The 113332-nt window shown below is 71.0% G+C and carries 106 protein-coding genes and 6 pseudogenes (2 of these 112 only partly in view); 60 read left to right on the top strand and 52 right to left on the bottom strand.

Annotation, left to right across the window (positions count from 1 at the left end; all coding sequences use genetic code 11):
- Positions 1-263, bottom strand: the start of a protein-coding gene (locus E5083_RS07880; RefSeq protein WP_135784867.1) for an MMPL family transporter. 1789 nt of this gene lie to the left of the window's left edge; 263 of the gene's 2052 nt are visible here — the first part of the coding sequence; its start codon is at positions 261-263; its stop codon lies off the left edge, out of view.
- 208 nt (positions 264-471) lie between these two features.
- Here E5083_RS07880 and E5083_RS07875 point away from each other — a divergent pair, with 208 nt between their 5' ends.
- From E5083_RS07875 to E5083_RS07865, 3 genes are all read left to right on the top strand, one after another.
- Positions 472-1047 (top strand): cysteine hydrolase family protein, encoded by a 576-nt coding sequence (locus tag E5083_RS07875; protein ID WP_135784866.1) that lies wholly within the window; start codon positions 472-474, stop codon positions 1045-1047.
- A gap of 57 nt (positions 1048-1104) precedes the next feature.
- Complete coding sequence (locus E5083_RS07870) at positions 1105-1908, top strand: maleylpyruvate isomerase family mycothiol-dependent enzyme (RefSeq protein WP_208753997.1); 804 nt, start codon at positions 1105-1107, stop codon at positions 1906-1908.
- A gap of 67 nt (positions 1909-1975) precedes the next feature.
- On the top strand, positions 1976-2191 hold the full coding sequence (locus tag E5083_RS07865; RefSeq protein ID WP_135784864.1) for an antitoxin: 216 nt from the start codon (positions 1976-1978) through the stop codon (positions 2189-2191).
- 86 nt (positions 2192-2277) lie between these two features.
- Here the strand turns inward: E5083_RS07865 and E5083_RS07860 are convergent, their stop codons facing one another.
- Complete coding sequence (locus E5083_RS07860; RefSeq protein ID WP_135784863.1) at positions 2278-3606, bottom strand: hypothetical protein; 1329 nt, start codon at positions 3604-3606, stop codon at positions 2278-2280.
- A gap of 162 nt (positions 3607-3768) precedes the next feature.
- Between E5083_RS07860 and E5083_RS07855 the strand changes: the two genes are divergently transcribed.
- A complete protein-coding gene (locus tag E5083_RS07855; protein ID WP_135784862.1) occupies positions 3769-4083 on the top strand; it encodes a hypothetical protein in 315 nt (104 codons plus the stop codon).
- On the opposite strand, the gene E5083_RS07850 is transcribed toward E5083_RS07855, so the two are convergent.
- Entirely contained in the window at positions 4071-4496 is a 426-nt protein-coding gene (locus tag E5083_RS07850; RefSeq protein WP_135784861.1) for a nuclear transport factor 2 family protein, read from the bottom strand. The two genes, E5083_RS07855 and E5083_RS07850, sit on opposite strands and share 13 nt — an antisense overlap.
- A 135-nt stretch (positions 4497-4631) precedes the next feature.
- Between E5083_RS07850 and E5083_RS31980 the strand changes: the two genes are divergently transcribed.
- The 5 genes from E5083_RS31980 to E5083_RS07830 all read left to right on the top strand — a co-directional run bounded on the left by E5083_RS31980 (position 4632) and on the right by E5083_RS07830 (position 9791).
- The gene (locus E5083_RS31980; RefSeq protein ID WP_279632445.1) at positions 4632-5438 is read left to right on the top strand and encodes a sulfatase-like hydrolase/transferase; all 807 of its coding nucleotides are present in this window, start codon (positions 4632-4634) and stop codon (positions 5436-5438) included.
- The gene (locus tag E5083_RS31975) at positions 5411-6022 is read left to right on the top strand and encodes a sulfatase-like hydrolase/transferase (RefSeq protein WP_279632452.1); all 612 of its coding nucleotides are present in this window, start codon (positions 5411-5413) and stop codon (positions 6020-6022) included. Before E5083_RS31980 ends, E5083_RS31975 begins: the two co-directional genes overlap by 28 nt.
- Before the next feature lie 78 nt (positions 6023-6100).
- Positions 6101-6277 carry a hypothetical protein gene (locus tag E5083_RS07840; protein ID WP_086691612.1) on the top strand — a complete coding sequence of 59 codons (177 nt, stop codon included), beginning with the start codon at positions 6101-6103 and terminating at the stop codon, positions 6275-6277.
- A gap of 112 nt (positions 6278-6389) precedes the next feature.
- Positions 6390-7976, top strand: a complete 1587-nt coding sequence (locus E5083_RS07835; protein WP_135784860.1) for an FMN-binding glutamate synthase family protein — start codon at positions 6390-6392, stop codon at positions 7974-7976.
- Between the two features lie 87 nt (positions 7977-8063).
- Positions 8064-9791 (top strand): thiamine pyrophosphate-dependent enzyme, encoded by a 1728-nt coding sequence (locus tag E5083_RS07830; protein ID WP_135784859.1) that lies wholly within the window; start codon positions 8064-8066, stop codon positions 9789-9791.
- Positions 9792-9839: 48 nt separating this feature from the next.
- On the opposite strand, the gene E5083_RS07825 is transcribed toward E5083_RS07830, so the two are convergent.
- The 4 genes from E5083_RS07825 to E5083_RS07810 form a co-directional block, all read right to left on the bottom strand.
- Complete coding sequence (locus E5083_RS07825; RefSeq protein ID WP_135784858.1) at positions 9840-10595, bottom strand: dienelactone hydrolase family protein; 756 nt, start codon at positions 10593-10595, stop codon at positions 9840-9842.
- A gap of 234 nt (positions 10596-10829) precedes the next feature.
- On the bottom strand, positions 10830-11282 hold the full coding sequence (locus E5083_RS07820; protein ID WP_030805407.1) for an SRPBCC family protein: 453 nt from the start codon (positions 11280-11282) through the stop codon (positions 10830-10832).
- A gap of 64 nt (positions 11283-11346) precedes the next feature.
- Positions 11347-11583: a hypothetical protein gene (locus tag E5083_RS07815; protein WP_135784857.1), complete on the bottom strand. Its 237-nt coding sequence runs from the start codon at positions 11581-11583 to the stop codon at positions 11347-11349.
- Positions 11584-11878: 295 nt separating this feature from the next.
- Entirely contained in the window at positions 11879-12049 is a 171-nt protein-coding gene (locus E5083_RS07810) for a hypothetical protein (RefSeq protein ID WP_030805403.1), read from the bottom strand.
- Positions 12050-12193: 144 nt separating this feature from the next.
- Here E5083_RS07810 and E5083_RS07805 point away from each other — a divergent pair, with 144 nt between their 5' ends.
- The 3 genes from E5083_RS07805 to E5083_RS07795 all read left to right on the top strand — a co-directional run bounded on the left by E5083_RS07805 (position 12194) and on the right by E5083_RS07795 (position 14878).
- Complete coding sequence (locus tag E5083_RS07805) at positions 12194-12367, top strand: CsbD family protein (RefSeq protein WP_135784856.1); 174 nt, start codon at positions 12194-12196, stop codon at positions 12365-12367.
- 265 nt (positions 12368-12632) lie between these two features.
- Entirely contained in the window at positions 12633-14417 is a 1785-nt protein-coding gene (locus E5083_RS07800) for a PP2C family protein-serine/threonine phosphatase (RefSeq protein WP_244317420.1), read from the top strand.
- Positions 14414-14878: a response regulator gene (locus E5083_RS07795; protein ID WP_135784854.1), complete on the top strand. Its 465-nt coding sequence runs from the start codon at positions 14414-14416 to the stop codon at positions 14876-14878. Before E5083_RS07800 ends, E5083_RS07795 begins: the two co-directional genes overlap by 4 nt.
- Here the strand turns inward: E5083_RS07795 and E5083_RS07790 are convergent.
- Positions 14842-17154, bottom strand: a complete 2313-nt coding sequence (locus E5083_RS07790; RefSeq protein WP_135784853.1) for an ATP-binding protein — start codon at positions 17152-17154, stop codon at positions 14842-14844. The two genes, E5083_RS07795 and E5083_RS07790, sit on opposite strands and share 37 nt — an antisense overlap.
- Positions 17155-17355: 201 nt before the next feature.
- Between E5083_RS07790 and E5083_RS07785 the strand changes: the two genes are divergently transcribed.
- On the top strand, positions 17356-20334 hold the full coding sequence (locus E5083_RS07785; RefSeq protein WP_135784852.1) for a type 1 periplasmic-binding domain-containing protein: 2979 nt from the start codon (positions 17356-17358) through the stop codon (positions 20332-20334).
- On the opposite strand, the gene E5083_RS07780 is transcribed toward E5083_RS07785, so the two are convergent.
- Both E5083_RS07780 and E5083_RS07775 read right to left on the bottom strand, forming a co-directional pair.
- Positions 20331-20711 carry a hypothetical protein gene (locus tag E5083_RS07780; RefSeq protein WP_135784851.1) on the bottom strand — a complete coding sequence of 127 codons (381 nt, stop codon included), beginning with the start codon at positions 20709-20711 and terminating at the stop codon, positions 20331-20333. The two genes, E5083_RS07785 and E5083_RS07780, sit on opposite strands and share 4 nt — an antisense overlap.
- Positions 20708-21655, bottom strand: a complete 948-nt coding sequence (locus tag E5083_RS07775) for a MerR family transcriptional regulator (RefSeq protein ID WP_135784850.1) — start codon at positions 21653-21655, stop codon at positions 20708-20710. The genes E5083_RS07780 and E5083_RS07775 overlap by 4 nt, the downstream gene beginning before the upstream one ends.
- Before the next feature lie 87 nt (positions 21656-21742).
- Here E5083_RS07775 and E5083_RS07770 point away from each other — a divergent pair, with 87 nt between their 5' ends.
- From E5083_RS07770 to E5083_RS07755, 5 genes and pseudogenes are all read left to right on the top strand, one after another.
- A complete protein-coding gene (locus E5083_RS07770; protein ID WP_135784849.1) occupies positions 21743-23230 on the top strand; it encodes an alpha/beta hydrolase family protein in 1488 nt (495 codons plus the stop codon).
- A 247-nt stretch (positions 23231-23477) separates the two neighbouring features.
- A pseudogene (locus tag E5083_RS07765) lies at positions 23478-25811 on the top strand (AbfB domain-containing protein); the annotation flags it as partial.
- Positions 25800-26306: an AbfB domain-containing protein gene (locus E5083_RS32235; protein ID WP_425276710.1), complete on the top strand. Its 507-nt coding sequence runs from the start codon at positions 25800-25802 to the stop codon at positions 26304-26306. The pseudogene E5083_RS07765 and the gene E5083_RS32235, both read left to right, overlap by 12 nt.
- A gap of 249 nt (positions 26307-26555) precedes the next feature.
- Positions 26556-28679: a glycoside hydrolase family 6 protein gene (locus E5083_RS07760; protein ID WP_135784847.1), complete on the top strand. Its 2124-nt coding sequence runs from the start codon at positions 26556-26558 to the stop codon at positions 28677-28679.
- A 32-nt stretch (positions 28680-28711) separates the two neighbouring features.
- A pseudogene (locus E5083_RS07755) lies at positions 28712-29476 on the top strand (GH12 family glycosyl hydrolase domain-containing protein); the annotation flags it as partial.
- Positions 29477-29522: 46 nt separating this feature from the next.
- Here E5083_RS07755 and E5083_RS07750 read toward each other — a convergent pair.
- Genes E5083_RS07750 through E5083_RS07740 form a run of 3 tightly spaced genes read right to left on the bottom strand, consistent with a single transcriptional unit; the run spans position 29523 to position 32825 of the window.
- The gene (locus tag E5083_RS07750; protein ID WP_135784846.1) at positions 29523-31028 is read right to left on the bottom strand and encodes a CoA transferase; all 1506 of its coding nucleotides are present in this window, start codon (positions 31026-31028) and stop codon (positions 29523-29525) included.
- Between the two features lie 33 nt (positions 31029-31061).
- On the bottom strand, positions 31062-32039 hold the full coding sequence (locus E5083_RS07745; protein WP_135784845.1) for a 3-hydroxyacyl-CoA dehydrogenase family protein: 978 nt from the start codon (positions 32037-32039) through the stop codon (positions 31062-31064).
- Positions 32040-32087: 48 nt separating this feature from the next.
- Positions 32088-32825, bottom strand: a complete 738-nt coding sequence (locus tag E5083_RS07740; protein WP_135784844.1) for an acetoacetate decarboxylase — start codon at positions 32823-32825, stop codon at positions 32088-32090.
- Positions 32826-32940: 115 nt separating this feature from the next.
- On the opposite strand from E5083_RS07740, the gene E5083_RS07735 reads away from it, so the two are divergent.
- Positions 32941-33858 (top strand): LysR family transcriptional regulator, encoded by a 918-nt coding sequence (locus E5083_RS07735; RefSeq protein WP_244317418.1) that lies wholly within the window; start codon positions 32941-32943, stop codon positions 33856-33858.
- A gap of 13 nt (positions 33859-33871) precedes the next feature.
- On the opposite strand, the gene E5083_RS07730 is transcribed toward E5083_RS07735, so the two are convergent.
- Positions 33872-34291: a hypothetical protein gene (locus E5083_RS07730; protein ID WP_135784843.1), complete on the bottom strand. Its 420-nt coding sequence runs from the start codon at positions 34289-34291 to the stop codon at positions 33872-33874.
- Positions 34292-34520: 229 nt separating this feature from the next.
- Here E5083_RS07730 and E5083_RS07725 point away from each other — a divergent pair, with 229 nt between their 5' ends.
- Entirely contained in the window at positions 34521-36872 is a 2352-nt protein-coding gene (locus E5083_RS07725; protein ID WP_135784842.1) for a discoidin domain-containing protein, read from the top strand.
- Between the two features lie 94 nt (positions 36873-36966).
- Entirely contained in the window at positions 36967-37758 is a 792-nt protein-coding gene (locus tag E5083_RS07720; RefSeq protein ID WP_244317461.1) for an ATP-grasp domain-containing protein, read from the top strand.
- Here the strand turns inward: E5083_RS07720 and E5083_RS07715 are convergent.
- The 4 genes and pseudogenes from E5083_RS07715 to aceA all read right to left on the bottom strand — a co-directional run bounded on the left by E5083_RS07715 (position 37743) and on the right by aceA (position 41857).
- Positions 37743-38153: a hypothetical protein gene (locus E5083_RS07715; protein ID WP_244317467.1), complete on the bottom strand. Its 411-nt coding sequence runs from the start codon at positions 38151-38153 to the stop codon at positions 37743-37745. The two genes, E5083_RS07720 and E5083_RS07715, sit on opposite strands and share 16 nt — an antisense overlap.
- Before the next feature lie 5 nt (positions 38154-38158).
- Positions 38159-38901, bottom strand: a pseudogene (locus E5083_RS07710) (3-hydroxyacyl-CoA dehydrogenase NAD-binding domain-containing protein); the annotation flags it as partial.
- On the bottom strand, positions 38898-40490 hold the full coding sequence (gene aceB, locus E5083_RS07705; protein ID WP_135784840.1) for a malate synthase A: 1593 nt from the start codon (positions 40488-40490) through the stop codon (positions 38898-38900). The pseudogene E5083_RS07710 and the gene aceB, both read right to left, overlap by 4 nt.
- Before the next feature lie 80 nt (positions 40491-40570).
- Positions 40571-41857: an isocitrate lyase gene (aceA, locus tag E5083_RS07700; RefSeq protein ID WP_135784839.1), complete on the bottom strand. Its 1287-nt coding sequence runs from the start codon at positions 41855-41857 to the stop codon at positions 40571-40573.
- Positions 41858-42233: 376 nt separating this feature from the next.
- Here aceA and E5083_RS07695 point away from each other — a divergent pair, with 376 nt between their 5' ends.
- Positions 42234-43646 (top strand): short-chain fatty acyl-CoA regulator family protein, encoded by a 1413-nt coding sequence (locus E5083_RS07695; RefSeq protein WP_135784838.1) that lies wholly within the window; start codon positions 42234-42236, stop codon positions 43644-43646.
- Between the two features lie 68 nt (positions 43647-43714).
- Positions 43715-44203: a hypothetical protein gene (locus E5083_RS07690; protein WP_135784837.1), complete on the top strand. Its 489-nt coding sequence runs from the start codon at positions 43715-43717 to the stop codon at positions 44201-44203.
- Between the two features lie 51 nt (positions 44204-44254).
- Here the strand turns inward: E5083_RS07690 and E5083_RS07685 are convergent, their stop codons facing one another.
- Together E5083_RS07685 and E5083_RS07680 are read right to left on the bottom strand one after the other, a co-directional pair.
- The gene (locus tag E5083_RS07685; protein ID WP_135784836.1) at positions 44255-44719 is read right to left on the bottom strand and encodes a VOC family protein; all 465 of its coding nucleotides are present in this window, start codon (positions 44717-44719) and stop codon (positions 44255-44257) included.
- Between the two features lie 153 nt (positions 44720-44872).
- The gene (locus tag E5083_RS07680) at positions 44873-47422 is read right to left on the bottom strand and encodes a YncE family protein (RefSeq protein WP_135784835.1); all 2550 of its coding nucleotides are present in this window, start codon (positions 47420-47422) and stop codon (positions 44873-44875) included.
- Positions 47423-47544: 122 nt separating this feature from the next.
- Here E5083_RS07680 and E5083_RS31135 point away from each other — a divergent pair, with 122 nt between their 5' ends.
- Positions 47545-47685 carry a hypothetical protein gene (locus E5083_RS31135; protein ID WP_167513488.1) on the top strand — a complete coding sequence of 47 codons (141 nt, stop codon included), beginning with the start codon at positions 47545-47547 and terminating at the stop codon, positions 47683-47685.
- A 19-nt stretch (positions 47686-47704) separates the two neighbouring features.
- Here E5083_RS31135 and E5083_RS07675 read toward each other — a convergent pair whose 3' ends face one another.
- Positions 47705-48937 (bottom strand): acyl-CoA dehydrogenase family protein, encoded by a 1233-nt coding sequence (locus E5083_RS07675; protein ID WP_135784834.1) that lies wholly within the window; start codon positions 48935-48937, stop codon positions 47705-47707.
- Between the two features lie 258 nt (positions 48938-49195).
- Between E5083_RS07675 and E5083_RS07670 the strand changes: the two genes are divergently transcribed.
- The gene (locus E5083_RS07670) at positions 49196-50422 is read left to right on the top strand and encodes a serine/threonine-protein kinase (protein ID WP_244317417.1); all 1227 of its coding nucleotides are present in this window, start codon (positions 49196-49198) and stop codon (positions 50420-50422) included.
- A 9-nt stretch (positions 50423-50431) separates the two neighbouring features.
- Here the strand turns inward: E5083_RS07670 and E5083_RS07665 are convergent, their stop codons facing one another.
- The gene (locus E5083_RS07665; RefSeq protein WP_135784832.1) at positions 50432-51619 is read right to left on the bottom strand and encodes an FUSC family protein; all 1188 of its coding nucleotides are present in this window, start codon (positions 51617-51619) and stop codon (positions 50432-50434) included.
- A gap of 83 nt (positions 51620-51702) precedes the next feature.
- On the opposite strand from E5083_RS07665, the gene E5083_RS07660 reads away from it, so the two are divergent.
- Positions 51703-52068 (top strand): hypothetical protein, encoded by a 366-nt coding sequence (locus tag E5083_RS07660; protein WP_135784831.1) that lies wholly within the window; start codon positions 51703-51705, stop codon positions 52066-52068.
- 6 nt (positions 52069-52074) lie between these two features.
- Here E5083_RS07660 and E5083_RS07655 read toward each other — a convergent pair whose 3' ends face one another.
- A complete protein-coding gene (locus E5083_RS07655) occupies positions 52075-52764 on the bottom strand; it encodes an HAD family hydrolase (protein WP_135784830.1) in 690 nt (229 codons plus the stop codon).
- Positions 52765-52967: 203 nt separating this feature from the next.
- On the opposite strand from E5083_RS07655, the gene E5083_RS07650 reads away from it, so the two are divergent.
- A complete protein-coding gene (locus E5083_RS07650) occupies positions 52968-53624 on the top strand; it encodes a class I SAM-dependent methyltransferase (protein WP_135784829.1) in 657 nt (218 codons plus the stop codon).
- A gap of 35 nt (positions 53625-53659) precedes the next feature.
- Here E5083_RS07650 and E5083_RS07645 read toward each other — a convergent pair whose 3' ends face one another.
- Both E5083_RS07645 and E5083_RS07640 read right to left on the bottom strand, forming a co-directional pair.
- Positions 53660-54865, bottom strand: a complete 1206-nt coding sequence (locus E5083_RS07645) for a cysteine desulfurase-like protein (RefSeq protein ID WP_135784828.1) — start codon at positions 54863-54865, stop codon at positions 53660-53662.
- A 263-nt stretch (positions 54866-55128) separates the two neighbouring features.
- Positions 55129-55989, bottom strand: coding sequence for an alpha/beta fold hydrolase (locus E5083_RS07640; RefSeq protein ID WP_135784827.1), 861 nt, complete (start codon positions 55987-55989; stop codon positions 55129-55131).
- A gap of 85 nt (positions 55990-56074) precedes the next feature.
- Here E5083_RS07640 and E5083_RS07635 point away from each other — a divergent pair, with 85 nt between their 5' ends.
- On the top strand, positions 56075-56506 hold the full coding sequence (locus E5083_RS07635) for a MarR family winged helix-turn-helix transcriptional regulator (protein WP_135785263.1): 432 nt from the start codon (positions 56075-56077) through the stop codon (positions 56504-56506).
- A gap of 71 nt (positions 56507-56577) precedes the next feature.
- On the opposite strand, the gene E5083_RS07630 is transcribed toward E5083_RS07635, so the two are convergent.
- Entirely contained in the window at positions 56578-57132 is a 555-nt protein-coding gene (locus E5083_RS07630) for a DUF4126 family protein (protein WP_135784826.1), read from the bottom strand.
- A gap of 145 nt (positions 57133-57277) precedes the next feature.
- On the opposite strand from E5083_RS07630, the gene E5083_RS07625 reads away from it, so the two are divergent.
- The gene (locus tag E5083_RS07625; protein ID WP_135784825.1) at positions 57278-57625 is read left to right on the top strand and encodes a DUF3140 domain-containing protein; all 348 of its coding nucleotides are present in this window, start codon (positions 57278-57280) and stop codon (positions 57623-57625) included.
- 24 nt (positions 57626-57649) lie between these two features.
- Here E5083_RS07625 and E5083_RS07620 read toward each other — a convergent pair whose 3' ends face one another.
- Together E5083_RS07620 and E5083_RS31130 are read right to left on the bottom strand one after the other, a co-directional pair.
- The gene (locus tag E5083_RS07620; RefSeq protein ID WP_135784824.1) at positions 57650-58306 is read right to left on the bottom strand and encodes a class I SAM-dependent methyltransferase; all 657 of its coding nucleotides are present in this window, start codon (positions 58304-58306) and stop codon (positions 57650-57652) included.
- 142 nt (positions 58307-58448) lie between these two features.
- Positions 58449-58607, bottom strand: coding sequence for a hypothetical protein (locus E5083_RS31130; RefSeq protein ID WP_167513487.1), 159 nt, complete (start codon positions 58605-58607; stop codon positions 58449-58451).
- A gap of 13 nt (positions 58608-58620) precedes the next feature.
- On the opposite strand from E5083_RS31130, the gene E5083_RS07615 reads away from it, so the two are divergent.
- Entirely contained in the window at positions 58621-58854 is a 234-nt protein-coding gene (locus E5083_RS07615) for a hypothetical protein (RefSeq protein WP_135784823.1), read from the top strand.
- An 81-nt stretch (positions 58855-58935) separates the two neighbouring features.
- Here the strand turns inward: E5083_RS07615 and E5083_RS07610 are convergent, their stop codons facing one another.
- On the bottom strand, positions 58936-59709 hold the full coding sequence (locus E5083_RS07610) for a histidine phosphatase family protein (protein WP_135784822.1): 774 nt from the start codon (positions 59707-59709) through the stop codon (positions 58936-58938).
- Between the two features lie 170 nt (positions 59710-59879).
- Between E5083_RS07610 and E5083_RS07605 the strand changes: the two genes are divergently transcribed.
- The 6 genes from E5083_RS07605 (at position 59880) to E5083_RS07580 (ending at position 64694) form a co-directional block, all read left to right on the top strand.
- The gene (locus E5083_RS07605) at positions 59880-60332 is read left to right on the top strand and encodes an SRPBCC family protein (protein WP_135784821.1); all 453 of its coding nucleotides are present in this window, start codon (positions 59880-59882) and stop codon (positions 60330-60332) included.
- Positions 60333-60397: 65 nt separating this feature from the next.
- Positions 60398-61390: an acyl-CoA dehydrogenase family protein gene (locus E5083_RS07600; RefSeq protein ID WP_244317416.1), complete on the top strand. Its 993-nt coding sequence runs from the start codon at positions 60398-60400 to the stop codon at positions 61388-61390.
- A complete protein-coding gene (locus E5083_RS07595; protein ID WP_135784820.1) occupies positions 61387-62148 on the top strand; it encodes a PIG-L deacetylase family protein in 762 nt (253 codons plus the stop codon). Before E5083_RS07600 ends, E5083_RS07595 begins: the two co-directional genes overlap by 4 nt.
- Entirely contained in the window at positions 62145-62771 is a 627-nt protein-coding gene (locus E5083_RS07590; RefSeq protein WP_135784819.1) for a class I SAM-dependent methyltransferase, read from the top strand. Before E5083_RS07595 ends, E5083_RS07590 begins: the two co-directional genes overlap by 4 nt.
- The gene (locus E5083_RS07585; protein WP_135784818.1) at positions 62768-63475 is read left to right on the top strand and encodes a glycosyltransferase family 2 protein; all 708 of its coding nucleotides are present in this window, start codon (positions 62768-62770) and stop codon (positions 63473-63475) included. Before E5083_RS07590 ends, E5083_RS07585 begins: the two co-directional genes overlap by 4 nt.
- A 376-nt stretch (positions 63476-63851) precedes the next feature.
- Complete coding sequence (locus E5083_RS07580) at positions 63852-64694, top strand: hypothetical protein (protein ID WP_135784817.1); 843 nt, start codon at positions 63852-63854, stop codon at positions 64692-64694.
- 60 nt (positions 64695-64754) lie between these two features.
- Here E5083_RS07580 and E5083_RS07575 read toward each other — a convergent pair whose 3' ends face one another.
- Complete coding sequence (locus E5083_RS07575) at positions 64755-65234, bottom strand: HIT family protein (RefSeq protein WP_135784816.1); 480 nt, start codon at positions 65232-65234, stop codon at positions 64755-64757.
- A 19-nt stretch (positions 65235-65253) separates the two neighbouring features.
- Here E5083_RS07575 and E5083_RS07570 point away from each other — a divergent pair, with 19 nt between their 5' ends.
- Positions 65254-65733 carry a methyltransferase domain-containing protein gene (locus E5083_RS07570; RefSeq protein ID WP_135784815.1) on the top strand — a complete coding sequence of 160 codons (480 nt, stop codon included), beginning with the start codon at positions 65254-65256 and terminating at the stop codon, positions 65731-65733.
- A gap of 86 nt (positions 65734-65819) precedes the next feature.
- Here the strand turns inward: E5083_RS07570 and E5083_RS07565 are convergent, their stop codons facing one another.
- Positions 65820-66407: a TetR/AcrR family transcriptional regulator gene (locus tag E5083_RS07565; protein WP_135784814.1), complete on the bottom strand. Its 588-nt coding sequence runs from the start codon at positions 66405-66407 to the stop codon at positions 65820-65822.
- Positions 66408-66477: 70 nt separating this feature from the next.
- Here E5083_RS07565 and E5083_RS07560 point away from each other — a divergent pair, with 70 nt between their 5' ends.
- On the top strand, positions 66478-67371 hold the full coding sequence (locus E5083_RS07560; RefSeq protein ID WP_135784813.1) for an NADP-dependent oxidoreductase: 894 nt from the start codon (positions 66478-66480) through the stop codon (positions 67369-67371).
- Positions 67372-67459: 88 nt separating this feature from the next.
- On the opposite strand, the gene E5083_RS07555 is transcribed toward E5083_RS07560, so the two are convergent.
- Positions 67460-67933: a hypothetical protein gene (locus E5083_RS07555; RefSeq protein ID WP_135784812.1), complete on the bottom strand. Its 474-nt coding sequence runs from the start codon at positions 67931-67933 to the stop codon at positions 67460-67462.
- Positions 67934-68522: 589 nt separating this feature from the next.
- On the opposite strand from E5083_RS07555, the gene E5083_RS07550 reads away from it, so the two are divergent.
- From E5083_RS07550 to E5083_RS31480, 3 genes are all read left to right on the top strand, one after another.
- A complete protein-coding gene (locus E5083_RS07550; protein ID WP_135784811.1) occupies positions 68523-69107 on the top strand; it encodes a DUF6313 family protein in 585 nt (194 codons plus the stop codon).
- Between the two features lie 23 nt (positions 69108-69130).
- On the top strand, positions 69131-69424 hold the full coding sequence (locus E5083_RS31125) for a hypothetical protein (RefSeq protein WP_167513486.1): 294 nt from the start codon (positions 69131-69133) through the stop codon (positions 69422-69424).
- Positions 69425-69761: 337 nt separating this feature from the next.
- Entirely contained in the window at positions 69762-70364 is a 603-nt protein-coding gene (locus E5083_RS31480; RefSeq protein WP_208753995.1) for an amidohydrolase family protein, read from the top strand.
- A gap of 6 nt (positions 70365-70370) precedes the next feature.
- Here the strand turns inward: E5083_RS31480 and E5083_RS07540 are convergent, their stop codons facing one another.
- Both E5083_RS07540 and E5083_RS07535 read right to left on the bottom strand, forming a co-directional pair.
- Positions 70371-71390 (bottom strand): class I mannose-6-phosphate isomerase, encoded by a 1020-nt coding sequence (locus tag E5083_RS07540; RefSeq protein WP_135784810.1) that lies wholly within the window; start codon positions 71388-71390, stop codon positions 70371-70373.
- Entirely contained in the window at positions 71387-72229 is an 843-nt protein-coding gene (locus E5083_RS07535; RefSeq protein WP_135784809.1) for an SDR family oxidoreductase, read from the bottom strand. The genes E5083_RS07540 and E5083_RS07535 overlap by 4 nt, the downstream gene beginning before the upstream one ends.
- Before the next feature lie 325 nt (positions 72230-72554).
- On the opposite strand from E5083_RS07535, the gene E5083_RS07530 reads away from it, so the two are divergent.
- Positions 72555-72860 (top strand): STAS domain-containing protein, encoded by a 306-nt coding sequence (locus E5083_RS07530; RefSeq protein WP_135784808.1) that lies wholly within the window; start codon positions 72555-72557, stop codon positions 72858-72860.
- Positions 72861-72957: 97 nt separating this feature from the next.
- On the opposite strand, the gene E5083_RS07525 is transcribed toward E5083_RS07530, so the two are convergent.
- From E5083_RS07525 to E5083_RS07510, 4 genes are all read right to left on the bottom strand, one after another.
- Positions 72958-73470: an Ig-like domain-containing protein gene (locus E5083_RS07525; RefSeq protein WP_244317415.1), complete on the bottom strand. Its 513-nt coding sequence runs from the start codon at positions 73468-73470 to the stop codon at positions 72958-72960.
- A 162-nt stretch (positions 73471-73632) separates the two neighbouring features.
- Positions 73633-74649, bottom strand: coding sequence for an IPT/TIG domain-containing protein (locus E5083_RS07520; protein ID WP_135784806.1), 1017 nt, complete (start codon positions 74647-74649; stop codon positions 73633-73635).
- Between the two features lie 84 nt (positions 74650-74733).
- Positions 74734-75480: an IPT/TIG domain-containing protein gene (locus tag E5083_RS07515; protein WP_135784805.1), complete on the bottom strand. Its 747-nt coding sequence runs from the start codon at positions 75478-75480 to the stop codon at positions 74734-74736.
- A gap of 335 nt (positions 75481-75815) precedes the next feature.
- A complete protein-coding gene (locus tag E5083_RS07510) occupies positions 75816-76310 on the bottom strand; it encodes an ATP-binding protein (protein ID WP_135784804.1) in 495 nt (164 codons plus the stop codon).
- Positions 76311-77196: 886 nt separating this feature from the next.
- Here E5083_RS07510 and E5083_RS07505 point away from each other — a divergent pair.
- From E5083_RS07505 to E5083_RS07485, 5 genes are all read left to right on the top strand, one after another.
- Positions 77197-77595 (top strand): hypothetical protein, encoded by a 399-nt coding sequence (locus E5083_RS07505; protein ID WP_135784803.1) that lies wholly within the window; start codon positions 77197-77199, stop codon positions 77593-77595.
- Between the two features lie 196 nt (positions 77596-77791).
- Complete coding sequence (locus tag E5083_RS31970) at positions 77792-78112, top strand: DUF5988 family protein (protein WP_279632443.1); 321 nt, start codon at positions 77792-77794, stop codon at positions 78110-78112.
- A gap of 59 nt (positions 78113-78171) precedes the next feature.
- Positions 78172-79488: a beta-ketoacyl synthase N-terminal-like domain-containing protein gene (locus tag E5083_RS07495; protein WP_208753994.1), complete on the top strand. Its 1317-nt coding sequence runs from the start codon at positions 78172-78174 to the stop codon at positions 79486-79488.
- A gap of 123 nt (positions 79489-79611) precedes the next feature.
- Entirely contained in the window at positions 79612-85947 is a 6336-nt protein-coding gene (locus E5083_RS07490; RefSeq protein WP_279632442.1) for an SDR family NAD(P)-dependent oxidoreductase, read from the top strand.
- 253 nt (positions 85948-86200) lie between these two features.
- Positions 86201-86404, top strand: a complete 204-nt coding sequence (locus E5083_RS07485; protein WP_031179266.1) for a cold-shock protein — start codon at positions 86201-86203, stop codon at positions 86402-86404.
- Between the two features lie 68 nt (positions 86405-86472).
- Here E5083_RS07485 and E5083_RS07480 read toward each other — a convergent pair whose 3' ends face one another.
- The 5 genes and pseudogenes from E5083_RS07480 to E5083_RS32230 all read right to left on the bottom strand — a co-directional run.
- Positions 86473-87081, bottom strand: coding sequence for a hypothetical protein (locus tag E5083_RS07480; RefSeq protein WP_135784801.1), 609 nt, complete (start codon positions 87079-87081; stop codon positions 86473-86475).
- A 125-nt stretch (positions 87082-87206) separates the two neighbouring features.
- Positions 87207-89393 (bottom strand): RICIN domain-containing protein, encoded by a 2187-nt coding sequence (locus E5083_RS07475; protein ID WP_425276701.1) that lies wholly within the window; start codon positions 89391-89393, stop codon positions 87207-87209.
- Between the two features lie 25 nt (positions 89394-89418).
- Positions 89419-90786 (bottom strand): chitinase, encoded by a 1368-nt coding sequence (locus E5083_RS07470; RefSeq protein ID WP_135784800.1) that lies wholly within the window; start codon positions 90784-90786, stop codon positions 89419-89421.
- 552 nt (positions 90787-91338) lie between these two features.
- On the bottom strand, positions 91339-92199 hold the full coding sequence (locus tag E5083_RS07460; protein WP_135784799.1) for an alpha/beta fold hydrolase: 861 nt from the start codon (positions 92197-92199) through the stop codon (positions 91339-91341).
- A gap of 86 nt (positions 92200-92285) precedes the next feature.
- Positions 92286-92468: pseudogene (locus E5083_RS32230) on the bottom strand (hypothetical protein); the annotation flags it as partial.
- A 24-nt stretch (positions 92469-92492) separates the two neighbouring features.
- Between E5083_RS32230 and E5083_RS31120 the strand changes: the two are divergent.
- Positions 92493-92660 carry a hypothetical protein gene (locus E5083_RS31120; protein ID WP_167513470.1) on the top strand — a complete coding sequence of 56 codons (168 nt, stop codon included), beginning with the start codon at positions 92493-92495 and terminating at the stop codon, positions 92658-92660.
- A gap of 37 nt (positions 92661-92697) precedes the next feature.
- On the top strand, positions 92698-92859 hold the full coding sequence (locus E5083_RS31115) for a hypothetical protein (protein ID WP_167513485.1): 162 nt from the start codon (positions 92698-92700) through the stop codon (positions 92857-92859).
- Positions 92860-92894: 35 nt separating this feature from the next.
- On the opposite strand, the gene E5083_RS07450 is transcribed toward E5083_RS31115, so the two are convergent.
- Positions 92895-93395, bottom strand: coding sequence for a MarR family winged helix-turn-helix transcriptional regulator (locus tag E5083_RS07450; protein WP_135784797.1), 501 nt, complete (start codon positions 93393-93395; stop codon positions 92895-92897).
- A gap of 61 nt (positions 93396-93456) precedes the next feature.
- Here E5083_RS07450 and E5083_RS07445 point away from each other — a divergent pair, with 61 nt between their 5' ends.
- Positions 93457-94413: an amidohydrolase family protein gene (locus tag E5083_RS07445; protein WP_135784796.1), complete on the top strand. Its 957-nt coding sequence runs from the start codon at positions 93457-93459 to the stop codon at positions 94411-94413.
- Positions 94414-94518: 105 nt separating this feature from the next.
- Here E5083_RS07445 and E5083_RS07440 read toward each other — a convergent pair whose 3' ends face one another.
- Positions 94519-95196, bottom strand: coding sequence for a GntR family transcriptional regulator (locus E5083_RS07440; protein WP_135784795.1), 678 nt, complete (start codon positions 95194-95196; stop codon positions 94519-94521).
- Positions 95197-95349: 153 nt separating this feature from the next.
- Between E5083_RS07440 and E5083_RS07435 the strand changes: the two genes are divergently transcribed.
- From E5083_RS07435 to E5083_RS07420, 4 genes are read left to right on the top strand one after another with little or no spacing between them, the layout of a single operon-like run.
- Positions 95350-97131 (top strand): FAD-dependent monooxygenase, encoded by a 1782-nt coding sequence (locus E5083_RS07435; protein ID WP_135784794.1) that lies wholly within the window; start codon positions 95350-95352, stop codon positions 97129-97131.
- 28 nt (positions 97132-97159) lie between these two features.
- Positions 97160-98020, top strand: a complete 861-nt coding sequence (locus E5083_RS07430; RefSeq protein ID WP_135784793.1) for a fumarylacetoacetate hydrolase family protein — start codon at positions 97160-97162, stop codon at positions 98018-98020.
- Positions 98021-98047: 27 nt separating this feature from the next.
- Entirely contained in the window at positions 98048-98971 is a 924-nt protein-coding gene (locus E5083_RS07425) for a VOC family protein (RefSeq protein WP_135784792.1), read from the top strand.
- Positions 98961-100940, top strand: a complete 1980-nt coding sequence (locus E5083_RS07420; protein ID WP_244317413.1) for an acetoacetate--CoA ligase — start codon at positions 98961-98963, stop codon at positions 100938-100940. The genes E5083_RS07425 and E5083_RS07420 overlap by 11 nt, the downstream gene beginning before the upstream one ends.
- Positions 100941-100945: 5 nt before the next feature.
- Here the strand turns inward: E5083_RS07420 and E5083_RS07415 are convergent, their stop codons facing one another.
- Positions 100946-101251: a helix-turn-helix domain-containing protein gene (locus E5083_RS07415; RefSeq protein ID WP_135784791.1), complete on the bottom strand. Its 306-nt coding sequence runs from the start codon at positions 101249-101251 to the stop codon at positions 100946-100948.
- A gap of 169 nt (positions 101252-101420) precedes the next feature.
- Between E5083_RS07415 and E5083_RS32225 the strand changes: the two are divergent.
- The 5 genes and pseudogenes from E5083_RS32225 to E5083_RS07390 form a co-directional block, all read left to right on the top strand.
- Positions 101421-102038 (top strand): annotated as a pseudogene (locus E5083_RS32225) (ABC transporter); the annotation flags it as partial.
- Between the two features lie 246 nt (positions 102039-102284).
- Complete coding sequence (locus E5083_RS07405; RefSeq protein ID WP_135784790.1) at positions 102285-102476, top strand: hypothetical protein; 192 nt, start codon at positions 102285-102287, stop codon at positions 102474-102476.
- A gap of 32 nt (positions 102477-102508) precedes the next feature.
- On the top strand, positions 102509-103804 hold the full coding sequence (locus tag E5083_RS07400) for a flavin monoamine oxidase family protein (RefSeq protein ID WP_135784789.1): 1296 nt from the start codon (positions 102509-102511) through the stop codon (positions 103802-103804).
- A gap of 200 nt (positions 103805-104004) precedes the next feature.
- Positions 104005-104637 (top strand): TetR/AcrR family transcriptional regulator, encoded by a 633-nt coding sequence (locus E5083_RS07395; protein WP_135784788.1) that lies wholly within the window; start codon positions 104005-104007, stop codon positions 104635-104637.
- Between the two features lie 91 nt (positions 104638-104728).
- On the top strand, positions 104729-105292 hold the full coding sequence (locus tag E5083_RS07390) for a TetR/AcrR family transcriptional regulator (protein WP_167513484.1): 564 nt from the start codon (positions 104729-104731) through the stop codon (positions 105290-105292).
- Between the two features lie 87 nt (positions 105293-105379).
- On the opposite strand, the gene E5083_RS07385 is transcribed toward E5083_RS07390, so the two are convergent.
- The 6 genes and pseudogenes from E5083_RS07385 to E5083_RS07360 form a co-directional block, all read right to left on the bottom strand.
- A complete protein-coding gene (locus E5083_RS07385) occupies positions 105380-107086 on the bottom strand; it encodes an aldehyde dehydrogenase family protein (protein WP_135784786.1) in 1707 nt (568 codons plus the stop codon).
- A gap of 8 nt (positions 107087-107094) precedes the next feature.
- The gene (locus E5083_RS07380; protein WP_135784785.1) at positions 107095-108447 is read right to left on the bottom strand and encodes a flavin monoamine oxidase family protein; all 1353 of its coding nucleotides are present in this window, start codon (positions 108445-108447) and stop codon (positions 107095-107097) included.
- A gap of 392 nt (positions 108448-108839) precedes the next feature.
- Positions 108840-109760, bottom strand: coding sequence for an NADP-dependent oxidoreductase (locus E5083_RS07375; protein ID WP_135784784.1), 921 nt, complete (start codon positions 109758-109760; stop codon positions 108840-108842).
- A 70-nt stretch (positions 109761-109830) separates the two neighbouring features.
- On the bottom strand, positions 109831-110991 hold the full coding sequence (locus E5083_RS07370) for an NAD-dependent formate dehydrogenase (RefSeq protein ID WP_135784783.1): 1161 nt from the start codon (positions 110989-110991) through the stop codon (positions 109831-109833).
- A gap of 54 nt (positions 110992-111045) precedes the next feature.
- Positions 111046-112026, bottom strand: a complete 981-nt coding sequence (locus tag E5083_RS07365) for an NAD(P)H-quinone oxidoreductase (RefSeq protein WP_135784782.1) — start codon at positions 112024-112026, stop codon at positions 111046-111048.
- A gap of 685 nt (positions 112027-112711) precedes the next feature.
- Positions 112712-112876, bottom strand: a pseudogene (locus E5083_RS07360) (pirin family protein); the annotation flags it as partial.
- A 220-nt stretch (positions 112877-113096) separates the two neighbouring features.
- Here E5083_RS07360 and E5083_RS07355 point away from each other — a divergent pair.
- A protein-coding gene (locus tag E5083_RS07355; RefSeq protein ID WP_341869864.1) for a tyrosine-type recombinase/integrase crosses the window boundary here: on the top strand, positions 113097-113332 show its 5' end (the start). It continues 670 nt past the right edge of the window; 236 of the gene's 906 nt are visible here — the first part of the coding sequence; its start codon is at positions 113097-113099; the stop codon falls past the right edge of the window.

Genomic DNA, 113332 nt, shown 5'->3' with positions numbered 1-113332 from the left:
CCCTGTGCCGCACCCGCCTTCAGCCGCTTGGCCGAGGTGGCTTCCCACACGATCACGACCGGCGGCCCCCCGGCCGGCCCTCCCACCTCCTCCGCCACCCGGCTCGACTCCGCCGACGCGGGCAGCGTCGTCGCCGGCCGCTGTGCCGCCTCCGACGCCAGCCGGCCGGGGAAGGCGGCCGTGCACACCGCCACGACCAGCCACGCGGCCACGACGAACACCGGAAACCGGGCCACCACGAACTGCCGGCGGAACAAACGCACTACCTCACCTCACGCGTGGGGACGGTTCCGACGCCCGCGCTCCGACACGGCACCGTCCGAATCCATGGATGCTCGACTCCTTCGCGGGTGATCCGGTGCCGCCACCCCGTGGGGATCGGTGAAAGGGCCCCGATTACCTCCGTTGGCGGAGTGCGGGCGCGGTGCGACGATGAGCGCTCTTGGCTCCTGACGGTGGAGGACGGCGGGCATGACGAGCAGTGCGCTCCTGGTGATGGACGTCCAGCGGGACGTGGTGGACCTCGCCGACGACGGCTCCGGCTATCTGCCACGCCTGCGCGGGGCGATCGACGGCGCGCGGGCCGCCGGCATCCCGGTGATCTACGTGAGGATGGGGCTGCGGCCCGGCGATCCCGAGGTCAGCACGCGCAGCAAGGTGATGGCGAACGTCCTGCGTGCCGGGCTGTTCACCGAGGGCGCTCCGGGCTCCGAGATCCATCCCGGCATCGCGCCCTGGCCGGGGGATGTCGTGGTCACCAAGCGGCGGGGGAGCGCGTTCTCGGGCAGCGACCTAGATCTCGTACTCCGGGCTCGGGGCATCGACAGCCTCGTGCTCACCGGCATCGCCACCAGTGCCGTGGTGCTGTCCACCCTGTGGCACGCGGTCGACCTGGACCTCGGCGTGACCGTCCTGGCGGACGGCTGTCTCGACACCGACCCCGAGGTGCACCGGATGCTCGTCGAGCGGCTGTTCCCGCAGTGGGCGGACGTCTTCACCATCGCGGACTGGCTCGGCGCGATCGGAGCGCCGCGGCCCTTGTCCTGAACAGGTGGGTCTGGTTTCGTACCGCATGATCATCCAGACCTGAGGAGAGCGGGCGGCGTGGAGACGAGCAGCGGGGACGCCCTGCCGGAGGGACTCGGCCGGGCGATACGGGAGACGGCCCGGTCCATCGCCGCGCTGCTGGACGGTGCGACGGACCCGGCCGCGCCCGTACCGGGGCTTGAGTGGACCGTCGGGGAGACCGCCGCCCATCTGGCCCTGGCCAACGGCCTGATGGCCGACCTCGCCGCCGGTCAGGACCGCCCCTACGGCGACGGCACACCGCAGAGCCTCGCGGCGGCCAACGCGCGCGGTCTCACCGAGTTCCCGGAGCGCGGGGCGGAACCGCTGGCCGCGATGATCGTGGAGCAGGCGGAGGCGTTCCTGGCGGCGGTGGCGGAAGCCGACCCGGCCCGGACCCTCGTCACCCCCCTGGGCCCCATGACCAAGGACGTGCTCGCCTCGTACCTCCTGACCCACATGCTGGGCCACGGCTGGGACCTCGCGCGGGGGGTGGGCCGGCCGCACATGATCGACCGGACGCGGGTGGGGCTGTGCCTGCCGTTCCTGAAGACGGCGATGCCGCGGGTGGCGGCCGCTCCGGCCGGGCTGACGGCCCGTTACACCCTGCGGGTCCGGGGCGGCGAGACGTTCGGGGTCACCTTCACCGAGGGGGCCGTCGAGGTCCTCCCCGGCCCGCCGGAGCGCTCCGAGTGCACGATCCTCACCGCGCCGGTCACCTTCCTGCTCATCGCACTGGGCCGCGTAGGCCCCTGGCAGGCCATGGCGCGCGCCGGCGTACTCGCGTGGGGCCGCAAGCCCTGGCTCGCGCCGCGCTTCCCCACCCTCTTCAAAGCGCCCTGATTCAGGGGGTAATCGACGGGTAGGCGTAGCCGGGAACGACGTACGCACCAACCGCAGGAGGCTTCCCATGAGCAAGTTCGGGGATCTGGCGAACAAGGCCAAGGACCTGGCCAAGGGCCACCCTGACCAGGCCGACAAGGGCGTCGAAAGTGCCGAACGGCTGATCGACGAGCGTACGGGCAACAAGTACGACACCCAGACCGACAAGGCCGCCGACGCGGTCCGCCGCTCGTACGGCGGTAACGAGACCCCGACGAACCCGGAAACCACCCCGGAACGCTGACGGCCCTGCGGGTCGGCACGGGAACACAGAGGGCGGGAGATGCTGAACGCGTCCCCGCCCTTTCCCTGTCGGCGTGTACGGCTTCGTCAACCCCTGTCCATGAGCCATGCCCACGCCTGCGGGTCCCGCTCGAGCCAGGAACAGAGCACGTCCAGGGTTTCGTACAGCGGGAACGAGACGCGAGCGGCGTTGTCCTGGACATAGCCGCGGATCGTGGCGACGAAGTGCCGAGCCCCGCCGTCCGGGTCGAACTCGATGGTGAAGTGGTCTCGGTGATACCGGTGCTCTATGCCTCTGACTTGCTCTCGTACGTCACCGAGCCGGGCCACACCGCAGAACTGGGGCTTGCCTCCCCAATTGGTGACGCGGGCGTACCGTAGTACGCGGACATCGCTCGAGCTGACCTGTTCGCTGCGACGCAGTCCGAGTTCCTCCGACATCTCACGCAGCATGGCGCTCTTGACCAGTCCGAGCAGGTCCGGGGCGGCCTGCAGATCGGCCCAGTCCATGGAGCCGCTGCCTGAAGGCGCGAGCATCCCCTGGTTAGTCGTGTTCTTCTCCCCCTGAAGGGTCAGTACGACCCTGCCGCTGGAGGACACGGCCACTACGTCGACCCCGAGATGGTTGGAGCACCTGCTGTAACGCAGCCGGGGGATCTGCCCGTTCCGCAGAAGTACGGCATCACCGTGCACCAGCTCGCGTTGACGCTGCCGCTCACGCAGCACCTTCTCCCCGAGGAGGTTCGTGACCGTGTGAGCGGAGTACCGCGTCCTCTGGACTCGCACCACATCAGCTTCGGCGACGAGATCGTCGTGGAGGCGGATCTTGGGCTCGTCGAAGTCGAGCCGAACTCGGACAAGTTGGCGTGCTTCCTCGTACTCGGCAGGGACGTTCCACAGGCCTGGTTCGATCTCCAGGGGGATGACGGGGTCGTTGCGCAGACGGGCGTCCAGTTCCTCGCTGTGTACGGAGGAGTGACCATTGAAGTGAACGCGGCTCCAGCCGTCATAGGGCGCGGAGTACGAGGCGTCGAAAGGCTTCGCCCGGGCGTCGAAGTAGATCCGTGACACCCGGACCCAGTCCTCGATGACCTGCGCGACTATGCCGATGACAGACAGCAGGATGCCGACCAGCCCCAGCGTGAGGGCGAGCATCGAGCCGACATCGAGGCCGACCAGGCTGATGACGAGCCCTACGACACCCAGGAGGAGCAAGGTTCCGTGCAGTGCCGACAGTCGGCCGAGTCGCCCCATGACGATACGGAGCGCGTACGGCGTGTGTGCCCGCACGGCGCGCCGGTCGGGGAGCAACATCACTTCGACCTCTTCCTCGGAGCAGACCGCAGGCGAATCCTTCACTGCCCGGAGGAACTTTATGCCGCCTACCTCGAGTTGGCGGGGCGATCTCGAACCCATCGTTCAGAGGCGGCGGCAGGGCCGCTGCGGACTTCGTCGGAGTCAGCCGGCACCCGAGCCGCAACGCGGCACTGATCAGCAGGGCGGCGACCAGGGCCTTCCACACGGCCCAAGGAAGTTTCGCGCTCGCCCCCGCCTCGCCGGCCCGCGACAATCAGCGGCATGGCCGCCAAACCCCCGCCTGAGAAGACGCCCGACGGGCATTTCGTCGTCATCAACGGCCGGCGCTGGCGGGCGACGGACCCGGATGTGCCCGAGGAGGCCGCCGCCCGGTTGCGGCGGCATCTCATGGCCGGGCGGCGCGGGGTGCGGGACGCCGAGGACGCCGAGGCGGAGCGGGTGGCGCGGGGGCGGGTGCAGGGGGCCAAGGTGGCGTTGGGGGAGCGGGGGAGGCCGTGGTGGGAGGAGTCGGGGGAGGAGAGACGGCGGCGGTGGGAGGAGGGGCTGGCCCGGCTTGACGCGGATCATCCGGAGTGATGGGTCTCCGCGTGGACGAAGAACTCCGCCACGCCCTCCGGGTTCTTCGTGTAGACATCGATCTCCTGTACCAGGCCGTTCTCGACCCGGTGGATCTCGACTAGGGTCAGCGGGTACTCCTCGCCGGACGAGCGGGCCTTCAGGGTGCCGGTGAGACGGCCGACGATCCCGGCCGGGCCCTCGAAGACGTCCGTGCCGGTGATGGTGAAGTCCGCGTGCGCCGTGATCCCGCCCAGGACCGCCTCCGCGAACGCCTCGCGGCCCCGGTGCACACCGCCGTAGGGGAGCCGGTTCGGTTCGTCGATGGTGACGTCGGGGGCCAGCCGGGCGAGGACGCCCTTGATGTCACCCTCGCCGAGCGCGGCGTACAGCGCCCGTACGACGTCCGCGGGGCTCTCGTTCTGGTCGCTCATCTCGTCACACCCTCCACTCGGGAACACGTACCTCGACTCCTGCCCGCAGGGCCGGGGACTGCCACAGAGTTTCGACAAGGTTGGTTCCTACGGTGCAGCCGACCTGATCCGCTCCGGCCCTGAGGACCCTCCACGATGAAGCGACATCGGCTGCTCGGCGTAGGAGCCGCAGCCCTTCTGCTCGCCGCCTGCAGCGCACCGGCGAACACCGAGGCGCACGGCGAGACGGCCACCGAGGCGAAGAAGCCCAACATCGTCTTCGTACTCACCGACGACCTCGCGACCAACCTCGTCCAGTACATGCCGCACGTGCAGGAGTTACAGCGCGACGGCACCTCGTTCAGCAACTACTTCGTCACCGACTCCCTCTGCTGCCCGTCCCGTTCCTCGATCCTGACCGGCAAGTTCCCCCACAACACCGGGGTGTTCACCAACAACGGCGACGACGGCGGCTACGGCGCGTACAACCGCAACGGCAACGAGCGGGACTGCTACGGCCCGGCCCTGCAGAAGGCCGGCTACCGCACCGGCTTCATGGGCAAGTACCTCAACGGCTACCTCCCCGCCGACCAGCACGGCACCGACAAGCCGTACGTCCCGCCGGGCTGGGACGAGTGGGACGTGGCCGGCAACGGCTACCCCGAGTTCAATTACGACCTGAACGAGAACGGCAAGGTCGTGAGGTACGGCCACGACCCCGAGGACTACCTCACCGACGTGGTCTCGAAGAAGGCGACCTCCTTCATCGACTCCTCGGCGGCGGCCAAGAAGCCCTTCGTGCTCGAACTGGCAACCTTCGCCCCGCACCGACACCCAAGTGGCAGAGCGGCCTCAAGCCCCTCTCCGCCGACGAACAGCGGTCGATCGACGGCAAGTTCGCCAAGCGGGCCCGCTCGGTGCAAGCCGTGGACGACATGGTCGGGCGCGTCCGCGACGAGCTGAAGGCGAATGGGCTGGCCGACAACACGTACATCGTGTTCAGCTCCGACAACGGCTTTCACATGGGCGAGCACCGGCTGCGCCCCGGCAAGCAGACCGCCTACGACACCGACATCCGGGTGCCGCTCGTGGTGGCCGGGCCAGGCGTGGCCGCCGGCAAGAAGATCACCCAGCCGGCCGCGAACGTCGACCTCAGCCCCACCTTCCAGGACCTCGCCGGGGTGAAGCCGAGCGCCACGGCCGACGGCAGCAGCCTCGTCCCGCTGCTGCACGGCGAGCAGGTGACCGACTGGCGCCAGGCGGTGCTGATCGAACACCACCACCCCGCCTCCAAGAAGGACGACCCCGACGCGGCGCCCGACAGCAGCGGCAACCCGCCCTCCTACGAGGCCATCCGCACCCCGGACGCGCTGTGGGTCGAGTACGCGGACGGCGAGCGCGAGTACTACGACACCAAGAACGACCCGGACGAGCTGCACAACCGGGCGTCCTCCCTGTCGAAGGGCCAACAAGCCGCGCTGCACAAGACATTGACGGATCTTCAGCAATGCGAGGGCAGTGAGGCGTGCGCGAAGGCCGGGCGGTGAAAGGGTGACTGGCGCCCCCCTTCACGGGCATCCGGTCTGTGTTCCGGAAGACCTCACTCATCCGAAGGGGAGCACATCGTGCTGGCCATCATCTCGGCGGTCCTGTTCTTCATCGCCTTTCTGATCAACGCGGCGGACATCTCCACCAACGACACCTTCAGCTCGACCAACGTCATGCTGATCGGCCTCGCCCTGCTGGCCCTGCATGTCGCGGGCATCGGTGCCGGCTGGAGCACGCGCGGCCGCAGACGCTGAAGCCCTGCGCGTCGGGCAGTCGAGAGGCTGCTCGGCGCGGCCGGGCCGAACTCATGTGCGTTCCTTACCCGGCCCCTGCATGAGAGCCCCGGCAGCGGTTATCGGGGAGTGCATGGTGCGTTTCGGAGCCGTGGGTCTCCTTCTGATCGGTGCGGCGGCCGCGGTGTCCGCCGCCGTCCTCGTGTCCCCCTGGTGGTGGTTCGCCGCCGGCGTCCTCGCGGCCCTGGGCCTGCTGGGCAGCTACGACCTGCTCCAGCGCGGCCACACGGTCCTGCGGAACTACCCCGTCATCGGCCACGCCCGCTACCTCCTGGAAGCGATCCGCCCCGAACTCCAGCAGTACTTCGTCGAGCGCAACTTCGACGGCCGCCCCTACGACCGCGACACCCGCAACATCGTGTACGAGCGGGCCAAGGGCATCGACGCCGAGGAGCCCTTCGGCAGCGAACGCGACATGTACCAGCGGGGCTACGAGTTCCTGGTGCCGTCGATGGCCCCCGTCGACACCCCCGACACACCGCCCAGGGTCCGCATCGGCGGCCCCGACTGCGCCCAGCCGTACGACATGGCGCTGCTCAACGTCTCCGCGATGAGCTTCGGCTCCCTCTCCGCCAACGCGGTCCTCGCCCTCAACACCGGTGCGGCGCGCGGCGGTTTCGCCCAGGACACCGGCGAGGGCGGCCTCTCCGAGTACCACCTGCGCCCCGGCGGCGACCTCGTGTGGGAGATCGGTACGGGTTACTTCGGCTGCCGGACCAAGGACGGCGGCTTCGACGCCGAGAAGTTCGCCGAGAAGGCGGCCCACCCCGCCGTCAAGTGCGTCTCGCTCAAGCTGTCCCAGGGCGCCAAGCCCGGCATCGGCGGCGTCCTGCCCGGCGGCAAGGTCAACGCCGAGATAGCCGAGGTGCGCGGGGTCCCGCAGGGGGAGACGGTGATCTCACCCCCGTACCACCGGGAGTTCCACACCCCGCGCGAACTGGTCCGGTTCCTGGCCAGGATGCGGGAGCTGGCGGGCGGCAAGCCGGTCGGGTTCAAGCTCTGTCCCGGCTCGCGCACCCAGTTCCTCGCCGTCTGCAAGGCGATGCTGGCCGAGGGCATCACCCCCGACTTCATCGTGGTCGACGGTGCCGAGGGCGGTACGGGCGCCGCGCCGCTGGAGTTCGCCGACCACCTCGGCATGCCGCTCACCGAGGGGCTGATCACCGTCCACAACGCGCTGACCGGCGCCGGGCTGCGCGACCGTATCCGGGTCGGCGCCAGCGGCAAGGTCGCCACCGGCTCGGACCTGGTCAAGCGGCTCCTCATGGGCGCCGACTACACCAACGCGGCCCGCAGCATGATGTTCGCCGTCGGCTGCATCCAGGCCCAGCGCTGCCACACCAACCGCTGCCCCACCGGCGTCACCACCCAGGACCCGCGCCGCGCCCGCGCGCTCGACGTGCCCGACAAGTCCGACCGGGTCCGCCGCTACCAGGAGGCGACCGTCCGCAGCGCCCAGCAGATCATGGCCGCGATGGGCGTCACCGACCCGGGGGATCTGCGCCCGGAGATGCTGCGCCGCCGCGACACCCCGACCGGCGACTTCCGCTCCTACGCCGCGCTCTACGAGTGGCTGGCCCCCGGCGAGCTGATCGAGCGGCCGCCCGCCGCCTGGGCCGCCGAATGGAAAGCAGCCGACCCGGACCGTTTCGCCGGCTGAACCGCAGGCACCCGTACCGGTACGGCGGCACACCGTCCGCCGTACAGCAGCAGCGGGCCGCAAGGGCCCGCGGAGAGGACGCACCCCATGGCCCGCACCGTCGCCCGTCTCGTCGTCGACACGCTGGAGGAACTCGGCGTACGCCAGGTGTTCGGCGTCGTCGGCGACGCGCTCAACCCCTTCACCGACGCCATCCGCGCCTCCGAGGCCGTGTCCTGGGTGGGCTGCCGCCACGAGGAGGCGGCGGCCTTCGCGGCCGGTGCCCAGTCCCAGCTCACCGACACGCTCGGGGTCTGCATGGGCACGGTCGGTCCCGGCTCGGTCCACCTGCTGAACGGCCTGTACGACGCCGCGAAGAGCGGTACGCCGGTCCTGGCCATCGCGGGACAGGTCCCGCAGGCGGAGATCGGCACCGACTACTTCCAGGAGGTCGACAACGACCTGCTCTTCAAGGACGTCGCCGTCTTCCGCGCCACCGTCACCTCGCCCGCGCAGCTTCCCGCGCTGCTGGAGGTCGCCGTGCGCACCGCCGTCGGCCGGCGCGGGGTCGCCGTGCTGACCGTGCCCGGTGACATCGGTGACCTGGAGCTGCCCGACGACCGGCCGGTCCGGCTGTCGCTGACCGGCTCCGCCAACCGGCCGGACGACCCCGCGCTGGACGAGGCCGCCTCCGTGATCGACGACGGCGGCAAGGTCACCCTGCTCGTCGGCCGGGGAGCGCGCGGCTGCCGCGAGGAGGTGCTCGCCCTCGCCGAGCGGCTGGCCGCGCCGATGGTGATCACCCTCAAGGCCAAGGAGGGCTTCGAGGGCGACAACCCGTACCAGGTCGGCCAGACCGGCCTGATCGGCAACCCGGCCGCCGCCCACGCGATGGACCACGCCGACACCCTGGTGCTGCTCGGCACGGACTTCCCGTACCGCGACTGGTATCCGGAGGGGAAGAAGGTGATCCAGATCGACCGGGTCGCCGAGCACATCGGGCGCCGGGTGCCGGTGGACGTCGGGCTCGCGGCGGACGTCGGCCCGACCGTGCGCGGGCTGCTGGAGCGCGTCCAGCAGCGCACGGACCGGGATCATCTCGACTCCGCGCGCGAGAAGTTCACCAAGTGGCAGGACGGCCAGCGCGACCTCGCCTCGCCCGGCCACGACCGCGGGCTGATCGGCAAGGTCCGCTCCAAGTTCGACAACCGCTCGCACCTCGTACGGCCCGAGGCGCTGGCCCTGGCGGTGGACGCCGTCGCGGACGAGGACGCCATCTTCACCTCCGACACCGGCATGGCCACGGTGTGGCTCTCCCGGTTCGTGGAGATGCGCGGCGACCGCCGGCTGCTCGGCTCCTACAACCTGGGCTCGATGGCCAACGCCATGCCGCAGGCGATCGGCGCGCAGATGCTCGACAAGGACCGGCAGGTCGTCGCCTTCTGCGGGGACGGCGGGCTGTCCATGCTGCTGGGCGACCTGATGACCATCCGTACCGAGCAGTTGCCGGTCAAGCTCGTCGTCTTCGACAACCAGCGCCTCGGCATGGTCAAGCTGGAGCAGGAACAGGCCGGGCTGCCGGAGTTCGGCACGGTCCTCGACAACCCGGACTTCGCGGCCGTCGCCCAGGCCCTCGGCATCACCGGCATCCGGGTCACCCGGCCCGAGGAACTGACCGACGCGGTGAAGCGCGCGTTCGCCGAGCCGGGCCCCGTCCTGCTGGACGTGCTCACCAACCCCGACGAGATCGCCGTACCCGGCAAGGCGACCGTTCAGCAGGGCTGGGGGTTCGCCATCGCCAAGGTCAAGGAGAACCTGTCGAGTTCGGGCCGGTAGGGAGGACCGCCGCGGCGGCGCCCGGTGAGTGCACCGGGCGCCGCCGTCTCACGGCCGGGCCGGTGCGAGGTGCCGGGCGAAGAAGCGGGTGGCGCTGTCGGCCTCCACCGGGTGCCAGGCGACGTGCTCACCGGCGTTGGCGTGCAGGGACTTCTCCGCCGAGCCGAACGTGTCGAACAGGGCGAGGCTCGCCTCGCGTGGGATGCGCCCGCTGTCCCAGTGCATGACGAACTCCACCGGGACGGTGATCCGCTTCGCCGCCTCGAACAGGGCGTCCGGCCAGGTCATGCCGAAGACCGCGGCCGTGATCCGGGGCTCGGCCGCCACCAGCGGCATTCCGATCGCCATGCCCAGGCCGATGCCGACGTAGCCCACCGGCCCGCCGGTGCCGATCTCCGGGAGTTCCTGGAGGGCGTCGAGCGCCGCCCGGTACTCGGGCACGGCCTGCTCGGCCAGCCGGACGTTGTACGGGACGACGACCGGGGCCTCCGGTGCGCCCGCCGCCTGGGCCCGGCGCAGCGCGGCGACGTCTTCCGCGTCCCTTGCGGAACGCGGCCGGTCGCCGTGGCCGGGCGCGTCGAGGACGGCGGCGTGGAAGCCGCAACCGGTCACGAGCAGGCGGGCGCGGCCCGCCATCGCGCGGTGCCGCTTGGCCGCGCCGCCGCCGTGGCCCATCAGGACCAGGGGCGCGGGGCCGGTGGCGGCCGCGGGGGACCAGAGGATGCCGGGGACGTCGCCCACGGTGAAGTCACGTTCGAGGATGCCGTCCGAGGACGACTCGGCGGTGAAGCGCAGAGAGTTCATGGTGGTGCCTTTCGGGAGTGCCCAGTTGTGGAGGCGCTCCCGGCGACACCTACGTCAGTCGCCGGCCGTGACGGATGAGGGGGAGCACCCACGTCGATACAGCGTTCATGGGTCTCACCTCCTCGGGCGGTGTCACGGTCGAGTGCAAGCTATCCGGTCGGTCATGACCGCGTCCAATTCTTTTCACGGTGAGGGGCGGGCTCGCGTGAGCCCGCCCCTCGTCCGGAGATCCGCTCAGACCTCGCCGCGCCACTCGCCGGTCGCGGTGCCGCCCCGCTCCTCGATGAAGGACTTGAACCGCTTCAGGTCGCCGGTGGCCTGGCGCTTGACGAAGCCCAGCTTGTCCCCGACCTTCTCGGCCAGACCCTCCGGGTCGTAGTCGAGCTGCAGCATGACCTTGGTGGTGCCGTCGTCCAGGCGGTGGAACGTGACCACCCCGGCCTGGCGGGCCTCCCCGCCGATGCTGGCCCAGGCGACCCGCTCGTCGGGGATCTGCTCGACGATCTCCGCGTCGAACTCCCGCTCGACCCCGGCGATCTTCGTCTTCCAGTGCAGGAGGGACTCGGTGCGCTGCTCGATGCGCTCGACGCCGTCCATGAACTGGGGGAAGTCCTCGAACTGTGTCCACTGGTTGTAGGCGTCCCGTACGGGGACGTTGACCTCGATGGACTCTTCCACGTGCGACATGCCGTTTTCTCCTTGGCTGTAGCCGGTTCCGGCCGGTGTGGGTGCGGTGCCCGCGACTTCGCCGTCAGCGGCCGAAGGAGATGACGGTCCGCTCGTACTGGCTCAGCGCCTGGCCGAGGCCGAACCAGGTCGCGGGCCAGGTGGCGACGAATATGCCCCACCGGTCGGCCCGGTCCAGGCCCTGTGCCTCCACCTTGCGCGAGGTGAACCAGGACGCGATGGACAGGCCGATGGCCGCGCAGGCGACGGTGTTGGCGTGCTCGCTGCGCAGACCCTTGTCGTACAGGAACTTGATGATCATGACTCTCCCTCACGGGCTCGACGACACCTGCACCACGTTCCGGGGCGGCCGTGACGGGCGCACGCGGTGCGGAGCAATGGGGTGACGCCGCCGGGGGAGGGGCACGGTGGACGCGGGTCGGCCCCACGGGGGCAGGAGGTCGCAGGTTCCACTGCGGTCCCCCGTGGGGCCGACGTTCTCCTCGTACCCCACCAAGCGCGGCGATAGGCCCGTTCCGGGCACAGCGAAGTGGCCCGGCCGAATCCGGCCGGGCCACTTCATCGCACAGGGCGTGCTTTTACCAGCGGTACCACTTTTACCAGCGGTACCAACGGCCCTTGCGGCCGCCACTGCCGGCGGGACGCACGATGAAGCCGAGCACCCACACGATGAGCACGATCACCGCGATCCACCACAGTGCCTTGAGCGCGAAGCCCGCACCGAAAAGAATCAGAGCCAGAAGAAGAACCAGAAGCAGGGGAACCATGTTTATCAACCTCCTGACCGCCGAATGCCCGCATCCTCGCCGCGCACACACATGAATTACATCTGGTTCACGGGGTTTACGGGCCCGATGCGCGGTCATCCGCCTTCTCGTCAGGCAACAGCGGCACAGCGAGAGGTGAGCGGCATGAGCGCCAGCGAGAAGGCCAAGGCCACGACCGAGCAGGCGAGCGGCAAGGTCAAGGAGGCCGCGGGCCGCGGGGTGGGTAACGAGAAGCTGACCGCCGAGGGCCGCGCCGAGCAGGCCACGGGCGACGCCCGCCAGGCCAAGGAGAAGCTGAAGGACGCCGCCAAGGACTGAATCCGCGGCGCGTTCCGGAGGAACGGCGTGCAGCGGAACCCGCACCGCTCAGGTGTGAGGTTTCGCCGCACGCCGTTCTTTCGTGCCCGGCCATTCTTGAATCGTTGCCCATTCGTCACCAAGGGCTGTATGAAATCGTGACACCCGCCCTTTCCGTGGCCGCAGGATTTCCCTCCGGGGAATTCCGTGCGTTTTCCGGGCGAGCACCCCGTCCGGTGTCCCGGTGACCGCTGCGCCTAGCATGGGGACCCATGGAGAGACCTGCGTGAACACTCCGGCGAGTCCGTCCCGCCAGGCGCCCGGTGCCTGGTGGCGATGGCTGCACCAGCTCTGGCTGAACGCCATGGCCGTCGAGGACGTCACGGGCATAGCGGTACAGGTGTACCGTGCACTGATCCAGCTCCCCGGCGCGGCCGTCGCGGTGGGGGCCCGCTGGGGCGTAGGCGAACCTCAGTACATGCGCATGCTGTCGGCGGGCTGCGAGGACCCCGTCACCTGGCTCCCCACGGCACCCGACTGGCCCGGCGGCCCCGGCCTCCCGCCTACTCCGGACGCCGGCAGCGGCCCGCTGTCCCGCGTGTACGACCTGACCGGGCCGGAGCGGGCCGACCTCGCCCTGGTGGCGGGGCCGCTGCTCGACTCCAAGGCCGCCGTGGTGCTGGAGTGCGTCTTCCCGCTGGCCACCGGTGACACCGCCGGGCTCTGGGTCGGACTGGAGAACCTGCCCGACGCGGCGACCGTCGAGCGGCTGGGGGAGCAGCTCGCGCAGGTGGCCGATGTGCTGATGGCCAGCAACGAACGCATACTCGCGGCGCGTTCGGACGAGCGGCGGCAGGCGCGGGACGCCTTCCTGGCCGAGGCGTCGCTCCAGATGGACGCCAGCCTCGACGTACAGGAGACCCTCGGCCGGGTGGCCCGGCTCGCCGTACCCGCCGTGGCCGAGGGCTGCGCGGTGCACCTCTTCCGTCCCGACGGGCGACTGGAGCCGGTCGCGGTGGCCCATGTCGCGGTCACCGCGCAGGAACGGCTCGCCGGGATCGCGCACGACGACGCCTGGCTGGACGCCACCCTGTGCGCCGGCGCGACCCGCCGCGACAGCGTGGTGCTGCGCGGCGCCGACCTGGCGGGCGGCCCCTTCGCCCCGGACGCTGCCGACCCCGCCTTCGCCGTGTCCGCGCTCAGCGTCAGTCCGCTGCGCGCCCGCGGCCGCACCCTGGGCACCCTGACCTTCCTCTACGGCCGCGAGGACGACGGCATCGCCGACCCGCGCACCCTGGAGAACCTGGCCGGCCGCGCCGCCCTCGCCATCGACACCACCACCCTCTACGCCCAACGGCGCGAGCACGTACGGCTGTTGCAGCACCATCTGCTGCCCCGCGCGCTGCCCGAGGTCGCCGGGCTGGAACTGAGCGCCGCCTACGAGGTGGGGGACACCAGCCTCGACGTCGGCGGCGACTTCTACGACGTGGTCGCAGCCGGCGGCAAGGTCGCGCTGTTCATCGGCGACGTGTGCGGACGCGGCGCCGAGGCGGCCGCCTTCACCGCGCTGGCCCGGCACACCCTGCGCACCCTGCTGGAGGACGGCACCCGGCCCGGCCCCGCGCTGAGCAGGCTGAACCGGGTGCTCACCGACGAGCGGGCGTCCCGCTTCGTCACCGCCCTGGTCGCGGTGCTCACCCCCGTCGACGGCGGCTGGGACGCCGAGATCGCCGCCGCCGGGCACCCCTTCCCGCTGCTCCGCCGCGCCGACGGCGAGGTCACCGAGGTGCCCGCGCACGGCCTGCTCCTCGGCGTGGTCCCCGGCACCTCGTACGAGTCCGTGCGGATGCGGCTCGGCGAAGGGGACGCCGTGATGATGTTCACCGACGGTCTGATCGAGGCACGGTCGGCCGACGGCACCCATTTCGAGGAACATCTGCCCGCCGCCGTACGGGAGTTGGCGGGCGGTGAGGACCCGGCCGCCGGGATCGTGGCGGCCGCCTCGGCGTTCCGGCACCTGGGCGACGACGACACGGCCGTGCTGATCGCACGGGTGAGAGGACAGCGATGACACCGGAGCACGCCCTCGCGAGGCCGCTCGACATGCGGCGCGTCCTCGTCCTGGAGGACTCGCAGGAGGACGCGGAGGCCATCGAGCGCGCCGTGTCCCGCACCCACCCCCACCTGCGGCTGGAGTTCACCTCGCAGGGCGAGGGCCTGGTCGACCGGCTGCTGGCCGCCCCCGAGGTACCCGGCATCGTGCTGCTCGACCTCAACATGCCCGGCATGAGCGGCTTCGCGGTGCTGAAGTCGCTGCGCGCCCGGCCGGAGCTGGCGGAGATGACCGTGGTGGTCTTCACCTCCTCCACCGCCCCGGCCGAGGTCGACGCCTGCTACGCCGCCGGCGCGGACAGCTACATCTACAAGCCGCTCAACTTCGAGCTCTTCCGTACCGTCCTCAAGGGCGCCCTGGACTACTGGCAGCAGAACAGGGGTCAGTCCGCCGGCCCCTCCTCGCCGAGCGTGAAGTAGAAGGCGGCGCCCTCGCCGGGGGCGCTGCGCAGCCAGAGCCGGCCCTCGTGGCGCTCCACGATGCGCTTGACCACGGCGAGGCCCACCCCCGTGCCGCCCCCGTGCTCCTGCGGGGCGTGCAGCCGCCGGAACAGGTCGAAGACCTCCTCGTGCAGCTCCGCCGCGATGCCGATCCCGTTGTCGCGCACCACCACCGCGGGCACCGGCGTATCCGCGCCCGGCGGCACGGCGTCCTCCATGGTGACCTCCACCGTGCGGTCGGGCCGGTCGGCGGCGTACTTCGCGGCGTTGACCAGGAGGTTCAGCAGGATCTCGTAGACCCGGTCCGGGTCGGCGCTCACCCGGGGGAGCGGCTCGGGACGCAGTACCGCCACGCCCTCCTCGGCCAGGCGGGGGCCTGCCACCTCCAGCGCGCGGTCCAGGATCTCGTCGAGCGAGACGTCGGTGCGCATCAGCCCCGCCCGGCCCATCCGGGCGTAGTGCAGCAGGGAGTTGAGCAGGTCGTCCATGCGCCCGGCCAGCCGCCGCATCGTCTCCAGCCGGCGCACGCTGGTCGCGTCCAGGCCGTCCGCCGCGTCCTCCAGGGTGAAGGTGACGGCGTTGGCGATGCCCCGCAGCGGCTCCTTGAGGTCGTGCGCGGCGACATGGGCGAAGGAATCCAGGTCCAGGTTGGTCAGCCGCAACTCGTCGTTGAGCGCGGTCAGTTCGTCGGCGTGCCGGAGTACGAGCCGGGTGAACAGGCGGCCCATCTCGAGTGCGGCGGCCTCGTCCCGGGTGCTCCACGGCAGGCTGCGGCCCCGCATCATCGACCGGAAGACCGCGCCCGAGCCCCGCGGGGTCAGCCGTTCGCCGCGCGGACCCACCAGCACCGGCCGAGCCGGGTCGGCCGCCCAGGCGCGGGGGAGCGGCCGTTCCGCGCGCAGCCACGCCAGGTAGTCGCCGTCCGGGCTCAGCGGCAGCATCAGCGCCCCGGCCGGACCGTCCGCCGTGAGGGGCACGTCCACGCCGTCGTCAGCCAGCAGCTCGCCCAGCCGGTCCGTCGCCCACACCTCACCGGAGCGCAGCCGCGCCGCGTACCGGCCGAGCGCGGCGGCCAGCTCCGAGGGGACCGCCAGGCCCGCCCCGGACGCCCGTCCGCCACGTACCAGCAGTACGCCGTCGGCGTCGACCAGTTGCCGCAGCTCCGCCTCGTGCCGCAGCAGCGAGCCGTCGACGTCGGCGTCCAGCAGCTCGGCCACCGCCGACGCGTCCCGCCCGGAGCGCGTCAGTGCGTCGGCCCGCTCCCGCTCCTCGATGGCGGCCAGTTGCATGGAGAACGCCACCCCGAACAGCTCGCACGCGGAGCGCACCTCGGGCGCCAGCCGGGTGGGCGTGTCCCCGTGGCAGGCGATCAGCCCCCACAGCCGCCCCTCCCGCAGCAGCGACACCGACATCGAGGACCGCACCCCGATGTTGCGCAGATACTCCAGATGGAACTCCGAGACGGTACGCAGCGCCGCCCCCGACAGGTCCAGCGGCTCACCCGTGGCCGGACGGACCGGGGGAAGCAGGCGGGCGGTCGGGTCGTCCACGTCCGCGATCACCCTGATCCAGTTCTCCTCGTACAGCCGCCGGGCCTGCGGCGGGATGTCCGTCGCCGGGAACCACAGGCCCAGCCACGGCTCCCGTCCCTCGGCGAGGTCCTCGGCGACGACCTCGCCGGGGCCCTCCGCCCCGTCGAAGCGGTACGCCACCACCCGGTCGTACCCCGTCAGCGCCCGCACCTCGCGGGCCGCCGCCCGGCAGCAGTCCAGCACCGTGGTGGCCGAGCGCAGCCGCCGCAGGGCACGCCGGACGCCCTGGTAGAAGCCGGCGAAGCGGAGCGTGTCGCCCGGTTCGCGCGGCTCGAACTCCAGCATCACCAGACCGTCCCGGCGGTGCACACCGAGGTCGAAGGAGGACCGGACCGGCTCCGCGCCGGCCGTCACCGGGAAGGCCACGGCCACCGAATCGCCCTCCACGGCCGACTCCACCGCCTCCGCCCAGTCCGCCGCGTCCAGCACCTGAGTCACCGGCCGCCCCAGCAGCTCGGCGGCGTCCCGCCCGAGCAGCGCGCCGGTGTTCTCGGCGGCGGTGTCCACCAGACCGGTCGCCGCGTCCACCGCCAGCAAGGTGCCGTACGACTGCACGCCGCCCAGCAGGTGAATCCGCTCGGTCACGCACGCCGACAGGTCGAAACCACCCGGAACGGATGCCTCCGCGCTGCGCACACGCCGGGACAACCAGTCCTCGTCCATACGGGACCCACCCTTTTCGATCGGGGAAAGGGCAATGATGACAAAGCCGCCCGCCGAAGGCCCGCTTCCGTCCCCCGATGCCCGTCCCGCTGCGGGCTGGTCACATTTGTGCCACTCTCCTTCGCCAGGCGCACCAACTGGGCAGACTTCACACCACTCCTTGTCCGGAAGGAGTACGAAGTCGACCCTGAGGAGCACGAGTTGGTGACCCGCCTGGGCAGCGCAGACAGCCGACGGCACTACGCGACCACCCCGCGTCTCATCGAGATGCTGGACGCGATCTTCCAGGCGTTCCGGCGCCGCAGCCCCATGGCGCTGCCGGAATTCGTGCTGTACGCGGACGGCGGATCACCGGAGGGCGACGAGGCGGTACGCGGCAGCCTCGCCGAGCTGCGGCAGGAACTCCGGTCGCGGGGCGTGCCGTTCGCCGTCGTCCGGCAGTCCGCGCTCGTCGACCCCACCGACGGCGGCAGCCCCATGGTGCGCGCCCTGCGGGTCGTCCAGGCGCTCGGCGGCAAGCCCGCCCGGTCCGGGAGCGAGCCGTACGTGGAGCCGCACGCCTGGCGCGGCGGCGGACGCCAGTACGGCCAGTACACCTTCCCGCGCAGCGAGCTGCTCCTCGCCATAGAGAACGTCGTACGGGAGGCCGGCTCCGACGCCGAGCCGGACGAACTGCTGCACGGGCTGAACCGCACCGGCTGGCGCCCCGGCGGCATCCAGTGGACGGCCAGGCTGCGCGACGCCGCCACCGACGCCTCCCGTACCGTCCCCGCCCTGCTCATCGCGGTCGTCGCGGTCCTCATCACCGACAAGCCCTGGTACGTGACGCTGCTGTTCCTCGCCGTGGTGATGGCCGCGCTGCTCGCGCTGAGCATCCTGCCGGGACGCGCGCCGGTGTTCCTCGGGCTGCGCCGCGAGGTCCGCTGGTTCCTCAGCACCACCTACCTCAACCAGGGCCCGCGCGCCGACCGGGGCGAGGGCCTCACCTGGCGCCTGCTGCGGTTCTGGCCGCCGGGCGCGGTGCGCCAGCGGGTCGCCGCCGTGGCACGCGACATCCAGGACGGCGGCCTTCTCGACGAGCACCGCACCGGCAGCGGCGACGAGGACGCCCAGCGCCGCCACCTCCAGTTGCGGGTGCACGCCCTGCGCGAGGACCTGCGCGACGCGCACCGCGCCTGGTCGCTCGACCTGCGCGGCCGCAAGCGCCCCACCCCGCCGGTGCTCGTCCTCCCCGACGCCACCCCCGACAACGGCCTGATCGAACTCCTGCGCGCCATCAGCGACATCCGCAGCATCCGCAGTGAACTCGACCCGCTGCTGGTGATCGCCGCCGTACGGCACGAGGACATCGGTCTGCTGGAGCGCAGCTACGCGGCCGAGCCCGCCGCCAGCCACCTCCACGGCTCGGGCGCCGACCTGCCCGCCTGGTACGCGAGCTGGAACCGGGCCCGCCGGGTCAGCCAGTCGCCCAGCCTGGAGGGCCGCACCCTGCCGTGGGTGCTGCGGGTGCCGCTGCCGGAGGGGCTGCTGACCCTCCCCGACCTCGGCGTCGGCTCCCCGCGCCGCTCCCGGCTGTCCACCGGGCGCCCCCGCTGGACCTGGCTGTGGTCGCTGCCCGCCCTGGCCCTCGTGCTCGCGGCCACCGGGCTCGGCCTCGGCGTCCGCGACCACCGGCTGGCCAGCCAGTACTGCTCCAGCGACCTGCGCGGCGCCAACCAGGACACCCGCCGCGTCGAGACGCCGGGTGGCAAGGGCCCCGAGTGCGTCGGCGTGGCGACCGGCGGGGTCACCTTCCCGGTCGCACGGCAGCTCCAGGAACTCATCCGCGAGGAGAACGCGGCGATCGGCAACAGCAGTTACGTCACGCTGGTCTACGCGGGTCCACTCAGCGGACCCGACCCGGAGGGCAAGAACGACGACCAACTGGTCAAGGGCTTCGAGGAGTTGCGCGGCGCCTACATCGCCCAGCACGCCAACAACGCCTCCCAGCCGGTGAAGCTGCGCCTGCTGGTCGCCAACGGCGGGACGGACATGGCCAGTCAGGCCACGATGGCCAAGCGGATCGTGGAGGTCGCGCGGCGCGACCGTACGATCGTCGGCGTGGTCGGCATCGGACGCGACATGACCGACACCGACCAGGTGCTGGAGACCCTGCGCGAGGCCGAACTCCCCGTCGTCTCCGGCACCAACTCCGGCACCTGGCTGCTCGACAAGCCCAACTTCTTCAACCTGGCCGCCACGGACCAGTGGCAGGTACGGCAACTGCGGTTGCTGGCGGACCAGTTGCGCGTACCCGGCACCCATGGTTACGGCACCGCCGGCCGCGCCGTCGTCCTCGGCCGCAGCCCCGTCACCAACGACCGCTACACCCGCGAGCAGATGGACCACGGCGCCCGGATGCTCATCGACGTGGGCTACCGCGTCGACCGGCTGGAACGGTACGAACTGAGCAACGGCCGCCCGGTCCTCGGCCGCCAGGTCGACCAGATCTGCCAGGAGGGCGAGGTGCCCCGGGTCGTCTACTTCGCGGGCCGCACCGAGGACGTCAACGCGCTGATGGACGGCATCACCTCCGAGCCCGGCTGCAACGGCAAGCAGATCGCGGTGCTCGCCGGGGACGACCTCTCCCAGGCCGGGTTCGACTCCGAGCGCAGCAGCGTCGCCGCCAACGTCACCCTCTACCACCTGGTACTCACCGCCCCGGGCACCAAGAAGCAGGGCACCATCTTCGTCAACAACCTGCGCAAACTCGGCCCCGAGCAGGAGAAGATCCTCGGCCTGAGCGCGGCGACCCCGCAGACCGACAGCGCGCTCAGCGACGGACAGACGATGCTGATGCACGACGCGACCGAGGTGCTCTACCGCGCCGCGACCGGCGACGGCCGGCCACGCGGGCGGGCCGAGGCATGGTCCGGCCTGCTGCGCACCAACATCGACAACCTCGCCACCGGCCGCATCGACTTCACCGCCGTCACCCACGACAACGCCCGCGACCAGGGCCTCGAACCCGGCACCCGCGACAACTACGCCATCTCCCTGGTCCGCGTCGCCAACACCGGCGGCGCCCACTACGACCGCACCGTCCTCTGCTCCCGCCGCGCGGGCAACCGGGAACCCCTGACGGAGAAGGAGTGCGACGTAAACCGAAAGGCCCCGTCGTCCCCACAGCCGCGTCCTTAGGGGGAATCCGCAGGCGGCAGCGGCTGGTGCCAGTCGCCCAGATCCGTGAGGAGGAATTGGCGGGCAAGTGGGCGGACTTCGCCCCACACCGGCTCCACGGCCAGCTCGTCGGCCCAGAGTCCGGTGTGGGGCGCGTCCGCGATTTCACCGAGCCGCCGCTCAACGGCACGCGTGTCGGCGAGAGTTGCGGGATCGCCCAGCCCGCGCTCCACCAGCCCCTCCCAGATCCGGCAGAGCTGCCGCACCTCTTCGACCACGGAACTCGTCTCCACGGTCTGCCTGCCCAGCCACGCGAGCTGGTCCGAAGGGTCGGCCGCGAGGAGGGTCATGAAGCGCAGCGCCCAGGTGCGCAGGTGTGCGTCGCCGAGGTCATTCATACGGGCACGCTCGCATCCGGGTCGTCGGCCGTGCCAATGAGCGCCTCGCGCAGCCACGCCTCGGCCGCGCCCGGCGTCGGCTCCGGTGGGGCGCCGGGCGGGGTCGCCAGCTCGGACACCACCTCCCAGTAGTGGTCGAGACGGGGCTCGTCGGCGAGGACCCCGGTCAGCCGCCGCCGGAACGCCGCGCTGTCACGGGCGCCCCCGGCCTCCGCCCAGGTACCGACGAACCGGTCCAGGGCCGCACCCCCGGCCGGGGCACGCCCGGCCCGCAGCTCCGGTGCGGCGAGGTCGTACGCCTCCTGGAGCCCGGAGTAGAGAACGGCGAAGCGGAAGCCGTCCTTGAACCGCTTCGGCGCGGGCGGCCGGTCCAGAAGGCCCGGCGGGCAGGGCGCCGTGACGATCGCCCGCAGCCGCCCGAAGGCCAGGACGTGCGCCGGGGTGGGGTCGTGGGGCGGCGGGGGTACCGCGGTGTCGACGATCCCGGCCAGCAGGGGCGCCGGCAGCCGGGCCGGGAAGAGCCAGCGCCGCCAGAAGCGGGCGAGGACGTCGGTGTCGGGCGGGAGGCCCATGGCACCGATGAGGTCCAGCCGCCGGGCACGCTCGTCGGGCGAGCAGTCCGTGAGGAGGTGGAGCGCGGCTTCCCGCCAGCGCAGCGCGCTGAGCTGGGGCCGCAGTTCGCGCAGGCGGTCCGCGACCAGTCCCTCCAGCGCGTCGTCCCGCTCCAGCGCCCGGCCCACGTCCGGTACCGGCAGGTCGAGGGTGCGCAGGGAGCGGATCATCCGCAGTCGGCCCAGTGCTTCCGGGCCGTAGCGGCGGTGGCCTCCGGAGCTGCGGCCGGTCTCGGGCAGCAGTCCCTGGTCGGAGTAGAAGCGGACGGTCTTCACGGTGACGCCCGCCCGCGCGGCGAGTTCCCCGATGCTCCACGACGTACTGCCGGTCACGCCTTGAACCTCCTCCAGGGGGAGTTCCTACGGTAGCGGCGCGCGGCCGGCGACAGGGCCGCGCCGGACCAGTGGGAGGAGTCGGGGATGACAGGGGACACAGGGGCCGGGGCCGCGTTCGTCCTGGTACCGGAGGCGCACACGGGGGACTGGGTGTGGGATCGGGTGGCGGCGGCGCTGCGGCGGGCGGGGGCGAGGGTGCTCTGCGCGACGCTCGCCGGGGGCGGTCCCGCCGGCTCGGCCGACTTGGAGACGCACATCGCGGAGGTGATCCGCCAGGTGGACGCGGCGGGGGAGCGCGTGGTGCTCGTCGGGCACGGCTACGGACTGCTCCCCGCACTGGGCGCCGCCGACCGGCGCCGGGACCGGGTGGTCCGACTCGTCCACCTGGACGCGGCCGGGCTGCCCGAGGACGGCGACAGCGCCTTCGACGTACTCCCCGCCCTGCCGCGACCCACGAGCGACGCGACCGAGGTCCCGCCACCGACGCGCGAGGAATGGCACCGGCTGGGCAGCACCGACGGGCTGACCCCCGCCGCCCTCGACCAGCTCGCCGCACGGGCCCTACCGCAGCCCGCCGCCACTCTCACCCAGCCGCTACGGCTCTCCGAGCGTGCCGCCCGCATCCCGAGGACCGGAATCCTGTGCCCGGCGGACGGCTCGACCCTCGACCGGCTGCGCTGGATGGCGTCCCTGGGCGACCCCCGTCTGAGCCTGCTCACCGCGCCGGGCAACACCTTCCTCGAACTGCCCACCGGCCACTGGCCGATGCTGTCGGAGCCGGACCTGCTGGCCAAGGCCCTGCGGCAGGCGGCGGCGGGCGAGGGGGAGAGCCTCGCACTCCCTCCGGGGCATGTACCGGACCATCTGCGGCCGTTCGTCCTGGAGTTGGCGGACCGGCCACGGGAGCGCCGGGAGCACGTCGACCTGTATCTGCCCGATGGCCAAGAGGCCCGCCCCGCCGTGGTGTTCGTGCACGGCGGCCCGCTGCCCGCCGGTATCCGGCCGACGCCACGGGACTGGCCGACCTTCACCGGCTACGCGAGCCTCGCCGCCCAACTGGGCGCTGTGGGCGTCACATTGGACCACCGGATGCACGCGCCAGACGACCTCGAACGCGCCGCCGAGGACGTGTCCGCAGCCGTCGATCTCATCCGCGCCCATCCCCGGGTCGACGGTGACCGGGTGGCCCTCTGGTTCTTCTCCGGCAGCGGCCCCTTGTCGGCGCCCTGGCTGTCCGCCCCGCCGCCGTGGCTGCGGTGCCTCGCGGTCAACTACCCACTCCTGGAACCGCTTCCGGGCCACGGCACGGACGGCGACCGGTTCCGTCCGGCAGCGGCGGTGCGCGGTGCGGGAGACCTGCCGATCGTGCTCACGCGCGTAGGTCAAGAGGACCCGATGCTCGACGCGACCGTGGAACGCTTCCTGGACGCCGCCGGTGAGTGCGGTACCGAGGTGGAGGTCATCGCCGCCCCGCGCTGCCGGCACGGCTTCGAGACGGTGGACCACACCGAGGAGGCGCGTGCCGTCGTACGGGAGGCGATGAACCGGGTGCTCGGCAACCTCGAAGCCTGATCCACACTTCCGTGGGCGAACGGGTTTGGTTTCTGGTTGTTCCTGAGTGATTCCGTTGGAGAATGTTCCGTGTTACGTTCCCCGCACCTCACCGCCGGGCCAACGCCCGTGCCGGGGTGCGGGGTTCGGCCCCGCTCGCGCGCCGCCCGTCCCACCGCACGGACTCCCGCTTCCGGCCTGCTCGATGGTCAGCGCGACGGAATCCGCGCACCGTCCTGCCCGTCCAGTTCTGCCCTGGAGGAGTTCGATGCGTCGTCTGATCGCCTACCTGGCGGCCCTGTTGATGGCCGTCGGCGGCATCCTCGTCGGCACCACCGGTGTTGCGGCCGCCGCCGTCGTCCCCAAGTCGCCGCCGCTGACCACCCCGTGGACCAGCCAGGTGTCCACCACCAACCCGCTGCCCGAGTACCCGCGTCCGCAGATGACGCGCCCCGACTGGCAGTCCCTCAACGGCGAGTGGGAGTTCCTCAACCCGCCCACCGACGCCGCCGGGAACGTCAACCGCAACGCCGCCCCGCCGCTGGGCCAGACCCTGCCCGAGCGCATCCTCGTCCCGTACCCGGTCGAGTCCGCGCTGTCGGGCATCATGCGCAACGACAACCGCGACCTGATGTTCTACCGGCGCACCTTCACCGTTCCCCAGGGCTGGAACGGCCGGCACGTCCAACTGCACTTCGGCGCCGTCGACTACGAGGCCACCGTCTGGGTCAACGGCACCCAGGTCGCCACCCACCGGGGCGGCTACGACCGCTTCGAGACCGACATCACGGCCCAGCTCAACGGCGGTACCAACGAAATCGTCGTACGGGTCTACGACCCCACCGACGGGCGTGGCGAGAAGCAGCCCCTCGGCAAGCAGGTCGCCAACCCGAGCGGCATCTTCTACACCCCCACCTCCGGCATCTGGCAGACCGTGTGGATGGAACCCACCCCGGCCTCCTCCCTCTACTCCGTCGACATCCGCGCCGACCTGGCCACCAACACCGCCCGCGTCAAGGTCTTCACCCGCGGTGACGTCACCGGCCACACCGTGCTCGCGGAGGCGCTGAACGGCACCACGGTCGTCGGCCGGGCCACCGGCGGCTTCACCGAGTTCTCCGTACCCGTGCCGGACGCCCGGCGGTGGTCGCCCGACGATCCGTTCCTGTACGACATGAAGGTCACCCTGCGCAACGCCTCAGGCGCCGCCGTCGACAGCGTCACCAGCTACTTCGGCATGCGCGAGATCGGCAAGAAGAAGCTGAACGGGGTGCTGCGGCCCACGCTCAACGGGGAGTTCGTCTTCCAGATCGGCACCCTGGACCAGGGGTTCTGGCCGGACGGCCTGTACACCGCGCCCACCGACGCGGCACTCGCCTCCGACATCCAGAAGCACAAGGACCTCGGCTTCAACATGGTCCGCAAGCACATCAAGGTCGAACCGGCCCGCTGGTACTACCACGCCGACCGGCTGGGCCTCCTGGTCTGGCAGGACGTGCCCTCCACCCCCGCCTTCGACCAGAACCGCACCAGCGCCCAGACCGCCCAGTACGAGACGGAGGCCCGCGAGATCATCGACGAGCACCGCTTCTCCCCGGCGGTGGTCACCTATGTCCCCTTCAACGAGGGCTGGGGCGAGTGGGACCTGAACGCCACCCGGCGCGTCACCACCAACCTGAAGAACTACGACCCCTCCCGCCTGGTCGACGCCCACAGCGGCTACAACTGCTGTGCCTCCAAGGGCGATCCGGGCACCGGTGACATCCTCGACTGGCACGTCTACACCGGCCCCGATGCACCCGCACCGACCGACACCCGGGTCTCCGTACTCGGCGAGTTCGGCGGCATCGGCCTGCGCACACCGGGCCACGAATACAGCCCCGACGGCAAGTTCTTCGCCTACGAGCAGGTGTCCAGCAATGCTCAACTCAACGACCGCTACACGGGCATGGTCCGCGACGTTCAGCAACTCATGACCACCAAGGGGGTGTCGGCGTACGTCTATACCGAGATCACCGACGTGGAGGGCGAGTACAACGGACTTTTCAGCTACGACCGGCGGGTGCAGAAGGTCGACACGAGTCAGCTCCGCACCGCGCACCGCAACCTGATCGCCGCCTCCCGCAACCTCAACTCCGCCGCCCCGCTCACCCTCGGGCACGTACGGTCCTTCAAGGTCACCACGCCCGGCTTCACCGACCGCTACCTGCGCCACTCCGACTCGCTGGCCCGCACCGACGTGCTCACCGGCACCTCACCCGACGGCGCCCGTCAGGACGCCTCCTTCCGCACGGTGACCGGCCTGTCCGACCCGCGCTGCTACTCCTTCGAGTCGGTGAACTTCCCCGGCCGCTACCTGCGCCACGCGTCGGGCCGAGTGCGCGTCGACGCCGACACCGGCGGCTCCTTCGCCGCCGACGCCACCTGGTGCGCCCGGCCCGGACTCGCCGCCGGCGGCACCTCGTTGGAGTCGGCCAACTTCCCCGGCTCCTACCTGCGGCACTACGCCGACAACGTGTACCTCGCCCGCAGCGGCGGCCCCAACGCCTGGGACACCGCGACCTCGTTCGCCGCCGACGCCACGTGGAACGTGGGCCAGCCCGCCCTCTGGCGCAGCTCGGTGCTCCTGCCCACCGACGTACGGCGCTCCCTCCAGGTCACCACCTGGGGCTTCACCAACCGCTACCTCCGTCACGCCGACAGCCTCGCCTACACCGAGGTCGTGGACGCGGGCAGCAGCGCCCAGCTCAAGCAGGACGCCACCTACACGGTGCGCCGGGGGCTCGCGGACTCCTCCTGCTACTCGTTCGAGTCGGTCAACTTCCCCGGCCAGTTCCTCCGCCACGCCGACAGCCGGGCCCGCAACTCGCCCGACGACGGCTCCGCTCTCTTCCGCGCCGACGCCACCTTCTGCGCCCGCCCCGGCCTGAGCGGCACCGGCGTCACCTTCGAATCCCTCAACATCCCCGGCTCCTACCTCCGCCACTTCGAGGCCCAGGTCCACATCGCCTCCGGCACCGCGAGCACCGGCTACAACCGCCCGCAAACGCTGACGGCGGACAGCAGTTGGACCCTGGCGGCGCCCTGGGCACCGTGAGGTCGTAGCCGCAGAACATGACGATCTCCTGGACGGTCTGCGGAGCGAAGAACCGCAGGCCGTCCGGCCTGTCCGTCGGCATCAAGTCAACTGCCGCACAAGCGAGTTCGAGCACCGGGTGTTGACAGTTCTGTTCGGCGGTCGCACGGTGGGAGCGCTCCCAAGGTAGGTGCACGGCCCAGTGCCGGGCACCGTCAGCGCGATGCCGTACCCCCACCCGCTCACCGTGACCTTCAGGAGACCCCCCGCATGTCCTCCCGTAGAGCCGCACACCCGCACGCCCCGAGACGCGCGGCCGTACTGGCAGCCGCCGCCCTCCTCGGCACGCTCTCCCTGAGCGCCCTCCCGCAGACCGCCTCCGCCGCCGCCAAGCTGGACAACCCCTACGTGGGCGCCAAGCCCTATGTGAACCCCGACTGGTCGGCCAAGGCGGCCGCTGAGCCCGGTGGTTCGGCGGTGTCGGACCAGCCGACCTTCGTATGGCTGGACCGGATCGCCGCCATCAAGGGCACCTCGGGGGCGCGCGGTCTCAAGGCCCACCTCGACGCGGCGAAGGCGCAGGGCGCCAACCTCGTCCAGCTCGTGATCTACGACCTGCCGGGCCGGGACTGCGCCGCCCTCGCCTCCAACGGCGAGCTGGGCGCCGACGAACTGGGCCGCTACCAGACCGACTACATCGACCCGATCGCGGCCGTCCTCGCCGACCCGGCGTACGCCGGCCTGCGCATCGTCAACCTCATCGAGCCCGACTCCCTGCCCAACCTCGTCACCAACGCGGGCGGCACGGCGGGCTCCACGCCCGAGTGCGCCACGATGAAGGCGAACGGCAACTACGAGAAGGGCGTAGGCTACGCCCTGCACAAGCTCGGCGCGCTGCCCAACGCCTACAACTACGTCGACGCAGGGCACCACGGCTGGCTCGGCTGGGACTCCAACCTGGTGCCGTCCGCGCAGGAGTTCAAGAAGGCCGCCACGACCAGTGGGGCCACGGTGAGCGACGTGACGGGGTTCATCGTCAACACGGCCAACTACTCGGCCACCCGTGAGCCCAACGTCAAGATCACCGACACGGTCAACGGCACCACCGTGCGCCAGTCCAAGTGGATCGACTGGAACCAGTACGACGACGAGACGACGTTCGCGCAAGGGCTGCGGTCCGCGCTGGTCGCCCAGGGCTTCGACAGCGGCATCGGCATGCTGATCGACACCTCCCGCAACGGCTGGGGCGGCTCCGCCCGGCCGACCGCGCCCGGCCCCACGACCAGCGTGGACGCGTATGTCGACGGCGGCCGGATCGACCGGCGCATCCATGCCGGGAACTGGTGCAACCAGAGCGGCGCCGGCCTCGGTGAACGCCCGGCGACCGCCCCCGACACGGGCATCGACGCGTATGTCTGGGCGAAGCCGCCCGGCGAGTCCGACGGCGCCAGCCAGCCCCTCGACAACGACGAGGGCAAGGGCTTCGACCGGATGTGCGACCCCACGTACGCCGGGAACGGGCGCAACGGCAACAACCCCACCGGTGCGCTGCCCGACTCGCCGCTGGCCGGGCACTGGTTCTCCGCGGAGTTCCGGCAGTTGCTCGCCAACGCCTATCCGCCGGTGGGCGGTTCGGGCGGCGGGGGCGGCGACACGCAGGCGCCGACCGCGCCCACCGGCCTCGCCGTCTCCGCGACCACGGCCGACAGCGTCTCCCTCACCTGGCGCGCGGCGACCGACAACACCGGGGTGACCGGGTACGACGTCTACCGCGGCGGTACCAAGGCCGGCAGCGCCACCGGCACCTCGTACACCGACACGGGCCTGTCCGCCGCGACCGCCTATACGTACACCGTGAAGGCCAAGGACGCGGCCGGGAACGTCTCGGCGGCCTCGGCGGCCGTCTCCGCGACCACCAAGGCGTCCGGTGGGGGCGGTGGCTCGACCGGGCTCAAGGCGCAGTACAAGAACAACGACTCCTCGGCCGCCGACAACCAGATCAGGCCCGGCGTCCAGCTCGTCAACTCCGGCTCCGGAGCGGTCGATCTGTCCAAGGTGACCGTCCGCTACTGGTTCACCGGCGAGTCCGCCTCGGCCGGCTACCAGACGTGGTGCGACTACGCCCAGCTCGGCTGCTCCGCCGTGAAGACCGCCGTCACTGCTCTCCCGGCGGCCCGCACCGGCGCCGACCACACCCTCGACGTCGCCTTCACCGCGGGCTCGCTGGCAGCGGGCGCGAGCACGGGTGATCTCCAACTGCGGCTCGCCAAGTCGGACTGGTCGAACTTCGACGAGACCGACGACTACAGCCGAGGCACCGGCACTTCGTACGCCGACGCCCCCAAGGTGACCGTCTACGTCAACGGCACGCTCGCCTGGGGCATCGAGCCGTAGACACCCCCACGTACGTCCGGAAGGAACCCCCCATGCACATGAACTCCCGTAAGTTGCGCCCCCTGGCGGCCGCCTTGGTCCTGGCCGCCGGTTCGGTCACCGCCCTCACGGCCACCACCGGCTCCGCGCACGCGGACGCGCAGGTCTGCGACCAGTTCGGCTCGGTCACCACGCCCGGCGGCTACGTCGTGCAGAACAACGCCTGGGGCACCTCCGCCCCGCAGTGCGTGACCCAGGTCGGCGACGGCTTCCAGCTCACCCGAGCCGACGGCTCCGTGCCCACCAACGGCGCCCCGAAGTCGTACCCCTCGATCTTCGCCGGCTGCCACTACACCAACTGTTCGCCGGGCACGAACCTCCCCAAGCGGATCGGGAGCATCGGCAGCGTGCCCAGCAGCATCACGTACCAGTACGTCGGCGGCGCGGTGTTCGACGCCGCGTACGACATCTGGCTGGACCCGACGCCGAAGACGGACGGCGTCAACAAGACCGAGATCATGATCTGGCTCGACCGGACCGGACCCATCCAGCCGATCGGCACCGTGACCGGCACCGTCTCCCTCGCCGGGCACACCTGGGACGTGTGGCGGGGCAGCAACGGCCAGAACGACGTGATCTCCTACGTCGCCCCCTCGTCCCTGACCGGCCTCAACTTCAACATCAAGGAGTTCCTCGACCACACCGTCTCCCAGGGTCTCGCCACGCCGGACTGGTACCTCACCAGCATCCAGGCGGGCTTCGAACCGTGGGAGAACGGGGTGGGGCTGGCGGTCACGAACTTCTCGGTGGCCGTGAACTGACCCATACGCGCCGGGGCGAGGGCAACCGCCCCGGCGCGTTCCGTCAGGCGGCCGGGAGCCACTCCGGGCGCTGGGAGCCGCGGGGGACGAGGATCTGGCGGTAGGCGCCGGGGGTGTCGGACATCCGGACCTGGTCCGTGATGCCCTGGTAGTGGCCGAGGGGGGTCTCGGCGGTGAAGATCTCGGGGTCGGGGTAGGCGTGGAGGTCGCCGGTGCCGGCGATCTGCCGCGCGTACTCCTGGTCGAAGATGCCCATGGACAGAATCCACAGGGCCACGCGGGACAGCGAGACATGGACGCGGTAGCTGCCGCCGTCCACGGCCCGGCGGCGCAGCGCCTCCGCGATGCCGGCGGTCATGAACCAGGAGACCAGGTAGTCGTTGACCACGGTGATCGGCGGCAGCGCGGGCTTGTCGCCGTCGCCCTCCAGGTGCAGCAGGCCGGTGAGCGCGCCCGCCGTCTGGTCGAAACCGAGGTAGTCCTTCCACGGCCCGCTCCGCCCGTTCAGCGAGACCGTCGCGTGGACCAGGCCGGGGCGACGCGCGATGGCCTCCTCCTCGGACAGCCCGATGCGGTCCAGGAAGCCGGGGCGCCGGTTGGCATAGAAGACGTCGGCCCCGGACTGGAGCCGGTGGATGAGGGCGAGACCCTCCTCGGTGTACGGACTCACCGTGGCCGAACGCACGCCCACACCCGTCGAGTTGTACGTGACGTCGTGCTCCAGCTCGGTCGGCCGCCACAGGTTCAGCACGTCCGCGCCGTGCAGCGCCATGGCCCGTCCGGCACCAGCACCGGCGATGATGTGGCCCATGCCGAGCGCGCGTACCCCGTCGAGCGGCGCGACCGGGTCGGCGGGCAGCGGCTCGGGGTCGCTGTCGCCGATGCGGGTGATCTCCACCAGCGGCAGCGTGGACAGCACCTGCCGGTACTGCTCCTCGTCGAGGATCTCCTGGGGCGTGCGCACCATCGGCATCACGCACCCGGCCTCGGCACCGGCCCGCTCCAGGTCCCGCGCGTCCCACTTCGAGATCGCGGCCTCGACGTGCTCGGGCACGTCACCGACGCCGAGCAGGCGCTGGGCGGCGACCTTGATGTTGGGATAGATGTTGAACGGCATCATCCAACGGCCGTCCGCGCTGCGGTAGAAATTGTTGACGAAGGCCATGTTGATCAGCGACGGGGTGCCGCCCGGATAGCCGTTGAGTAGCTCCCACTTCCGCTCGTAGAACGGGCAGAGCCGGTGCGGGCCCTTGCGCAGGTCCATGTGGATGTCCTGGCCCCGGCCGGTGCGGTCCTTCCACAGCGCGGCGACGGCGGCCGACTTCGCGACCAGCGCGATCCCGGAGGCCGCGCCGAGGCGCAGGGTGCTGGGGACGACCGGGTCGGCGCCCTCGAAGGTGAGGTCACCGCCGGTGTCGTCCGGCTTCAGGCCGATGCCGGCGAGCACCTGCTCGGCCTCGGCGTACACGTCGAACGCGTCGTCCGTGGCCGGGGCGGCAATGGCCTTCTCGATCTTCTGGGTGAGGTCCGTCTTCTGGGTGAGGTCCATGTTTCTTCGCCTCTTATGTACGTTATCGGGGGATCAGGCGTGCGCGCAGCCGGAGCCGGGTGTCTCGCCGAGGGCGCGCATCAGCGTGATCTGCGCGCGGTCGCGCTCGGCGGCCAGCTCCTCGACGGTGCCCCGGCCGAAGGCGTCGTCGGCCTGCTCGACGAGCGTGGTGACGGTGGCCTCGTCGAAGGTGGGGTTGCCCAGGGCCGGCCACATGCTGTCCTCCATCGCGCGGCCCAGGTGCTCGATGAAGTGGGGGAGCCCGCCGGGGCCCCCGCCCAGATGGAAGGTGCGGAACGGACCGGCGACCGCCCAGCGCAGCCCGATCGAGGAGGTGACGATCTCGTCCAGCTCCGCCTCGGTCACCACGCCCTCGGCGACGAGGTGCACGCACTCGCGGAACAGCGCGGACTGGAGACGGTTGGCGACGAAGCCCGGCACCTCCTTGCGCAGCACCTGCGGCTTCTTGCCGAGCGCGGCGTAGAACGCCCTGGCCCGCTCGACCGTCTCCGCGGACGTCTTCTCGCCCGGCACGATCTCCACCAGCGGCACCAGGTGCGGCGGGTTGAAGGGGTGGCCCACGACGAGCCGCTCGGGCTCGCGCAGCGCGGTGGCGATGGCTGAGGCCGGGATGCCGGAGGTCGACGTGGCCAGCAGCGCGTGCGCGGGGGCCGCGTCCTCGATCGTCCGCCAGATCTCCTGCTTCAGCTCCAGCCGCTCGGGGCCGTTCTCCTGGACCACGTCGGCCTGCGCGACGGCGGTGGCGAGGTCGGCCTCGAAGGAGAGGCCGTCGGTGAGGTTCTCCGTCGGCAGGCCCAGCTCGGCCAGGGCCGGGGTGATCTCGGCGAGGCCCGTGCGGACGAGGTCCTCGATGTCCGCGCGCGGGTCGCTGATCACCACGTCGATGCCGCGGGCCAGGAAGAGGCCGGCCCAGGAGACCCCGATCACGCCGCCGCCGATGATCGCGGCACGCCGGTAGGAGGTCAGGACGGGCTCGGTGGGAGAGGTCATGGTTCTGTGCTTTCTCGATGCTGCTCGGTGCTTCTCGATCGGGTGCGCTCAGGCGGCGAGGTAGTCGAAGACCGGCTCGACGGGGGCGAGGGTCAGGTCGGTGACGATGTGGCTGGCCCGGACGATCTCCAGCACCGGCAGGTCGGCGAGCGGCGCGTTGACGTGGGCGAACAGCTCCAGCCGGGCCGGGGCGGTGAAGGCGCTCTGCACGGTGACGTCGGTGATCCGGGTGCGGACCAGCTCGCAGATGCGCGGGGTGCCGTCGTAGTGCGGGACCGTCTTGACCATGAAGGTGGGGGTGCCGATCTCCGCCAGGGCCTCGTCCGGGTCCAGCGCGTGGTGCTTGTAGCCCATGGTGGCGGTCGCCACGCGCAGGGTGCCGTAGTCGAGCGTGCCCACCAGGGTGTCGGAGTCGACGTACAGGGTGGGGGAGCCGCCCTTCTTCGGGTACGCGCTGTACTCGCGGCCGCTGGAGATCGCCGGCACGCTGTCCACGTACATGGCGAGGTTGAACTCGCCCTTCTCACCTTCGTGCTCGACGGCGATGAGCTGCCCGGCCTCGGTGTAGTCCCCGAGCCCGGTGGTGTCGGGCATCCGCATCATCTCGAAGCGGACGACCGGGTCGGTGACCGTCAGCGGCTCGGGGACCAGGCGGCGCAGGGCCTCGGGGTCGGTGCGGTAGTAGATGTTGAGGTACTCGCGGTCGGTGAAGCGGTACCGGGTGGGGGCGTAGGCCGGGGAGTCCACCGGGGTGGTGAACAGCCGGGCGACATCCTGCTTGCGCATGAGGGGCCTCCAGAGGAGAGAGGGCCGTGGGGGGAAGGGCGACACTCTTTTCCGGTGACGCTCACGTTCCAGTGGACACCTCGGCACCCCTGTCCGTCCAATATATGCTGTGGTCATGAGCAATATGCTTGAGGATATTCAGCTCACCAGAAGGCTGCTGGAACAGTTCCTCGTGGTGGCCGACGAACGGCACTTCGGGCGCGCGGCCGAGCGCCTCGGCATGAGCCAGCCACCCCTCAGCCAGTCGATCCAGCGCCTCGAACGCGGCCTGGGAGTACGCCTCTTCGACCGCGGCCCCGGCGGAGCCACGCTGACGGCGGCGGGCGAGGTCTTCGCCGTGGACGCGCAACGCCTCCTCGACTCCCAGTCCGCGGCCATCGAACGGGCCCGCCGCGTCGCCGCCGGGCTGGAGGGCGATGTCCGGGTGGGGTACGTGAGCATCCTCAGCCACCATTATCTGCCCGGGCTGCTCCGGGCAGCGGCGGAGGAACTCCCCGGCCTGCGGGTGCATCTGCATCAGGACTCGGCGGTTGCCCTGGCCGAGATGATCCGCAACGGCACGCTCGATCTGGCCTTCCTGCGCGACCCCGCTCCGCTGTCGGCCGACCTCGTCAGCCTCGACTTCGCGGTGGAGCGCATCGCGGCGGCGGTGCCGCGCCACCATCCGCTGGCCGGTGCCGAGGCGATCGGGCTGGGCGACCTGCGCGACGAGGACTTCGTCCTCCCGGACCCCACCGCGCTGCCGACCCTCGCCCATCAGGTCCAGCTCGCCTGCCGGGAGGCGGGCTTCACCCCGCGCAGCCGCGCCGTCTCGGACGACCTGACCGGCCTGTTCAGTTATGTCGCGTCCGGGCTGTGCGTCAGCCTCCTGCCCGAGCGGCTGCGCGACTTCCACGTCGCCGAGGTCGCCTTCGTGCCCTTCGCGGAGCGGTCGCCGTACCTGGAGACCACCCTGGTCGCCATCCACCGCCCGGATGCGGACGCGGCGGTCCTGCGGCTGCTGGAGCTGATCACACGGCGCATGGCCGGGTGATCAGCCCTCGTCGTCAGGCTTGGGGCGGCGCCCACGGCTTCGGGAGGGGCGGCGGGGCCTGAAGGGCGCCCCGGAGGGACTCCTTGAGGGTCTTCGGCGGCGCTTCCTTCTCCTCGTGGGAGTGCATGAGCCGGGCCGTCGTCACGCGTATCCGGGCCTCGCGGTGGCGCTGCCGGACGATCGCCACCCAGGCTCCGTCCTGAGCGAGCAGGACGTGCCGGGCCGGCTCGTCCCCCGGCTTGGCGTGCCGGGCGATGGTGTCAGGTATGCAGTGCAGAGCCGCGTCCTCGGCGGCCGCGCGGGCCTGCGCCTCGCCGCCCTCGATGTGATGGGTGCCCGTCAGCATCCAGCGGTGCAGCTTCAGTTCGGTGCCGTCGACGTACTCCGTCACCCGTGTGTCCTCTTCGATGAGGACGTACCACTCAGCAGTCATGCCTGGACCCAGCCGTTTTCTTCCAAAGAGGCTCTTGAGCGGCGCGAAGACCGTGAGTTCCGCGCGGCTCGGCAATCCTGCCATGTGGATCAACGGCGTAGGCGGCCTGTGGATAGTCGAGAATCTGCGTCCTCCTGTAACAACCTTGCGCAGCTTCATGGACTTCATTTCCGTACGCTCCTAGCTTTCTTGCGTCCGCTCACCCCACGAGCCCTGAGGACGCACACCCATGACTGCACCCCCCAACGGCAGATCCCTGCGCCGGACCCTGGCGGCGACCGTGTCCATGGCGCTGGCCGCGGCCGGCACGCTCGTCGCCGTGGCCCTCGCGCCCGAGGCCCACGCGGCCGGCGTGCCCGCGCCGTCCCCGGTCGGCAAATCCGGCCGGGGCGCGACCGTCCCGTTCAAGGAACAGGAGGCCGAGTACGCCGCGACCAACGGCACCCTCATCGGCCCGGACCGCCTCTACGGCCACCTCCCCTCCGAGGCGTCCGGACGGCAGGCGGTGACCCTGGACGCGCCGGGCGAGTACGTCGAGTTCACCCTGACCGCGCCGGCCAACGCGATGTCGTTCCGCTACTCGCTGCCCGACAACGCGGCCGGCACCGGACGCGACGCGAGCCTCGATGTGAAGGTGAACGGCAACCAGCTCAAGTCCGTCCCGGTGACCTCCAAGTACGGCTGGTACTACGGGGGTTATCCCTTCAACAACAACCCCGGCGACTCCAACCCCCACCACTTCTACGACGAGACCCGCACTCTGCTCGGCTCGACCCTGCCGGCCGGGACCAAGGTGCGCCTCCAGGTGTCGTCCACCAGCGCCTCACCGACCTTCACCATCGACCTCGCCGACTTCGAGCAGGTGGGCGCGCCCATCGGCAAGCCGTCCGGCGCGCTGGACGTGGTGAGCGACTTCGGCGCCGACCCGACCGGCGCGGCCGACTCCACCGCCAAGATCCAGGCGGCGGTCGACGCGGGGAAGGCGCAGGGCAAAGCGGTCTACATACCCCAGGGCACTTTCCAGGTGCGGGACCACATAGTGGTCGACCAGGTGACCCTGGCCGGCGCGGGCCCCTGGTACAGCGTCCTCACCGGCCGTGACCCGGTGAACCGGGCGAAGGCCGTGGGCGTGTACGGCAAGTACGCCAATCAGGGCGGCAGCAAGAACGTCACGCTCAAGGACTTCGCCATCCTCGGGGACATCCGCGAGCGTGTGGACGAAGACCAGGTCAACGCCATCGGGGGCGCGCTGTCCAACTCCACCGTCGACAACGTGTGGCTGCAGCACACTAAATGCGGGGCCTGGATGGACGGCCCCATGGACAACTTCACCATCAAGAACAGCCGCATCCTGGACCAGACCGCGGACGGCGTGAACTTCCACATGGGCGTCACCAACTCCACGGTGACCAACACGTTCGTCCGCAACACGGGTGACGACGGACTCGCCATGTGGGCGGAGAACCTTCCGAACGTCAAGAACAAGTTCACCTACAACACGGTGGTCCTGCCCATCCTCGCCAACAACATCGTCACGTATGGCGGCAAGGACATCACCATCTCCGACAACGTGATGGCCGACACCATCACCAACGGCGGCGGCCTGCACGTCGCCAACCGGTATCCCGGTGTCAACTCCGGTCAGGGTACGGCCGTCTCCGGTACCACGACAGCGGCCCGCAATACCCTGATCCGGGCCGGGAACAACGACTACAACTGGCAGTTCGGGGTCGGCGCGGTGTGGTTCAGCGGGCTCAACGAACCCCTGGATGCCACGGTGAACATCACCGACACCGAGATCCTCGACAGCTCCTACGCCGCGATCATGAACATCGAGGGCGCGACGAAGGGGCTGCACTTCGAGAACGTCCGGATCGACGGCGCCGGCACCTACGCCCTCCAGATCCAGGCGCCCGGCAACGCCTCGTTCACCAACGTCACGGCCACGCACATCGCCCAGTCCAACCCCATCCACAACTGCGTGGGCTCCGGGTTCGTCATCACCCGCGGCACCGGAAACAGCGGCTGGTACGCCGACCCGCCGGCCTGCACCGGTACCTGGCCGGCCCCGCAGTGGACCAACGGGGGCGTGCCCGGCGGCGGCACCCCGCCGACCGACCCGCCCACCGATCCCCCGACGGACCCGCCGACCGACGACCCGACGGTGAACCTCGCCAAGAACCGCCCGGTCACCGAGACGAGCCACACCGACGTCTACCCCGCGAGCAAGGCCGTCGACGGTGACGCGAACAGCTACTGGGAGAGCGCGAACAACGCCTTCCCGCAGTCCGTCACCGTCGACCTCGGCGCCGCGAAGGCGGTCAAGCGGGTCGTCCTCAAGCTGCCCCCGGCAGCGGCGTGGGCCACCCGCACGCAGACGCTCAGCGTGCTGGGGAGCACGGACAACTCGACTTTCACCACGCTGAAGGCGTCGGCGGGGTACACCTTCAACCCGTCGAGCGGCAACACGGCGACCATCGCCCTGACCGGGACCGCGACCCGCTACCTCCGCGTGACCGTCACGGGCAACACGGGCTGGCCGGCGGCCCAGCTCTCGGAACTGGAGGCGTACACGGGCTGACTCGAAAACTTGGCGGGCGGGGGCGCGCTCCCTCGCCCGCCTGCTCGCGCATATGTAGGTGGACCACCGGGCGGGGTCGGTGGCATCGTCGGTGATCGTGACGAAGCAAGGTTTCCTGGCGCTGGCGCCGCAGTACACCACCACCTCCGAGCTGCTGTCGGCATCCGCCCGGCGGCGAGGGATGGACGTGGAGGTACTCGGCGGCGCCGCCCCGGTGAGGCGCGGCGCCCACTACTACGGCGGCCCCGGCTTCGCGTCCCGCGTCGCGAACGACCTCGAGGTCGCCCTCCTGGAACCGTCCGACGACTGGCTGGCGACCCTGCCGTACGCCTACACGGGACGACACATCGCCATGTCGACTCTGAACGAGGCCCGCCGCCTGTCCCACCCGGCCTTCGTGAAGCCCCCGAGTGAGAAGAGCTTCCCGGCCGCCGTCTACGCGACCGGCGCCGCCCTCCCGCCCGGTCCTGACGCCCCGGTGCTGATCAGCGACGTCGTGACCTGGGCGGCGGAGTTCCGCCTCTACATCCTGGACGGCGAGATCCGCACCGGCTCGCAGTACACCACCTTCGGCCGCCTGGACGCCGAACCCCTGGAGGAGCACCGCCACGAGTCCGCCGCCCGCGAGTTCACGGAGGACCTCCTGTCCACGTGCGGCGAGAGTCTCCCGAGCGCGGTAGTCCTGGACATCGGCCTCCTGACCACGGACCACGGCACCCAGTGGGCCGTGGTCGAGGCCAACATGGCCTGGTTCAGCAACTGCTACGCCGCCGACCCCGACCGCGCCCTGGACGTCGTCCTCCGCTCCGCCGGCCCACGGACGGCACTGACCGAGCGGGACCGCCGGTTCTGCCGTCACCTCGGGGATGCTCACCTGGCTGGTTGACGCGCCCCTGGAGCGGAGACATCACCGCTGCACGCCAGCGCCCGGCGGAGCGGCAGCGCTGTCAGCAGGACGAAAACACCGAAGAGAGTGATCGGCAGCAGTCCTGCTGGGCGGAGGAAGGCCGAGGGACGCGCCATGACCGCCGACCAGGCCACGCTCCAGTTGCCGATCAGGTCGGCCAGCATGACCGCGGCGGCGAGCACCGGTCCGCCGGGACGGGCCTGGACGATCAACAGCGCGGCCAGCGGGTCCAGCAGCAAGAGCACATGGAAGAGCGCGCCGACGAGCAGAGGTGCGTAGTCGTAGGCGTTGATCCCGGCCGCCGCGCCCAGCCGATGAACCGAGACGGCCCACTCCGGGTCCTCAGCGGTGCCGCGAGCCGCCGGGACCCCCACCCCTGGAACCCCCGGCCGGTCTTGCGGCCCAGGAGTCCCGCCTCCACCATCCGCTGGAGCAGCGGTGAGGGCGCGTAGAGAGGTTCGCGGAACTCGTCGTAGAGGGACTCCGCGATGGCGGCGACCGTGTCCAGGCCGATCAGGTCGGCGAGCTCGAGCGGGCCCAGAGGGTGGGCGCAGCCGAGTTCCATGCCGGCGTCGATGTCGGCGGCCGTGGCGAAACCGGACTCCGCCATGCGTACCGCCGACAGGAGGTACGGGATGAGCAGGGCGCTGACCACGAAGCCCGCAGCGAGGTCACCACCTCGACCAGCGGCAGCACCGGCACCGGGTTGAAGAAGTGCAGGCCCACGACCCGGTCGGCGCGGGCGGTCGCCATGCCGAGCCGCATGACGGGCAGCGAGGAGGTGTTCGCGGCGAGGGCGGCCGCCGGGTCTTCCACGATCTTGGCCAGGGCGGCGAAGACCTCGGCCTTGGCGTCCCGGTTCTCGACGACGGCCTCCACCACGAGCTGCCGGTCGGCGAGATCCGTCAGGTCGCCGGAGAACACCAGCCGGTCCAGGGCGTCATCGGCCGCCGTACGCTCCAGCTTGCCCCGCCCCACGACCCGGTCCCGTGCGGCGCGCGCCGCGATCGCGTCCACCTCGCACACCACCGTGTCCAGCCCGGACCGGGCGCACACCTCGGCGATCCCGGCGCCTATCTGCCCGCCGCCGACCACACCGACCCGCGCGGTCCCCGCGCTCACGCCCCCGCCTCCGGTCCGCGCACGAGGTGGCGGGTGTACGCGTCAGGGGTGAAGAACAACGGCAACTCGCCCGCCATCGCCGTACGTTCGAAGAGCGCGCGGATCTCGTCGACGGGCGCCCACGGGTACTCGGCGCCCAGCGCGGCGATCTCGTCGTCCAGCAGTTCCGTCACCGTCTCCGGGTCGATCACCCGGTGCCGCAGCCACTGCCAGACCTGCACGCGGGCGATCTCGGCGGTGGCCGCGTCCTCCATCAGCCCGTCGAGCGCCACCGCGCCCTGCCCGCGCAGCCAGGCCGCGTAGTACCGCAGCGTGACGGAGATGTTGGTGCGCACCCCTTCCGGCGTGGGCGGCCCGCTGATCCGGCGCACGGACAGCAGGTCGGCCGCCGTCACCGCCACGTCGTCCCGCGTACGGTCGAGCTGGTGGGGCCGCTCGCCGAGCACCCCGTCGAAGACCTCGCGGCAGACGGGGACGAGCGCCGGATGGGCCACCCAGGAGCCGTCGAAGCCGTCCTCGGCCTCCCGCTCCTTGTCCAGGCGCACCTTGGCGAACGCGGCCTCGTTCGCTGCCGGTTCCTGCGCCGGCACCTGCGCGGCCATGCCGCCGATCGCGTGCGCGCCCCGCTGGTGGCAGGTGCGGACCAGGAGTTCGGTGTACGCCCGCATGAACGGCGCGGTCATGGTCACCTTCGCGCGGTCCGGGAGCAGGAAGTCGGTGCGGTGGCCGAAGGTCTTGATCAGGCTGAACAGATAGTCCCAGCGGCCCGCGTTGAGTCCGGCGCTGTGTTCCCGCAACTCGTAGAGGATCTCCTCCATCTCGAACGCGGCCGTGATCGTCTCGATGAGCACGGTGGCCCGGACGGTGCCGCGCGGGATGTCCAGCAACTCCTGGGCCCGGACGAAGATGTCGTTCCACAGCCGGGCCTCGTAGCGGTTCTCCAGCTTGGGCAGGTAGAAGTACGGGCCGTGTCCGGCGTCGATCTGCCGTTGGGCGCAGTGGAAGAAGTACAGGCCGAAGTCGACCAGTGCGGCCGGGACCGGGCGGCCGTCGAACTCCAGGTGCTCCTCGTCCAGATGCCAGCCGCGCGGCCGCACCATGAGGGTCGCGAGCCGGTCACCGAGCCGGTACTCCTTGCCCTCCGGGGTGGTGAAGTCGATGCGGCGCTCGAGCACGTCGAGCAGGGTGAGCTGGCCGCCGATGACGTTCTCCCAGGTGGGCGCGGTGGCGTCCTCGAAGTCGGCCATCCACACGTGGGCACCGGAGTTGAGGGCGTTCACCGCCATCCGGCGGTCCGGCGGCCCGGTGATCTCCACCCGGCGGTCGGTCAGGCCCGGTGCGGGCGGGGCCACCCGCCAGTCGGGGTCGGCGCGGACGGCCGAGGTGACCATGGGGAAGTCGAGCGGGCTGCCGCTGGCGAGCCGCAGCGCCTGCCGCCGGCGCTCCTTCATCAACTCCGTCCGCCGGAACCCGAATTCGGCGGCCAGTCGGCCGATGAAGTCCAGGGCGGCGGGTGTCAGGATCTCGTCGTGCCGTTCGGCCGGCGGAGCCGGCACACGGACGTGGTGGGTCAGTTCACGGGTGGACATCTCGGGTCTCCTACGAGGGTTCCGGCGAGCGTTCCTGCGAATGAGGGGCGGGGGCGTCGCGCCCCCGCCCGGCGGCGGGCCTAGTGGAACTGCTCCTCCTCCGTGGACCCCGCCAGCGCGGTGGTCGAGGAGGCGGGGTTCACGGCGGTGGAGACCAGATCGAAGTAACCGGTGCCGACCTCGCGTTGGTGCTTCACGGCGGTGAAGCCGTACTCCTGGGCGGCGAACTCCTTCTCCTGGAGGTCGACGTACGCGGTCATGCCGTGGTCGGCGTAGCCGCGGGCCAGGTCGAACATGCCGTGGTTGAGCGAGTGGAAGCCGGCCAGGGTGATGAACTGGAACTTGTAGCCCATCGCGCCGAGTTCGCGCTGGAACTTGGCGATCTGGTCGTCGTCCAGGGCGGCCTTCCAGTTGAAGGAGGGCGAGCAGTTGTAGGCGAGCATCCGGTCCGGGTACCGGGCGTGGATCGCCTCGGCGAACTCGCGGGCCTGCGCCAGGTCGGGGGTGCCGGTCTCCACCCAGATCAGGTCGGCGTACGGGGCGTAGGCCAGACCGCGGGCGATCACCGGGGCCATGCCGCCTCGTACCCGGTAGAAGCCCTCCGCCGTGCGCTCGCCGGTGGTGAACTCGGCGTCGCGCTCGTCGATGTCGCTGGTCAGCAGGTTGGCGGCGAGGGCGTCGGTACGGGCCACGATCACGGTCGGCACGTCCGCGATGTCGGCCGCGAGGCGGGCCGCGTTCAGGGTGCGGATGTGCTGGGAGGCGGGCACCAGCACCTTGCCGCCGAGGTGGCCGCACTTCTTCTCCGAGGCGAGCTGGTCCTCGTAGTGGATGCCCGCCGCGCCGGCCGCGATCATCGCCTTGGTCAGCTCGAACGCGTTCAGCGGGCCGCCGAACCCGGCCTCCGCGTCGGCGACGACCGGCGCCAGCCAGTCCGTGGTGTCGCCGGCGTCCTCGGCGGTGGCGATCTGGTCGGCGCGCAGCAGGGCGTTGTTGATCCGACGCACCACCTGGGGAACGGAGTTGGCGGGGTACAGGCTCTGGTCCGGGTAGGTGTGTCCGGCCTGGTTGGCGTCGGCGGCCACCTGCCAGCCCGACAGGTAGATCGCCTGGAGCCCCGCCTTCACCTGCTGCACGGCCTGGCCGCCGGTCAGCGCGCCGAGCGCGTGGACGTAGTCCAGCTCGTGCAGTTGTCGCCACAGCCGCTCGGCACCGCGCCGGGCCAGCGTGTACTCCTCACGCACGCTCCCGGAGAGCCGGACCACGTCCTCGGCGGTGAAGGTGCGCTCGATGCCCTGCCACCGGGGGTCGGTGGCCCAGCGCCGTGCGAGTTCCGCGGCCGCCTGTGTCCTCGCCTCTGCCGTCACTGTCCGTCTCCTCGATCTGTGTGGGCTGCCAATCCCGCCGTCCGGATGAACAGAGGTGGCACTGGATGTCGCAATGCTGGAGTCGCGGCCCGCCCTCACCAGGAGTGGAGCTGAGCGATGCTGCTGGTACGCGTCGTTGCCGCTGCCGGGATCTCCGACGTCAGGGCAGGAATCGTGCCCCGGTTCCGGGCTGTGACGATCGGTTCCGGCGGGCCGCACTACGACTCTGGCACTGGCACTGAGTGCCATCAAGCAGGGATGTGTGCCAACCTTTGCAAATCTTCCGGCCCGTCTTTGCCAAGGTTGCGAAGGGTTCAGGGGCGGCTTGTTCCCGTACGCTGACGCGGGTCGGATCTTGGCGCGGAGGGGCGGTTCGATGGGCAGGACGTACGCGGGCGCGCGGCTGCGGAGGCTGCGCGAGGAACGGCGGATGAGTCAGGCTGACCTCGCCCGCGTCCTGGGTATCTCCCCGAGCTATCTGAACCAGATGGAGCACGACTCCCGGCCGCTCACCGTCCCGGTGCTGCTGAGGCTGACCGAGGCGTTCGGCGTCGATCCGGGGTTCTTCTCCGAGCGGGACACCACCCGCCTGCTCGCCGACCTCCGCGAGGCGCTCGCCGGGGAGATCGCCGAGTCCCGGATCTCCGCGGCCGACCTCGGCGACCTGGCGGCCCGGTTGCCCGGCGTCGCCAAGGTGCTGCTCGACCTCGGCCGAAGCAACCAGCAGCTCTCCGAGCGCCTGGCCGGAGCGGCGGACGGCAGGGACCGGGACCGGGCGGCCGTCACCTCACCCCACGAGGAGATCCGCGACTTCTTCTACCGCCGCCAGAACTACCTCCACGAGACCGATCGCGCCGCCGAGCGGCTGGCCGCCGAGATCGGCGTCCGGCCGGGGGAGGTGACCGGGGCCCTCACCGCGAGACTCGCCCAGGCACACGGCATCCACCTGGCCGCCGAGCCCGGCGAACGACTCCACCGCTACGACGCCGGAAGTCGCACCCTGCATCTGTCCGCACGGCTGCGGCCCGGTCAGCGCGCCTTCCGCATGGCGACCCAACTGGCCCTGCTGGAACACGGCGAGGACCTCGACCGGCTGGCCGCCGAGGACTTCCCGCCCGGATCACCCACCCACGCTCTGGCCCGGATCGGGATCGCCAACTACTTCGCCGCCGCGCTGATCCTGCCCTACACCGCCTTCCACACGGTGGCCGAGGAAGCCCGCTACGACATCGAGCGCCTCACCGACCACTTCGGCCTCGGCCACGAGACGGTATGCCACCGGCTGAGCACCCTCCAACGCCCGCGCCTGCGCGGGGTGCCCTTCTCCTTCGTACGGGTCGACCGGGCCGGCAACCTGTCCAAGCGCCAGTCCGCGACCGGCTTCCACTTCTCCCGCGCCGGCGGCACCTGCCCGCTGTGGAACGTCTACGAGGCCTTCGCCGCACCCGGTCGCATCCACGTCCAGGTCGCCGAAATGCCCGACGGCCAGCGCTATTTGTGGACCGCGCGGGCTGTCACCCGGCACCGGGGCGGCTGGGGTGAGCCCGGTAAGACCTACGCGATCGGCCTCGGTTGCGAGGTCAGGCACGCCCACCGGCTGGTCTACTCCGACGGGCTCGACCTCACCAATGCCTCCGCCGCCACCCCCATCGGCGTGGGCTGCCGGGTGTGCGACCGTCTCGACTGCTCCCAGCGCGCCGTGCCCCCGCTGGGGCGCCCGCTGCTCATCGACCAGAACAGCAGCACGTTCGTGCCGTACCCGGTCGAGAGCGAGGAGACCGCCACGTGATTACCAGGGTGCCGGTGCGTGTTCGCAAGTACACTCTGCGTACGCCTGGTTGATGGAGAGGACACCGGATGGGTCTGGATCTGCGCGAGCTGGAGCGTGTCGCCCATGCGCTGGAGGAGGCGCACGTCCTGCTGGAGTCCGATCGCAAGCGGCTGGAAGAGCAGCCCCGGGCAAGCACGTTGGCGGACACCGCCGCCGGCAGCCCCGCGCAGACGCTGCGCGGCGTCAGGGACCTGGCGGGAGAGATGGCCAAGGCGCGGAAGCAAGTCGCCCTGGCTGCCGGTTACTCCGTCCTCGGCTTCGACGAACGGGCCGACCACACGCTCAACATGGCCCGCAAGTATCTGGTGTCCTTTCCCTCCGGCGCGGACCGCATGGCCCGCCCCCTCGGCGAAGCCACCGTACGGGCAATGGAGTTGATCCGGGACCTCGGCTTCTTCGCCGCGGAGATCTCCATCGCCATCGATGTCGCCCTCGCCGCACCCCAGGCCACCTACCCACCGGCCGACTGGGACGCCTGGATGCGCGAGCGCAGGCAACGCGGCGAACGTTACTGACCGCCGAAGTGGCGAGTCACGAGGGGAGCAGGCAAGAGTCGGGATCGTGCCTCATCCGCGTTCCTCAGCCGCGCGCCCGTGCAGTTGCTCGGCCAGGCCGACGATGATCCCCTCCGGTCCCCGGAGGTAGCAGAGCAGATAGCTGTCCTCGAACCGGGCGATCTCGCCCACGAGTTCACCGCCGTGCGGGCGCAGGCGGGCGACGGTGTCCTCGATGTCGTCCACGGCGAACATGACCCGGTGCGTGCCCAGGATGTTGTGCGGCCGGTCGCGCGGCCCGCCGTCGATCACCTCGGGGCTGTGGTACTTCGCCAGCTCCAGCCGGCTGTGCCCGTCCGGGGTCCGCAGCATCGCGATGTCACAGTGGACGCCGTCGAGTCCGGTGCACCGGTCGGCGAAGCCGCCCTGGACCTCCCCCCGGCCCTCCACCTCCATCCCGAGTTCCTCGAAGAACGCGACGGCGGCGTCCATGTCCTCGACGACGATGCCGACGTTGTCCATCCGCTGAATCGCCACGCTGTGCTCTCCCTCTCCGTACGACCGAGGCCGCCCACGACCGAGCGCCCCACCCGGAACGTATCCCCGGACGGAGCGCTCGGCCCGGACGGCGCACCCGGACGCCGGCCAGGGACCACCGTGGCGTACACCCGCACCGCGTACGCCGGGCTCTCAGGTCCGGACCGTCAGGTACTGCCAGCCGCCCCAAGTGCTCACGTTGGTCGTGCCCTTGGAGCCGCGAACGTACTCCGAGCGGACCCGGAACTTCTGGCCGACCGCGTTCGAGAGGCTCAGCTTCGACGACACGGCGCTCTTGGCGCCGAGCGTGAAGCAACCCGAGGTGTTCAGCGTGTGCCAGGCACCGCTGTAGTACCGCTGGGCCTGGAACTTCACGCACTGGCCGGACTTGTTCGGCGACACGGTCGTGGTCACCGTCGGCCGCGTCTTGCGGTGGTAGACGCGGTAGGTGGTGCCGCTGTACTTGGCGCTCGTGTAGTAGCCGCTGAGGGCCTGCGCGACCTTCACCTGACCGCTCACGGCACGGGTGGCCGTGGCCGGGGCGTAGCGGTGGTCACCGGCGTAGGACGCGGTGAACGTCGTGCTGCGGGTGAGCTTGTACGTGGCCCTCAGGTTGCCCCTGCTGTCCACGGTGCCCGTCTTGACCAGCGTCTTCTTGCCGCCGGCGGGTGTGGCCCAGAGCGAGACCGTACGGCCGTTGTACGTGGTGCCCAGGTGGGCGGTGACGGTGGCCGTCGCGCTGTACGCGTAGGTCGAGGCGTCGGCGGCCACGGTCAGGCTCGTGGTGGCGCGCGAGACCTGGACGGTCGCGGAGGCGGTGGCGGCCCGGTGGCCCCCGTCGCCCGCGTAGTCGACCGTGTAGGTGTTGGCGCCGCCGGTGGACGGGGTGTCCTTGACGGTGATCGTGCCGTCGGCGGCCACGGGGGCCTTCCAGGTCACGGGCGTCGTGGTGTGCGCCGCGTCCGTACGGGTCACGGTGACCGTCTCGCCGCTGCCGTAAGGGCCGTCGCCCAGCCGGGCGTTGAAGCTCAGCGCGGCGCCGCGCGGGGCGGACGCGGGGGCCTTCAGGGTGAGTTGCGGGGCGTAGGGAGAGATGACGGTGCTGATGTCGTTCGCGCCCGGCTGGTGGGTGGCGTCGCCCTCGAACGACAGGCTGTAGGTGAACTGTCCGGCCGTACCCGGGTCGTCGGTGACCGCGAAGTCGCCGGTGGCCGGGTCCAGCGGGGCATCCGGGAGCCTCGTCGACTCGTGGGTGTCCTCGTTCGTCCGGGTCACCTGGACGGCGGTGCCCTGCGCGAAGGGGCCACGGCTCAGGTCGGTCATGACCGTGCCGGTGAACGCCACCTTGTGCGGCGCGACCGAACTGAACTCGGGGTACGGGATGGTGGTGCCGATCCTGGAGACCCACACCGTCAGCGAGGTGGTCGCGGGGCGGTGCGTGGCGTCGCCCGCGTAGGACACCTCGTAGCTGTAACCGCCCTCGTCCTGACGGGTGTCGGTGATGGCGAACGTGCCGTCCGGGCCCACCGTGGCGTCGGGCAGCCCGATGCCGTCGCGGGTGACCTTCAGCGTGGCGCCGGCCGGTACGAAGCCGTGGCCGCCCACCGTTCCGTTCACCGTGAACCGCTGGGTCGGGATCGCGTACGGGGACGGGGAGTTGAGGGACAGCTCGGTGTCCGTGAGCTTGGCGTCGCCGAGCACGTCGAGGTGGTACGACCCGTTGCCGCCGGTGACGGCGTAGAGCGTGCGGCCGTCGGTGCCCCAGGCGAGGCCGTCGGGCGCGACCGTGCCGGCCGGGAAGGTGAAGTGGTTCTCGGCGGTCTGGCCGGCCGCGTAGACGTAGGCGCCCGCGCCCGAGCCCGAAGGGGCGCCCAGGGCGATCGTGCCGTCGGAGTCGACCGCGACGGCGTCGGGGGAGGAGTTCACGCCGCCGGTGTAGTACCCGCGGGGAGTGGCGGAGCTGAGGTCCGCCGTGCTGTACACGTACACGGACGCCGACTGCGGAACGAGGACTTTCGTGCCGTCCGCGGTGACCTTGACGGGGCCCGTCGCGTTGCCGCCGAGGCCCATGTCGGCCTTGGGGGAGGGGGTCCCGGAGGAGACGTCGTAGGTGGCGACGAGGGTCATGTAGGACTGGGCACCCTGCACCGCGAGCACTCCGCCGCCGGTGCTGAGGAGCGGGGCGGCGGACCAGTGCGGCATGGCGGGCTGCGCGGTCGGCGCGGGGTCGGCGGGGTCCAGCGAGCCGACGGTGCCCTTGCCGTCGGCGTCCGTGTAGCTGTACCAGACCTTGCCGCCGGCCACGGCGACGGAGACCGGGGCGCTGTCGGTGCCGGTGTCCACGCGGGCGGTCTCGGTGAGCGTCGCCGTGTCGATGACGGCGATCGCGTCGCCGTCGGTCAGGGCCGCGTACAGCGTCCTGCCGTCGGCGGACAGTGCGAGGCCGTCGGCGCCCTGCTCGCCGTCGACGGTGGCGACGGGGTCGCCGGACAGGTCGGTCACCACGATGCCGGGCGTGCCGGCGCCCTGGCTGAAGAAGAGGTGCTGGTGCGCACCGTCGACCACCAGGTGGGCGTAGTGCGACAACGGCAACGTGTTCGCGCCGTCGGCCCGGGCGAGGGGGCCGGTGAGGCCGACGGCGGCGGTGGTCAGCCCCGCGACGACGGATATCGCCGCCGCGAGCGAGACCTGCTTGAGGCGCATGGTGCTCCTGGGAAAGGGGGGCAGTCAGCCGGACGCCCATGAGACCGCTGACCTGTCCTTTTGGTTGTACGCCGACAGGCTGGGGCGCGACGGCGTTGATCACGGCGGGACTGGGCGGTTGCTTGGGCGGCACCGGAGAAACGCACACGAGCGCCGGAAACCACGTCCGCACCGTCGACGACACCTGGTACCGGGTCACCCACACGGCGTACACCGACGCCCTCGCCGCCACGACCGCGCCCGCCTGCGGTTCAGCCCGCTGAGCACCGGCTGCTGACCGCGTCAGACGAACGCGCTGATCCCCGTCGCCGCACGGCCCACGATCAGGGAGTTCATGTCGCGGGTGCCCTCGTAGGAGTAGAGGGCCTCGGCGTCGGCCCAGAAGCGGGCCACCTCGTGGTCGAGGAGGATGCCGTTGCCGCCGAGGAGTTCGCGGGCGTGGGCGACGACCTCGCGGGTGCGGGTGGTGCTGAACATCTTCGCCATGGACGCCTGCTGGTCGGTGAGTTGGCCCGCGTCCTGGAGCTGCGCCGCCCGCACGTTCATGGTCTGGCAGGCGGTGATGTCGGCCAGCATGCGGGCGAGTTGGTCCTGCACGAGCTGGAAGGCGGCGATCGGCTTGCCGAACTGCTCGCGCTCCAGGGTGTAGGCGCGGGCGGCCTCGTACGCGCCCATCGCGCAGCCCACCGCGTTCCAGGAGACGCCGAGCCGCGTGGCCCGCAGCACCTTCGCCGTGTCCTTGAAGGAGTTCGCCTCCTGGAGCCGGTCCGCCTCCGGCACCCGTACGTCGCGCAGCTCGATCTCGGCGTTCTGCACCGTACGCAGCGAGACCTTGCCCTCGATGCGGTGCGGGGTGAAGCCCTCGGCGCCCTGCTGCACGACGAAGCCCTTGACCTCGCCGTCGGCCTCGTCCTTCGCCCAGACGATCACCAGGTCGGCGAAGGTGGCGTTGCCGATCCACTTCTTGCGCCCGTTCAGCACCCAGGTGTCGCCCTCGCGCCGGGCGGTGGTGGTCAGCCCGCGCGAGGTACCGGAGCCCACGTCGGGCTCGGTCAGGGCGAACGCGGCCAGCCGCTCCCAGCGGAGCATCTCCGGTATCCACCGCTGCTTCTGCTCCTCGGAACCGCACTCCATGATGGAGGCGATGCCGAGCCCGCTGTGCACACCGTGGAACGTGGCGAACGAGGGGTCGACGCGCGAGAGTTCCATGCTCACGAGCCCGGCCACCAGGGCGCCCCGGTCGGGCGAGCCGTACCCCCTGAACTGGAGCCCCGCGATGCCGAGTCCGGGCAACTGCGGGATCAACTCGTGCGGGAACTCGCCGCGTTCCCAGTAGTCGTCCGCGATGGGGGCGAGGTTCTTGCCCGCCCACTCCCGCACCGTCGCGAGCAGCTCCTGGTCCTCGGGGCCGACCGTCTCGCGTACGTGGTAGAAGTCGGCCTCCACGGCCGCCGGGTCCGCCTCGTGGACCGTCACGGCCGGCCACTCGTGGTCACGCTGCTGCTGTCCGGTCATGACGACCCCTCTTCTCCCCAGGATATGCGTGCTGCTCACCGGTGCCCGCGATGTCATACGCGTAGACCTCGCCGAAGATCCCGAGTGACCGAACCCACAGGGACGGAAGGGCGCGTGAGAGGGTTGCGGTTCCGGCCGACGCGGGCCGGATCTGCTTGCCGGGGGGCTCCGTTGTCCGAGCGTGTTCATCCTTCACGGCCCGGTGATCCGGCCCGGATCGGCCCGTACCGGGTCATCGGCCGACTGGGGTCGGGCGGCATGGGTACGGTCCACGCGGCCCTGGACTCCGAGGGGCGGCGGGTGGCGGTCAAGGTCGTCCACCCGGCGCAGGCCGACGACGACGAGTTCCGCGCCCGGTTCAAGCGGGAGGCCGAGGTGTCCCGGCGGGTCACGGGCCCCTGCCTGGTGCCGCTGCTCGCGGCGGACCCCGGCGCGGCCGTCCCCTGGCTCGCCACCGCGTACGTGCCCGGTCCCACCCTCGCCGAGTACCTCGCGGCGCACGGCCCGCTGTCCGGGGCCCCGCTGTACGGGCTCGCGGCCGGGACCGCGGCCGCGCTGGCCGCCGTCCACGCGGCCGGGGTGGTGCACCGCGATGTGAAGCCGGGGAACGTCATCCTGGCCCCGGACGGCCCTCGGGTACTGGACTTCGGCATCGCCCACGCCTTGGACGGCACCTCCGTCACCCGGACCGGCGTGATGACCGGCACCGCGGGCTGGATCAGCCCGGAGGGCTACCGCACCGGCGCCGCGGGCCCGGCCGGGGACGTCTTCGCCTGGGGAGCGCTGGTCGCCTACGCCGCCACCGGACGGCTGCCGTTCGGCACCGGCGCCCCGGACGCGGTCGCCGCGCGGGTGCTGTCCGCGCTGGCCAAGGCGCCGCAGGAGCGGCCCACCGCCGCCGCGCTGGCCGGGCGGTGCACGGAGCTTCTCGCCGCCCAGAGCACCCAGGTCCTGGGGGCTGAGCCGGCGACCCTGGCGGGTGACGTGATGACGGCCGCCTGGGCGGACCTGCCGCCCGTCGAGGACGACCCCGCCTGGGCCGTCGCCCGCCGCAAAGCGACCCGCCGCCGGACCTGGCTCGTGGCCGTGGCCGCCGTCACCGGGTTCGTGGTGGCCGCCGCCGGCACGTACTGGATCGCGGAGCAGGGCCGGGACGGTACGCTCCCGAGCAAGGCGGCAGGCACTCTGAAGGGTCAAGAGGCCCCCTCCGCCACCTGCCTGCCGTCACCTACAAGACCCGACGGCCAGGGAGGCTGCGAGTCCAAGAAGGCCATCTGCGCCATCGGCTCGGCGTCCTACGTCAAGGACATCAACCGCCTGTGCGGCGGCCCGCCCACCCTGCAGACCGTCAACGTCATCTCCCAGCCGTCCACAGGGGGCGATCCAGGTTCCGTGTACTGCCTCGCCTGGACCGGCAGTTCCAGCGCCGACTCCCGTGACGCCGTACTCCTGATGAACGCCCCCGGCTACCACGTGGGTGCGTGAGCCGGGCTTCTACTCCTCAGCGGTGTCCTTCAGCGCGTCGCAGGTGTTCTGGAACTCCTCCATCAGGCGGGTGGCCTCCACGACGAGGACGCCGTAGGGGCGCGAGGCGTCGGACAGGGGCAGGTTGTTGTCCTGGGCGGCGCCGAGCACCTTCTGCAGGGCTTCCTGGGCGGTCGTCGCGAGCCGGCACATCTCTTCGGCCTGCTCGGCCAGGGTGTCGCTGTCGAGATTGGCGATGACGAGCGCGATGTCGCGCAGACTGGCGGCGAAATCCGCGTACGCCTTGAGGGCGGGGGAGTAGGTGTACGTGTCCTCCGTCTCGCGCCAGCGGCCGAGGCTCCGGGTCAGGGAGCCGAGCTGGTACACGGCCCGTTCCAGCGCGTCGACGCTCTGCCGGTAGCGGTCGAAGCCCAGGTAGCCGCGGTGGGCGGGCAGGAGGCGGCGGGGGTTGAGGGGGAGGCTGTTCTCCGCCGTGTGCAGCCCCGCGCGCGCCTGCCCGACCGCGTGCTGCGCGCTCTCACCGGCCCGGCGCCATTTGGCGGCCCGGTCCGCGTCCACGTCGCCGGTGCACAGGCCGTCGGCCATGTCGTCCAGCAGGGTCGCGATCCGCCCGGCCAGCATCTGGAGCCCGTGCTCGGCGCTGCGGTACCGCAGCGGGGGTGCGATGCAGAGGTTCACCAGTACGCCCAGACCGCAGCCGATGAGGACGAGCAGGACGATCTGCCCGAGCTGGTTCACCTTGTCACTGGTGGTGGTCGCGGTGGCGTACGTGGAGAAGGCGAAGAAGGCCGCGGTGGCGACCTGGGAGCGCTGCTCGCCCAGGGCGGGCCAACGGCCGATGCACAGGGCGATGACGGCGACCAGGACGAACGCGAACAGATCCGGCCCGGCGAGGAACCCGATGGCCGCCTGGACGGCCACGCCCACGGTGACCGCGGCCGTGTAGCGAAGCGCCTGCCATACCGACTTGTAGACCGTGGCGTTCATGATCAGCACGGCGGAGAAGGGCGCGAAGGCGGGCGACGATGCGTTCAGCAGGTCGTACGCGATCCACCATGCCAGCGTTGCCGCCAGCGCGCTCTTCCCGACCAGCAGCGCCGTATTGCGCTCATGCCCCGGCGTGCTCCATGCCCGCTTCACCCACGCGGTACAGCTCCGCAACCACTCCATGCGCTTCGCCTCGAACCTCTTGCCCATTGCATCCGTACTGTTCGGGCAGGTAACCCGAGGCGCGGCGGGTATGCGGATGGCGCCCGTCACACCGGGGGTAGCGTTCGCGCATGACGTCAGTGCCGCGCCGCTTCCCGCCGTATCCGATCCGTGGCGTACGGGTGCTGCACATGAAGCAGAATTGCGCGCCACAGTTCGCGGGGATCGAGGTGGATTTCGAGCCCGCCGCGGAGGGTTTCGTCTTCGAGGTGGCTCGGGATCTCACGGTGGAGTACGAGCCCGCCGATGACCTGCCCCGCTTCTTCGCGGCTGCTGCCAGGGGGATCGAGGAGCAGTTGCGGTTGCCCGAGCACGGAGTCGTCGTCGCCGCTCGGGTGGTGCTGCGGCGGGCCCGCGCCGATACGTTCGGCTCGCACGAACGGGCGTTCAAGATCGCGGGCCATCTTGCGGCTCGCCAGGCCATGCAACGTGAGTGACGCGTCTCAGTGAGAGCGCCCCAGGGGGCTCTGCGCGAGGGAGGCGAGCAGCGCGTCCGGGCCGTCGTACACCACGTCCGCGCCGGCCTTCTCCAGGTCCTCGCGGGGAATTCCGCCGCACAGCACCCCTATGCAGGTGACCCCGGCCCGGCTGCCCGCCTGCATGTCCCACACGGTGTCCCCGACGAACACCGATCGCTCGGGTGCCGCCCCGGCCAGCTCCAGCGCCTGCTCGACCGGCTCGGGCGCGGGCTTGCCCGCCGAGACGTCGTCGGCGCTCGCCATGCCGCTGATCGCCTCGTCGGCGTCTAGCGCGGTCCGCAGGGCGGACAGCTCCTGCCCGCCCGCCGACGTGGCCAGCACGACCTTCCACCCGTCGTCCGCCAGCCGCCGCAACAGCCGCCCGGCCTCCGGCAGCGCCGTCAGCCGCCCGAAGTACTGCCCGTACAACGTCTTGTGCGCCGCACTGAGCGCCTCCGCCTCCTCCCGCGCCCGCTCCGCGCCCAGCAGATGCTCCACGAGATCACTCGCCCCCAGCCCGATGGCCCGATGAATCGCCTGCGACGGCACATCATGCCCCGCCTGCCGCAACGCCTCCCACCACGCCGCCACATGCAGGTAGTTGGTGTCCACGAGAGTGCCGTCCACATCGAACACGGCGGCCCGCGTCGTGTCTTGGGCGTCGGTGGGGGGCATGGGGCGCACATCCTCTCGTCACACCTGCTGTCGGCGTTGCCCGGGCGGCGCCCACTCATGGTGGTCATCGGCCCGGCATCCACACCGGGTACCCCGCTTTCCAGCAGGTGACCGCGTAATGCCGGGAAAGATCACCCCGGCCGGCTTCGCCGCTTGCTGTGGAACGCGGTCCGTGCGCCGCAGGGATTTGATGGACTGGAACGGTGAAGATCTTGTCGCCCCGTGTCCTGCGGGCTCTCGAACGGTTCAACGCCGCTCATCCCTGGGATCACAACGCCCACTACCATCGCTGGATCTTGCGGCAGTTGCCGAGGCGCTTCGACCGTGTCCTGGACGTCGGTTCCGGCAGCGGTGATCTTGCGAGGCTCTTGGCCGGACGAGCCGACAGCGTGGAGGCCGTCGACTCCGATCCGGTGATGACCGGCCAGGCCCAGAAGCTGACTCCATCCGGGCTCCCCGTCACCCTCACCGTCGCGGATGCGACAGCCGGGCTTCCTGCGGGCCCATACGACGTCATCACGTGCGTCGCGACCATCCACCACCTGCCGTTCAGCCAGGCGCTCACCCGTTTCCGCCGTCACCTGGCTCCGGGAGGGACCCTGGTGATCGTCGGCCTCTTCCGCGCCCAGACCCCTGTCGACCACCTGCTCGGCGTTGTCGCCATCCCGGCCAACGTCGCCATGGGCTGGCTGAAGAACAAAGGGCGTCCCTCACGGAGGCCCGTCTCTATGACGGCCCTCACTCGTTCAGCGGACATGACCTTTGCCGACGTCGTCCGGGAAGTCAGGGACGTCCTTCCGGGCGCACGGCTGCGACGGCGGTTGTTCTGGCGATACACGCTCGTGTGGAAGCAGCCCTGAGCGGCCCGCGACGATATACGTTGCCCCTGGGACGCTCAGCTCTTCAGGAACTCGGTCACCCCCGTGACCAGGCGTTCCACGTCCTCCGTGTTGTTGTAGGGCGACAGTCCCACGCGTAGGCCGCCGGTGTCGGTGAGGCCGAGGTGGTGGGAGGCTTCGAGGGCGTAGAAGGAGCCTGCTGGGGCGTGGATGTCGAGGGTGGCGAGGTGGTGGTAGGCGGCCTGGGCGGGGCGGTCGCGGAAGGTGAGGAGGAGGGTGGGGGTTCTGTGCGCCGCGCGTGAGTGCGTCGTCACTCCGTCCAGGGCGTACAGGGCGGCCTCCGCGGTCTGGCGTAGCGCGTTCTCGTGGGTCTCGATCGCCGCGTAGGCCGCCTGGAGCCGGGCCCGCCTGGTGTCCTGGGGGGTCGGGGCGAGGTCCGCGATGAAATTCACGGCCGCGGTGGTACCGGCCAGCGCCTCGTACGGCAGGGTGCCCAGTTCGAAGCGCTCGGGGACCGCGTTGCTGGACGGGGCGAGCTTGTCCGGGCGCAGGGTGGTGAGGAGCGCGGGGTCGGCCGCGAGTACGCCGTGGTGGGGGCCGAAGAACTTGTACGGGGAGCAGACGGCGAAGTCGGCGCCGAGGTGACGTACGTCTACGCGGGCGTGCGCGGCCAGGTGGACGGCGTCGACGTGGAGCAGCGCGCCGGCCTCGTGCACCAGGGACGCGATGGCGGGGAGGTCGGGGCGGGTGCCGATCAGGTTGGAGGCGCCGGTCACGGCGACCAGCCGGGTGCGCGGGGTGAGCAGCGCGCCGACGGCTTCCGGGGGCAGCTCGCCCGTCGCCGGGTCGAACTCCGCCCAGCGGACGATCGCGCCGACCCGTTCCGCGGCTTGAATCCACGGGCGGATGTTGGCGTCGTGGTCCAGCCGGGAGACGATCACCTCGTCACCCGGCGTCCACTGTGCGGCGAGGGTGCGGGCGAGGTCGTACGTGAGCTGGGTGGCGCTGCGGCCGAAGACGATGCCTGCCGGGTCGGCGTTCAGGAGGTCGGCCATCGCGTGCCGGAAGTCGTCGACGATGCGCTCGGCGTTGATCTCGCCGGGGGCGACTGTGCCCCGGATCGACAGGGGGCTGGTGAGAGCGCTCGCGATGGCCTCGATGACGGGCGTCGGGGTCTGGGTTCCGCCTGGGCCGTCGAAGTGGGCGATGCCGGCTTTGAGGGCGGGGAATTGGGCGCGTAGGGCGGTGACGTCGTAGGTCACGGAGGGGTCCTTGGATCGCGGGGGCGGGCCGACTGGATCGTCGCAGATGGTTGCCGTCGCCGGACAGGGCGCCTGTCAACTGGCAGTACGACTCCGAGGCCGTCCGCACAGGGGCAGTGGCGACCAGCGGGGCCGGTCCGGGGACGACCGTCAGCCAGGTTGGCGCGCCGAGCAAGCGGGGCAGTCCGCGTCGGCGAGTACCACCTTGAAGGCGTCGTCGGCGGAGGCGCCCACCGTCTTGCGGGGAACCGCCCGTGCTCCGGTCACCGGGCCGCGGTGCCCCTGTCCTCGCGGTCACGGGCGAGGAAATCCAGCAGCCGGTCGTTCAGCTCCTTCGGGGCGGTGAAGGGCAGGGAGTGGTGGGTGGCGCCGGGGAGCAGTGCGACTTCGCCCTGCGGAAGCGTCCGCCGGGCCCTCTCGGCGACCTTGCCGGCGCGATGGGCGCGGCTGTGCTCCGCGAGCAGGACCAGCACCGGCATGCGGAGGTCGGGGGTCGGAGGGCGTCCACCGGCGATGAGCTTTCGGCCGGGAACTATGGTGGCCAGCGCGTAGAGGCGTAGCCAGGTCTCGTCCAGGTGGATGCCCCCCGTCTCCCACGCCAGGAAGGCGCGGGCGCGGCCCTCGCTCGGGCGGACCAGCGTGGGCAGCGCGCGCAGCAGGTAACCGGGCCGGAAGCCGGCGAAGACCTGGGTGGGGTCGATGAGGGCAAGGCGATCGACCCGCTGGGGCGCGTGCAGCGCGTACCTGACGGCCAGCCAGGCGCCGTACGAGTGCCCGCACAGGTGGGTGCGGGCGAGCCCGAGCCCGTCCAGCAGCGCATCCAGCCAGGCCATGAGGTCGGCGGCGGTCTTCAGGGGTCTGCCCTGGCGTACGGTGCGGCCGGCGTCGCCCAGCAGGTCGACCGCGTGGACCCGGTAACTCTCGCCGAGAGTAGGTGCGTTGGCGAACCACGCCAGGCCGGTGGCGGAGCCGCCGGGCAGCAGCACCAGCGGGGTGCCGTCGGCGGGGCCGTACACATGGACTCGGGTGGGCCCGTACGGCGTGGCGACGTCGCGTTCCTCGGCGGAGGCGGGCCAGCGGGCGCGCAGTTCGTCGTACGCAAGGTCGAACTCGGAAGATGACACGCTATCCCTCTCGATGAGCGATAATCTCGTTGAGCGAGATATTACGCCGTGAGGGAGAGCTTCCGTGGACGATCAGAGCCCGGCGATGCGGTTGGTTCACCTACTGCGCGCGGTCACCGTGGAGTTCGACCTGCTCGGAGCCGAGTTCGCCGCGCGCAACGGGCTGCACCCCACCGACGTACGCGCCCTGATCCACCTGCTGGACGCGGCCCGTACCGACACCCGCGCCACCCCCGGCTGGCTCGGCGAGCAACTCCGCCTCAACTCCGCGGGGACCACCGCTCTCGTGGACCGACTGGAGCGGCTGGGCTTGGTCCGGCGCAACAGGGACACGGCGGACCGGCGACGCGTACTCCTGGAGGTGCAGGAGAAGGCAACGGAGTTGGGATGGAGCTTCTTCGGGCCGGTGATCGGCGGGGTGGTGGCAGCGGCGGAGGGGTTCGAGGCGGCCGAGCTGGAGACGGTACGTCGCTTCCTGACGGCGGTCCTGGAGTCCACCGAGCGAGCGGGGCTGTGAGGCGGGGGCAGGGTGCATTTACGCGTGCCGGAGTCTGGGCCCGGCCTTCGAGGGGCAGCGTGGCACCGGCATCAGCGAGCAGCTCCGTAGCCGAGTGACTCCTGGGCCGCCGGAGCACAAGCGGCGGCCCACGCGAGGGCGGCAGTCACCACGTCTTCCACGGCTGCCGCCATCGGGTCGGTCCAAGCCCGCTGCGGGCCCGCGGCCGTCCGGCGCCAACGTGTTCCGGCAGCCGCGGACGCGAAGGCCGTAGCGGCACCGATCGCGGCTCCCGTCACCAGTGGCGTCCTGTCGCCCGCTCGGCGCTCGGAAAGCGCTGCGCCGAGAGCGGCTCCTATGAGGAGCCGTGGGCCAAGACCTGCCGGAGAGAGACGGCTGGGAACTAGTGGTGACTTGTCCGCGACGAGTTCCGCCATGGCTGCCACCAGCGTTGCGCCGCGCACCCAGGGGCGCCTCAGCGCGGCGGCGGACGTGTCACCGGAGGGCCCAGCGGTCCAGGCGATCGCCGCCAGCCCCCACGTACTGCGCAGCCCGGTCGCGGCTCCGATCAGACCGGCACGCGCCCAAGCGGCGCCGGCCGGCTCGGTCGAGTCTGGCGTACGGCCGAAGACATGGGCACGAGTCATGGCACGCCGGGTTCCCCGCAGCGCTTCGTTCGAATCGCACGGTTCGCGCAGAGGGCTCCCCGATCAAGGGCCGGGCCCACTTCTGGCGTCGCACGTCCGGCGTCACCGCCGTGCGCCCTCTTCCCGTGCGCGTAAGGATGCTGGCATGGCCGCCCAGAAGCAGGACGACGACAGGAAGAGCACCATCGCCGAGTTCAACGAGGCGGTGAACATGACGCCGGCCGAGTTGGAGAAGTGGCTGGGGACCGATGAGTCGAACGAGGTCGGACAGCACAGCGGCGACGACGGCGAGAGCGTGGGGCACGCCTCCGGTCGCCGCATCATCGATCTGCTGCGCACCAGGAAGAGCGACCTCTCCGACGATGACCTGGCCCACATGCGCAAGGTCGTCGGCTATGTGCACCGGCACATCAAGCAGCGTCCCAGCGGGGATGTCTCCGACACCAAGTGGCGGTACTCCTTGATGAATTGGGGACACGACCCGCTCAAGTGAGGGGGGCGGGTGACGATGACAGGCTCACCGCCGCCCTCGGCGGCTTGCGGGCCAGCAGGCAAGCGTGCGCCGGTTCACTCGTCCGCCGGGCTCCTGCTCCAGCCTCGCGGTGACGGCGAGGCCGGCCTGCTTCAAGAGGTCGGCCACGCGGCCCAGCGGCAGGAGATACGACTCGTAGGACACCGGTCGGCCGTACCCCCGAGACGGCTGCAGCCGTTCCTCGCCGACGTAGTCGCCCCAGAGCAGGTACCCGCCGGGCGCGAGCGTGCGGTGGAACTCGGCGAACACCGCCGGTAGCCACCGCGGGGGCGTGTGGTGCGTGGAGTACCAGGCCAGGATGCCGCCCAGCTCGTCGTCCCCCGTCTCCAGCGCGGTCATCGAGCCCTCGCTGAACCGCAGGTCCGGATAGGCATGCCGGGCCAACTCGACCATCCTCGGCGACAGATCGACGCCGAAGGCGGGCACCCCCAGCCCGGCCAGGTACGCCGTCACCCGGCCGGGGCCGCACCCCAGATCCGCGACCGGCCCCAGCCCATCCGCCCGCACGAACTCGGCGAACCCCGCCAGCATCGCGCGGGACAACGGGTCCAACGCGGCGGGCGGCGGCACGCGTTCGACGTAATCGACGGCGACCGTGTCGTACGAGTCTCGGACAGCGGTCAGATAGGAGTGCTCAGCCATGCGGGCGACCCTAGGCCAGGGCACTGGGCCGGCGGAGTCCTTGGGCACATTGCGCGGTGTCGCGTCGTACGCAAGCTATGGCCGCGGTGGGTAGGTCCCGCAGTAAGTAGGGTGGCAGCGACCCGTACGGTGATGACGATTCCTACGACGGTTCGTCCAGCAGTGGCGCGTACGACCTCGGGGCGAGTACCGGTGGCAGCGACGGCGGTACGTACCGTTCGCGGCCGGGCAGCCGTTCCACCCCCACGGCCTCCTCCGGTGGCAGGGCCCACGCCCTGAAGGACGGCACCGCCGAGCTCATCGAATGCGCGAGCGTGGACGACCCGTACGCGACAGTCGAGGTCAGGAATCCGAACGGACGCCAGGGCCTGTTCACCGTGAAGGTGACCTTCCTGGACGAGCACGGCTCGCATCTGGGCGACGCCTCCGATCAGATATCGGTGCCTGCCGAGGACAAGGCAACCGTCCGGCTGCCCGTCGCCGGCTCCGGACGAGTGGACGAGATCGACCACTGCGAGGTCGAGCCCCGGGCCACCGCCGACGAGTAACGGCCGGCGGAGCCTGGCGCGTCCGGAGAACCGTCGGGCTGAGCTGCTCGCCGGAAGTCTGGGGCAGGAGTCGGGTTCCGGTCAGTCACGACCGGCTTCGCCGGCCAGGTGGGCGGTGTCGCCCCAGGTGTGCAGTCGTAGCGTGCGGCCGTCGGTGTGCCAGTGGGACAGGGAGGCGTTGGGTACGGGCGGGAGGTGTCCGGGGGCGGTCGCGCCGATCCCGGCCAGGACGTACCGGAGGGCGAGCAGGACGCCGTCGTGTGTGACGAGCAGGACGCGGCGGCCGGGCGCGGCCTGGGAGAGGTCGGTGAGGAACTGCCGTACGCGCAGCGCCACATCGGTGAGGGCCTCGCCGCCCGGAGGCCGGTAGTGCCATTCCCCCAGCAGGCGCCGGCGGTCGGCCTCCTCCGGATTGCGCGCCCGCACGGCGGTGGGCGGATGCAGCTCGAAGACGCCCGTCTCCCGGTCCCGCAACCGCTCGTCGACGACTGCCTCCACGACGGGACCGCCCTGCGTGGCGGCGAACTCCCGCATCACCTGCCAGGTCTGGCCGGCCCGCGTGTAGGGCGAGCACACCACCAGGTCGGGGCCCCTCTCGCGGTCCTGGCCCACGAGCCATCCGCCCAGGGCCTCGGCCTGGCGCACGCCCAGGGGCGAGAGAGTCACGTCCCGGTCCCGCCCGGTGACCGGCTCGGTGGAACGCGAGACGGCCGCGGCGGCGAAGGCGACGTTGGCCGTGGATTCGCCGTGCCGGACCGCCCACAACGCGCCCAGACCGCACGGTGGCACCAGCGGGGGGACCGAACCGGCCGGCTGAGACCCGCCTCGGGGCACTGCTCGCGGTTCTGCCGTCATGAAGATGCTCCTTGTCGCGGGTGCCGGGAACGGCGGGCACGCCCTCCTGGCCTCCCTCATCGAGCCCCCTCGACACGCCACAAGCCTTACATGCCGCGATCCTGGCAAGAAGGTAGATCAACGTCAGCCCGGCCGGCCCCGGAGGGTCGGCTCATGCCAAGGAGAAGCGCATGTCGCAGGTGGAAGAGTCCATCGAGGTTCGCGTCCCCGTGACGGACGCCTACAACCAGTGGACCCAGTTCGAGGACTTCCCCGAGTTCATGGACGGTGTCGAGCGCATCGAGCAGCGCACCGACACCCTCACCCACTGGAAGACGAGCATCGGCGGAGTGGAGCGGGAGTTCGACGCGGAGATCACCGAGCAGATCCCCGACGAGCGGGTCGCCTGGACCAGCGTCGGCGGGGAGGCCCGGCAGGCCGGAGTCGTCACGTTCCACCGCATCGACGACGGCACCACCAAGGTCATGCTCCAGCTCGACTACGCCCCGGACAGTCTGACCGAGAAGGTCGGCGACAAGCTCGGCTTCGTCAAGCGCCAGGCCACCGGCGACCTGAAGCGCTTCAAGGAGTTCATCGAGCGGCGCGGCGGCGCCGCGACCGGCCAGTGGCGCGGCGAGGTCTGAACCCGCGTCGACGTCGTCCCTCGGACCAGTTCCGGCACAGGACGAACGAGCAAGGAGTGCCCTTCATGCATGATGTGCTTCCCCCGCCCGCCGAGGCGTTCGTCCGGTACGCCGACGCGCTGGCGGCCGGGAAGGTGGACTGCCCGCTGCCCGGCGGCGGCAATACCGCCGCCCGGTTCGAAGCGCTGGCAGGGCTCGCACGCGAGGACCTGTGCACGGCCCGGCTGGCGGAAGGGCATCTGGACGCGGTGGCGATCCTCGCCGAGCTGGAGGGAGAGCCGGTGCGCCCCGGCGAGTACTGGGGCGTGTGGGCGGCCGAACCGCCCGGCTCCGGACTGACCGCCACCCGTACGGCGGACGGCTGGGTGCTCGACGGGGTCAAGCAGTACTGCTCCGGGGCGCACGTCTGCACGCACGCCCTGGTCACCGCGCTCGCCGACGACGGACGCCGGCTCTTCGCGGTGCGCACCGGTGACCCCGCTCCCGAGGACGGTCCCGGCTGCCGCCCGGTGCCCGGGACGTGGCAGGCGGTCGGCATGGCCGGCAGCGACAGTCCGGACGTCCGCTTCACCGCGGTGCCCGCCACCCCGGTGGGCGGGGTGGAGGCGTACCTGCGCCGCCCCGGCTTCCACCACGGCGGTGTGGGCGTGGCCGCCTGCTGGTACGGCGGGGCCCAGGCCGTGGCCCGCGTCCTGTTCGAGCGGGCCGGGCGGCGCGCCGACCCGTTCACCGACGCGCACGCCGGCGCGGTCGACCTGCGGCTGCACACGGCCGGGGCGGCACTGGCGCGGGCGGCCGAGGAGATCGACGCCGACCCGCTGGACAAGGCCGGTACGGCCGCGCTGCGCGCCCTGCGGGTACGGGCACTCCTGGCCGAGGTGTGCGCCGAGGTGCTGGACCGGGTGGGCCGGGCGACCGGCGCCGGGCCGCTGTGCCACGACGAGCGGCACGCACGCGCCACGGCCGACCTGGCCGTCTACGTACGCCAGCACCACGCCGAACGGGATCTGGCCGCCCTGGGCGCCCTGGTGTGCCGCGGTGACGGAGCCGACCGATGAGCGCCGCCGCCGAGGGCTACGCCGACCCGATCCAGGCCCCCGGCACCGACGAGCGGGAGTGGCGCGCCTGGGACGGCTGGGACCGGATGCCGGAATACGCGCTGCCGACGGCGGGGCGGGTCGTCGTGGTGGCGGCCCACCCGGACGACGAGGTCCTCGGCGTCGGCGGAACCCTCGCCCGTCTCGCGGCGGCCGGGGTCGCCCTGACCGTGGTGTCCGTCACCGACGGCGAGGGGTCGCACCCCGGCTCCACCCGCCTGACCCCCGACCGGCTCGCCGAGCTGCGCGCCGGTGAACTACGTGACGCGCTCGGGGAGTTGGGCGCATCGCAGGCGGAGGTCATACGGCTGCGGCTGCCCGACACCGGGGTGGCCCGGCACGAGGACCGCCTGGCGGGCGAACTGGCCGCCCTGCTGCCGGACGCCGCGCTCTGCCTCGCGCCGTGGACGGGGGACGTACACGGCGATCACGAGGCGGCGGGCCGCTCCGCGCTGGCCGCATCGCGTGCGGTGTCGGTGCCGTGCCGGCTGTACCCGGTGTGGCTGTGGCACTGGGCCCGCCCCGGAGACACCCGAGTGCCCTGGCAACGGGCCGCCCGGATCGACCTGCCGCCCGAGACCCAAGCCCGCAAGCGCGCCGCCGTCGACCGGTTCGTCACCCAGATCCGGCCGCTCGGTGACGCGCCGCAGGACGCCGCGGTGCTGCCCCCGGACGAGGTGGCCCACCATCTGCGCGGCTGGGAGGTGGTGTTCGGATGACCCGCCCCCGCACCCCCGACGCGTACTTCGACGGCATGTACCGCGCCGCCCCGGACCCGTGGCGGCTGGCCGAGCGGTGGTACGAGCGGCGCAAGTACGACCTCACCGTCGCCGCCCTGCCGATGGCCCGCTACCGGCGCGCGTTCGAGCCGGGCTGCTCCGTCGGTGAGCTGACCGTCCGCCTGGCGGAGCGCTGCGACGCCGTACTCGCCTGCGACCGGGTCGAGTCGGCGGTCAAGACCGCCCGCGAGCGCACCGCCGGTCTGCCGAACGTCTCGGTGCGCCGGATGCTGGTGCCCGGGGAGTGGCCGGACGGCTCCTTCGACCTCGTCGTACTCTCCGAACTCCTCTACTACTTGGACGACAGCACCCTGGACGAGCTGCTGGAGCGAGCGGTGGGGTCCCTGGAACCGGCCGGCACGCTGGTCACCGTCCACTGGAACCATCCGGTGGCCGAGCACCTCAGAACCGGCACCGGTGTCGCGCGCCGCCTCGACGCGCAGCCGGGACTCGCCCTGCTCGCCGACCACCGCGAGGAGGACTTCGTCCTCCAGGTCCACCAGCGCACCGGCCCGGACGGCCGTACGCCCCCCGGGGTCGCCGCTCGCGAAGGGCTGGCATGAGACCGGCCACCCTCGCGGTCGTCGTCCCCGCCCATGACGAGGAACGCTTGCTCCCGGCCGCCCTCACGGCGCTCGCCCGCGCCGCCCGCCACCCCGATCTGGCCGCCGTCGAGGTGCTGACGGTGGTGGTGGCCGACGCCTGCCGCGACCGTACGGAAGCGGTGGCCCGTGACGCCGGCGCCCTGGTCGTCCGCACCGACTGCCGCAACCCCGGCCTGGCCCGCGCGGCCGGCGTCCGGCACGCGCTCGACCGGAGCCTCACCGGGCCCTCCGCCCTGTGGGTCGCCACGACCGACGCCGACAGCGTCGTCCCGTCCGGCTGGCTCGCCCACCAGCTCGCCCACGCACGGGAGGGCTGGCAGGCCGTCGTGGGTACGGTGACCCTGCCCCCGTCCTCGCCGCTGGCCGCGCCGCACCTCGCGCTGTACGAGAAGACGCGGCCACCGACCGGCGCCCCCTGGATCCACCCGCATGTGCACGGCGCCAACCTGGGCTTCGCCGCCGACACCTACCTCGACGCCGGCGGTTTCCCGCCGCTCACCACCGGAGAGGACAGGGCCCTCGTCCACGCCCTGGAACACCGCGGCCACCGCGTCCTCCGCACCGCCACCTGCCCGGTCCTGACCTCCCCCCGCCTCCACCCCCGCGCCCACGACGGCTTCGGCCACTACCTGTCGGAGATGGCCGGCACCACGGATGCCTGACGCTGCGGCGCGGCCGTTACCGCCGTAGGGGGCTCAGGCTTACGGCAGTTCGTCGGTGCCGGGCATCGGCGACCCGTACCGACACCCTGCGGGGCCGAGCCCCGGGCCACTGCCGACCAGTGACGGACCGTAGAGTTTCAGGTGGGCGGTGTCGCCCCCGGTGGGCCAGCGGGACAGGGAAGCGTTGGGTAGCGGCGGGCCCGGCCGCCGGGTCCTGCTCGTCACGCACGACGGCGTCCAGCTCGCCCTCCGGTACGTCCTGGCCCTGTCGTCTGGCAGACCGTGCAGGTGAGCGCTGATTTTCGTGATCAAGCCGCGATTGACACCGGCACTGAGTACACCGGAAGGTGATTGCTCGGACGGCTGGGGTGGGGACGTGGAACGGCAGCAGTACGTGGAGAGATGCTCGGAGCTCTTCGCCGTGGGTGGCTATGAGGCTGTGAGAGCAGCGGCAGAGGCGGGGCTCGAGGAGTGCGGACCGGATGCGGTTCTCTACCGCTGGCTGGGACAGGCACATGCCGCGGAAGACGAGGAGGACCACGATCGTGAGGCCGAGGCCGCGTATCGCAAGGGCCTCGCACTGGCAGCGGACGATCTCGGACTCTTGGTGTCGTACTTGGAGCTGTGCCTTCGCTCGGACTCCTTCGATCACCCGGGGCGGGCGCGCCGTGCGGTGGCTCTGCAGGAGAGAATTGAAGAGCTGGCCCCACCCGGATCAACCGAACGCCGGCGAGTCGATGATGCGACGGGCTGGGCAGGGCGGGGTTACTGGGACGACCTGAACGTAGCTGTTGTTCAAGGGCAAGCGCAGCAGGCAGCCACAGCGGAGCAGAGCGTGCTGGTCACCGACGCGCTGCGGCGAGCCGCTCGTGGTGAGGCCGAGGAGGACACAGGGGAAGACCTCCAGGCCGCTGAACTTGCTGCTGCGGTTGAGCTGCTGCAGGGGGCCCGGAACGCGCCGCTCCGCCTGATTCTCGCGCACCGGGTAGAGGCGTATGTGCTGACGTTCGTCGCGTCGTTCGGCCTGAACAAGGCACTGGTGTGGAGTGGAGTGCTGGACTTTAGTCTGTGGGGCTGGTTGTTCTGGGTCCCCATGCTCGTCGCCGAAGCCAAGCTCCGCCGGGCCAAGAAGCTGGGACAGGAGCGCGTCATCGCGCGCATACAGGCGCGCCATGACGAAACGCGGCTGCACAGCCAACCTGAGAACAAGCATCTGTGAGAGCGCCCGCGATGAGGAGGACGGTGCCGTCTGCGGTCGTGGCCCGAGCCGTGTCCGCCGTCAGCCCATCGAACGCAACACATCCAGTTCGCTCCCGAGCTTGTCCCGCAACACGTCATGCTGCGGCCCCAGCCTGAATCCCTCGTCCCTCCACCGGTCGCCGGGATACAGCCACACGGGCTTGCCCACCAACTCGGCCGGCTCCCACTCGTACCGTGGCCAGACGTGGGCATGCAGGAATGGGTCGGTGTTTCCGAGAATCTCCAGGTTGACCCGGCGGAAGTCGGGGTCCAGGCGTCGGCAGACGCGCTCGACGGCCTCTCCGAGCCGGTCCATGTCGGACAGAAACGACAGCCGCCTCGCTCTCGGCAGATCAGACAGCCGCTGAACACCTGGCTCGTCCACGAGGAGAACCGAGTAACCCGGCAGGAACTGAACGTCGCCGATCACCGCGAACCCCGCCTCAAGCCGTCGCAGCACGGTCGGGTTCTGACCGCGGAGAGCGGCGCCGATCCGATCCATCCGCCAGTCACCAGTCATGGTTCCAACTTAGCCACCGGTGACCAAAGCCCGTTCTTCGCTCCGCACCTTCTCCACATACACCAAGAACCAACCAGCCGAGTGGGTGCAGGTCCTGGACCGACTGAGTGTGGAGCCGTTCTACGCCGCGTGCAAGCAGCGGTTGCACGAGCTCCTGCGTGCCGAGTCCGGCGGTGTGTTCCTCGAAGTCGGGGCGGGTACCGGGGAGGCCGCCCTGGCCCTGCGCTCAGGCAGCGGGGCGGAGGTCGTCGCGGTCGACAGTTCCTGGACGATGATCGCGCGGGCACGGGACCGGGGACTGCCACGCACAGTTGTCGCGGACGGACACCGGCTGCCGTTCGGCGCGGACCGGTTCGACGGCGCCTGGGCCGACCGCGTCCTGCAGCACGTCGCCGAACCGGACCGGGTGCTGGACCAACTGCTGCGGGTGGTGCGGCCCGGCGGCCGGGTCGCTCTGGCCGACCCGGACTACGACACCCAGGTACTTGACATCGACTGACAAGTCGCGGTCGGGGGGAAAGAGAACCTCTTCGGAATGCTGAAGCGGGCGATGACGAGGCCCGCGCTCAACGCTCCGCCCGCGTCTCAAGTGCCTTGGGCCGGACGGGCTACCGCCCATGCCGCCTCGATCATGTGGAAGATCTCGTCGACCGCGGCCTGCGGCTCGGCAGTCTCGCGGGCCAGGGTGTACGCGTCGATCACGAACCGTGCGATCGTCCGGCAAGTCGTCGTTGTCGGCGGCAGGTTGAGATTGGCGGCGATGGCGGTCGCCAGTGCGTCGGCGTGGCGCAGTCGCATCGACTCCTCGTAGTCCCGCAGGGCGGGTGACGCGACGATCATCCGCCAGACCGGGGCGGCGTCGTCGCCCGTGCAGTGCCGTACCAGGGCGTGGATCTCCTGGCGCAGGGCGGGGATGAGGGGTTCGTGCGGGGCGCGGTCGGTGACCGCCCGTACCAGGCGCTGCTCGAAGTCCTCGTCCTGTTCGAACACCAGGGCCTCTTTCGAGGCGAAGTGGGAGAAGACCGTGGTCACGGCCACGTCGGCCTCGGCGGCCACCTCGCGGATGCCCACCGCGTCGTACCCGTGCGCCAGGAAGAGCCGCAGGGCGGTGTCGGCGATCTTCTGGCGGGTCGCGGCCTTCTTGCGCTCGCGGCGTCCGGTCGGCACGGTCATGGCTTGATCCTAGCAGCTATGAAATCACACCTGTTCTTAAAAGCTAACCGTTAGTGCTATGTTCGGCCGCATGAGAAAAGTGAGCTTCGCCGAGTTCGGCGGTCCGGACGTCCTGCGACTCGTGGACGCCGAGGAGCCCCATGCGGGCCCGGGACAGGTGCGCATCGCCGTACGGGCGGCGGGTGTGAACCCCGTCGACTGGAGAATCCGGGAGGGCCAGGTCCTCGGGGCCCATCCGGTCGAGCTGCCCTCCGGGGTGGGGCTGGACGCCGCCGGGGTGGTGGACGAGGTGGGCGAGGGCGTCGTAGGGGTCGAGGCCGGCGACCGCGTTTTCGGCGAAGGGGCCGACACCTACGCCGAGTTCGCCGTGCTGTCGGCCTGGGCCCGGATGCCCGAGGGGCTGACGTTCGAGGAGGCGGCCGGGTACCCCTCCGTGGTGGAGACCGCGCTACGCGTCCTGCGCGAGGTCGGCGTACGGCCCGGCGAGACGCTGCTCGTGAGCGGCGCGGCCGGGGGAGTGGGGTCGGCGGTGCTGCAGATCGCTCGCGACCGCGGCATCAGGGTGATCGGCACGGCCGGGGCCGCCAACCAGGACTACCTGCGCGGCCTGGGCGCCCTCGCCACTACGTACGGAGACGGCTGGACCGAGCGTGTACGGCGCCTCGGCCCGGTCGACGCGGCCCTGGACCTCGCCGGCTCGGGCGTGATCCGCGAACTGACCGAGCTGACGGGCGATCCTGGACGAGTACTCTCCATCGCCGATCTCGACGCGCCGAAACTCGGTGTCCGCTTTTCCGGAGTGGCCGGCAGCGTCCCGGACGCACTCGCGGAGGCCGTCGACCTGATCTCGCGGGGGAGTCTGCGCATCCCGGTAGAGAAGTCGTACCCACTCGAGGAGGCCGCGGCGGCCCACATCGACAGCCGGGCGGGGCATACGCGCGGACGCCGGGTTCTGGTCGTCTGAGCCTCGGCCCAGCACGGCCGCCGCAGCCGTAGCCGATCTGCCGGACTCCCCGTCGCGGGCATCCCTCTCTGGTCCACCGGGTGAGCTACTAGCTCAAGTGATGCTGTGTCCACTCGGAGACGCTGCTCAGTCGGGCGGCGGCTATGGCCGGGTCACCCGTCCGGGTCGGCTGGTCCACCTCGAAGTCATGGCCGGTCAAGCTGCTCTCTTCCTCGACGATGCGAGCGATGCGATAGGCCAGCTTCATCACTTCGGACGTCGCCGGCCCCGCGTGGCGGTAAGCGACCTCGATATGGCCCGTGTCACCGCAGTAGTCGAGCTGCACGCGTCCCGGCGGACCAACGGTCTCCAGGGTGAGGCTGTACAGGTACTCCTCGGACTCGACGGGGCCGATGTCCCGCGAGACTCGTCTCAGGATTCGGCCCCACTCGTTCCGTTGCGCCCGAGTAAGCCGGAGCGGCGGCAGGTCGCCATCGGGATCGAAGTCGGCGTTGAGACGGTCAAGCGTCTCCTGAAGCGTCAGGCCCGGCTGCACCCGCACGAGCGTGATGTCGTAGCTCACCGGGTGAACGTATGCGACCTTCTGCTACTCGGCCACAGCGTTCTTCCAGCTTTCACAATTGACTCGCTCATGGTGCTCCGAACGAAACGGCCCAGGGCGCCAGGTCGGTGAGCCTGCTCGCCGCGTAGCGGGGAAACTCCGGCGCGGTCATCGGTTCCGTAGTGGGCGGCCGTGTCACCCCGCGCCCATGGCACCGCGGTGCGTTTGACGCCCGTGAAGGTTTTGGCGCACCGGCGCTCCTGGAGGCGCAGGCTGATTGCGGCCGGCCGCTCGGGCACTTGCCGCTGCTCTGAGAAGCCCGGCGGTAGCGGTCTGGCGTGCTGTCCTCTGCGGGGCATCCTGCGCCGACTTCAAGGGCGTCAGTTGCTCACCTTGAGGCGGCGGAACATGTCCGGGAGAAACTGCCGCAGAAGAGCCCGACGCCATCGCAACCGCGGGCCGCGTGGGCGCGTCATGTGCGGTGATCGAGTGCTGATGTTCTGGGAGGGCTCTGTTGTCGTCGCCGCCTCCGCTGCCGCCGTCGTTGCTCCCGCCGCGCGGGCAGTCCATTGCCGTACGGGTCCGGCGCTCATTTCGTTCGCGTAAGGCGTTGTCGGGTGTCACGCAGTGGTTCATCGACTGGGGTGTCCCGATCGCTGTGATCATCGGATGGGTCTGGGTGTTCGGGGCCGTTCGTGCCGAGAAGAGCTGGAGCGGCATATACCGGGTGTTCACGCTCATCGACAGACCCGTACACGTCTCGTCCTGGGGCGCGTCGGTCATCGGCTGGCTGCTGGTACCGGCGCTGATCGGCGGGGTCGCCGGTCATGTGATCGCTGCGCGAATGCAACGGGTCAAGGAGATCGCCACCAACCACCTCTTCCGCCGCCGGAGCCTTGCCCGGCGGCTGAAGCTGCCGGGCAGGATCACCTTCCTCGAGACGCTGCACCTCAAGGGCCCGCATGACCAGGAGTTCCTGGACCGGTACGTGCGGCGGGCGCACCGGGGAGACTGGAAGAAGGCCCAGGACCACTGGGAGATTCTCGTCCGGGACGTGCTGTGCACGGTCGAACTCGCCGATCTGGACCGCACCGAGGCCCTCGCCTCCGCTGAGAGCTGTGCACGCGCCGTCATGTGGATGACCAGCTACGAGGACAAGTGCCTCGTGTGCATCGCACGCGCCACCCATCCGTAGCCCCTGCCCGAAGGACGGTCCTGATGCAGACACGAAGCACCGTGGAGATTGCCCGCGCCGCGTTGCGCGAGATCTTTCCCACCGCCTCCGAGGACGGCCTGGACGAGGCGGCACGTCATCTCACCCGCTGGGGAGTCGAGGGCCACGGGAACCTGCTCGGTCGCGCTGCAGCCGCGCTCATGTACCTCGACTTGGCCCAGGTCGCCCAGGAGAACGGTGAGTATGTGCCGCCAGAGGTCCGAGCGGCAGCCGAGGGTGCCGAGCGGACCTGGCGCGAGCCTTCCGGTCCCGATCGTCGCCCGCGCTCGTCCGCGTAGGTGGTCACCGTCCACTGGCCGGCCGCAGGGGACCCGTCCGCCCTACGGGCACCGTGTCCGCTCCCGTCCCTGGGGGGTGGTCTCCCCGGCGTATGCCAGGCGTAGGTTGCAAGTGGCCGGCGTAGCGGGCAGCGACGCGCTCGTGTTGGGTGGAGGACGGGGGCGTGCGGGCGATGTGCCCTGCCGGGCGGCGACGCGCCCGCGACCAGATCTGGCTGCGCTGCCGGGCCGGCCACGATGCCTCGACGCGGCCGAACGGGCGTCCTGAACGCGCGGTTGCGCAACCGTCCGCGCCCTGCGCGAGGCCGGGCGCTTGCTGCGTCGCGGCTTCCCCACCGTGAGCGACGTGGGTGGCGCCGACCACGGCATGGCCCGAGCGCTGGACGAGGGCCTGCTGCCCGGGCCCCGTCTCGTCTTCGCCGGCAAGGCGCTCCCCCAGACCGGTGGCCACGGCGACCCGCGCCCGCTGTCCGAAGACGGTGTGCCCTCTGTCAGCGCCAGCCGGACTTCGCCCGCATCGCCGACGGCCCGGACGCCGTACGCGCCGCCGCGCGCGAAGATGCTGCTCTCCGGTGGCGTCGCCTCCCTGCACGACGCGGTGTCCGCCGTGCAGTACACCGACGACGAGATCCGCGCGGCGGTCGCGGAGGTCACTTACGAGCAACTGGCCGAGGCCGGCAAGCGGTTAGGCCTGGGCGAGGCGTCGTACCGCAAGATGGACGACGTACGGGTGGCCGGCCTCGGCGCGCTGGAGAAGGCACACAAGGCGGGCGTGAACCTCGTCATCCGCTCGGCCACCCCGACCACCGCCCGTCTGCTGCGCATGGAGGGCCGGATTGGCACGCTCGCCGTCGGCGTCCACGCCGATCTGCTCGTCGTCGACGGCGGTCCGCTGGGGGAGTGCCTCAAGCACGGCATCAAGGCGGGCACACCGGCCTGACCGCGCTCACCACCCCAACGCCTTGCCTCCCAGGCCGGGCAGGTGGCCGAACAGGACGTCGGCGGGCCCCGCGATCTCGACCTCCGCGCAGGCCGCGGGCAGCAACAGCGTGTCCGCCGGGCCGAGTTCTTCGTTCCAGCCGCCCGTCCGCACCCGTACCGGAAGGCCGACGTTGGTGAGGATCTGGGCGGTGGCGAAGGAGCGCCGCAGCGGCTCCGCGGTGCCGGCGCGCCACCGTTCGAGGGCGAAGTACGGGCCGGCGCACAGGAAGACCCGTTCCACCGCGTCGCCGACGGCGATGCCCAGTCCGGGAGTGAAGTCGGGTCGGGTGTCCAGGTCGACCTCCTGCATCAGCATGTCCAGGTTGGCGGCGAACTCCGCGTCGCTCACCGGGGAGCCGTCCTCCATGTGCCAGCGCATCGCGTGCTGCTGGACGTCGGAGGTCTGCTCGATCTCGTAGATCAAGGTGTCGGGTCCGAAGCTGTGCGGGGTGCCGCCGGGTACGTAGAGGGTCTCTCCCGCGCGTACCGGCAGCCGGCGCAGCACGGCGTCGAAGTCCTGCGCCTCCAGCGCGGCGCGCAGCCGGTCGGCCGTGACGCCGTCCCGGACGCCGCACAGGGCGGTCGCACCGGGGGCGGCGTCGAGGATGTGCCACGCTTCCGTCTTGCCGTTGCGCTCTCCTTCCAGGCGCCGGGCGGTCTCGTCGTCGGCGTGCAGGTGCACGGGCAGGGTGCCGGTGGCGTCGATGAACTTGGTCAGTACGGGGAAGTACTCGCCGGTCCATCCGGCGCCCATCAGCGCTTCGGGATGGTCGGCGACCACTTGGCGCAGGGAGCTGCCGGCGAGCGGCCCGTTGGTCACCACGCCGATGTTGCCGGTGACGTCGCTGCATTCCCAGGTCTCGGCGATGCTCCAGTCCGGGATGCCGGTCTTGCCCAGGCGGCGTGCGATGGCGTGCCCGCCGAACACCAGCGACTTCGCCGTGACGGTCAGCCGCAGCGGGTACAGAGCCGGGTCGGCACTCACAGGATCGGCTGGCCGCCGGTGACCGCGATCCGTGCGCCGGAGACGTAGCTCGCCTCGTCGGAGGCGAGCATGACGTACACCGGTGCGAGCTCGGCCGGCTGGCCCGCGCGCCCGAGCGGGAAGTCCGAGCCGAAGCCCTCGACCTGCTCGGGCGGCATGGTGGAGGGGATGAGCGGCGTCCAGACGGGGCCCGGCGCGACACTGTTGGCGCGGATTCCCCGGGGCGCCAGCATCTGGGCCAGGGCACCGGCCATGTTCGCCAGACCCGCCTTGGTGACGTCGTACGGAAGGAATTGCGGCGGGGGCATGTCGGAGTTGACCGAGGTGGTCGCGATGATCGACGCGCCGGGCCGCATGTGGGGGACGGCCGCCTTGGCCAGGTGGAAGAAGGCGCTGATGTTGGTGGCCAGGGTGTGGTCCCACTCCTCGTCGGGGATGTCCTCGATGGACTCCCGCGTCATCTGGAACGCGGCGTTGTTGACGAGCACGTCCACCCGGCCGAACTCCTCGACCGCCTTGTCGATGACGGACCGGCAGTGCGCCGGATCGGCCACGTCACCGGGGACCAGTACGCAGCGGCGGCCGGCCTCCTCCACCCAGCGCCGCGTCTCGGCGGCATCGTCGTGCTCGTCGAGGTAGGAGACCAGGACGTCCGCTCCCTCGCGGGCGTAGGCGATGGCGACGGCCCGGCCGATCCCGCTGTCCGCCCCGGTGATCACCGCCGCCTTGCCGGACAGGCGCCCGAACCCTCGGTAGCTCTCCTCACCGTGATCGGGACGGGGAGTCATCTCGCTCGTGACACCGGGCGGGGACTGCTCCTGACGAGGCGGCTGGGACATGGGGCCTCCCTGAGATCGGACCCGTCGGATCGCTTCTCGACCGGGCCCGTGGCAGCGGCACCGTGCGCGGGCGTCCGCCACATGTCACTGGGCCCCGAAGCCGTGCATACCCATGGTGACCCAGCCGCCGACGCCCTGCCACGTGATGCGGAGGGCGTGCGGCGGAGGGGGCCGGAGGCGGTGGCCTGCGGTGGTTGGCGCGATTGAGCTGGGCATGATTGTCTAGTGACAACTAATTGTCCCGTGGCCCAGAAGGAGGAGCGTGCGTCCTCCGGTGTGGGCTTCCAGCCATGCGGCGCGAGCGCTCGCGGCCCCCGTGGGGACCTTGTGGGTCATCAGACTGTGGGGCGACTTCGACGCTCACTCCATCCACGTCGTCGAACGGGTCAGCTACGAAGTGCTGCGGAGCAGCGTCGCGCCCGTCGTGTTCGACCTGCGTCAAGTGACCTTCGTCAACACGGCGTTGCTGAATCACCTGATCGCGCTCCGCCTGCACCGCCGCGTCGGCCTCGTCGGGGCCGACCGGCTGATGCGACTGATGATCGAGGTGAGCGGGGCCGCGCTCCCCGTCTTCGTCGACCTCGCCGCCGCCCGCTCCGCCCTGTCGGCGGACGAGGCGCCCGAGGCGTGACCGCCGGCAGGGACCGGGCACGCGGTGAGGGGAGTGGCGCGACAGCCACTCCCCTCACCGCGACGTGACCCGGCATCCGTTCAGGACGCCGGGAGAACTAGCGGTGCTGCCACGGAACGCGGGAGCTGATCCCGCGCCCGGAGGTGTTGATGTTGTTGGTGATGTCGCCGACGCTGAAGTTGATCAGTCCGCCGCAGGCGAGGAGGCAGAAGCCGGGGGTGGGGTCGGGGGGCGTCGGAGCCGCGGTGACCTGGACGTTCGTGGTGCTGTTGGAGGCGTCGCATTCGGTGTTGCCGTTGTAGGCGGCGGTGATGGTGTGGCTGCCGGCGGTGGTGAAGCTGGCCGTGTAACTGGCCTGGCCGTTGGCGTTCACCGGCACGGTGTCGAGCAGGTCGCTGCCGTCGAAGAACGTGACGCCGAGGCCGCCGGTGGGGTCGGAAGGGCAGTCGACCGTGGCCAGGAGCTGTACGGGGCTGTTCACCGAGGTCGACTGCGGGCTGGCCGTCACGGTGGTGCTCGACGGTACGGCCCAGGCGGGTGAGGCGAGCCCCAGTACGGCGGCGAGGGCGGCGGCGACGGTCAGTCTCGCTTTGCGTGGCGTGATGTGCACCGGTTCGGTTCCTTGTTCGCTTCCCGGCCCGCGGGGTGCGGGTGCCGTGGGGTGCCTCACGCTAGGGCGGTCGCTTCCGCCCTCCAGGGACATGGCGCTCGAAGTAGCCTGGTCGGATCAGCCGACTGCGCCGGTCGCCGGGCGATCGGGTGAGCGGACGGGTCAGATGCCGGGCGCTCCGACGCGTGTGTAGGGCAGACCGGGGCTGGTACCGCCCGCGGTGGTGATCGTCACGGTGACCGGGCCCGGCGCGCCCGCCGGCGCGACCGCGGTGACCTTCGTGTCCGACACCACGGTGAACGGGGCGAGCGAACCTCCGAAAGTGACGGCCGAGGCTGTGGCCAGGTTGGCGCCGGTGAGGGTCACCACGGTGCCCGCCGCTGTCGGGCCGCTGCTGGGCACCAGGGCCGTCAGTGTGGGCGGGGCGACATAGGTGAAGGTCAGGGCGTTGCTCGTACCGCCCGGCGTGACCACCGTGATCGGCACGCTGCCCGCACCGGGAGGAGCGGTGGCCGTGACTTGCGTCGCCGAGACCACGGTGAACGAGGCTGCGTTGGCGGAGCCGAAGAGGACGGCGCTGGTGTTGAGCAGGTTGGTCCCGGTCAGGGTGACCACGGTGCCGCCGGCCGCCGGACCCTGGACGGGATCGCCGCTCTGGAGGGTGGGCGGCGCGGCATAGAAGAAGAAGGCGTCCGGGGCGCTGGTGCCTCCCGGCGTGGTCACCCTCACCTCGGCGGCTCCGGGGATGCCGGGGGGCGTGACGGCGGTGATCTGGGTGGCCGAGTTCACCAGGAACGACGTGGCCGGAATCCCCGCGAAGGTGACCGCCGTGGCTCCGGTGAACCCGGTCCCCGTCAGGACGACACTGGTGCCGCCCGCGGTCGGGCCGTTGGCGGGCGACACTCCCGTGACCGTGGGTACCTGCGCGACAACGTAGGTGAACGTCACCGAGTTGCTGTTGCCGGTCGGATGGATGACCGTCACCGCCGCCGCTCCCGCCGCGCGGGGAGGGCTCACGGCGGTGATCTGGGTGGCCGAATTGACGGTGAAGGACGTGGCGTTGGTGCTGCCGAAGCGTACAGCGGTGGCCCCGGTCATCCCCGTGCCGGTGAGGGTGACGGTCGTACCCCCGGTGGTGGGCCCCTGCGTGGGATTGATGGTGTTGATCGTGGGCGGCATGAGGATGCTCCAATGGCAGCCTGGGCGAAGCCTGGGGCGAGGGGGCTGCCGCCCGGCGTGAACCGGGCGGCAGTTGGGGGTGGGTCAGATACCGGGGCCGGCGACGTAGGTGAAGGCGTCGGTGGCCGTGTCGGAGCCGGCCGCGTTCGTCACCACCACATCGACCGCACCGGCGGCACCGGGCGGGGTCACCGCCGAGACGGTGGTGCTGTTCACCACGGAGAACGGCGCCGGGGTGCCGTCGAAGGTGACGGACTCGGTGGTGTCGAGGTTGGTGCCGGTGATGGTCACACCCGTACCGCCCGAGGTCGGTCCGGAGGCGGGTGCGACGGTGGTCACGGTGGGGGCGTCCACGTAGGTGTAGGACAGACCGTTGTTCGTCCCGCCCGCCGTGGTCACACTCACCCCCACCGGGCCGGGCGCCGCGCCCGCCGGAACGGTGACGGTGAGCTGGGTGTCGGAGACGACCGTCGGCGTGGCGGTGACGCCGCCGAAGGACACGCTGGTGGCCGTCGACAGCCCGACACCGTTGACGGTGACCGTGTTGCCGCCTTCCAGCGGGCCGGAGACCGGGCCGATCCCGGACTTGAACGGCGCTCCCACGTAGAAGAACGGGATGGGGTTGCTGGTACCGCCCGGGGTGGTCACGGTGACTCCGACCGTGCCGCTGCCCGAGGGGGAGACGGCCGTGACCTGGGTCGGTGAGACGTTGGTGATGCTGGTGGCCGACTTGCTGCCGAACTTGACGGCGGTCGTGCCGGACAGATTCGTACCTGTGATCGTCACCAGCGTGCCGCCGCCGGTGGACCCCTGGTTCGGGGAAATGGGCATGGAGGGACTCCTCACTGACAGGACAGACAGGGGGCACAGCGGAACCGTGAGCTTGTGAGGGCCGGCCTTGGCCGAGGAGGTGTACGGGAGAGCAGGCGGCTGAAGCATGCCGTCGTGCCGAGAGGATTCCCTTGGCGTCGGACAGATGAAGTCGCACAGGGAAAAACCGGCAGACGCCGCCCCTTACCGTGTTCCCCGGTCGTGGGATGGGCGGCCCACCGGTTCGCTGCTTCAAGTACTCCATACGCAGGTCGAGTTGGCAAGACGTCAATCACTCGATCCAGGGGCAATGGGCGCACGAGGGGCATGGTGCCGCACCGGCGTACGCCTCGATGTCAGTGCGCCGTCAGGGCGACCGTGGCCCAGATCGTGCGGGCGCCGTCGTCGTCCACGTGCGTGCCGAACTCCCGGGTGCAGCCGGCGACTATGCCGAGACCGCGGCCGAAGCCCGGGACCTTGTGCCAGTGCTTCTCCGTCGCCGTCCGCCCCTGATCGCGCACCTGGACGCGCAAGTGGGTCCGGTTCCTCCGCAGGCTGGCGATGATGACGGTGCTGTCGGTGTGGACGATGGCGTTCGTGGCCAGCTCCGTGGTGACGAGCAGGGTCGTGTACCGGACGTCCCGGTCCGCCAGACCCTGTTCCTCCAGCCATAACCCGCTTAAATGACGGCAGATGGGAACGGCGCGGTCCATCGCGGGGAAGTAGACGGTGAGACTGCGTGACCGGCACTTGGCCGCAGCAGGCAGCCGGATGTCCGACGCGTCCGGCCATCTGTCGATGTCCGCCGCGGAGAGAACGATCCGCGCGCAGGCGCGTGTGGTGGTTTCCATGTCCCGTCGCTCCTGATCCTGTGGGGGCTTGAGACCTCGGCGGGCGTGGCCGGGGCCTCGGATGCACGGCTCTGCGATGGGCGGCGGTCCGGTGGCCTCCGGCCACCGACGAGGCGCGGGCCGGCCGATACGGGGACACCCCTGGAAGGTGCGGTCGCGAGGGCGGGCACTGAGGCGCTTCGCGTGGGGGCCGCGGCGCCTTTCGCGGAAGAGGGCCGCAGGCCGGCCGCGCGGCGGTGAGAACACCTGAGGCTGTCGTGTCCGGCGGCTCGTCCCGACGCGCCGGAGCGGAGATGGCGCGTCAGCCGGCGCTGGCCGGCGCCGGCTGACGCATCCAACGCCTCTCGCGGTGGGCCCATCGTGGTAGCCCGACCCACAACGACCGGCACGAAACCGGCGCCCTGCGTGCGGACTACCACACCACCGGAGAGGATGGGGCCCGCCGTTGGATGTCACAGTTATCCACTGATGGGGCATATGGCGGCAACACTTACCATGCGAGGTACACCCAGATGGCCTAATGCGTTGTGATGAAATCATTGCTATACGCGTGAGGCGGGTGATGACCGGACGGGCCGCGCACGCCGAGTGGGGCCCTCTGGCGAGGTCGGGCGGCCGTCTGTACTCCAATCGGGTGACGAACCGGATGCCCCCCTTGTTATGCCTCCCACCCGTGGCGCATTACTTGAGCACGAACCGGCGGGTTGCCCATCCTTCCCGGGAACGTGACTGCTACCCGTTCCGGTCGTCACTCCCCCCACGCGAAGTACGCGGCGATCAGGTCGAGTTCCCTTTCTCGGACAGTCACTCCCGGCAGTGGGACGCAACCGCTTTTACCGGTGTCGTGGCCATTGAGTGAACCAGTCATCTGTTCAAGGGAGTTCACATGTTCCGTTCTCGTCTCGCCGCCGCCACCGCCACCGCCGCTCTCGCGGCCGGTGCCGTCGTCGGCATCGCCCCGCTGGCGACGGCCGCCCCCGCGGTCTCCGCCTGTGTGTCCGACCTGCAGTCCGCGCAGACGGCCAACAACGCCGCCATCGCGGCCGACCAGGCCAACAACGCGGCCGGCGCCCGCATCCAGAACGTGGCCGCCGCCACGTACCTCGCGGCGGCCATCGGCGACTGCCAGGGTCAGCCGACCGTGGTGGGGGCCAACGTCCTCACCGCCACGGCGACCAACGCCACCGCCCTCGTGTACAACATCCTCGGCGTCACCAGCTCGGCGCTGAGCTCCGAGCAGGCCACGGCCTCCGCGCTCACCCAGGCGCTGGCCAGCGCGACCTGATCACCCCTTGAGCGGGAGGGCTCCGGCCCGGGCGCCCTCCCGCCCCCGTCGTCCCGGCGTCAGCCGGGACCCGCCGCCCGCCGGAGCCGCCCCCTCCCCAGGTCCGGCGCGCGGTGAGCGCGCAGGGCACTCGCCGTCGACGGCTGTGAGTGCCCTGCCCCGCGCCAGTACCCGGCCCCTTTCCTGGCAGGTCGCCATGTTGATCTCCGCTTTCCTCAATTCTCTTTGCCGGTCCTTTTCCGCGGCATCGCGATGGACCCTCCCCCCGGTTTTCCCCACTCCGCTCACGAGGCAGCCTGAGGCACCGAATTACCTTTCCGTGCTGCTGCGCGGCGGCCCGGACTGGATTCCGATTCCCGAGATATGGCACGTGAAATCCCTGGAATCCGAACCCAAGGTGAAGATCCTCTGCGGCAACGCATACGAACACTTCGAGTTCTCGGGCCTGTACGCCACCCACGAGGGAGCGGAGCTGCCCGTCTATCGCTGGTCCTGCCGTACCTACGTGGCCGAATAGCCGCCCCACCCGTCGAAGGGAACACCCATGACCGACTCACTCTCCCGTGCGAGCAGCTCGTGAGGCGGCGGGCCGGCGCCCGTGCGCGCGACGCCGTCGTCACCGGGATCGGACTCTGCCTCCCCGGTCCGCAGGACCCGGTCTTCACCGCCGACGAGCTCTGGAGCGTCGCCTCCACCGGGACGTCGTGCCTGGTCAAGAAGGGCGTCTACTTCGGTGGCGTCACCCTGCCCGCGGCCGTGTTCGAGGAGCGCGTGCCGGGCATCCCGGAGTTCTTCTCCCGCCACTACACGGACGCCCACCGCTTCGGGCTGGTCTCCCTCACACAGGCGTGCCAGGACGCCGGCCTCGATGTGCGCAGTGACCTGGAGGACGCCGCGGTCCTGGTGGGCCGGGGCGGAGTCGACGCCAACATCGACAGCTACCTCGCCGTGCTGCGCGCCGACCCGGCGACCTATCCCGTCGCCGAGGCGCTGGAGATGTTCGTCGCGGCGGAGCAGGCCGTCACCCCCTCGGACGTCGCCCTGGTGCAGGGCGCCCTCACCCGGTCCAGGGGCGCGAACTTCACGGTCTCGTGCGGCTGTGCCTCGTCCGCGGTGCAGGTCGGCAACGCGCTCGGCATGATCGCCGCCGGTGAGACCGACATCGCCGTGGTGACCGGGGTCGACGTCTTCAGCGTCACGATGATCCGCAACATCCAGCGCCTGCTGAGCGGCGCCCAGAAGGCGTACGACGCCATGCGCTCCGAGGACATGCCCAGCCTGCTGCCGTCGTTCGACGCGCTGATGCGTCCGTACGACGAGCGCGCCGACTGCATCAATCACGGCGAAGGGTCCGTGACGCTCGTGATCGAGAGCCGGGAGCACGCCTTCGCCCGGGACGCCCGCCCCTACGGCCAGGTCCTGTCGCAGGTCACCACACGGGACGGCCTCTCCAACCCGCTGGCCAGCGACGAGAGCGGCCGGGCCCTCGTGGCGGCGGCCCGCGGCTGCCTCGGGGACGACTGGGACATCGGCCAGGTGCCGTACATCCACGGCGGCAGTGACGGCAACGTGGTCGTCACGGCCTTCGAGTCGAACGCGGTCCGGGAGCTGTACGGCTCCGCGGCATCCGACCTCCTCATGACCTCGCAGGAGGGCTGCTTCGGGCACAACGGTGCCCCGGCGGGCTGTCTCGGGGTGGCCCTCACCCTGCTGATGATGCGGAACAGCCAGGTCTGCCCGACCGCCAACTGCGAGCAGCCGGCCGCCCACCTGACGTTCGACCCGGTCCCCGGCACGGTGTCCCGCCCCCTCGACTTCGACTACGCCTTCACCTTCAACTACCAACTGGGCGGAGTGAAGAGCGCGATCCTGCTGGGCAGTGCGGACGTCTGATCTGCGCCCGTCCGCCGCTCCGCGGCTCGTCCCTGCGGTTCCGCCCTCACGCACGAGTCCGCCGTCGCATCCTCGGCACCCCTCGCGTTCCCCCGCCCCTCGTGCAGTGACAAGGAGACTTCTGTGGCCAACGACAAGCACGCCCCCCGGCCGGTCACCGCGCCCATCGCCGTCATCGGCATGGGATGCCGCCTCCCCGGAGACGTCGATTCCCCGGCCGCGCTGTGGCGTCTGCTGATGGAGGAACGCGATGCGGTCGGCCCGCCACCGCCCGGCCGGGGCACGGGAGGCGCGGGGCGCGAGCCGGCCGCCGACGCGTCCTCCGCGCTCCGGGGCGGATACCTCGGGGACGTCTCGGGGTTCGACGCCGACTTCTTCGGCGTGGCGGGGCGCGAGGCCGACGTACTGGACCCCCAGCACCGGCTTCTGCTGGAGGTCGTCTGGGAGGCCCTGGAACACGCCGGACTGCCTCCCGACCGGCTCGCCGGGTCACCGACCGGCGTGTTCGCCGGACTGAGTTACCAGGACTACATGGACCAACTGGCCGGAAAACCCAGGGAACTCGAGGGCTCCATCCTGACGAACGGCCACTGCGTCGCCGCCGGCCGGATCTCCTACCTCCTCGGTCTGCACGGCCCGAGCATCGCCCTGGACACGGCGTGCTCCTCGTCCCTGGTCGCCTTCCACCTGGCCTGCGAGGCGCTGCACCGGCAGGAGTGCGACCTGGCGCTCGCCGCCGGTGTCACCCTCATGCTCGCCCCGCGCATCACCCGGTCCTTCGAGCGGATGGGCATGCTGTCCCCGACCGGACGCTGCCACACCTTCGACGCCGCGGCCGACGGATTCGTCCGCGGCGAGGGCTGCGGCGCCGTCGTCCTCAAGCGGCTGCCCGACGCCCGCCGCGACGGTGACCGCATCCTCGCCGTCGTCCGGGGGACCGCGGTGAACCAGGACGGCCGTTCCGACGGTCTCGCCGCCCCCTCCGCCGAAGCCCAGCAGTCCCTCTACCGCGCCGCGCTGGCGCGGGCCGGCGTCGACCCGGCCCGCGTCTCCCTGATCGAGGCGCACGGCACGGGCACCCCGCTGGGCGACCCCGTGGAGTTCGCGAGCCTCGCCGCCGTGTACGGCCACGGGCTCTCCCCGTGCGCGCTCGGCTCGGTCAAGACCAACCTGGGCCATCTGGAACCGGCCGCCGGCATCACCGGGCTCATCAAGACCGTGCTGTGCCTGGGGCGCGGGACGATCCCCGCCAACCTGCACTTCACCCAGTGGAATCCGGCCATCGCCGCCGACGGCACCCGCCTGTTCGTGCCGCGCGAGAGCACCCCCTGGCCCGGCAGGGAACCGGTCAGGCTGGCGGCAGTGTCCTCGTTCGGTTTCTCCGGCACCAACGCCCACGTGATCCTCCAGGAGCCGCCACCCGCCCGCCGTACCGGCCTGCCCGCACCGCGCCGGCCCCGGCAGGCACCGCCGGAGGTGATCCTGCTCGGGGCGGGATCGCACCGGGCGCTGCCGGAGGCCGCCGGGAAGCTGGCCGCCTGGCTGGACGCGGAAGGGGCGACCGTCCCGCTCCGGGACGTCGCCCACACCCTCGCCCTGCGCCGCAGTCCCGGCCGTGGCCGGCTCGCGGTCGTCGCCCGTTCCCACGCCGAGACCGCCGAGGCGCTGCGGCTGTTCGTCGACGGCCTGCCCGCCCCCGCCCTGGTCTCCGGCGCCGCCGACGTGACCGCGCCCCGCTCCCCGGTGTGGGTCTTCTCGGGCCAGGGCTCCCAGTGGGCCGGCATGGGCCGCGAACTCCTGGCGCAGGACGAGGCGTTCAAGAAGGCCCTCACCGAGGCGGACGCCCTGATCCGCAAGGAGGCGGGCTTCTCCGTCCTGGATCTCGTCCAGGCCGGTGAGCCGGTCACCGGATGCCCGCGCGTCCAGCCGGTGCTGTTCGCGTTGCAGATCGCGCTGGCGGCGGCCTGGGAGGCGCACGGCGTCCGTCCCGCCGCCGTGATCGGCCACTCCATGGGCGAGGTCGCCGCCGCGGTGGTGGCCGGGGCCCTCACCCTCGCCGACGGCGTACGGGTCATCTGCCGCCGCTCGGCACTGCTGGACCGGATCGCCGGCACCGGCGCCATGGCCAGCGTCGGCCTCGGCCCGGACGCGGTGGAAGCCGCCCTGGTCGACGCGGGCGCCGACGGTGTCTGCGTGGCCGTCCTGGCGGCGCCCGAGGCCAGCGTGGTCTCCGGCGACCCGGAACAGATCATGCGTCTCGTCGACCGGTGGGACGAGCGTGGCATCCCCGCAGCTCCCGTCGCGGTGGACGTCGCGTCGCACAGCCCGTACGTCGACCCGCTGCTGGAGGATCTGCGCCGGGGGCTGTCGGACATCGTCCCCAGTCCGCCCCGCGTCCCGTTCTACTCCACTGTGACGGAGGACCCGCGCCGGCAGCCCGTGCTCGACGCCGCGTACTGGTGCGACAACCTCCGGCGGCCCGTGCGCTTCCACCCCGCCGTGACGGCCGCCGCCCAGGACCGGCACCAGGTGTTCATCGAGATCTCGCCCCACCCCGTGGTCGCCCAGTCCCTGGGCGACAGCCTGGCCCCCCTGGTGCCCCACGCCGTCGTACTGCCCACGCTCCGCCGGGCACAGGACGAACTCGCCACCTTCCGGACTCAGCTCGCCGCCCTCCACTGCCACGGCGGCACCGTCGACTGGACGTCCCCGTGCGGCGGCGGCCATCTGGCCGACGTACCCACGACCACCTTCGACCGCATCCCCCACTGGGCCGGCGACACGGAGGCACCCGAGGCACCCCGCGCGGACGGCGCCCTGCCCGGCCGGCACACCGTGATTCCCGGCGCCCCGGTCCGGCACAACTGGCACGCCACCGCTCCCGCCCGGCATCTGCCCTGGCTCGACGACCACCGCGTACACGGCTCACCCGTCCTGCCCGGCGCCGGATTCTGCGCCGTCCTGCACACCGCGGCGATCACCGCACTGGCCGGCGCCGCTCCCGACGTGGAACTCGTGGACATCGCCTTCCACGACCTGCTGCCCCTGGACGACGAGACCGAACTGAGCACGACCGTCACCCTCACCGACGGCGGCCAGGCGACCTGCGAGATCCACTCGCCCGCCCCGGACGGCTCCTGGCAACTGCACGCCTCGGCCGTGGCCCGCCGCACCCTCGCGCCCCCCGACACCCGCGCCGCGTCCATCCCCGAGCTGAAGCACCGGCATCCCGTCGCCCTCGATCCCGGAAAGCTCTATGCCGGGCTGCGCGCCTGCGGGCTGGAGCACGGCCCCGCCTTCACCGGCATCACCGCGCTGCGGACCACCGAACGGCGCGACACCTACTGGGCCCGCGTCCACCTGCCCCGCACCGCTGCCGCCCCCGAGCCCGCGCTCAGCGTCCACCCCGTCCTCCTCGACCTGTGCCTGCAACTGGTCGTCGCGGGGGCCGCTCAGGACACCGCGCCCGCGCCGATCCTCCCGGTCGGGGTCGGCGCCGTGCGCGTCCTCGGCGACCCCGCGCTGGCCACGCATGTCCACGCGTCGATCACGGAGAACACCGGCTCGACCCTCGTCGGCGACGTCCGCGCGCTGGACGTCCGCGGCCGCACCGTACTCGCCCTGGACAACGTGCGCTTCCGGCGGAGCGCGCCCGCCGCCGAGTCATCGGTCGACCAGTGGTTCATGGAGCTCGGCTGGCACCGCGCGCCCCGGCCGCACGCCGGACTGGCCCTGCCCGGAGAGTGGCTGGTGATCGGTGAGGGCGACGGCGAGGCCGAAAGCCTGGCGGACCAACTGCGCTCCGCCGGTGCGCGGGTGCAGGTGCGGGACATGCCGCTGACCGCGGAAGGACTCGCCTCGCTGGGCCATGTGTTCGCCGGGCACCTCACCTCCGGGGACGACTCCTGGCGGGCCGTGGTCCTTCTGTCCGGCACACCCTCCACCGACACCACCGACCCCGTGGCAGGCGCGCAGCAACGCGCGCGGCGACTGCTCGCGCTGGCCCAGGCCGCCGACGAACACGGCGAGCCATGGCGGCTGTACGTGGCCACCCGGCACGCGTACGCCGTCACGGTGGACGAGGCCGGGCGCCCCGCCCACAGCGCGGTGCGCGGTGTGGCCCGCGTCCTGGCGGTCGAACGGCCCCATCTCCGTCCCACCCTCGTCGACACCGATCCCGACCGGCGCGGACTGCGCACCCTGGCCGCCGAGCTGCTCGCCGACGCGCCCGAGGACGAGGTGGCGCTGCGCGGTGGTGTCCGGTACGTCGCGCGCCTCGACCGCTCTCCCGTCACCGCGGCCGAGAGCACGGCCCGTACCACGCGGACCGTGCGCTTCGGGGAGGACGGATTCCGCCTGCGGGTCGGGCGGTTCGGCGATCCCGACAGCCTCGAACTGGTCTCGACGGGCCGCCGCCGGCCCGCCGAGGGAGAGGTCGAGGTGCGGGTACGGGCCGCGGGCGTCAACTTCCGTGACGCCCTGACCTCCCTGGGGATGCTCGGTTCCGAGCCGGAGACCGCCTACCGCATCGGTTTCGAGTGCGCGGGCGTGGTCTCCGCCGTAGGACCCGGCGTGGACCACCTCCGTCCGGGGGACGCCGTGCTCGCCGTCCAGTTGGAGGGGGGCGCGTTCGGGTCCTTCGTCACGGTGCCGTCCACCGCCGTGGCCCCCGTACCGGCGGGGCTCAAGCCCGGGGCGGCGGCGGGGCTGCCCACGGCCTATCTGACCGCCTGGTACGCGCTGCGCCACGTCGCACGACTGGCTCCGGGCGAACGCGTACTGATCCACTCCGCGACCGGGGGCACCGGCAGGGCGGCGATCGCCGTCGCCCGGCTCCTGGGCGCGGAGGTCCTGGCCACGGCCGGTTCGGAGGAGAAGCGGCGCCAGTTGCGCGGGATGGGGGTCCGCCATGTCATGGACTCCCGCTCCCTGGACTTCGCCGCTCAGACCCGCCGGGCCACCGGGGGCGAGGGAGTCGACGTGGTCCTCAACTCCCTTGCCGGACCGGCCGTCCGCGCCGGCCTCAAGAGCCTGCGCCCCTTCGGCCGCTTCGTCGAACTCGGCGTACGCGACATCATGGCCGACGCCCCCCTCGGGCTCGGTCCGCTGCGTCACAACATCACGTTCAGCACGGTGGACCTGATCGAACTCCAGCGGCGACGGCCGGAGTTGCTGGGCGAGATGCTGAACGAGGTGATGGCGCACCTCGCCGAGGCCCGCCTCAAACCGCTGCTGTGCACGGAGTATCCGCTGGACCACGCGGCCGACGCCTTCCGCCTGATGGCCCGTGCCGGACACACCGGCAAGATCGTGCTGTCGGTCCCCGACGAGGGGGAGACCATCGCGGTGGACCCCGGTGGACCGGCCGTCGTGCACCCGGACGGCGCCTACGTCATCACCGGCGGACTCGGCGGTCTCGGCCTGGCCACCGCCCGCTGGCTGACCGAGCAGGGAGCGGGCCGGGTCGTCCTCAACGGCCGTCGGACCCCGTCACCGGAGACCGCCCGCGCCATCGGCGACCTGGGCGGCGACACCGTGGTCGTACTGGGCGACATCGCACAGCGCGGAACCGCGGAACGGCTGGTGGAGGCCGCCACCGAGGGAGGGTTGCCGCTGCGCGGGGTGGTGCACTGTGCCATGGTCCTCGACGACGCCGCCCTCAACACCATCCGCGACGACCAGCTCGAGCGCGTCTGGGCACCCAAGGTGACGGGGGCCTGGAATCTGCACCGGGCGACCGTCGGACAGCCCCTGGACTGGTTCGTCGTCTACTCCTCGATGAGCAGCCTGCTGGGCAACGCCGGCCAGGGCACGTACGCGGCGGCCAACGCCTGGCTCGACGCCTTCGCCCAGTGGCGCACCCGCGACGGCTCGCCCACGCTGGCCGTCGACTGGGGTCCCTGGGGAGAGACGGGGCAGGCCATGGACTTCGCCGGGCGCGGCTACGAGACGATCCCCACCCGCCAGGGACTGGAGGCGCTGCACAGCCTGCTCACCCACGGGCGGGTCCGGACGGCCGTCATCCCCGGAGCCCCGCGGACCTGGATTCCCCGGCAGGCCGCGGACTCCAGCCTCTTCGCCCACCTGGCACCGGACGCACCGGACGTGGCGGACGCCGCTCACACACAGCCGGAGCGGACGGAGGGCGGCTCGCGGGACGTCCGCGCCCGGCTGGAGGCGTTGCCCGCCGGTATCGCCCGCCAGAACGCCCTGGAGAGCTACCTCGCGGACCACATCCGGGCCATCCTGCGTACCGGCAGCGCCACCCTCGATCCCGACACCCCCCTGAAGTCCCTGGGCTTCGACTCCCTCCTCGCCACCGAATTGCGGATTCGGCTCGACGCCGACCTCGCGGTCCGCCTGGCGAGCAACTTCGTCTGGCAGCACCCGACCATCGCCTCCCTGGCCACCGCTCTCGCGGAACGCATGGGCCTCGCTCTGCGGGAGAACGCGGGCTGATCGCGGCCTCAGCGGCGTCCGGGCCGGTCCCGTGGGAACAGGGTCCGGCCCGGCCGGCAGGGGTGTCAGGCCGACGGATGGGTGAGTCGAAGTCGTTGCCCAGTGGTGAGAGCCGACCCCGGCGTGTAGCGTCGCCGGCAGATGCCGTGTCCCGCCCGCGCTCCGGCGTGGGCGTTCTGCTGTGCGACGCGGGAACAGGGCATCACCTTCGGGTCCGCGCGGTGCGGGTCCGATCTCGACCGGAAGGCTCAGCATGACCAGCGGTACCGTCAAGTGGTTCAACGCCGAAAAGGGCTTCGGCTTCATCTCGCAGGACGGCGGCGGCCCGGACGTCTTCGCGCACTACTCCAACATCAACTCTTCCGGCTTCCGTGAGCTCCTCGAAGGCCAGCAGGTGACGTTCGACGTCACCCAGGGTCAGAAGGGCCCGCAGGCGGAGAACATCACCGTCGTCTGACCGCGTACGGCTGAGGCGGGCCCCGGAACATGCTCCGGGGCCCGCCTCGCGCGCGAGGTGACGTCGCCTCAGATGGTCGGGGTGTCGTCGACGACCGGCCGGTGAATCTCGACGACCGGCTTCCATCCGGCGGTGAACTCGATGAAGTCCGCACGGGTGGGGTAGGTGTCGATCGCGCGACGGTCACGCTTGGGGCTGTCGCCACCCTTGCGGCCCCGGGGGATCTGCTCCTCGAAGATGTCGACCTTGACGTCGGGCACCTCCTTGAGGCCCTGGCGCCAGATCTGCACGACGTCGGCGCCGAACGCCTGCCGGGCCGCGGCGTAGAGGGCCGAGAGGGCTCCCTTGTCCCCGCTGGGCACGAAGAGCGCCAGGTCCAGGACGACACCGGCCGACTGGAGGACCTCGATGGTCTCCGAGCCGTTCTCGTCGGCCAGGTAGATTCCCGCTTCGTTCTCGTCGTCGGGAAGGCAGGAGACCTCTTCCTGGAATATGGTCCTCGCCGTTATCGAGCCACCCTCGAAATCCTCACCGGACTTGGTCAGAAAAGCGGGGACATAGCAGCCGGGAAGCTTGAGTTCTGCCGTGTCGGCGGAAACGAGGAGTTTGTCCTTCATGCCGAGCTTCGTCACCTCTTCCAGCGAAAGGCGGCGGGCGGCGATCTTCTCCGTGTTCACGATTTCCCTTTCAGATTGCTCTGTCCCTCAGAGCAAGGACGCTACCACGAAACCCCGAGGTCAACTGCCCTGTAATCGTTGGGTACATGGCCTCCGACGGCGGTTGGTCAATCCTTCCGTACGGTCTATGGGTAGGTGGTCAAGTAGGCGACGTTGCCGGCGGAGTTGGACGGTCCTCCGGTGTTGTTGATGACGTGGCTGATGGTTCCGGTGCCGCCCAGCGAGACGGTGACCATGTCGTGGAACCTGACCCCGGAGGTGTTCGGCACCTCGAAGGCCCGGTCCGCGACGACGCCGGGGTTGGTGCTGAAGTAGCAGTAGCTGCCCAGCCCCCACGCCTCATGACGGGTGACGGAGTCGGCGACCTTGTAGGCGGGGTAGCCCTTGCCGCCGCCGTTCATCCAGGCGGCCTGGTTCGGCGGGTCGTAGGGCATCTCGTTCTGGAAGAAGTACGTCCGGCCGCCGTTGCCGTTCCAGCGGACCTGGGTCTTCTGGAAGTGCTCGACGAACAGGCCGTACGCGGTGACATCGGCGCCGTTGACGACGAGCCCGGTGTCGGCGGTGTTGGTGGTCCAGCCGACCGTGCCGCCGTTGCCGTGGTCGGCCCGCCAGATCCAGGTGTGGTCGATGATCGTGTTCGCGCTGTTGACGACCAGCGAGTCGGTCGCCTTCCCGACGGTGGCGCCGCCGATCCGGACGAAGAAGTCGGACAACTGGACGGGGTCGGCGGCGTGGCCGGCGGACGCGCCGTCCGGGCCGATCCGCACGAGCGTCCGGGAGGTGGTGGTGCCCGCGTCGATCAGCAGGCCGGCCAACTGGATGCCGTCCACGTCGGCGGTGCTGATCGCGGTGATCCCGCCGTCCGGCACCAAGGTGGCCAGCCCCATGCCGAGGACGACCGTGTCGGGGCGCGTGATGTTCAGCGTCTGGTCGAGGTGGTAGACACCGGGCGTGACCAGCAGGTTCTTGCCGGCCGCGAGGGCCGCGTTCATATCGGCGGCGGTGGCGCCGGGCTTGACGATGAAGAACTGGTCGAGCGGCAGTGACGTACCCGCGGGGGCCTTGGCGCTCCAGGTCGTGCCGACCGCGTTCGCGCGCAGCGCGGGCACGAACACCTTGTAGGCGCCGGCCGCGTCCACGTACAGGAAGGGCTTCTCGCGGATCGTCGGGCTGCTCGCGACGGTGGTGTACGTCGGGAAGGACTGGGCGGGCGCGCCCTGGTCGCCGACGAAGACCATGTTCCAGTTGGACCCCGCCCAACTCCCCATCTGGGAGTTGCGGGTGAGGAACTGCTGCTGGGAGCCGGAACGGATCTGTCCGTCGACCTTGGTGTCGGAGATGAACCCGCCGCTGGACCAGCCGCCGTCGTCGAGCGCGAGGTTGCCGCGTACGTGCATGCGCCGGTACGGGGCGGCCTGCGAGACGGCCCAACGGTCCGTGCCGCCGGTCGGGTTGACCGACAGGTTCTCGGCGGAGCGCCAGAAGTTCTGCGTGGCGTTGCCCTGGAACCAGTCGGCCTCCGCGTGCACGGCGCCGTTGATGGTCACGTCGTCGGGGGAGAGGCCGAGGCCGGCGACCTGGGTGTAGAAGCCGACGTTGGCATCGGCGCTGTAGGTGCCGGGCTTGAACAGCAGGGCCTGGCGGGCCGAGCCGAACTGGTTGGTCTGCTGCTGGGCGAAGACGGAATTCAGCTTGGCCTGGATGGCGGTGGCCGGCATCGAGGGGTCGAACACCGTGACGTTCGGGCCGAAGTCCGGGGTGCCGGGCGGGTTCGTCGCGCCGCCGCCCAGCGTGAAGGACTGCGCCGCCGTGCCGTTGCAGGTGTACTGGGCGAGCTGCACGCTGTCGGCGGTGGAGGCACCGGGGACGTCCAGGCACTTGCCGCTGTTGCGGTTGACGAAGTGGTACGAGCCGTCGGCCTCGGCGACGGGCAGCCACTGCTGGTTGGCGCCGTCGGAGTACGTCCACAGTTGGACGGCGGCGGAGTCGGCGGTGGATACGTCGGTGACGTCCCACGCCTTGGTGCCGTCCAGGCCGCTGTTGACGCGGTAGTAGCCGCCGCTGGTGGCGACGAGCTGCCAGGTCTGGGCCGCACTGGTGTTGCAGGCGTACTGCTGGACGGCGGTGCCGTTGCCGCTCGCGGCCGCGCGGGCGTCGACGCACTTGCCGCTGCCCTTGTTGACCACGGTGGTGGGGCCGGACGGGATCGCCGCGGCGGCCGCGGGCCGCGCGCTCGTCGGCGTCGGCGCGGCCGCCGGGAGTCCGGCCGCGGTCGTGGCCACGAGCGCGGCCACGGTGAGAGCTCTGAACACGCAAGTCTCCTGTGAGGGCGGGCCGTCAGCCGGTGTACTTGGCGAAGATGCCGGTGAACTGCCAGGCGCTCTGGGCCACACCCGAGCACGTGTCGTCGTTCGGGTAACCGCCGGAGCAGGGCCGGTCGCGGTTGGCCGACCAGAAGGTGAGGCGCGCGAGGTGGTGCTGCTGCGCGTAGCCGAGGATGGTCTGGAAGTCGGCGGGGGTGACGGTCTCGTTGTCGTCGGTGATCCCGTTCATGGACGAGATCCCCATGCCCCGGTACGCCTGGTCGTCGCTGTAGCCGTAGGCGCTCTTGAGGGCGTTCTTCAGCCCCTCGGCCGCCTTGGTGGTCAGCGTCCCCATGTTCTGTCCCGCACCGCCGAAGTCGAACGGCATGATGGTCCAACTGTCGACCTGGAGACCGGAGTTGGCGGCCCGCTTGATCAGGCTCGTGTCGGGTCCGGACTGCCCCGTGCCGATGGTGACGTACACCTTGATGCCGGGGTTGTTCGCCTTGACCGTCTTGAGCGCGTCCACGGTGCGCTGCTGGACGGTGCCGTTGCTGTACGCGTCGGCCTCGAGGTCGATGTCGATGGCCTTGAGCCGGTAGGCGTCGATGACCTTCTGGTACGCGCCGGCCAGTGCCGACGCGCTGGTGCAGGAACTCTCCAGCTTGTTGCCGCTGTAGCCGCCGAACGAGGGGATGACGTCGCCGCCCGCGCCCCGCACGGTGTTGACCGTCTGCTGGTCGACGCCACCGGTCAGCGGACGGCCGCCGTCCCACTGCGGGTTGCAGGTGCCGTTGCTGAGGACGAAGGCGAGGGTGAACCACTTGACGCCGGTGGCGTTCATGATGGTGGTCGGGTTGGGCGGGCTGCCCCAGCCGTTGTAGAGGTACGGGGCGACGGCCATCGGCGCGGAGGCGGGAGGCGTGCCGCCGTCGGCGGGCGCGGTCCACTTCTGGTTGGCGGCGCCGGTGCAGCTCCAGATCTGGACGGGCGTGCCGTTCGCCGAGGTGTTGCCGGTGACGTCGGCGCACTTGCCGGACTGCCGGCCGACGAGGTCGCGGGCTGCGGAGACGGTCCACTGCTGATTGGCACCGCCGGAGCAGTCCCACAGTTGGAGCCTGGCGCCGTTGGCGGTCGAACTGCCGGTCACGTCAAGGCACTTGCCGAGCGCGCGGACCGTGCCGTCGCTGTCGACCGTCCACTGCTGGGCGGCGGTGCCGTTGCAGTCGTAGAGCTGAACGGCCGTGCCGTTGGCGGAGTTTGCTCCCGCCACGTCGAGGCACTTGCCGCCGAGCCCGGTGATGGCGCCGGTGGCGGCAGCGGCCGGAGTCGTGGTCAGCGCACCGGCCGACGCGGTGAGCAGCGCGGCAGCGAGGACGCCGCGCAGGGCGGAACTGGGCATGCGGGACATGGGGGTTCACAGCCTTTCATGGGAGGCCGTAGGTGGGGGGGTGCCGTCGTTCAAGTACCTGAACGACGTGTTCATTCATGAAGCTGCGGCGAAGGGGAACTTAAAGGTCCAGACCTGAGGCGTCAAGAGTTGACGTCGAGTAACAGGAGGATCATGTGTGGCATGTTGCCGGGCCTTCGTCATAGACCTCGGCGCCCGCTCCGTCAGCCGCCTCGGCTGATCCCCCTCTCCCTTTGGCGAAGGGGCCGGCCACTCATGCATGTCCCGTACGGCACCCTGTTCCGGCATGCCCGAAACCGGGCGGCGGCGATCCTCTGGCCAACGTCACCGGCACCGACTTCGGGCAGGAATTGCAGAAGCTGAGCCCCGACGAATGCCCCGGCGGCACCGTCGAGTCCGTGAAGGTCCCCGACCGGGGCGCCGTCCCGGGGCTGTGTGTCACCACCCGCGCCCAGGGGCACGCCTACCGTCTCAACAACGACGCCGGGGCAGCCCGACCACCAGCACCGGCCGGCAAGAACGGGGGCCCGGCCAAACTGCTCGCTACCGCTTCCAGACGTAGTCCTCGGCGGCGTCGACGATGAGGTCCTTCACCGCCTGCGGATGCGAGATCAGAGCGACGTGCGAGGAATTGATCTCGACCGTCTTGCGGGCCTTCGCCCGCTTCGCCTCGTACCGCTCCAGCCCGGGGTCGATGGACCTGTCCTGCTTCCCCACCAGTACGTAGACGGGCTTGTCGTGCCACGCGGCGGCCGTGAGCTTGTCCGTGAAGGCGGAGAGCGCGATCGGCCGCTGGGTGGTGCCGAGCAGATCCGTCTGGGCGACGGGCAGGTCCTGGGCGAAGACCTGGCGGAGTTTGTCGGTCTGTACGTAGACGTCCGTGCCGCCGGTCCCGTCGCCGTTGCGGAAGGGCACCTGGTTGAAGGCCGACGTGAGGGGCGGCGGCGGGAACTTCGCCGAGAGACCGGAGAAGGACTCGCCGACGTCAGGCATGATCGCGTTGATGTACACCAGCGCCTTGACGTTGCTGTTCCCCGCGGCGGCCTGGGAGATGACCTCGCCGCCGTAGGAGTGGCCGGCCAGGATGATGGGGCCCTTGATGCTCTTCAGGAGGCTTGCCACGTACGTCGAGTCCTGCGGTATGCCGCGCAGCGGGTTGGCCGCGGCGATCACCTTGTAGCCGTCTCTCTGCAGCGGGCCCACCACCCCGTTCCAACTGGAGGCGTCGGCGAAGGCGCCGTGCACGAGCACGATCGTCGGTTTCTCCTCGCCGGCCCCACCGGGTGGCCCGCCCGCGTACGCCCCCATCACCGCGACGGCGGAGGCGGTGCCCGCCAGGACGACTGCGCCCGCACCCCAGCGGACCGCATGGGCACGGCGCCGTGACTTGCCGGCTATTCGCATGACGCTCCTTCGACGGCAGGCCGCCTCGTGGCAGCCTGAGAGCCTCAGCCTGGTGCAGCCCCTCCGCCTCTGCATGCACGCGCTGCCATCCGGGTGACTCGACGGCCTGTGCAGGTGGTCGCCGGCTGGCCGAGCCGGATGTAACCGAGGCCCACCTCCTTGAGGGTGCTCAGGTGTCGGGAGATGGCGGGCGGGGCTTCGTAGAAGTCGGTGGCTTCCTCGATCGGCATGTTCAGCACGTCGGCGATGGACTTACCCCGGAAGCGCACGAGTATCTGCAGGAACCCAGGGCGGTGACGAGCGAACGGCTCAGGGTGACCGCCCAGTTGACGGACCGACACGTCACGGATCTGGAAGCACTGCTGGCCGCGCTGCGCGCCAGGGATCTGGACGACGCCAGGGCCCGCGCCAGGGCGATCGATCTCGCCACCCGCCGCCCGGGCCACCGCGCTCGGCGGTGACCTCGACCTGGAGTCGGTGGAGAACTGGGGGTCCCGTATGGAGGTGCGCATCCCGCTCGATCCCCCGGACACCTCCGAGCAGCCCACCGAATCATGGGGTCTGGCTCCCCGGGAGGCGGAGGTGCTGCGACTGCTCACCGCAGGCGTCACCTCCCGAGCCGCCGCAGCCGCCCTCGCGACCGAGGCCGGTCTGCGGTAAGTCCCGCGCCGTCCCGCCGCCGCACATCACGGTGTTCACATTTCGTCGACCAACTCGCTGAGTCGGCGGGTGAGTTCGGTGGCCACGGCGCGGTGCTCGGGGGTCAGTTCGCGGAACGCGCGCAGTTGACGTTCCCGCAGGCGCGCGCGGTGCTCGGCCAGCAGGCCGGCGCCGGCTTCGGTGAGCTCGATCTCCACGCGTCGTTCGTTGCCGGGCTTGCGTGTGCGGGTGACGATGCCGTCGCGTTCGAGCTGCTTGAGCATGCGGGTGGCGGTGGGGGTGGTGACGCCGGCGTGTTCGGCCATCTCGCTGACGCCGAGGGTGCCGTGGTCGGCGAGTGATTCCAGTAGCTGGACCTGGGAGAGCGACAGGGCCGGGCGCGTCTGGCCGGCCAGCCGGCCCCGGCTGCGGCGGACGGCGCCGAGGAGATCCTGCACCGCCCGGGTGAACTCCTGGAACTCCGCGTCCCCGGCCTGCGGCAGGTGATCGCCGGTCGGCTCCTGGGCGGAGTGTGCGTTTTGCATGGGCGGGGTCATGGGTCTACGTTAACAGCAGAGCTAAGAGTTAGCTTGCTAAGTCACTCAGAGGTGAACCATCGTGACCGGTCCCGCGCGCATCGACACCCACCACCACATCGTTCCGCCGCACTACCGCGACTGGCTCCTCTCCCGCGGCGTGACCGCCGGCGGCCTGCCCATCCCGCGGTGGGACGTCGACACCGACCTCGCCTTCATGGACAGCCAGGGCATCCAGGCCGCCGTCCTGTCGGTCTCCACCCCCGGCACCTACCTAGGGGATGCCGCCGAGGCCACCACCTGGGCCCGCAAGGTCAACGACTACGCCGCCGCGATCGTCAGGGACGACCCCGACCGCTACGGCTTCTTCGCCACCCTCACGCTGCCCGACGTCGACGGTGCGCTGAACGAGGCCGCCCGTGCCCTGGACGAGCTGGGCGCCGACGGCATCGTGCTCCTCGCCAACCAGAGCGGCACCTATCTCGGCGACCCGGCCTTCGAGCCGCTCATGGCCGAACTCGGCCGGCGCGGCGCCACCGTCTTCATCCACCCCGCCGAGCTGCCCGGCCCGCTCGTCCCCGGCATCCCGCCCTACGCCGCGGACTTCCTGCTCGACACCACCCGCGCCGCGATGAATCTCGTCCTGTCGGGCACCACCACCCGCCACCCGGACATCCGGTTCATCCTGTCCCACGGCGGCGGCTTCCTGCCCTACGCCGCCCACCGCATCGCCCTCGCCCTGCAGGCGCACCAGCAGGTCAGCGGGGTGAAGCCCCCCATGCCCCACGAGACGATCCTCGCCGAACTGCGGCGCTTCTACTTCGACACCGCCCTCAGCGCCAACCCCGACACCCTCCCCACCCTGCTCGCCTTCGCCGACCCCACCCGCATCACCTTCGGCAGCGACTTCCCGTACGCCACCCCCGACATGTCCGCCTACTTCACCCGGCAGCTCGACGCCTACCCCCTCGACGACGCCCAGCGCGCCGCCATCGACCGCGGCAACGCCGAAGCCCTCTTCCCCCGGCTCGCCCGCTGACAGGGAACGCCTTCGACACCCCCGAGCCCCGCCGGTCACTCCGGCGGGGCTCCGGGTTCGAGGTCCGGGCCGCGACCAACAGCCCTCCATAGATGCGGTGTTCGCTCAGGCGGAGGCGCGTTCGGCGTAGCCGATGAGGGCGGCGGTGGTGCGTTCGATGTGCTCGCGGAGCGCCCGGGTCGCGCCGGCCTCGTCGCGGGCGACGGCCAGCTCGGCGATGGCCTTGTGCTCGGCGGCGATGTCGCGGGTGGTGTCCCCGCCGAACTCGTGGGACCAGTACTGGTACAGCTCGGCGCAGTCCCGGAGCCCGGTCGCGATCGCCTCGAGCCGCGCGCTGCCGCAGCCCGCGAGCAGGGTGTGGTGGAACTCCCGGTGGGCGACGGTGAATGCCGGGTCGACGTGGCCTTCCGGGGTCACCATGGGTGTGCGGGCCAGCGCGTGATGCGTGGCGACGACCGACGCCTCCCAGGCCAGGTCACCGTGCCTGACCGACTCCGCGAGGGCCAGCGTCTCGATGAGGACGCGGGTGCGCGTCAGGTCCTGGAGGTCGTCCACCGTCAGCGTCGCCACCGCGAAGCCCCGCTGGGGGATGGCCTCGACCAGTCCCTCGCCGGCCAGGCGGGTCACCGCCTCCCGGACGACGGAGAGGCTCACGCCGTACCGCTCGGTGAAGTCGCCCATCCTGAGCTTGCTCCCGGGCGCCAGTTCGCCGCGGATGAGGCTGCCGCGGATGCGGTCGTAGACCTCCTGGGCGCGGGTGGGCTTCGCGGGACTCGTGGCCATGGGGGCAGTGTAGGCGAGCCGATTCCGGGAGATCGACACCGGAAAGAAAAATCGATTTTACATTGACGGATCGATTTCCAGGGGCGCACGATGTGGCCACGCCCTATCCCGTCGAGGACCGCAGCGCCGCGGTCCCGATCAAGGAGACGTTCCATGACTGACGTTCAGGTCCCCGTCCTCATCGTGGGCGGCGGCGGCGCCGGCCTCACCGCGTCGATGACGTTGTCCACCCTCGGTGTCGACTCGTTGCTGGTGAGCGCCCTGCCGGCCACCTCGACGCTGCCGAAGGCCCACGTCCTCAACCAGCGGGCGATGGAGATCTTCACCGAGGTCGGCGCGGCTCCCGAGATCTACCGGCGCGGCACCCCGCCGGAGCACATGCGCGCCAGCGCCTGGTACGCCGGGCTGGCCGGTCCGCACGAGAACTACGGCCGCAAGCTGGGCGAACTCGAAGCCTGGGGCGGGGGTTACACCGACCCCGACTACGTGGCGGCGAGCCCCTGCCGTACCTGCAACCTGCCGCAGATCCGGCTCGAACCGGTACTGAAGGAGCACGCCGAGAAGCTGAACCCGGGCGGTGTCCGGTTCCACCACGAACTCGTGGGCCTGGTGCAGGACGACGACGGCGTGACCGCGACCGTCCGCGACAAGGACACCGACACGACGTACCAGGTGCGCTCCCGGTACCTGATGGCCGCCGACGGCGGCCGGACGGTCGGCCGGCTCGTCGGGGTGGAGATGAACGGACAGCGGGACATCATGAAGATGCTCTCGATCCACATGAGCGCGGACCTGTCGCCGTGGGCCACGGACGACGACGTGCTGATCCGCTGGCTGGTCAACCCCGACTTCGGCGGGTCGTTCAGCGGCGTCCTCGTGCCCATGGGCCCGGACCACTGGGGTCCGGCGTCGGAGGAGTGGGTCTTCCACATGCAGTACGCCACCGGCGACCCCGACGCCATGAAGGAGGACCGGGTCCTCGCGCGCATGCGCGCCACCCTCGGGCTCCCGCCGGAGCTGGTGCCCACGGTGCACCGGATCAGCACCTGGACCATGGAGGGCGTCATCGCGGACCGGTTCCGCGCGGGCCGGGTCTTCTTCGCCGGCGACGCGGCCCACCGCCACCCGCCGACGGGCGGTCTGGGTCTGACCTCGGCGATCCACGACGTGTACAACCTGAGCTGGAAGCTGGCCGCGGTCCTGGCCGGCCGCGCCGGCGACGGCCTGCTGGACACCTACGAGGCCGAGCGCAAACCGGTGGACCAGCACAACATCGACAGCGCGATCGCCAACGCGCTGAACCACTTCACGATCGACCAGGCCCTCGGCCTGTCACCGGAGAAGACCCCGGAGGAGAACTGGGCCGAACTGGCCCCGCTCTGGCAGGACCTCCCGGAGTCGGCGGCCAAGCGGCACGCCCTGAACCGGGCGATCGCCTCGCAGACCATGGAGTTCCACCACCACAACGTCGAGTTCGGCTACCGCTACGCCTCCACCGCGATCGTGCCGGACGGCAGCCCCGCGTACGTCCCGCTCGACCCAGTCCGCCTCTACGAGCCCAGCACCCGGCCGGGCCACCCGATGCCGCATGCGTTCATCGAGCGCCAGGGCGAGCGCGTCCCGCTGGGCACCCTCGTCCACGGCGGCAAGTTCCTGCTCCTGGCGGGGGAGGAGGGCGGGGTCTGGGTGGAGGCCGCCGAGAAGCTCGCCTCGGAGAACGGCGTGCCCCTGGTGGCCGGCACCGTCGGCGTCCTCGACTCCGACTTCATCGACGTGCGCTGCGCCTGGCTGAAGAACCGCGGCATCTCCCCGGCCGGCGCGGTCCTGGTGCGCCCCGACCGGTACGTCGCGTTCCGCTCACTCGGCGCCGTCGCCGACCCGTATGCCGTGCTGAGGGACGCCCTGTCCCAGGTGCTGTCGACCGAGCTGCGCTGACCCCCGCGCCCTCACGAGGAGAATCCCCATGCGTATCGCCAACCTCGCCGGACGGCTCGTCCTGGTCACCGCCACCGGGGCCGTCGACGTCGAAGAGGCCAGCCAGGGCCGGTTCGGGCCGGACCCGACGGCCGTGTACCGCGACTGGCGGGACTTCACCGCCTGGGCCGCGTCGGCCGGCCTGCCCGCCGGCGAGCCCCTGGACGAGACCCTGCTCGGCGCACCGGTCCCGGAGCCCGGTCAGATCTTCGCCATCGGACTCAACTACCGCGAGCACGCCACCGAGAGCGGTCTGGACTTCCCGGTCGAGCCACCGGTCTTCACCAAGTTCCGCACCTCGATCACCGGTCCGTACGGCGATCTCGCACTGCCGGGCGACACCGTCGACTGGGAGGCCGAACTGGTCGTCGTCATCGGCCGGGAGGCGCGTCAGGTCGCCGCGGCCGACGCCTGGGAGTACGTGGCCGGGCTGACCGTCGGACAGGACTACTCCGAGCGGACCCGGCAACTCGTCCCGCCCGCACCGCAGTTCAGCCTGGGCAAGTCCTTCCCCGGCTTCGCGCCGATCGGTCCGGTCGTCGTGACCCCGGACGAACTCCCGGACCCCGGAAACCTGGAGATCGGCTGCAGCATCGACGGGGAGCAGGTCCAGAAGGCCCGGACCGGCGACCTGATCTTCTCGGTCCCGGTCCTGATCGAGCGGCTCTCGGCGGTCCTGCCGCTGCAGCCGGGAGACCTCATCTTCACCGGTACGCCCAGTGGCGTGGGCGGCGGCCGCAATCCGAAGCGGTTCCTGGTCGCCGGCGAGGAGGTCGTCACCTGGATCGAGGGGATCGGACAGCTCCGTCAGCGGTGCGTGCCCGGCACCCCGTACACCACCGCCTCCTGAGACCCGACGGGGAAAGGAAGGAACACCATGGCCCTGCACCGCCTCACCTCCATCACTGTCGGCGTTCCCGACGTCGACGCGACCGCCGCCTACTACACCGACTTCGGCCTCACCCCGCTCGGCGGGAACGCGTTCGCGACCGCGGACGGCGGTGAGCAGTTCAAGCTCGCGCACGCACCGCGGCGCCGCCTCGTCGAGATCGGCGTCGGCGCGGACGACCCCGACGACCTCGACCGGATCGAGCGTCAACTCGGCGCCCTGGACCTGCCGGTCGAGCGGTCGGCCGACTCGCTGGTGACGGAGGAGCCGATCGCCGGGTTCCGCGCCGTGGTCTCGGTGGCGTCCCGGATCGAGCAGCAGCGCGTCGCTCCCACGCCGTACAACGGGCCCGGCCGGGTCGACCGCGCCAATGTACGGGCGCCGGGCGTTCTGCGCGAGGGCCGGGTGGCCCCGCGCAAACTGGGTCACGTGGTCATCGGGTCCACCGACCAGGCCGCGACCCAGCGGTTCTTCACCGACGGCATCGGATTCAAGGTGAGCGACGTCGTCCCGTCGCTGGCGGCGTTCATGCGCTGCTCGACCGACCACCACAATGTCCTGGTCCAGCAGGCCCCGGTGAACTTCCTGCACCACACCTCCTGGCAGGTCGAGGACATCGACGAGATCGGCCGCGGCGCGATGGCGATGCTGGAGAAGGACCCCGAGCGGCACGTCTGGGGCCTGGGCCGTCACCACGTCGGGTCCAACTTCTTCTGGTACCTCAAGGACCCCGCCGGCAATTTCTCCGAGTACTACTCCGACATCGACTGCATCGTCGACGACGCGCTCTGGAAGCCGGGCGTCTGGGAGGGCGCCCGGAGCCTCTTCAACTGGGGTCCGCCGCCGCCTCCGTCGTTCCTCATGCCCGAGGACCTCGCCGCGATGATGACGGGGGCGCACAGTGCTGGTTGAAGAACCGGGGCCCGTCGCCGTACCGGAGTGGACACCCCGTCCGGAAGCCGCCTCCCGCACCCGGATCGCCGCGTTCGTCCAGTGGCTGGACGCCCGGGGCCGCGGTGACTTCGCCGACTACGAGGCGCTCTGGCGCTGGTCGGTCACCGAGCTGGAGGAGTTCTGGCAGGCGGTCGCCGACTTCTACGACGTCCGCTTCCACGAGCGGGCGACACACGTGCTGGCCGACGACACGATGCCGGGGGCGGTCTGGTTCCCCGGCGCCACGCTCAACTACGCCGAGCAGGCGCTGCGTCACACCGGTGACCGGACCGCGATCGTCGCCGTCTCCGAAGGCGGGCACCGGCAGGAGGTGACCCGCGACGAGCTGCGCCGGCGCGTCGCCTCCCTCGCGCACTGGCTCCGTACCGAAGGCGTCGGTACGGGTGACCGCGTCGTCGGCTATCTCCCGAACATCACCGCCACCGTCGTCGCGTTCCTCGCCACCGCCGCCGTCGGCGCAACCTGGTCCGCCTGCTCCCAGGAGTACTCGCCCGAGGGCGCCGCCGACCGCCTCGGCCAGCTCGAACCCACCGTGCTCTTCGTCGCCGACGGCTACCGCTACGCCGGCCGGGAACACGACCGCTCCGCCCACAACGACCAGCTCCGCCGCCTCCTGCCGTCCGTGCGGACCACTGTGTGGGTCCCGCACATCGGCGGCGCCCAGCCGCCCGGCACCGCGCACTTCGACACCCTCACCCGGGGCGGCCACGCGCTCGAGACGACCCCGGTGCCGTTCGGCCACCCGCTGTGGGTGCTGTACTCCAGCGGCACCACCGGCCGGCCCAAGGGCATCGTGCACGGCCACGGCGGGGTCACCCTGGAGCACCTCAAGTTCCTCGGACTGCACGCGGACCTGGACGCCGACTCCCGCTTCGGCTGGTACACCAGCACCAGTTGGATGATGTGGAACATCCAGGTCTCCGGCCTGCTCCTCGGCTCCACGATCGTGCTCTACGACGGCAGCCCCGGCTGGCCGGACCCGGGAGCCCTGTGGCAGCTCGCCGCGGACGAACGGCTGACCTTCCTGGGCACGAGCCCCGCCTACCTGATCGCCACCCACAAGGCCGGCACCAGCCCCGGCACGGCCTACGACCTGAAGCTGACCGGCCTCGGCAGCACCGGTTCACCCCTGCCCGCCGGCACCGCCCAGTGGCTCCACGAGACGCTGCCCGCGACCTGGCTCGCCGCGGCCAGCGGCGGCACCGACATCGTCTCCGGCTTCGCGGGCGGCGTACCCACCCTCCCGTCCCGTCCCGGCGAGATGCAGGCCCGGACACTCGGCGTCGCCCTCGAAGCCTGGGACGAAGACGGGCGCCCCGTCACCGGCCAGGTCGGCGAACTCGTCGTCACCCGGCCGATGCCGTCGATGCCGCTGTACTTCTGGCACGACCCCGGTGAACTCCGCTACCGCGACGCCTACTTCGCCACCTACCCCGGCGTCTGGCGCCACGGCGACTGGGTCACCGTCACCGATCGCGGCAGTGTCGTCGTCCACGGCCGCTCCGACGCCACCATGAACCGGTACGGCGTCCGCATGGGCAGCGCCGAGATCTACGAGGCCGTCGAGCGGCTCGAAGAAGTCACCGACGCACTCGTCGTCGGCGTCGAGGAACCCGACGGCGGCTACTGGATGCCCCTCTTCGTGGTCCTGGCCGCCGGACACGACCTGACGCCCGCCCTCGCGGCCCGGCTGCGCGACCACATCCGGACCCAGGTCTCACCACGCCACGTGCCCGACGATGTCATAGCCGTCCCCGCCCTGCCGCACACCATGACCGGCAAGCGCCTCGAAGTCCCCGTCAAACGCATCCTCCAGGGCGCTCCGCCGGCCGACGTCGCCAACCCCGCCGCGGTCGACGACGCCGACGCGCTCGCCCGGTTCGTCCGCATCGCAGCCGACCGGAAGGCGTGCCGCGACGGGGCGTGAGGACGTCAGGTCGGTCCTCCCGCGACGCCGGCCTCCCGGTATTCGCTGGGGGTCATGCCGGTGACCGTGCGGAAGGCGCGGTAGAACTGCACCGCGCTGGAGAAGCCCGTCTCCAGCGCGATCGCGGAGATCTGCGCGCCCGGCTGCGTCCGCAGCATCAGCCGGGCGCGCTCCAGCCGCAGGGAGCGCAGGCGTGCCATGACGGACTCACCCGCCCCCTCGAAGAGGCGGAACAGGGTGCGACGGGAGAGGTGCAGGCCCGCGGCGATGCCCTCGGCGTCCAGATCGGGGTCCGCCATGTGCGTGCGCATGTAGGCCAGCGCCTCGGCGCGGCGCAGTGACGATGTCGCCGGCCGAGCGCCTGACTTCCTCGGGCCGGGCCCGCTTGGTGGACAGCCGGAAATCCGCGTACTGCCCCAGCCTGATGTCGCCTCCGAACGCGCTGCCGACCGGGTCCGTCCTGACCGACACGTACGCTTCCCGCCTGGCCTGACGCCAGTAGTCGATCTCGTCGCCTCGCGGGGCGTGACGGGTGGAGAACGCCGATCCGCCCGAGGCTTCACGGCGTCCTTCAACGTCACCAGCGGCCGCTGCGCGACCTGCGAGGGCGAGGGCTCGGTGATGGCCGAACTCCTCTTCCTGCCCTCGGTGTACACCGAGTGCCCGGACTGCCACGGCACCCGCTACAAGGCCAGCACCCTGGAGATCACCTGGCGTGACCGGAACATCGCCCAGATCCTCTCGATGAGCGTCGAGGACGCCCACGCGTTCTTCGACGGTGAGGAAGAGATCATGCGGTCCCTGTCCGCGCTGATCGACGTGGGGCTCGGCTACCTGCGACTCGGGCAGCCCGCCACCGAGCTGTCCGGCGGCGAGGCCCAGCGCGGAGACACCTTCTACGTCCTCGACGAGCCGACCTCGGGACTGCACTGCGCCGACGCCGACCGTCTCGTCACGCATCTGCAGACCCTCGTCGACGCGGGCAACACCGTCGTGATGGTCGAGCTGGACATGCGCGTCGTCGCCGCGTCCGACCACGTCATCGACCTCGGCCGGCGACGCTGCGACGCTCCGCTTGACGGCCACGCCGGATCGAGGGCTGGGCGACCGCGCTTGACGCTACCGAACGCGTTCGTCGGCGCCGTAAAGGCCGAAGAAAGCCGGGAGGTGATCCTTCGGGCGGCTCGCGATCTGTTCGTCTCCGGCGACCATCTATTCCTTCTTCCCCGGCAAGCGCCGGCTGCTCCATCAGATGTGGGAAGGAGTATTCGAAGACCTGGTCAAGGAGCTGAAACCAACACCATCCGCGCGCTGGTGCGCGGGATGCGACGACAGGAAACCTGAATGTCCTCCAAGCAGTTCACCGGTTCGAGCATTTCAATGCCCCGCGCTATGAAGAAGCCGCCCAAGTTCATGCTCCGCTCCCTCCTGAAGTTCGCCTACCCCAAGACCGTCGAATATCTGGAAGATCTCCTCACGCCGAAGCTGGAGGCGTTCTTCCGTCGGTACGAAGGTGAGCGACTCGTGCAACACTAGTTACACAACGCCTGTTGCAGAAGGGGACGGTCATGAGTGATGTCGATGTGGATGTCGTCGTAGTCGGCGCGGGATATGCGGGCCTCGTCGCAGCCCGCAACTTGCTGGACAGCGGGCTCACGGTTCGGGTGCTCGAAGCGGCCGGACGGGTCGGGGGCCGGGCGATGACGGTGACCTCGGCGGCCGGTACGGCCGTGGATCTCGGGGGTCAGTGGATCGGACACGATCATGTGAGGATGCGCGCCCTGGCGGAGGAGTTCGGGGTCTCGCTGTTTCCCACGCACACCGACGGCAAGACCCTGATCCGTCACCGGGGCCGTGACGTGTCGTTGTTCTCGGCGACCGGTGTCGCCGTCGGTGCCGCGTTCATGCGGCTCGCTGCGGCGGAGCGGTTCGGGCTGGGCGCCCGTGACGACCAGACCCTCGCCACGTGGCTCGAGAAGGTCGAACCCCGGCGGGCGCGTCGGCTCCTGGAAGTGGTGATGGGTGAAGTCACCGCCACCGACCCAGAGTTGATCTCCGTCCGGGCCGTGGCCGAGGGGATCAGGAGCGCCGGAGGTCTCCGCGAGATGTTCGGTGTCGAAGGGGGAGCCCAGGAGGCCCTGCTGACCGGAGGGGCCGGTGGCCTCGCCGAGGCGATCGCCGCCGAGCTCGCGCCGGTGATCCGGCTGGACCAGCCGGTGGTCGCCATCGCCCGCGATGGAGGCTGTGTGCTGGTGAAGACCCCGGACACAGAGACGTACGCCCGCCGGGTCATCGTCACGACCGCGCCTCCTGCGGCGAAGGCGATAGTCCATCGGCCCGCACTCCCCGAGTCGCGTGAGCTGGTGCAGAGGGACACGTTCATGGGCACGGTCTACAAGGCCGTCATCGTTTACGACACGCCGTTCTGGCGGGCTGACGGATACAGCGGCGAGCTCTTCGCCCTGGACGGACCGGTCCCTTCCGCCTTCGACGTGTCGCCGCCCGGCGGCCGGGGGCACCTGTGTGTTCTGGTGCCGGGTCAGGGTGCCCGCGACCTGGACGCCCTGACCGAGGAGGCGCGCCGTGCCGCGGTCCTGGCCGAACTGGCCCGGCATTTCGGTGAGCCGGCCCGTCATCCGATGAGCTTCCACGAGAAGTCCTGGCACCAGGACGAGTACGTGCTGGGCGGTTACATGGCCTGGCCCCGTCCCGGCTCTCTCGAGAGCATCCGGAAGGCCGGCGCGCAGCCGGTCGGTCGTGTCCACTGGGCCGGTACGGAGACCTCCTCCCGGTACAGCGGGTACTTCGAAGGGGCGGCGCTCTCCGGGGAACGCGTCGCCGAGGAGGTGCTGGCGGCTCTGTGACCGGACGGACCGCCAAGGGCGGCTCTCGGCCGTCGGGCGAACAGCGGTACGGGTGCGGCACGCGGAGCGCCGCGCTCGTCCCGTGCCCCCTCCCCCTACGGAGCCATGTCGGTCGCGCGCCCGACTCCCGACGCGGGCAAGCCCGGCGTCGTGCGCGGAAGGTGTGCGAAACTCGACGAACCGACCGAGGAGTGGAGCAGGTGACCTACGTCAGGGCAGCGGAACGCGAGGAGCAGATCGTCGCGGCGGCCGTGCGAGTACTGAGTTCCGTGGGCGTGCCGGCCATGACCCTGCGGGCCGTCGCGACCGAGGCGGGCATTCCTCTGGGCACGCTGCACTACGTCTTCCCGGCCAAAGACCAGTTGCTCCGCGCGGTCATGGCCAAAGTCATTCAGGACATCTCGTCCGCGCTGCGCGCCGACATGGCGCTCGACCGGGGGGTGGAGCACGCCTTCAGGCAGGGCATCACCACCTTCTGGAGCAGGCTGGTGGAAGGCGGCATCGGCCTTCAGATCATGCAGTACGAGCTGACCACGTACTCCTTGCGCGCGGAGGGGACCGCCGGTCTGGCCCGGACGCAGTACGAGCGGTACGTCTCCCTCGTCACCGAGTTCTCCGAGCAGGCGGCGCAAGCCGCGGGGGAGCGGTGCGCCATCGGGTTCGACGCCCTCGGCCGCCTCACTCTGGCCCTCGTGGACGGGCTCATCCTGCAGTACGTCGCGAATCCCGATGCCGACCGTGCGCGCCGCGACCTCAAGCACGCGCTCGACATGGTCGTCCTGCTCGCGGACCCCCGGCCCGTCGCGGCCGGCCGGCCGGTCCGCTCCGTCTGACGAATCAGCGCCATTGCTCACGGATGGATGTGGCTCTCTAAGTCGGACGACCGACCAGTTGCCGACCGGACAAGCCGGTTATGCTGACCGCATGCCCCGACAGGTAGATCATGCCGTCAGACTCGCGGCCGTCGAGGACGCCGTGATCGCCATCGCCGCCGACGCGGGCTTCGACGCTGTGACGATCCGTGCCGTCGCCAAGCGGGTCGGAGCCTCGACATCGGTCGTGACCCACTACGTGGGCAGCAGGGAAGAGCTGCTCTGCAACGCCGTTCGGAGGGAACTCGACAGCCGCCGCGCCGAAGCCGAAGCGGCGGCTCGCGATCTCGACGGCAGGGCTGCCCTGCGCGCGGTGGTGGAGTGGGCGGTGCTGAGCCCCAGCGAACGCACTCATCGGTTCTGGCTCGCCCTCGTCCTGAGCGCGGCCGGGCAGCCGACCCTGAGAGAGGAACTCGACCGGTTCAACCGGTGGTGGACCCGACAGATCGAGGAACTGCTCCGTGAGGCGGGATCGGCCGACCCCGCGAGGGAGACGGATCTGATCAGCTTGTTCGTGGACGGGATCGTCGTCTCCGGGTTCGACGCCGGCCAAGCCTGGACCCCGGAACGGCGCACCTGGCTGCTCGACGCCGTCTGGGCCACCCTGAGCATCTGAACAGCGCTCCGCGGACGGCGTCGACGCAGCTCGCGCCAGCAGGGCCCAGGTCGCGGTGCCGCAGCTCGGCGCCCTGGTCTCGTCGGCTCAGCCACGCAGCGCGGAGGCGAAGATGCCGGGCAGCTTCGCCCAGCCGGGGCGGCCCGCGAAGGCGGTGAGCCGGCTTCCTGTGACGGCAGCGGTGCGGTTGGTGACGAACCACGGAGGCCGAGGCGACAGGGTGAACCGGCCGGTGAGCACCGAACGCGGAAAGGGCCGGAACGGCCCACGCACGACGGTCCGTTCGGTTCCGCCGAGGAGGAGTCCGTTGTGGACGATCCCGATGCCGCTCTGTGCGTCCTGAAGGGTGTGACCGGGGAACGCGCCCCAGGTGGCGCGGGCCGTCAGGTAGCCGACCCCGGTCCACGCGTTGACGGCGACCGTGCCGTAGCGCAGGCGGGCGACGAAACGGGTGAAGCCGTCTCCCAGTCCCCGGATGGTCCGGGGGTGCGCCACGACGTTCGCGCCCAGGGTCCCCGAGAGCCGTTCGTTGACGAAGGCCGCGGCGCGCTCGAGGAACTCCTGCCCCTGGCCCGGGAGAGCGGTGACGGCCAGGACGGGGGCGAAGTACTCCTCGGTGAAGGCGATGTCCCCGTCGGCGGGGACCGTCAGAAGTACGCGAGAGCCGTCCGCGATCTGTTCGGCGGTGCCGGGGTGGTCGTTCACGGCGGCCCGGCACCGGTCGTCGCTGCCGGGGTAGTAGGCGGGCCGCGCGGTCGCGGCGGCGAACGCCCCGCGCAGGGCCAGGAGGAACTCGTCCTTCTGCGGCCAGTCTTCGCTCAGCACGAGCACCTGCGACGCGATGCAGTTGTACCCGTTGTTGTGGAGCTTCTGGGTCACGATGTGCTCCGCCTGGAAGGCGAGGTCGCGCTTCGACCACTTCCCGGGAACCACGATCGTCGGTGAGACGCCGCCCAGTTCGCTGCTGATCGGCTTGTCCAGCCGTGCCTCGTCGCGGGCCTGCCGTTCCCGGCCCTCCTCGCCGGGGCCGAACACGATGGCGTCGTGGGACGTGACGCTGCCGGTGATGTGCACGTGCGCGATGCCCGGGTGTGCGACCGCCGCCGACCCCAGCTCGACGCCACCGGTGACGATCCGTACGAGACCCAGCTCGACGAACCGGGCGAACACCTTGGTCAGCACCGGCAACAGCGGGTCCGTGACCGGGTTCAGCTTGAGCAGGACGACCCGGTTGTGGGCGAAGAGTTCGTAGAGGGTGTCCAGCGGTGCGATCGAGAGGATGTTGCCCGCGCCGAGGACGAGACCGACGCCCCCGGTTTCCCTCGGCGTCCGCTGGCCGAGACCCGCGGTCTCCCTGAGCCGCTCGGCCGTCACGCCCGGCTCGGTCCACACCTCGGCGCGGAATCCGTTGAGCAGAAGCCGGTCGAAGAGGTTGTGGGGGAGTACCTGGACCGCGACACGGTTGCCGGGAGCCTTCGAGAGGCGGGTGCCGTCGAGCGGACTGCGCCCGGCCTCGAGCGCGGCGAGCGTCTCGGAGAGGGCTCCGATGCCGCCCAGCAGGGCGTAGGGCCCGCTGATCCACTCCTCGCCGGCCAGGTGGGAGCCGGGGTCCAGCCGCTTGATGGCGCAGGCGGCGTCGACCCACTCCCGGGCGTGTTCCCGTACCGCTTCCGACAGCGCCGTGAGCAGGTCGCGGCGCGCGGACAGGGACATCGCGGCCCAGGTCTCCTCGCCGCGGCGGAGCTCCTCGACCAGCGTGTCGAGCGACGTGGACTCGTCATGCACAGTGTTCATGGAGGTACTCACGCTTCCAGACGGCCGAGCACCTCGGCGGCGGCCCGGTGGCCGGAGCGGACGGCCCCGTCCATGTAGCCGTTCCACACGTCGGAGGTCTCCGCGCCGGCCCAGTGGACGCGCCCGACCGGCTCGGCGAGCGCGGCACCGTACTGCGTCCACACACCGGCCCCCAGCCGGCCGCCGTAACAGCCGCGGGTGTATTCCTCCTCCATCCAGTTCTGCTCGGCGTAGTCGACCGGGTTCCGGGCCTCGGGCCCGAACATCTTCACCAGCGTGGCCACCGCCGAGGCGCGGCGCTCCTGCGGCGACAGGCCGGCGGCGCTGCGGGCATGGGCGCCCTCGAAGAAGCCCACGACGACACCGCACGCGCCGTCCGGCGGCGAGTTGTCCATGGTGACGCTCAGCTCGTCGTCCAGGCTGAACCCGAAGCCGCTCAGCCCCGCGTCCCGCCAGAACGGCGTCGGATACGCGACCTGCACCTTGATGACCGAACCCATCGGCATCTGCTGGGTGAGGCCGTCGCGGGCGCCGGGCAGCGCCGGCTCGTAGGCGAGCCGTCCGGCGAGCGCGGGCGGGATCGCCACGACGACTCGACGGGCGGTGACCTCGCCGCCGTCGAAGCCGACCCGTACTCCGCTGTCGTCGTGGGAGATCTTCCTGACCGGGCAGTTCAGCCGGACGGTCTCGCCCAGTTCCTCGGCCAGCCGCTCGGAGATCCGGTGGGCCCCGCCGACGACCCGCAGCTCCTGCGCTCCGCCGGTGGTGGAGACCAAGTTGTCCAGCATGCCGCCGGACTTGATGTAGAAGAGGAAGTGCAGCAGCGACATCTCCGTCGGTTCGGCGGAGAACAGCGCGGGGACGATCGCGCCCCAGAAGGCCATGGCCTCGTCCTTCGCGCTGTTGGCGCGCAGCCATTCGCCCAGGGTCTGCCGGTCGAGTTCCAGCGCGGACGGCGAGGCCCACGGCGCGGAGAGCGAGACGGTGTCGGCGAGCGCCTCGAGCTCCTGCTGCAGCCGCCCGACCTCCATCGCGCCCTCGTCGGAGAGACCGAAGCTCGGATCGGCGTACCGGGTCAGCACGCCGTTGTACAACGTCACGGCCGCGCCGTCGGCGTAGGTGGGGAACGTCTTGAGACCCAGCTCGTCGACCAGCTTCAGGACCTCGGTCTGCGTCCTGCCTATCCACTGACCGCCCATCTCGACGGGTGTGCCGTCCGCCAGATTGCCGCCGAAGTTGCGGCCTGCCACGCGGTCCCGGGCCTCCAGCACCACCACGCTGCGCCCTGCGGCACGGACCTCCCTGGCGGCGGTGAGCCCCGCGAGACCGGCCCCGATCACCACGACGTCGAAGTTCGTCATGTACGCATCCCCAAAGTTGGTCGGCTGTACGACTTAGTCCGGACCGCTGCAGAATAGCTATCGACGGTCTCGCCAACAAGGCTTGTGAGTCAGCTTGGAATGGTGGTGCCCGGGCTATTGCGCCGGATTGACGTCATCCCTACGTTACTCGGACGACCGTACGACTAATGATCTCCGGCGCCGAATATCGATGGTGCCCGCCCGATCCCGGCGACCAGCGTGGGCAGCGCAGACGGTCTCTGCGTCCTCGTCACCGGCCCCGAGGCCGGCGTATCCCCGTCGGCTCGCTGGTCAGGGGCCCCGTGATCGTCGCGCACAGCCTCTCGGTAATAGCTGACCGGCGTGGTGCTGCCGGCTCGGTGAACGCGCGCACCGGCCGACCGCACCCTGCGTCAGGAGGAGACCCGGAGGACGATCTTCCCCGTCGCGTGTCCCTCCTGGCTGAGCCGCCATGCCTCGGCGACCTCGGCCAGCGGCAGTTCCCGCTCGACGTGGACCGTCAGCTTCCCGGCGTCCGCGAGGTCGCCCAGCTTGGTCAGGCCGGCGTGGTCGGGGCGGGCGAAGACGTAGATGCCGCCCTTCTCCCGGATGGCGGGGTCGGCGATCGACACGACACGGGAGGGCGACTTGGTCACCTCCAGGGACGCGGTGGTCGCCTCGCCCCCGTAGAAGTCGAGGGACGCGTCCACGCCTTCGGGGGCCAGGGCGCGCACCCGCTGGACGAGCCCTTCTCCGTAGGCCACGTGCTCTGCCCCCAGCGAGCGCAGGAAGTCCGCCTTGGCCTCGCTCGCGGTGCCGATCACGCGGGCCCCCTCGGCCACCGCGATCTGGACGGCGAAGGTACCGACGCCGCCCGCCGCGTTGTTCACCAGGACGGTGTCGCCCTTCGTGACCTCGGCGGCCTGCAGCGACTGGAGGGCGGTCAGCCCGGCCAGTGGGAGTCCGCCCGCCTGCCCCCAGGTGAGAGAGGCGGGCTTGCGGGCCACCGAACGGACGGGCGCCGGCACCAGTTCGGCGTACGTACCGTGCTGCGCGGTGTCCGTCCGGGCGTAGGCGATCACCTCGTCCCCGGGCGCGAACTCCGTCACGGCAGGGCCGACCTTCTCCACGACCCCCGCCACGTCCCAGCCGGGAATCAACGGCAGGTAGACGTACAGGATCGGGTCGAGGCGGCCTGCCGCGACTTTCCAGTCCACCGGGTTCACCCCGGCGGTCCTGACACGGACCAGGACGGAGTCCGGCCCGACCTTGGGCTCCGGCTGCTCGCTCACCCTGGGTGCGGCGCCTGAGGCGGCGACGGTGACTGCCTTCATGATTCCTCCAACGGCTCACGGCCGAGTCCATCCCGCCCGCGCACGACGCTCTCTCGCGCGCGGCGGCTGATCAGCCCAACTCGTAGGACTGGGCGCCCACGCCCGCGAGGTTCCCGCCGTCCACGACCAGGTACTCCTCGCACACGGGGCGGCGCTCGAAGTAGCACTGCAGGATGTCGAGGGTGCCGGCGGCGTAGCGGGCCTGCGCGGAGAGTGTCGTACCGGAGATGTGGGGTGTCATGCCGTTGAACGGCATGGTGCGCCAGGGGTGGTCGAGCGGCGCGGGCTCGGGGAACCAGACGTCCCCGGCGTAGCCGGCGATCTGCCCGGACCGCAGGGCGTCCACGACCGCGTCCCGGTCGACCAGCTTGGCGCGCCCACAGTTGATGACGTAGGTCCCGCGCTTCATCATGTTGAACGCCTCGGTGTTCAGCATGTTCTCGGTGGACGGGTACAGGGGGATCTGCAGGCTGACGACGTCGATGTCGCGGATCATCGACTCCAGGTCGGGGTGGTAGGTCAGCCCGAGTTCCTTCTCGGTCTCCGCGTCCAGCGGGTGGCGCTGGTGGTAGTGCAACTCCATGCCGAAGGGCTTGAGCCGCTGCAGCACCGCCAGGCCGATCCGGCCGGCCCCGACGGCGCCGTACTTCATCCCCTGGACGTCGTAGCCGCGTTCCACGCAGTCCGCGATGTTCCACACGCCGTTGGTCGAGATGCCGTGTGCGGGAAGGTAGTTGCGGACCTGCGAGAGCACCATCATGACGGTGTGCTCGGCCACGCTGACGCTGTTCGAGCCAGTGACCTCGGCGACGGTGATGTGCGCCTCGGCGGCTGCCTTCAGGTCGACGTGGTCGGAGCCGATGCCCGCGGTGAGCGCCAGTTTCAGGTTGGGCGCCTTGGCGATGCGCTCCTTGGTCAGATACGCGGGCCAGAACGGCTGCGAGATGACGACCTCGGCCTCGGGCAGGTACTTCTCGAACTCGGACTGCTCGCCGTCCTTGTCGCTCGTCACGATGAACCGGTGACCGAGCCCCTCGACGTAGTCCCGCAGGCCCAGCTCGCCCGAGACGCAGCCCACCAGCTCACCCGGCTTGAAGCCGAGAGGGCCCTGGGGGCGGGGAGCCTGGCGGCCGTTCAGGTACCAGGGCACGTCCGGGATCTCGTCACGTGCGTAGACCGGGGGATAGCCGGACTGCGGGTCGGGATAGAGCACGCACAGAACCGTCGACATCTGCAAACCCTTCGCTTCAGGAGGGTGACTCAGGGGGGATGGGGGGCCTTGGGCCTACCGCGTGGTGAGCAGCACCTTGCCGATGTGGCTTTCGTCCATGGTCCGTTGCGCCTGGGCGGCGTCGCGCATGGGCAGTTCGGCGTCGATGACGGGCCGGACCTTGCCCTCGGCGATCAGCGGCCAGAGGTGCTCGCGTACCCCGGCGACGATGGCGGCCTTCTCCTTCAGCGGCCGGGAGCGCAGCGAGGTCGCGGTGACGGTTCCCTCCTTGACCAGCAGGGCGGCGATGTTCAGTTCGCCCTTGGTACCGGCTTGGAGGCCGATGATCGCGAGGCGCCCGTCGACGGCCAGGGCCGCGACGTTGCGGTCCAGGTAGTCGCCGCCGCCCATGTTGTCGAGGATGACGTCCGCGCCCTTGCCGTCGGTGGCCCGCTTGATCTCGGTGACGAAGTCCTGGGTGTGGTAGTCGATCAGGATCTCGGCGCCCAGTCCGGCGCAGAAGTCCAGCTTCGCCTTCGAGCCGGCGGTCACCGCGACGCGGGCGCCGAGGGCCCTGGCCACCTGGATCGCCATCGTGCCGATGCCGCCGGAGCCGCCCTGCACCAGGAGCACTTCCCCGGCGCGCAGCCGGGCGACCATGAAGACGTTCGACCACACCGTGCACGTCACCTCGGGCAGCGCGGCGGCCTGGACCAGGGTGATCCCCTTGGGCACGGGGAGCAGTTGCCCGGCCGGTACGGCGACCTTCTCGGCGTATCCGCCACCGGTGAGCAGGGCGCACACCTCGTCGCCGACCGACCAGCCGGAGACACCGGGGCCGAGCGCGGCGATGGTGCCGGAGCACTCCAGGCCGAGGTAGGGGGAGGCGCCGGGTGGCGGGTCGTAGGCGCCCTGGCGCTGCATGATGTCGGCGCGGTTGACGCCGGCGGCCGCCACCTCGACGAGGACCTCGCCCTCGCCGGGCACCGGATCGGGGACCTCGGTCCAGTTCAGCTTCTCGGGACCACCGGGTCCGGACATCGTGATCGCGTGCATGGCCGGGACGCTACCTCCGGGCGCGCCCGCTCCCCGGTAGCTCCACGGGACTCGGTATCTTGTGTCTTGCCGGATAATGTCCGCTTATGTCCAACAAGTAATCTCCGCCCCCAGGTCGCGCCGCCCGTCAACCGGGCGGCGGCCTCGTGGGCCGCCGTCGCCATGGCACTGCCCCTCGCGATCGGCCTCGCCGCCGGGCACGTGGCCTACGGGGCCCTCGCCGCCATCGGCGCGATGAACGGCGCCCTGGTCTCCGGAACGAGACGTTGGAGGCCGCCGTCTGGCGCTTGGGCTCGGGGTAGGCGGTCCCGAGATCGAGCGGTTGGGGGAGCTGCGCGAGGGTGTCGAGCACGCCGGGCCTGCCGGGCCGCCAGCCCAGCTCCGTACGGGCCTTGTCGGCAGAGGCGCGGCAGTTGAGCCAGAAGTCGACCGTACGTGGCCGTCCGCCCGCAGGCGCTCCGCGACCACCGAGCCGATGTAGCCGGTGGCGCCGACGAAGAAGATCTTCGGAGTTCGGACTCACGCGTGATCTTCGAGATGATCGTCGGACCTCTCCATGCCCGAGCCCTCAGGAGCGACGAACCACTGGGAACGGTCGACGCCGCCCTCATCGTGGATACGGTTCTGCGGGGCATGCCGGCCGGCTGACCGGGCATCTGCGTCACACCTTGCAGGAGCCGCCGGTTCAGCGCACCCGCCCCCGTGGTTTCAGGGCCACCGGCGGCAGTTCAGGTGCGAGCAGCCGGTCCCCGTCGTACCCCTTCACCTCCCCAAATCGCGAACCCTTCATCCAGTCCTCCCGGGCCCGGCTGATGTCCTCCTGCGTACGCCCCACAAAGTTCCACCACATACCACGTGATCGGCGGTTTATCCCAGGTCAGAGGTATCGCGGACCCTCGGGCGTCAGCAAAGGTCAGCATCGGACGCCGAGGAGTCAGCAGAGCATGGCAGTACGGAAACTCGCCCGCGGCATGGGCACCTTCTTCAAGGACTGCGAGCACGCCGAGTCTCGTTGGTCGAAGTGCCCGCACGAGTACAAAATCCGGTAGCGCATCCAGAAGTACGGGACGATGCGCTTCGAGGAGTACGCCGAGGAGTGGAAGGCTGGCCAACGGCACCTAGCGGTCGCCTCGGTGCGGCACCTGGACTCGCTCTTGGAGCACCACCTCAACCCGACCCTCGGCAGTCGGCGGATGAACTCCTTCGACCACAAGGTGGTGGACCACTTCATCCGCACCATGGAGCGGCTGAAGACCGGGCTGGCGACCCAGGCCAACGCCTTCGACAAGCTTCGCGCGATTCTCCT

The organism is Streptomyces bauhiniae, from assembly GCF_004784475.1.
Lineage (GTDB): Bacteria > Actinomycetota > Actinomycetes > Streptomycetales > Streptomycetaceae > Streptomyces > Streptomyces seoulensis.
The sequence above is the reverse complement of the archived record's forward strand: the minus strand, read 5'-3'. Positions and strand labels throughout refer to the sequence as shown.

Excerpts from the sequence above, each read along its gene's own strand:
- E5083_RS07875 (WP_135784866.1), top strand. The coding sequence starts at position 472 with ATGACGAGCAGTGCGCTCCTGGTGATGGACGTCCAGCGGGACGTGGTG.
- E5083_RS07865 (WP_135784864.1), top strand. The coding sequence starts at position 1,976 with ATGAGCAAGTTCGGGGATCTGGCGAACAAGGCCAAGGACCTGGCCAAG.
- E5083_RS07860 (WP_135784863.1), bottom strand. The coding sequence starts at position 3,606 with ATGGGTTCGAGATCGCCCCGCCAACTCGAGGTAGGCGGCATAAAGTTC.
- E5083_RS07855 (WP_135784862.1), top strand. The coding sequence starts at position 3,769 with ATGGCCGCCAAACCCCCGCCTGAGAAGACGCCCGACGGGCATTTCGTC.
- E5083_RS07850 (WP_135784861.1), bottom strand. The coding sequence starts at position 4,496 with ATGAGCGACCAGAACGAGAGCCCCGCGGACGTCGTACGGGCGCTGTAC.
- E5083_RS31980 (WP_279632445.1), top strand. The coding sequence starts at position 4,632 with ATGAAGCGACATCGGCTGCTCGGCGTAGGAGCCGCAGCCCTTCTGCTC.
- E5083_RS31975 (WP_279632452.1), top strand. The coding sequence starts at position 5,411 with ATGGTCGGGCGCGTCCGCGACGAGCTGAAGGCGAATGGGCTGGCCGAC.
- E5083_RS07835 (WP_135784860.1), top strand. The coding sequence starts at position 6,390 with ATGGTGCGTTTCGGAGCCGTGGGTCTCCTTCTGATCGGTGCGGCGGCC.
- E5083_RS07830 (WP_135784859.1), top strand. The coding sequence starts at position 8,064 with ATGGCCCGCACCGTCGCCCGTCTCGTCGTCGACACGCTGGAGGAACTC.
- E5083_RS07825 (WP_135784858.1), bottom strand. The coding sequence starts at position 10,595 with ATGAACTCTCTGCGCTTCACCGCCGAGTCGTCCTCGGACGGCATCCTC.
- E5083_RS07820 (WP_030805407.1), bottom strand. The coding sequence starts at position 11,282 with ATGTCGCACGTGGAAGAGTCCATCGAGGTCAACGTCCCCGTACGGGAC.
- E5083_RS07815 (WP_135784857.1), bottom strand. The coding sequence starts at position 11,583 with ATGATCATCAAGTTCCTGTACGACAAGGGTCTGCGCAGCGAGCACGCC.
- E5083_RS07810 (WP_030805403.1), bottom strand. The coding sequence starts at position 12,049 with ATGGTTCCCCTGCTTCTGGTTCTTCTTCTGGCTCTGATTCTTTTCGGT.
- E5083_RS07805 (WP_135784856.1), top strand. The coding sequence starts at position 12,194 with ATGAGCGCCAGCGAGAAGGCCAAGGCCACGACCGAGCAGGCGAGCGGC.
- E5083_RS07795 (WP_135784854.1), top strand. The coding sequence starts at position 14,414 with ATGACACCGGAGCACGCCCTCGCGAGGCCGCTCGACATGCGGCGCGTC.
- E5083_RS07790 (WP_135784853.1), bottom strand. The coding sequence starts at position 17,154 with ATGGACGAGGACTGGTTGTCCCGGCGTGTGCGCAGCGCGGAGGCATCC.
- E5083_RS07780 (WP_135784851.1), bottom strand. The coding sequence starts at position 20,711 with ATGAATGACCTCGGCGACGCACACCTGCGCACCTGGGCGCTGCGCTTC.
- E5083_RS07770 (WP_135784849.1), top strand. The coding sequence starts at position 21,743 with ATGACAGGGGACACAGGGGCCGGGGCCGCGTTCGTCCTGGTACCGGAG.
- E5083_RS07760 (WP_135784847.1), top strand. The coding sequence starts at position 26,556 with ATGTCCTCCCGTAGAGCCGCACACCCGCACGCCCCGAGACGCGCGGCC.
- E5083_RS07750 (WP_135784846.1), bottom strand. The coding sequence starts at position 31,028 with ATGGACCTCACCCAGAAGACGGACCTCACCCAGAAGATCGAGAAGGCC.
- E5083_RS07745 (WP_135784845.1), bottom strand. The coding sequence starts at position 32,039 with ATGACCTCTCCCACCGAGCCCGTCCTGACCTCCTACCGGCGTGCCGCG.
- E5083_RS07740 (WP_135784844.1), bottom strand. The coding sequence starts at position 32,825 with ATGCGCAAGCAGGATGTCGCCCGGCTGTTCACCACCCCGGTGGACTCC.
- E5083_RS07735 (WP_244317418.1), top strand. The coding sequence starts at position 32,941 with ATGAGCAATATGCTTGAGGATATTCAGCTCACCAGAAGGCTGCTGGAA.
- E5083_RS07730 (WP_135784843.1), bottom strand. The coding sequence starts at position 34,291 with ATGACTGCTGAGTGGTACGTCCTCATCGAAGAGGACACACGGGTGACG.
- E5083_RS07725 (WP_135784842.1), top strand. The coding sequence starts at position 34,521 with ATGACTGCACCCCCCAACGGCAGATCCCTGCGCCGGACCCTGGCGGCG.
- aceB (WP_135784840.1), bottom strand. The coding sequence starts at position 40,490 with ATGTCCACCCGTGAACTGACCCACCACGTCCGTGTGCCGGCTCCGCCG.
- E5083_RS07695 (WP_135784838.1), top strand. The coding sequence starts at position 42,234 with ATGGGCAGGACGTACGCGGGCGCGCGGCTGCGGAGGCTGCGCGAGGAA.
- E5083_RS07690 (WP_135784837.1), top strand. The coding sequence starts at position 43,715 with ATGGGTCTGGATCTGCGCGAGCTGGAGCGTGTCGCCCATGCGCTGGAG.
- E5083_RS07680 (WP_135784835.1), bottom strand. The coding sequence starts at position 47,422 with ATGCGCCTCAAGCAGGTCTCGCTCGCGGCGGCGATATCCGTCGTCGCG.
- E5083_RS07675 (WP_135784834.1), bottom strand. The coding sequence starts at position 48,937 with ATGACCGGACAGCAGCAGCGTGACCACGAGTGGCCGGCCGTGACGGTC.
- E5083_RS07670 (WP_244317417.1), top strand. The coding sequence starts at position 49,196 with ATGGGTACGGTCCACGCGGCCCTGGACTCCGAGGGGCGGCGGGTGGCG.
- E5083_RS07665 (WP_135784832.1), bottom strand. The coding sequence starts at position 51,619 with ATGGGCAAGAGGTTCGAGGCGAAGCGCATGGAGTGGTTGCGGAGCTGT.
- E5083_RS07660 (WP_135784831.1), top strand. The coding sequence starts at position 51,703 with ATGACGTCAGTGCCGCGCCGCTTCCCGCCGTATCCGATCCGTGGCGTA.
- E5083_RS07655 (WP_135784830.1), bottom strand. The coding sequence starts at position 52,764 with ATGCCCCCCACCGACGCCCAAGACACGACGCGGGCCGCCGTGTTCGAT.
- E5083_RS07635 (WP_135785263.1), top strand. The coding sequence starts at position 56,075 with ATGCGGTTGGTTCACCTACTGCGCGCGGTCACCGTGGAGTTCGACCTG.
- E5083_RS07630 (WP_135784826.1), bottom strand. The coding sequence starts at position 57,132 with ATGACTCGTGCCCATGTCTTCGGCCGTACGCCAGACTCGACCGAGCCG.
- E5083_RS07625 (WP_135784825.1), top strand. The coding sequence starts at position 57,278 with ATGGCCGCCCAGAAGCAGGACGACGACAGGAAGAGCACCATCGCCGAG.
- E5083_RS07620 (WP_135784824.1), bottom strand. The coding sequence starts at position 58,306 with ATGGCTGAGCACTCCTATCTGACCGCTGTCCGAGACTCGTACGACACG.
- E5083_RS31130 (WP_167513487.1), bottom strand. The coding sequence starts at position 58,607 with ATGAGCTCGGCGGTGCCGTCCTTCAGGGCGTGGGCCCTGCCACCGGAG.
- E5083_RS07610 (WP_135784822.1), bottom strand. The coding sequence starts at position 59,709 with ATGACGGCAGAACCGCGAGCAGTGCCCCGAGGCGGGTCTCAGCCGGCC.
- E5083_RS07605 (WP_135784821.1), top strand. The coding sequence starts at position 59,880 with ATGTCGCAGGTGGAAGAGTCCATCGAGGTTCGCGTCCCCGTGACGGAC.
- E5083_RS07600 (WP_244317416.1), top strand. The coding sequence starts at position 60,398 with ATGCATGATGTGCTTCCCCCGCCCGCCGAGGCGTTCGTCCGGTACGCC.
- E5083_RS07595 (WP_135784820.1), top strand. The coding sequence starts at position 61,387 with ATGAGCGCCGCCGCCGAGGGCTACGCCGACCCGATCCAGGCCCCCGGC.
- E5083_RS07590 (WP_135784819.1), top strand. The coding sequence starts at position 62,145 with ATGACCCGCCCCCGCACCCCCGACGCGTACTTCGACGGCATGTACCGC.
- E5083_RS07585 (WP_135784818.1), top strand. The coding sequence starts at position 62,768 with ATGAGACCGGCCACCCTCGCGGTCGTCGTCCCCGCCCATGACGAGGAA.
- E5083_RS07575 (WP_135784816.1), bottom strand. The coding sequence starts at position 65,234 with ATGACTGGTGACTGGCGGATGGATCGGATCGGCGCCGCTCTCCGCGGT.
- E5083_RS07565 (WP_135784814.1), bottom strand. The coding sequence starts at position 66,407 with ATGACCGTGCCGACCGGACGCCGCGAGCGCAAGAAGGCCGCGACCCGC.
- E5083_RS07560 (WP_135784813.1), top strand. The coding sequence starts at position 66,478 with ATGAGAAAAGTGAGCTTCGCCGAGTTCGGCGGTCCGGACGTCCTGCGA.
- E5083_RS31125 (WP_167513486.1), top strand. The coding sequence starts at position 69,131 with ATGCAGACACGAAGCACCGTGGAGATTGCCCGCGCCGCGTTGCGCGAG.
- E5083_RS07535 (WP_135784809.1), bottom strand. The coding sequence starts at position 72,229 with ATGTCCCAGCCGCCTCGTCAGGAGCAGTCCCCGCCCGGTGTCACGAGC.
- E5083_RS07520 (WP_135784806.1), bottom strand. The coding sequence starts at position 74,649 with ATGCCGCCCACGATCAACACCATCAATCCCACGCAGGGGCCCACCACC.
- E5083_RS07515 (WP_135784805.1), bottom strand. The coding sequence starts at position 75,480 with ATGCCCATTTCCCCGAACCAGGGGTCCACCGGCGGCGGCACGCTGGTG.
- E5083_RS07510 (WP_135784804.1), bottom strand. The coding sequence starts at position 76,310 with ATGGAAACCACCACACGCGCCTGCGCGCGGATCGTTCTCTCCGCGGCG.
- E5083_RS07505 (WP_135784803.1), top strand. The coding sequence starts at position 77,197 with ATGTTCCGTTCTCGTCTCGCCGCCGCCACCGCCACCGCCGCTCTCGCG.
- E5083_RS31970 (WP_279632443.1), top strand. The coding sequence starts at position 77,792 with ATGTTGATCTCCGCTTTCCTCAATTCTCTTTGCCGGTCCTTTTCCGCG.
- E5083_RS07485 (WP_031179266.1), top strand. The coding sequence starts at position 86,201 with ATGACCAGCGGTACCGTCAAGTGGTTCAACGCCGAAAAGGGCTTCGGC.
- E5083_RS07470 (WP_135784800.1), bottom strand. The coding sequence starts at position 90,786 with ATGCCCAGTTCCGCCCTGCGCGGCGTCCTCGCTGCCGCGCTGCTCACC.
- E5083_RS07460 (WP_135784799.1), bottom strand. The coding sequence starts at position 92,199 with ATGCGAATAGCCGGCAAGTCACGGCGCCGTGCCCATGCGGTCCGCTGG.
- E5083_RS31115 (WP_167513485.1), top strand. The coding sequence starts at position 92,698 with ATGGAGGTGCGCATCCCGCTCGATCCCCCGGACACCTCCGAGCAGCCC.
- E5083_RS07450 (WP_135784797.1), bottom strand. The coding sequence starts at position 93,395 with ATGACCCCGCCCATGCAAAACGCACACTCCGCCCAGGAGCCGACCGGC.
- E5083_RS07440 (WP_135784795.1), bottom strand. The coding sequence starts at position 95,196 with ATGGCCACGAGTCCCGCGAAGCCCACCCGCGCCCAGGAGGTCTACGAC.
- E5083_RS07435 (WP_135784794.1), top strand. The coding sequence starts at position 95,350 with ATGACTGACGTTCAGGTCCCCGTCCTCATCGTGGGCGGCGGCGGCGCC.
- E5083_RS07430 (WP_135784793.1), top strand. The coding sequence starts at position 97,160 with ATGCGTATCGCCAACCTCGCCGGACGGCTCGTCCTGGTCACCGCCACC.
- E5083_RS07425 (WP_135784792.1), top strand. The coding sequence starts at position 98,048 with ATGGCCCTGCACCGCCTCACCTCCATCACTGTCGGCGTTCCCGACGTC.
- E5083_RS07415 (WP_135784791.1), bottom strand. The coding sequence starts at position 101,251 with ATGCGCACGCACATGGCGGACCCCGATCTGGACGCCGAGGGCATCGCC.
- E5083_RS07405 (WP_135784790.1), top strand. The coding sequence starts at position 102,285 with ATGTCCTCCAAGCAGTTCACCGGTTCGAGCATTTCAATGCCCCGCGCT.
- E5083_RS07400 (WP_135784789.1), top strand. The coding sequence starts at position 102,509 with ATGAGTGATGTCGATGTGGATGTCGTCGTAGTCGGCGCGGGATATGCG.
- E5083_RS07390 (WP_167513484.1), top strand. The coding sequence starts at position 104,729 with ATGCCCCGACAGGTAGATCATGCCGTCAGACTCGCGGCCGTCGAGGAC.
- E5083_RS07385 (WP_135784786.1), bottom strand. The coding sequence starts at position 107,086 with ATGAACACTGTGCATGACGAGTCCACGTCGCTCGACACGCTGGTCGAG.
- E5083_RS07380 (WP_135784785.1), bottom strand. The coding sequence starts at position 108,447 with ATGACGAACTTCGACGTCGTGGTGATCGGGGCCGGTCTCGCGGGGCTC.
- E5083_RS07375 (WP_135784784.1), bottom strand. The coding sequence starts at position 109,760 with ATGAAGGCAGTCACCGTCGCCGCCTCAGGCGCCGCACCCAGGGTGAGC.
- E5083_RS07370 (WP_135784783.1), bottom strand. The coding sequence starts at position 110,991 with ATGTCGACGGTTCTGTGCGTGCTCTATCCCGACCCGCAGTCCGGCTAT.
- E5083_RS07365 (WP_135784782.1), bottom strand. The coding sequence starts at position 112,026 with ATGCACGCGATCACGATGTCCGGACCCGGTGGTCCCGAGAAGCTGAAC.